The following is a 115,343-nucleotide window of genomic DNA, read 5'->3' on the forward strand; positions in this document are numbered from 1 at the left end:
TTTAAATGGAATAGCTGCAGTGCTGCCTGTCATGAAAAAGCAGCAATCTGGCCAGATTGTCACAACTGCCTCCGAAGCGGGACATGTAGTTTTTCCGGGAGGAGCTGTTTATTGTGGAACGAAGTTTGCGGTTCGTGCAATCATGGAAGGGTTGCGCCAAGAGGAACGCGAAAACAATATTCGCAGCACGCTTATTTCTCCAGGAACGGTAGACACCGAACTGCATCTAACGATTAATGACTTAGAGAGGCGTGAATGGATAGAGAAGCTACAACGTGCCATTGGTTTAAAATCAAGTGATATAGCGGATGCAGTTGCCTATGCTATTAGTACGCCTGATACTGTTACGGTAAGTGAAATCGTCATTCTTCCAACAGGAAAAGAATTTTAATAGATATTGCTAACATAGAAACTTTTTCATTAAATAATGTAGATTCTAGATAGTGGATATTACTATTTTTTAAGGAGAATAAAGAGTGAAGCTACTGAAAAGAATCTTTCTACTATCAATATTAATGATCATTATCGGGATAGGTGCATCCTTAACCTTAAAAGCTGCCATTGGAGTCATGGGTTTTGATGCATTAACACAATCTATTTCTTTTTTATCCGGAATTAAAGTAGGAACTGTCGGAATGATTTTAAATTGTTCGTTTGTGTTAGGCCAATGGATTCTTCTTAGAAAGGATTTTAATTTCAGACATCTGTTGCAAGTTCCTATGAGCATACTAATTGGTATTGTTATAAATTTCATTTTTTATGACGTTTTAGGATCTTTCATCTTTGATCATTATATAGTGAAACTGATATTGTTACTCGTTGCCTTGATCATATTGGCTTTTGCAATAGGGGCCGTAATGGCATTAGATGTTGTAACTTTTGCATTAGAAGGTTTTTGTATGGCTTTAGCTAAAAAAACAAAATGGAATTTTGTTTTAGTAAGACAAGGGATTGATATTGTATGTATCCTTCTTGTCATTCTCCTTACCTTTGGCTTTTCATTACAACTAACCATAAGAGAAGGAACCATTATTGGAATGCTAACTCTAGCCCCATTGATGGGTTACTTTATGAAAAGAATTCAACCAGTCTTCAGGAAGTTAGGTCTTACAAATGAAGAAGTAGAAAAAATAGATGCAAATAAGAATTCAGTAAAAGCGGTGTAAGATGGAAAAATGACAAGTTAAAGAAAAATAACTTTGAAGGTGAATTCGGGAGGGGAAAAATATGAACGATAAAAAGAAAGTTTGGTTTATCACAGGTGCTGGACGTGGAATGGGCGTTGATTTCGTAAAATCTGCGCTTTCAGCAGGTAACCAAGTCATCGCCACTGGGCGTAATACGGAAAGGATAGCCGAAGTTCTTGGCAACGATGAAAATCTCCTGATCCAAAAATTAGATGTGACTAGCAATACCGATGCAGTAGCTGCCGTAGATGAAGCAGTTGCCCGGTTTGGCCGCATTGATATATTGATTAATAACGCAGGCTCTTTCTATGGAGGCTACTTTGAAGAATTTACACCTGAGCAAGTTGAGGAGCAACTCGCTACGAACCTTATCGGCCCGATGAATGTCACACGTGCGGTCCTGCCAATAATGAGAAAGCAGCGTTCTGGCCATATTCTTGCCGTCTCGTCGGGTGCGGGTCTCCAAGGGTTTGAGTTCAATACCGCCTACGCCGCTTCAAAGTTCGGTCTTGAGGGCTGGATGGAATCTCTGCAGCCTGAAGTTGAGCCTTTTGGCATCCATACCACCATCGTTAATCCAGGATTTTTCCGTACAGAACTGCTCACGAATGAATCGACGACCTTTGCCGAGCCGTCTATTGAGGAATACAAAGAGCGTAGAATAGAGTTTCAAGATTTTTTTATTCATCATAATGGCAAGCAAGCGGGAGACCCTAAAAGGCTATCTCAGGCACTCATTAAGATTACAAGTGAGGAACATCCGCCGAGCCGTTTCATTGCGGGTGCTGATGCCGTCGACCTTGCTGAGCAGAAAATTTCTGAACTTCGGAAGCAAATCGATGCTTACCGCGAGCTTTCGGTGTCTATGGCGTACGATGAAGCATAGATACGTTTGCTAGCGTCTAGGGCTGCATTAGAAAAAACCTTGTAGCAAATCGATATTGTCGCTGCCCCAAACATAATTGTTTGCAGGGCAGTTATTTTTTACAAAAAAAGTTAAAATTAATATACGAGACGCACGCCTATTCAGATTGATGCTCATACCACATAATACGTTAGAGTGCAGTTATTCAATGTCCAATATAGATAGAAGAAGATTAAAATCACAAGAAGAAATAAAAATGGCTTTTCTTGAGTTGATATCTGAAAAGCATTTTGATGACATTACAATGAGTGATATTTCCGATATGGCCAATGTAAGCCGCAGCACGATCTATTCTAATTACTCAGATAAACTTGATCTTCTTGATCATCTTATTAAAGAACATATGGAAGAAATGCGGGACTTATATGAAACAGCATCTGAAATAGACTTTTTCGAAGCAAATAAAGTTTGGTTTGAATATATCAAAGATCATTACTTATTCTTCTCTACAATGTTAGCAAGTAATGGACCAGATTATTTTTGTACTCATTTCTGTAAGTTTCTCGAAGAAGAATTCAAGAATATACTCAATGTTAATGTAGGAAAAAATAGAGGAATTAATGAAGAGATTACTCTTCAATTTGTCATGTCTTCCTATTTTGGAATAGTAGAATGGTGGGTCAAGAATAAAATGCCTTATTCTCCATATGTCATGGCTGAACAAGTAGGGATTTTAATGGAAAGAAATTTTTAAGCAAAATGGAGCTTTTTCATAGATTGCTTATATGAGTATTGGGACAGGAAAGAAAATTGAGTTGGTAGTGGAGGTTTAGATAATGGAAGAAATAACAGTTAAATTGACGTTTAACAAAGAGGTAGTAATGGTGAATATGTACGATAATCCAACAAGCAGAGATTTTTTAGCGCAGCTGCCGTTAACGATAACAATCGAGGATTATGCCAAAACTGAAAAAATAGCTTATTTACCAAAAAAGCTATCTATAGAAAAAGCACCACCAGGGTGTATTCCTTCAGTTGGCGATTTCACATATTATGCTCCTTGGGGAAATCTTGCTATATTTTATAAGGATTTCGGGTATTCGAATGGACTTATTAAATTAGGAAAGATTGAATCTGGCATAGAGAAGCTTGAAAGTGTGCATGGCAATTTTACAGTTGAAATTGAAAAAATTGATTAGAGGGAAACAGTAGGAGGAATATTATTTTTTGGCTAAACAAAACAAATTACTCATATTTATAGTCACCATAGGTGTGTTCGGAATTATTAATACAGAAATGGGTGTAATTGGCATCCTGCCTTCCATTGCGGATCACTTTCAAGTCAGTGTATCAAAAGCGGGAATGCTCGTAAGTCTTTTTGCCCTTGCTGTTGCAGTATCTGGTCCAACTATGCCGCTATTTTTTTCGGGGATCAATCGCAAGAAGGTGATGCTGCTCGTTCTTGGTATTTTCGTTATAGGAAACATTGTGTCCATATTTACAACGAACTTCACTATTGCGCTAATAGCTCGTGTAATTCCTGCCTTTTTTCATCCAATATATTGTTCATTGGCCTTTACAGTAGCTGCATCCTCAGTAAGTAAAGAAGAAGCCCCAAAAGCTGTTGCTAAAGTATTTATTGGGGTATCCGCGGGGATGGTAGTTGGTGTACCAATCGTGAGTTTTATTAATAATGTTGTTTCATTTGAAATGGCGATGGCCTTCTTTGCTATTGTAAATGCCCTTGTATTTATTGCTACATTGATTTTTGTACCATCAATGCCTGTAGGGGAAAGGCTGTCTTACGGAGCCCAATTATCCGTATTAAAAGGATCCATTACTTGGCTTTCTATCGCCGCGGTTATCTTATTAAATTCTGCCGTATTTGGCGTGTATAGTTATCTTGCTGAATATCTTAAAACGGTTACGAACATGTCTCCGAATACAATTAGTTTAATGTTATTTATATATGGTGGGGCCAATATTATTGGAAACATTGTGGCAGGTAGGCTGCTTACAAAGAATGCGAACAAATCTGTAGTCATATTTCCTTTTGCATTAGGAGTCGTTTACATCATATTATTCTTATTTGGTCATCTAACCATGCCTATGGCTATCATTACATTAATTTGGGGTATTATAGCTGGAATTGGAGCTAATATAAATCAATATTGGATTATATCTTCTGCTCCTCAAGCCCCTGATTTTGCAAATGGGTTATTTTTAACATCCGCTAACTTAGGAACAACATTTGGGGCGGCCGTAGGTGGATTATTTATATCAGAAATAGGTACACAATACGTCGTATTAGTAGGATTTTTATCGTTAATTTTGAGTGTGGTATTTATTTTGATAAGGAATTACATGTATAGCAGTGCGCGAAATAGTCGCTTAGACAAGAAATTAGTTTAGTGTTCTTTAAAATTAAAGAATCCAACTTTATAGGAAAATTTCCACCGCATGGATTGATAAATCTGTGCGTTTTTTTATTTCCAGTATTTTTACCATAGGAACAGAACAATTTTTAATATAAAAATTATATTATTGTATCATTTACAATAGTGTGTGGCATACACTATAATGAAATTAGGAGTTGATCATATGAAGGATGCTAGCGAACATATAGAAAAATTAATGCTGGAATTACGGAGAGGGACGATTACAATCGGTGTTCTCAGTCAGTTATCGGAGCCTCAATACGGCTACTCACTCGTTAAGATGCTCGGAGATAAGGGCATACAGGTCGAACCGGGAACCCTTTATCCGCTTCTGAGGAGATTGGAGAAGCAAGGCTTATTGGTGAGCGAGTGGGATACAGATGAGGCCCGCCCAAGGAAATATTATTTATTAAGCGAAACGGGAAAAGAGGTTTTTAAACTTTTATGCATCGAATGGGAAGGTATTGTGAAAAGTTTAGACCACTTAATCAACCAAAAAGGGGATGATGGGGATGGAGTTGATTGAAAGGTATATTTATGCAGTTACCCGAAGGCTGCCGCAATCGCAGCGGGAGGATGTTGAAAAAGAACTTCGAGGCTTGATAGCAGATATGCTTGATGATCGTGTTGGAGAAGATGAAGTAACGAAAGCGCATATCGAAGAAGTTTTGTTGGAATTGGGTGAACCTAGGAAATTGGCGAGGCAGTACGGAGGTAAAAATAAGTATATTATCGGGCCCGTATTTTTTGATCCATATATGACGGTATTGAAAATATCCATAATCTCAATGGTTGCGGCCATGAGTGTTGTATTTGTCATTAAAGTGTATATGGATCCGGTTCATGTAATCGATCATTTTGTAAGTTTTATTGTGTCATTAGTGACGGTCGCCATTCCACAAGGAGTTGGCTGGGTTACACTAGTGTTTGGCTTTATAGAGTATTTTGGAGGCATCAATGAACAAAAACTTCAAAAAGCTTGGAAATTAGCTGACCTTCCACCTTTGCCAGATTCAAAAAGACAGATCAAACGTTTTGAACCGATTGCTGGTATCGTGTTTTTAGTTTTGCTTTTCATGATGTTTTCAAGTAAATATTTTGGGATCTTTGCTTTAAAAGATGGTGAGTTATCTGCAGTAATTCCATTTTTAAATAAAGAAACTATTTTAACATCCATGCCGGGGATCATTTTTATATTAGGATTGGGGATTTTAAAAGAAGCGTTAAAGCTCGTATATGAACGGTGGACGAAAAAATTTATGTTATATACGATTGTCATAAATGCGATTTCGTTGGCGGTAGTCCTATTAATGATTACCATGGCTTCATTTTGGAATCCAAACTTTATGCTGGAATTGTCGCAAGTCTATAATATATCGGTCGGCAATGAAACGTTCAAAACAATCGAAACTATTTGGAACATCTCGACTAGATTGTTTGTGATTTCTCTTATCATCGGTTTGGTGTGGGATATTGTAAGCGGAATTTTTAAGATGCGAAAATTGGCATAAGATCATATAAAAAACGTTTGCGTTTATTAGGTAGAGAACTTTCTAATAAGTATTTGCTGATTGCAAGTACCTCTTTAAAAGTTCTCTTTTTATATTTCTTAAAATAGTTGGGTGAAAATGGTATTTAAATGTTGGAAATTTCCAGTAAATTCGATAAAATGTAAAAAAAAGAGAGACAGAGTTCATTTACTATTGGAAAGGAGGTGAAAAGAGATGAAGAGAACTTTTATATTTCTTTTGGGATTCGCATTAATGATGTTGGCTTATTCACCTTCTATTCAAGCAAGCGAACATAATCAGGAAAAAACAAGGAACCTTTTTCGTGATTCCGGTGAAAAGCAGCGGATTCCAAATCTTAGCGATATTGATAATCTTGAAAGTATAGTCGTTATAGAAGAAGTACAGACACTTTTCATCTCAGATGATTTCAATGAAAAAGCTCAAAGGTCTAAGTCTGACTTAGTGAAATCAACTGATCAGGATGAAAGGGCTGATAAACAAATTTTCAATGTGCCAGTCGATTCTCAGCTGCCTGAAGAAATGGTTGAGCTGGAGGAGGAACCTGTTGAAGCAGAAGCTGAAAAACAATCTATCGAAGAATCTCCTGTAGATGATACGCGTTCTAAAAACACATCACTCTTTGAACTTCAATTCGATGAAAGATCGCTTAAACCCTTAACAAATGACATAAAATTGTCGCTTTTGGGCAATAGCAAGGAAAAAGAGAAGGATACATCCCACCTGATTGATATTGAAATTGCCGATTCTGCTTTGCTAGGTTCTTTAAAAGTTAGTGTATTGGACAATAAAAAGAAAAAAACAGACACTGACAATCAGAACAAGAAGAGCTTGATTGCAGTGGAGCTGGATAATCAGATTTTAGGAAATGCAAAAGTTGATGTATTGGAAAAGCAGGATGACAATACAGATACATATCGCTCGTTAAAAAGCAGCTTAGTGAAGGTTAATTTGGAAAACCCACTTATTGGGGAAGTGAAAGCGGGAGTAGCTAAGCATGATGGCTGCGAAGGAGAGAATCGCAGTAACTGTAAGGAAGAGCTTTTATCCATTGAGTTAAAAGAAACTGTAGTTGGAAATATCAAAGTGGATGTAATGAAAACCGACAGGAAAAAAACTGGCCTTCTTGATGTTGAGACAAAGGATACACCTATTCTTGGCGATGCAGATATTCACATAGGGGTAGACAAGCCAATTTTCACTGTTCTAAATCCAAAGATATCGAAACAGCCTGTAAAAAATTCTCAAGAACCGATTGGCTCGGAACGTCCGGAGAATGAGGTAGTAATAGAAGAAAATCTGATTGAATCGCCAAGTGAGTCACCGAGTGAATCACCAAGTGAATCGGTGCAACCGGAACAGTCTGTCACAAATGAAAAGCAAAAGAATTTTGAAAATGGAGTTTCGTCGATTGAAGAAACAGTTGAACCAGTAGCATCCATAGATTCAGATGTATATCCACCGAAGAATATCATCGATATGAACAAGATTGAACAGGATGGGGATTCTCCTGTTCTTGGTGAAGTTTCGAAAGAGGAAATTTCATCATACAAACCAGTTGATGATTCCTTTGGGATTGTCATTCAGAAATTACTGGATGCGGGAAACAAGCAAGTTTTAAATAATCCTATAAAGACAGATGTTGCTGCAGCCTCCTTAAATCCAGAAGAAAATAAGTTAAAGCTAAAAGGCAGCCTTTATGTATCAAAAGCTGTTATGCCGCTGTCTTTATTTTCCGGGCCGGGCATCTCAAGTTTATCCGGAAATTCCTTGACCAATACGGGCCTGGGAGACATGTTTGCTGGGAAATTGGATGTAATAAGCTATATATCAAATCAAATGACGAATAAAGCTTTGTCTAAAGTAAAAATACTGCGGACTAAGTGGAACAAAGAGCCACCTGTGAATCCGCCGAAGCAAGCCTTCTTCTTACCATAAAAAAATGAGGAGAAGGTGGAGCGAATGCATAAAAAAAGAGCTGAAGCAGTATTTGAATTACCGTCTAGTGTATGCAGCGAAGCGTTATCTAATCTAAAAACGACAATGATCCAAAATAAAGGCCTGCGAAGAAAAAAGGTAGGGCGTATTAATAAACAGGAAAGGTCATTCCTTCTTAAGTATAGAGTATACAGCGAAGTTCCAATCGCGGTAGGGGACAACATCAATAACATTGAGAGGATCCTGGAGTTGAAGATTATCAAAGTAAGACAGGAAATGGTCACTATCGGTTTGGCTAAAGGGTTAAATAATCCCGAAACACTCAATCTAAGCCAAAAGCTTGATGCATTATTGAATCAATATTCCCAATTAAAATGATTAGAGATTGTTTGTCATAGGTATTTTCAGCAAATGACAACCCCAATTGGAGGATTCTAAATTTCAAAGACGTAGTCCGTGGAAGATAGTGAGTGAGTTGCCTGGAAAATGGTACATGTATTTCCAGGCTTTGTTATGTTGTCTAATGAAAATCAAGACTCATTAAATTTTCCGTCTTTTCAAGATTATGATTGTATAAACGGACGACTTTTTAAATGCACGGTATGCTCGTTTATAAAATGAGAGAATATTTCATAACGAACCCATCGAAGCGGGAACTTAAGAGCTAGTTCTTGCCCATTGTTATAAATGAAAATATGTTTTTTGTTGTACTCTACCTTTCTTATGTCGTGAAGGAAAATACTATTTTGCTTGGAGCCATCTAGCTTGATTAGCTGGTCTCCGATAATAGAAATTTTTCGTTTTTTATTTTGAATTATTTCGTATAGGCATAATCCTCCTCCGACTATGGTAAAGAATAGGGAAAACAGGATAGAGCCATCGAATCCTGATACTAATTGTCTAAACCAATGGGCAATCAGAAGAGCTACAAAGAACCAAGCTCCCTTACTAAGTTTAGGAGAACTTTCAAAATATACGCTGTTTCCATGCTCTAACTCTTCTTCTTTTCTTTTTTCGTAAAAATCTTGCTTATGCTTTTCAATGCTGGCAGACTCAAATTCAACAAAATCAGAGTACGTTCCGTCCCATAAATTTGCCGCATCATCCCCGGCTTCTAGCGCATAACCGCCAACCCAGCCGATATACTCTGTTTGAAGCTCTTTGAATTTCATTAAATAAAAACGAATGGGCTGTCCATATTTGTTTTCTGATTCAATTTGATCAACGATTTGAATGTCTTCGGGATAATGAATAACATCATCACTTTCAGGAGTATTGGTGATGGTGTAAAAAAGTCTTGTTTTTGCTAAAAACGGTTGTTTCCCTTCCTTAATGGGATAAAGATGTTCCACATTTTTATCGACCAATTCCCAATACGTCATTTCAGCACTTTCTATATGCTCGGCGCATTCTAACAACAAGCTTTCTGGATAAGGAAGGCTTTTAGCGATACATACGAGCAATGCTTCCGTCTTAATTAATGGATCGTTGAAATGCAAGGCTTCATTAAGTTCTTCGGCAATGTCTTGTGAAAAGTAATATTTCATTAAATTAATGAAAAGCCTCATTTTATTTCGAACGATTAAGTAGCTATCTTTCCAAGCGGTATACACGTATTTCGTGGAATAATCCGCATTAAATTTTAAGTATTCTTGTTTAACAGATTCATAATCTGTAAGTAAAGTAGAGAGTACGATATCCTTTTTATAGACTTGCTCCATGCCAGATGTATTAAGAGAAAGGATTAAATCATAGATCATGTATTTATAATGGCTGGAATGAAGCTTGTCCAAAGTAGCGTCAAGAATTCCTTTTGTGAGCATCGGGTAGGAAGACAGCTCATTAATCGGAATATTGTATTCTTCGGTATCCATTAACTGGACAATCTTATCTTCAAGAAAATAAAACACTTCTTCATCTTCAGTTAATAACAAAAATTCAATGGCACGTTCTTTCGCATGCACATCGAACCCATCAAAATGCTTGATAAGAACTTCAACGACTTCCGGCATTGGAAAATCACATACAAAATCGATGAGATAGAAAGAAGGATTATCCCAATGATCGACACGTTCAGGAAATGGAGAAGCAGCCGTTTTAATTAACTCTTTCAGCACATCCATTTGAACTTCTAAACCATCTTGTTGTTTGTACTCATACAGTTTTCCAAGGGCTTCGTAACGGGTTTGCGGGTTTGCATTTTTTACTTGCTTTACGATCTTTCTTAATGCTAGTTCAATCAAGCTGTCCACCCTGTCTTTCTTTTCTGACATATGTTCAATTCTATTATTTCACTTTTATATCGGTAGTCAATCACATATTTGAAGGAATCTGAATTCACTCTGAAAAAGGCTTTTTACAAGGAATAGAGAATATGTATTTATGAGATTTTTGAGGAGAGGTCATGATGGCAAAAGAAAATTATCATAGAGCATTTGGGGTGTACGGAATTTGCTGCAACGATGATCAATTGCTAGTCATCCATAAGGGAAGAGGCCCATATAAAAATAGATTTGATTTGCCGGGTGGTAGTCTGGAAAATGGTGAGAGTCTAGTAGAATGTGTTCAAAGAGAAGTTTTAGAAGAGACAGGTTTTGCTATAAAAGTGTTGGAAAGTGTTGGAGTTGCCGACTTCCTGCTGCCTTGGGATTGGAAAGGATTTACCCATGTTCATCATATCGCCGTTTTTTACACAGTTTCGGTTGTAGGAGGATCACTTGTGCAGCCGGATCCATTTCCGGGACAAGATTCATTAGGGGCTTTATGGGTCTCGAAAAGTGATCTGAGTTTAGAAAATGCTTCTCCTCTAGTTATGAAGGCTGTACATTGGCTCAATACGAAAGAGCTTGGCATAGGTGTGGAGCGATATGAAAAGTGGAAAGTTCCGTGAGGATTGATGGTGTGAAAGATGCTGAACTGATAAAACAATACAACGAAATGCCGAAGAATTGGTAGAAGCTTTATCAGGTCTAAATGACAGTGATATGGATAAGAAAAGAGCAGAAGATAAATGGTAGATACGTGAAATGCCCACCATATTATTGAATGCGATTTATATTATTTTCAAATTGACAGGTACACGTTGGCCGATACAGGAGTGAAGTTTACCTTTAATAAAAACATGGAGCATAGTAAAACTATTTTGAGAGAGTATATTGCTTATCTTTGCAGCAGTTTACGAAAATCGTTAGATAGAGTGCTCATTCATCAGGACGGAAAAGCGACGGTCCGGGATGCTTTAAAACATAATATTCATAATGCCAATCAATTTAAAGATCAAGTACTGGAGACGAGGAGAATACATCATTTATAGGGGTGGAGAAAAGTGTTAACGTTCTATATTACAAGACACGGCGAAACAGAATGGAATGTGCAAAGTCGGATGCAAGGTTGGGGAGACTCGGAATTAACGAAAAATGGCATTCGAAATGCGAAGTTATTGGGCGAAAGGCTTAAAGATGTAGATTTCCAAGCGATCTATTCCAGCCCAAGTAAACGCACGCAATCGACGTCAGCGCTCATTCGTGGAAATCGAGATATCCCTATTCTTTTTGATGAAAATTTAAGAGAAATTCATATGGGAGATTGGGAAGGGAAAACGAGAGTCTTTTTAGAGGAAAATGATGCTAGTAATTTTCATGCCTTTTGGAATACTCCTCATTTGTATGTGCCGACGAAAGGAGAGCAATTTATAGATTTACAGGAAAGAGTTTTAAAAGCAATCGACGGCATAAAGCAATCGAACGAGAGCGGGAACGTTCTGATTGTTACCCATACCGCTGTAATAAAAGTATTACTTGCCTATTTTAAAAAGCTTCCGATGGAGAATTTGTGGGATCCGCCATATATTCATGATACGAGTCTCACTATGATTGAGTTTGATGGAAATGAAGTTAGAGTCATGATGGAAGGTGATGTATCGCATTGGGGAGAGTCAAATGAATAGGAGAGCGGTTGGAGCAGTTGTGTCCCACGGTCCACAATTTTTGCTCGTGCATAAAGTAAAAATCAATGCAGGAGGAGTTAAGGAGGATATTCAGGGAGAATGGGATTTTGTAAAAGGTGGAGTAGAGAATCATGAGGATTTGAAAATAGCGATGATAAGAGAGCTGGAAGAAGAAACGGGCTCTTCAAGCTATGCTTTTATTAAACAATTTGTTGAAAAAATCTGCTTCGAATTTCCGACTGACTTGCGAGAAAAAATTGGATATGACCGTCAAGAGACAACGATGTTCCATCTTGAATTTGTAGGCAATCCAAGTTGTTTAAAGCCCTTGGACAATGAAATCGATGAAATAATATTTGTGGCAAAAGAAGATGTTTTGAAAAGATTAACTTATCTCGACACGAAAGAATTTTTTGAAAAGCATTTTTAGTTGTACAAACGTAAGGAGAATAGATGAAAAAGTTCTTAACTATCGACAGGAAATAGGCAGCCATTATTAAATACAACTATCTTATTATCGAGAGGAAAATGGGGTGATTTCAACATGATGAAGGCGATTATTTTTGATTTAGATGGTACGCTGCTCGATCGGGATGCCTCCGTCGAGAAATTTATTCGTGCGCAATATAAGCGGTTAATAGCCTATGTCGGAAATGTTCCACATGAAACATATATTTCCAGATTCATAGAGTTGGATTGTAGAGGATATGTTTGGAAGGATAAAGTGTATCAGCAAATGGTCGAGGAATTTCCCATCCAAAACATTACTTGGGAAGCTTTGCTACAGGATTACATAAATGAATTTAAACATTATTGTGTACCTTTTCTCAATCTGACCCAACTACTGGAATCACTAAAAAAAGACTTTCGTCTCGGAATGATTACAAATGGATTTGGCCAGTTTCAGTTGGACAACATCAAAGCTTTAGGAATCGAACATTACTTTGACGAAATCCTTATTTCTGAATGGGAAGGGATGAAAAAGCCTGATCCCGAAATCTTTAAGAAAGCAGCAAGCCGACTCAAAGTACTGCCACAAGAATGTATGTATGTGGGTGATCATCCGAAAAACGATGTAAAAGGCGCTCAAAACGCGGGTATGATCGGAGTGTGGAAAAAAGATGCTGCGTGGCGGCAAGTAGATGCGGATTATATCATTGATGATTTACTAGAATTAATAAAAATTGTGAAGAAAAGGAATGAAGGGCATGGCCTATACATTTAAAGCAATCGATCATATTCAACTAGCAGCGCCAAAAGGCAGCGAAGAAGAGGCAAGACGATTTTTTAAAGGAATTTTAGGATTTGAAGAAATTGAAAAACCCGAAGCACTAAAAAAGAATGGCGGCGTTTGGTTTGCCTATGGAAATGTGCAATTACATATTGGTATAGAAGACCCTTTTTCAGCAACGAAAAAAGCACATCCAGCCTTCGAGGTGGAAAAGATCGAGGAATTGAAACAACATCTTTTAGAACATGAGGTTGAAATTATTGAAGACAACAAACTACCTGGAGCGAAAAGGTTTTACGTTGCGGATCCGTTCGGAAATCGAATTGAAATTTTGGAATGGATTTGATTTAGGACAATAGGAGACTAGCAATGGAAATATCATTAGTAAGACATGGAAAATCCCAGTGGTCCGATAATAAGCTTATAACTAGCCGGGAGTTTAAAAATTGGGTACAAAACTATGATAATTCCGGAGTGTTTGAAGAAAAATCATACCCTTTGGAAACCCTTGAAAAAATAGCCGCAGCGAAATTGGTGATGACGAGCGATTTGACCCGGTCCGTAGAATCTGCGAAGCTCTTAAATTCTAATATACAAATGATTTCAAATCCCTTGTTTCGTGAAACAGAATTACCTATTCCCTTTAGAAAATTAGGGAGATTAAAGGTAAAAGCAAGTACTTGGGCAATTGTATTACGGTGTTTATGGTTCAGTGGTTACTCTAATGGTTGTGAATCATTAACGGAAGCGAAAAAAAGAGCGGAACAGGCTGCAATATTATTAGTGAAATGTGCAAAGGAATATGAAAATGTTGTTTTAGTTGGACACGGATTTTTCAATATGCTGATTGCAAAAGAACTTAAAAAGCTAGGATGGACTGGAGCAAGGAGAACAAGCTCTAAGCACTGGGCTGCTACAACTTATTTACTAAAAAAGAAGGTGCTGTAAGTGAAGTTGACGGATTATTCAAAGATAGCAGAACGATACGATCGAAATCCATTTAGGATAAGCGAGGTTCAAGTTGATGCTGACATTAAAGCATACATAGACAAAATAGAAAAATCGTCTTATAACATACTCGATTTAGCTTGTGGTACAGGTCTTTATCTTGAAAAACAGGTAGGAGCATTTAAAGATCATCATATTCATTGGTATGGACTTGATGCCTCCGCGGAGATGTTGGAAAAAGCGAAGGAAAAAGTGCGTCAAGTCTCTTTTACGCCTGGGCTTGCAGAGGATATGCCATATCCATCCGATACTTTTGACTTTATCTCAAATAATTATGCCTTCCATCACTTTACTAAAAAGAATGAAGCAATTGATGAAATACATCGTGTGCTTTTAAAAGACGGGGTGTATAAATTACATAATATTTGTATTCACGATATGCCTCAATGGTGGGTTTATCATTACTTTCCTTCTGCATATGAGGAAGACATAAAAAGATATTGGGATAAGAAGCTTATTTTTAAAGAGCTTGTAAAAAGAGGCTTTGAAGTAAACGTAAAGATTGCCTATCGGATGGAGGAAGTAAAGGCAGCGGACTACCTCGTTTACGCAGAAAATCGGGATATTTCAGTCTTAACATTAATCAATGATGATGAGTACCGAAAAGGGTTGGAGAAAATGAAAGAAGATCTAAAACAGAATCCACATACAAGAATAGTAAATGAATTTGCAGAGATGTTCTGTTTGGCGAAAAAGTTATGAATACAGGGGGTTTTCTAAATGAATATTTCTTTAAATCTAATTGTATTGAAATCTAATAATCTTGAGGCATCTGTCTCTTTTTATAAGGAGCTTGGCCTCAAGTTTAAAAAGGAACAGCATGGCAAAGGTCCGGAGCATTATGCGTGTGAATTAGACCATCTCGTTTTTGAAATTTATCCTTCTACGGAGAAACAAATTGAAAAGATTCGAATTGGTTTTGCTGTAGAAAAACTGGAAAACATGATTGAAGCTCTAAGATCAAAAGGTAAAAAAATCACCACAGAACCAAAAATGAGTCCCTGGGGAAAACGTGCAGTTGTCATAGATCCAGATGGGAATAGTGTTGAATTACTAGAGTCTTTAGATAAGTAAAGAAGGCAAAATGGAACCGGACTTTTTACAGCACGCGGAATGATAGTATAAATAGGAGACTGCAAGCCATGGAAAATGAAATTCTAAATATATACGATGAACATAGAAACTTAATAGGGAAAGAAAGCCGTCAGGAAGTTCATCGAAAAGGACATTGGCACGAAACCTTTCAATGTTGGATCGTCGAGAAAGTGAACGGTATTAATTATATTTACTTTCAAGTTCGCAGCGATGAGAAAGCAGATTTTCCTAGTCTTTTAGATATAACGGCAGCGGGCCATATTCTTGCCCACGAAACGGTTGAAGATGGGATTAGGGAAGTCAAAGAAGAATTAGGCATTGATGTGAAGAAGGATGAATTGCTCCCACTAGGTGTTATTAAGAATACGATCATAACTGGAAATTTCATTGATTGCGAGTTTGGACACAATTTTTTATATAAATCTAAACAACCCTTAACGTTTAACTTGCAGGTGGAAGAGGTTTCTGGAATGGTAAAAGCGAATTTTAATGACTTTTATCAGTTCTGTTATGGAGAAATAGAAGAAATATTAGTAGAGGAATTATTAAAATCGGAACCTGTTCGTCGTTACATAGGCAAGGACCAATTCGTACCACATCAAGATACTTATTTTAAAAATGTAGCTGAGCGAATAGCTGCCTATTTAGATGGGGCGAGTTTTCAATAAATCTAGTGAGGTCGTTCAGAGATCGGCTTTACGGCTACTAAAAGGCCTTATTGGCTAATAGAAATGTCACGACGGCTAATAGAGTTGTGATAACGGCTAATAGAAAGTCACGACGGCTAATAGAGTTGTGATAACGGCTAATAGAAAGTCACGACGGCTAATAGAGTTGTGATAACGGCTAATAGAAATGTCACGACGGCTAATAGAGTTGTCATATCGGCTAATAGAATGTTATGACGTCTAATAGAGAGGCTGAAACGTCTAATAAAACCGGGCAATCGTCTATTAGAAACACCCAAGCGTCTAATAGAAAATCCATAGCGGTTCAATTATTCATTGATTAAATTCAATTACTAGAAAAACTCATAAAAGAATTAGAAACGAGGGTCATCTATGAAGTTTGTATTAATCGTTGGGCCACAGGCAGTTGGAAAAATGACAGTGGGGCAAGAATTGGAGAAAATAACGGATCTGAAACTTTTTCACAATCATATGACGATCGAAATGGTAACCCCATTTTTTAGTTATGGAACAGCAGCTGGGAAAAGATTAGTGAAGCTTTTTCGAGAGGAGATTTTTAAAGAGGTAGCGAATAGTGATTTATCGGGATTGATTTTTACATTTGTATGCGCGTTTGACGTAAAGGAAGATATGGAGTACGTCGATGAAATCTGCGGAATTTTCGAATCGAGGGGAGGCACTGTATATTTTGTTGAGCTTGAGGCACATGTGGGTGAAAGACTAGAGCGGAATAAAAGCTCCAACAGACTTGAACAAAAGCCTACAAAGAGAAATATTGAGTGGTCTGAACGTGATTTACTCGAATCAATGGAAATGTACAGATTGAACTCGCTGCCAGGAGAAATAAATCGGGAACATTACATGAGAATCAACAATACTAATTTGAGTGCAGAGCAAGTCGCCAAAATGATAAAAGAGAGATTCGAATTATAAGGAGTGATCAAACTGGATTATGTAATGGAATTGAGGAAAGTGGTAGGTCATCGACCACTCATTCTCACGGGGTCTGTTGTCCTCATTATGAACGAGAAAGACGAGTTGCTATTGCAGCATAGAACCGATGGAGGTTGGGGCTTGCCAGGTGGCCTGATGGAATTAGAAGAAAGTTTGGAAGACACAGCAAGGCGTGAAGTGAAGGAAGAGACAGGCCTCCTCATAGGAGAACTGAAACTACTCGGTGTATTTTCTGGTCCTGACTATTATTTCAAATTACCAAATAAAGACGAACTTTACTGTGTCTCTGCGGTTTATATGACAAGGGATGTTCAAGGAACTATTGAAATTAATAAAGCAGAGTCAATTGATCTTCAATATTTTAATTTAGATCAATTGCCAGAAGGCTTGCTAAAAGAGTACCGCAGTTACATAGAACCTTTTAAAGAAAAATTAATTAAATAGAATAGTGAAAAAGGAGCGTTGTCTATGAAAAGTCCTGTTTTAAATGAACTTGGAGGCATCTTTATTCCCGTAAGTAATATTGAAAAGTCCCGCGATTGGTACTGCGAGCTGCTGGGTGTTCCAAATGATGGTGAAATCCCGTTCGGACACTTATATGTATTGCCGATGGGGGGGCCAGATATCGTCCTAGATAGTAAAATATATTCGCCTGATCGCATCATTAAACTGCCATTAGTTCAATTTAAGACAAACGACATTGTAGAGGCATACAATTATTTGAAGAGTACAGATGTGGAAATCGTAACAGAAATTCAGCACAATCATTATTTCAATTTTATCGACCCTGATGGCAACCAACTTATGATGTGTCGTTGCTAATACTTAACATTCCTTAACTACAGATTACTTTCAGTAGTTTTCTTTCCCTTGAAAATCCCGTTGCTTATAAAAATGAGGCAGCACAAAAATAGTTGCATTTTTACAACTAATAATCATATGACACCCTGCTAAATTAGGATTTCATAAAGCTTAACGTTGTAAATACGCATTTATTTTAGCTTCGAAATGAGCATTAGTTACAATATTTTTGAATTAGTCAAGAACCCTCGTGATTGAAATTATGAGGGTTCCTCACTTCGGACAAGACGTACCTTATTGACCATTAATTGAATTACATCTTGAATAGACAAATCACAGATTTTCATCTAGCTGTTTATATCTAATGACTCAATGTTATATCTATCTTTATGTCTCTCATCTCATGAATTTTTTGTAAGGTACGAAGGTGCATAGATTTATCTTCGGGCGACTCAGCGAATTTATACCACTCCACAAGCCTGTATCCGAACATAGCAAGGATTAGTTCATATATACAATGATCGGAGATATGGGACACATCCGCATATTTCGAAAAACCCCTGTAATACGCTGGAATGCATTTTTGGTAGTATTCAACCATATGACAGACGTCTGCTTCATCCGCTATTAAACTCGCGATATCCTCTCCCAAGTACCCCCACCCGGCGGTATCCCAATCGATAAGTACGATTTTATTGTCCGAATAGAATATGTTTGCCACCCAAAAATCTCTGTGGCAAAGCACTAGTGGCAGCTTTTCGATTCGATTGAATATTTCATTCGCGTTGTTATCAAAGTCTATGAGCATTTTACACAGGTGCTTCGGGATACCGCAGTCATCGGAACGTATGTAATCATACAAAACATTCCATGATCGATATCGCAGATAGTAGTTTTTCATGAACTCAACCTTGCTTAAATTGGACAAATTTTGAAATGCGCTTGGTCGTTCAGTGTATAACTTGCCTTGAAATTGCCCCAATTCCTTAGCTATACGTTCATACAGTTCTGAGGTTAGATTTAAGCCTGACAGACCATCAATATATTCCATCCATAGCTGAATCTCATCGCCATTTATTTCGGCGTAATAACACTCCGGCCAACGTAACGAATCGGAAAAAACTTTTTTAAAATCTGACGCATAGAGATCGTATTCCCTTCGCCATGAATCCGGATCACCATAACGCTCAAATTTTTTCTGTGTTTTCAAAACTATTTTATACGGCAGATTTTCACCATCAGAAGTTTCAACCATGCCTGTTACAAGCCGAACATCCCCAATTGTCCCGCCCTGCAATTCTTTAAGTTGATAATCTGCGCGGATTATCGTCTTGTCGAGCATTTTACTCAAAGCAAGCGCCAGTATTTCGGGCTTAATAATCTTTTCAACTTGATTGTTCATTTCTTGTATCCTCCTTTTTTACTCTTATGTTGCATGGCAATCGACTTTTGCCTTGCCCGTTTATCCATAAGATAACTAGTTATCATCCACAAACTTGTTTTCTCGCTTCTGTACAAGGTAACGCTCCCAATGCTCTGTTGCCAATGTTCCATCCGCAAGAGCGGCAAGAACAGCGCAGCTAGGCTCCCTCTTATGGCGACAGTCATTGAAGCGACACTGTGTGAATAATTCCTCCACATCGTTAAATCCCGCACTGATCCCGTCGTCGGCATCGAACAGTCCAAGTTCGCGCATACCCGGCGTATCAATAACCATCGCGCCGGAAGGGAGCATGAAAAGCTGGCGATGCGTTGTTGTGTGCCGGCCCCGGCTGTCGGCCTCACGGATAGCCTTAACAGTCATCACTTCCTGATTCATCAAAGCGTTTAGCAATGAGGATTTCCCTACGCCAGACATGCCGAGGAATACCACGGTCTTTTCTGGTTGCAGATATTTACTTAATTCATCTAAACCACTTCCGGTGTGACTGGAAACTATGTGTACTGGCACATCAGGAGCGGTTTTCTGAATCTCAGCTAACGGTGTGCTGAAATCGGTGGCCAAGTCAGCTTTTGTTAAGATTACGACAGGCTGGCCAAGGCTCTGTCGTGTCTGTGTCAGGTAGCGCATGATGCGGTTGACCTTGAAATCCCAGTTTAGGGACGACACGATAAATACGTAATCAAAATTCGTTGCTACGACTTGCTCCAGTATGGTTTTGACATACCCAGCAGCGTGTCCTGAATAATCAGCGCGAGAAAATTTCGAGCGGCGAGGCAGCAATTTGGCAATTCGTGAAGCACCGTTTTCGTTGTATTGTAGAAATACAAAATCACCCACACTCGGAAAATCCTCTCGTGCCACCGCAGTGTGGTAGAAGGAGCCCTTTAATACAGCCGTCACTTCTCCTTGTTCGGTAATGACGGTATATTGCTCTCGCTGTAGTTCCGTAATTCTTCCGGGTATTAAACCTATCGGCGGGGTTTCGACTTCAATATAGCCGTATTGTTTCATCTCAATCATTGAACCAATCCTCCCTAAATAATAAAAATACCACGAAACAGCAGCCTCCTAAGAAGCTGCTGTTTCGCGGCGAAAAGCCAAAATTCGGCTTATGATCAAAAAGGAATTCGACCTTCATCATATCCCACTAACTACAGTATTCATGAAAGGTTACTGTTTAGGGCATAGCAAGAAACACGGGTGATATTCCCGTTTACTTTCATTCTAAATGATAATCAAAGATTGGAATTTACTATGCCTAATATTCGATTAAGTTAAAACCACCAATACCATATAAGAAGTCATAAAAAACATCTCCTTTCGCAGGAAAAAGTTGCAATACAAATTCATGCCTTTAGTGTGACATAGCCCTTTGCGGCATAGCAATGGAAAGTTTGATTATAAGCAACTTTTATCGATCAGCCACCTCTCTAATTCACTTCTTCAAAATTTGCAAGGGGTTATACGTGTTACAAGGTTTTAATATTTGTTTCTAACCGGCCTTTTTGTTCATTAATTAGCTGAATAACGAAAAACATACAAAAGTTATATTTTTACAAACAAGAATATAAGTATTTACTTATATAAGTATATTGCTATATATTGATATATGGAAAAGCAGAGGTGAGGACAGGATGAAAAGATCCACAATCGAGATCGATAAAGCGGCAAACATTTTAAAATTACTAGGCGATAAAACGCGTTTAACGATGGTGGCAATTTTAGAAAACCATGATTGTTGTGTATGTGAGTTTGTGGCGATTTTTAAAATGAGCCAGCCCGCTATCAGCCAGCATATTCGAAAGTTAAAGGATGCGGGAGTGGTAGGAGAAACCAGAAAAGGACAATGGATTATGTATTCGTTAAATAAGGACAGTGAGTATTATCCGATCGTTCAAGACCTGCTGGATCACCTTCCGAGCCAAGATTGTAAATTAAAAGAATTGGAAGAACAGGGTTTACGAATTTCGTGTGACTAGATGGAGGATTTACATAAATGACATCAATCATTTTAGCATCAGGAATCTTTATACTCACTCTTACACTTGTTATATGGCAGCCAAAAGGACTATCAATTGGATGGTCAGCATGTGGAGGAGCCATTTTAGCTCTCGTTGTAGGTGTTGTAGATTTTAAAGATGTCATAGATGTTACATCAATTGTTTGGAATGCCACTTTAGCTTTCGTTGCGATCATTATTATTTCTCTCATCTTAGATGAGATTGGCTTTTTTGAATGGGCAGCCCTGCATATGGCAAGAGGGGCAAAGGGCGATGGGGTAAGGATGTTCGTATATGTTTCGATACTTGGAGCAATAGTTGCTGCATTTTTCGCGAATGATGGGGCAGCCCTAATCTTAACGCCGATTGTTCTTGCCATGGTAAGAAACCTTAATTTTAATGAAAAGATGGTTTTTCCTTTTATCATTGCGAGTGGATTTATTGCGGATACGACATCATTGCCGTTAATTGTAAGCAACTTAGTTAATATCGTATCTGCTGACTTTTTCGGAATTGGTTTTGTAGAGTTTGCCTCAAGAATGATTATTCCGAATTTCTTTTCATTAGCTGCTAGTATAATTGTCTTGTACTTATATTTTAGAAAAAGCATTCCAAAGAACTACGATTTATCGCATTTAAAAGCACCAGCTGAAGCGATTGGTGACCATAAAATGTTTACATTATCATGGATTATTTTAGTGATTTTATTGATAGGCTATTTTGTAAGTGAATTTATTGGGGTTCCTGTATCTTTCATAGCTGGGATTGTCGCTATACTCTTCTTGTTAATGGCACGAAAAAGCGCAGCTGTTAATACGCGCACTGTTATCAAGGGTGCACCTTGGGCAATTGTTTTTTTCTCTATCGGAATGTATGTAGTGGTGTACGGTTTAAGAAATGTAGGTCTTACAAATGTTCTAGCTGATGTAATCCAGCAGACGGCAGACCAAGGACTATTTTCAGCAACAATTGGTATGGGATTCATCGCGGCAATCCTTTCTTCTGTCATGAACAATATGCCTACCGTTATGATTGATGCACTTGCTATTTCAGATACGAATACAAGTGGAGTGATTCGAGAAGCACTCATTTATGCGAATGTCATCGGTTCAGATTTAGGCCCAAAAATTACGCCGATTGGCTCCCTTGCAACGCTGCTTTGGCTGCATGTATTGTCTCTTAAAGGAGTTAAAATATCCTGGGGAACGTATTTTAAGACAGGAATTATATTAACCATTCCAACACTATTCATTACATTAGTGGGTTTATATATTTGGTTGCTTATTATTTAACGTAAAAGGCGAGTCGCGGCATGCGAGATGGCAGAAGAATGGGTATTCTTGCACCGTTATGCGTTTAATCGGCGACTAGATCAAAAACTTCTGCCGAAACAAAGAGGTAAAAAAGAAGCCAAGAGAAAACACTCTCCTGGCTTTCATTTTTACTATTGAATATTGAAAAATACGCAAGAATGGCAAAGATTCAATGACGTGGTGCCAATAACATCACGGAAACACCAACTAAGCAAATACAGGCACCTATCCAATCATATAAATCCGGCGCCTTTTTATCAACTCCCCATCCCCATAAAACAGAAAGAATGATAAATACTCCCCCATAGGCAGCATACACTCTACCAAACGATGGGAATGATTGAAATGTAGCGACAACTCCATATAAAGCCAAGACTATCCCTCCAAAGATTCCCCAATAAAAGGGTTTACCTTCTCTTAGCCATAGCCAAATTAGATAACCTCCACCAATTTCGGCAAGTCCAGCAAGTATAAATAGCACAATAGCATAAATTATGTTAATCACTTCCTTAATTACTTTATTGAAAAAATACTAGCATTATTATAACGTATCGTTGAATATTCGGATGTTGTTTAGAGTTCTAGTGTAATTTGATTTATACTTAAAGTACTTGATTTTTATAATAAAAAGATTAAATTAAATAAAAACGATATGTACTTAACTTTACCTCTCGTACAAATATAGAATCGAATTTTAAGTAGAAGGTGTAAATGATGAAGAAAAAAGAAATAAGCGCGCTGTATATGCAACAATTTGCCTCTATTTTTGCATGTCCTATATGTTCCAGTTCAATGAGCATTATTGAGCTTACATCTATTGTTTGTGAAAAAAATCATACATTTGACATTGCTAAACAAGGCTACGTTAACTTTTTAACCCGCCCTGTGCAATCAGAATATGATAAGGAATTATTTGAAGCGCGTAAAATAGTGATACATAGTGGCTTGTATGAACCTCTTCATAAAATGATTAGAGTGATCATTGGTAAGAAGGAAGGCCCGAAAATACTGGATACAGGTTGCGGGGAAGGCTCACATTTGGCTCATATCCTTAAAGATGTGAACGAAGCTGTTGGAGTCGGGATTGATATCGCAAAAGAAGGGATTTTAACAGCAGCGAAATCTTATAGCAATATGATTTGGTGTGTCGGCGATCTTGCGAAAAGTCCTTTTTCAGAAGAATCGTTTGACATCATCTTGAACATCTTATCGCCAGCCAACTATACGGAATTTACGCGTCTGTTAAAACCTGATGGACTGTTAATAAAAGTGGTTCCGAAAAGCGGGTATTTAAAAGAGATCCGTAATCTTTTTTATAACGGGGCATATTCAAATGAACAAACCGTTGATCGGTTTAAGGAGAACTTCGAACAAATAGATACATATGAGCTATCTTACAAAGTTCCGCTACATGAAAGCCTCATTCAGCCTTTGCTGCGAATGACCCCGTTAACGTGGAATAAAATCGATGCAGACAAGGAAGTACAGTTCCCAGAAATCAGCATCGATTTGGATATTTTAGTAGGTCGGCAAAATTAGAACGGAGCCATCGCAGGCAATTTTGAGCTTTACTTTTGCTGATGGGTTCAGCGTGTTGCTTGTGGCTAACATCTTATTAGGTCTCATCGCAGGAAAGTTATTAGATTAAACTTTCACATGCTTTTCACTTAAAAACTCTTCAATCTGTTTTTTATGGTGGTTATCATGCCACACAAAGCTCGCAAAATAATTAAACATAGAGTGAGGATAACCGGAATATTCGTCGATTTTTTCGCCGTTTAACGTAAAGGCAGAAAAAAATTCTTCTTCTGTTTTTTCCTTTAATGCGGAAACGACCTTTTTTCGCATTTCAAGTTGACGATTAATTAAGCTTTGCGGCGATACACCAGACAAAGCATATTTTGCAGCTTTTTGATTCAGCGGTTCAAACTCAATACTATGAATGTCGGCATCAGGCTTCATCACGGGCAGCATTTCTTCAAGAATGTATTCGTCCCAGAAGGTGATGTGGCTAATAATTTCCGCAACGGACCATTTACCTGCAGCGATTGGCTCAAAGAAAAAATGGTCCTCTATTTTTTGCAGTGTTTCAACCCATAGATTGAAGCTTTCTAGATCATTGATAAGTTCTTTAACTGTATACATAACAATCCTCCATTAAAATAGGTTTATATTATATTCGAGATATTTTGATAAAAATCCTTTCGCTTTTTTCGGTATGTTAAGAAGAGAAATGATTAAAAAAAGCTATCTTAGTCGATAGCTTTATATTTCCATTGTTTTATTTTCAAGCTCGTGTCATCTGTTATTTATTGATAAAGTGACTATTAGAGGCGTCTGGTCTTATTATTTTCTTCTCCTTTTTGCATTTTCCTAATTCTATAGATTTTCTTCAGGATTTCTTTATCCTTAATTTGTGTAAAGTTCCGAACCCCCGGGAAGGTGTTTACTTCAAATATAATGGGAACTTTATTTGATTTTATTCCAAAATCGATGCCATATTCCAAACAAGGAAACTCAAGAGCAACCAATTTAGCCGCGTCAATGGAGATTCTTTTAATAGTATGAATGAATGCAATTTTTTCTTGTTCGTCCATTCCTAGATGCTTTGATAATAATTCAGAAACCTCCAAAACATGGGCTCCACGATTTAAATTGACGATGCCATTTTCAAACGTTTCATCTGTAGAAATATTTGCAAACATTCCGCTCACAAACCATCTTCCTTTTAACTTTTGAATATGCGCACGAATTATTAGTGGGTCTCCGTTTAAAGTAATGCTATTAATCCCTTCTTGAATAATAAAAGCGCCATTTAAACCGTCTCCAGTTGAATACTTTTCATACTGAAAATCTTCAATAGAAGCGATAGACACATTTAATGTCTCTCCCTTTAGCGTAAAGCCATTAATGCGATAGTTCCCATTGTCCTCTTTACAGGCTTTGAATATTCCCTTTCCTTGCCCACCTCTTTCATGTTTAATAAAAACAAAGGTATAGCGTTCTAGAAACTCTTTAAAATTTTTGACACTATAAGTCTTTGTTTCAGGAACAAAATTGGCGGTTGATGGATTCTCGGATAATAGTTTATGTTGGTAATATTTATTAATCCTAAAAAACAATAAAATCACCTCTTTATTATTACAGTCTTGGATCCAGGATAAGTATTATTTGCAAAAGTAGGAAAAAATGAGTAACTTTTGCGCAGTTCTCTCCCAATGATATAAAAGTCATATAGATTATGTTTCAAAAAGAATCTGGCCTGTACAATTGACTATATTCATTTGCTTTACCACGTATTAAATTCTTCCAATGTTCCATTTTATTTGGCTTAAAATAATAGTAGGCTTTGTATAGGGGATGAAAGCAGTAAGGGCAAATGAAAAAAACTAGACTAATAGGGGGGGTGAATATGATTCGTTCTTTTATTTTCGATATGGACGGAACGCTTTTCCAAACGAATAAAATTTTGGCGATTTCACTGGAAGATACTTTTAACTATTTGGGGGAAATCAATCAGTGGGTAGGGGAGACGCCTATTGAAAAGTATCAAGAAATAATGGGTGTGCCATTACCGGTAGTGTGGGAAACATTAATGCCGAACCATACGAGTACAGTTCGGACATTAGCTAATGACTATTTTCATGAGCAACTCATCCACAATATAAATAGCGGAAAAGGGGAATTATATCCCCACGTTTTCGAAGTATTTGATTTCCTAAAGGAAAATGATGTTTCCATCTACATTGCCAGTAATGGATTAGTGAAATATTTGCAGGCAATTGTCTCCTATTACAAACTGGATAGTTGGGTGACAGAGACCTTTAGTATCGAACAAATACATACTCAAAATAAAACCGATTTAGTTCAATTCATTAAACAAAAATATAATATAAATAATGGTGCTGTCATTGGTGATAGGTTATCAGATATTAATGCAGCAAAAGAAAATAATTTTGTCTCGATTGGCTGCAATTTTGACTTCGCACAAGCAGATGAACTCGCACATGCGGATTATGTGATAGAGAGCTTGCTAGAGTTAAAGGAGCTTTTACCTAGCCTACATTCCTTTCAAATCCAAGATAACGCGTCCCTTGAAACGTAAGAATACCGGTATCGCTTTCTGCAAGGAGGCCATATTCCTTTCCGGACACTTTGAATTCTGTTCGGTCGCCGCTTTCGAATTCAAAGGTAACAAAATAGGACGTACTCGTATGGTGGGAGTGCATATTGTCTCCGTTCATGTGCGTATGCCTACTTACTTGTGTCCTTTTGGACTTCACAATGGCAGGAACAGATAATCGTGGGGATTGCTCGTTTTCTTGCCATTGTTGAACCCCTTTTACAGAGTTGACTATAATTGAAATAATAACGATTGCAAAAACAATAAAAATAAAAATAGGGGCAAAATCGAATAAAGAATTTCCAAATCCCCCGACTGATACTCCATCCATCACATTCACATATATCCACCTCACTTTTACATTCATACGTTTTATTTATTCAGAAGGTTTCAATGAGCCTTTACTCAAATTAATGAATGAATTTATCAAAACAGCAGGTAAACATCAAAACCTTACCGAAAGTAAAACGAATAGAGATAGGATTAGTTCACTTCAAAGATCAAATCGATACTATTTTGTATAGTAGAAAGAGCTGCGATTTCAAAAGCACAAAAAGGAACGAATCATAATAATAAAGAAAGGAACGGCGATATGAAGAATTCAAGTGATGCTAAAAGTTGGATTGATAGTTTAATACCGCTGGGAATGATTTTAGGATGTGCGATCGGTGTCATTTTCGGGATGTTTTTCAAACCAAGCTTTCTAGTATTTGCAGTTAGTATAGGAGCTGGAATAGGCTATTTATGTGGGGTTATAGTTTATGGAGTTTATAATAAAAAAGGAGACTCATAGTTAAAAATATGAATATCAGAACTATAGAAGAAGCATGCCGTATTTTTAGCATGCTTCTTCTGGGCCGATCTAACTTGCGTTTTATGTTGTATGAAAAAACTTATTCTTGCTTGTCTTCATTAGTCTAATCCGCGGGACGCGTCGCCAATGATGGTGGCTAGCTCCTTTGGACGCGACCACATTGGCCAGTGGTGTGTCGGCAAATCGATGTAGGAAACGTTGCGCAGTTCAGTGAGTCCACTTATCCAAGCATGTCCTTCTTTGACAAAGGATTTCAAATCATCGGACGAGTGTGATGTACAGATAACGATGCTTGGTACATCAAGTCGTCTTTCGTTTGACAATTCAGGTGCCTCGCGTACGGCTCCACCAGGTTCGGGAACGGCTCGATTCCTTAAAAGATTACGATGTTCGTCGTTCATTCCGCGAATGTCTGCCTCATCAAGTTCCTCCCACGAAGGTAATGGCATTTCAATAGCATCGAAATTGGAATCTACCGCTCCTTTTGAAGGAAAAGTATCGACATAGACCATAGCTGCAATTCGTTCAGGCATACGATCGCTGACGGCGTAGCCTGGAATAGCAGCCGCGCTATGAACGGCGAGTACGACAGGCTCCTCAGCCATTTTCACAGCATCACAAATCGCGTCGATGTGATCCGACAGTTTCACTAAGGAACGGTCATCATCAATTGATTCGAGACCGGGCAACGTAAGAGTCTTAACATTGTAGCCTTCGACCCGTAGAGCAGCGGCAACTTCATCCCATGCCCACCCACCAAGCCAGAATCCGGGTACTAAAATGATTGGTGCACAATCTGACAGCTTGAGATCTTCCGGTTTATTCATATTCATGAGCACTCCACCTTTGATAGTCAAAATAAAAGAATTAGTTTAAAATCTCTCTTTAACAGTACAAATTCTATCAAAAGTTTTAATTCTCCTTTTTTAAAATGCGAATTATAGTTAGGTTGCAGGCACCTATATGAAAACCTCTTGGTATATTATTCGCAACGGAGGGATAGAATTGGTGAAAGACAGGACTATTGATACAGGCTCGCGATGTCGAAAAAGATAATATTTTGTCATAAAAGCTTGTATCTTATTAAAAGTTTATGCTAAAATCAAACTTATCCTCTTTAAAACGTAGCGAATGGGTTTATATGTAGTAACAACCTATCGAATAATTAAGTTTTAAAAATGTCGATTGAATCAACAAAAAGTGAAACAATTAAATATTATGGCTCGGTAGCTCAGTCGGTAGAGCAGCGAAGCAACACATCCCTGCCCGAGCGACGCAGCCACCCCCAACGAGCCGCGTCTTGCTTAACTCACTGAGTTGGGGGTGAAGGACGATTGGATCAACAAAAGCGGAACAATTTAATATAATGGCTCGGTAGCTCAGTCGGTAGAGCAAAGGACTGAAAATCCTTGTGTCGGCGGTTCGATTCCGTCCCGAGCCACATTCCCACAAAAAGTATTGCGATGACTTAGCCTCTCGTGGTGCTTTTTTTACGTGGACAAACATTATAACAAATCCTTCTGAACAGTCTGAAATAAGACAAGCAAATGCCTAAAAAAAACATTGTTGTAACAAGTTTGTAATATAAATTATTTGTTAATGTAAAAAATTAGAAGGTTCAGACTATTGTCTATATAAATCTCTAAAACCTCTCCATACAAGGGTTTCATCGCCTCCCACCTATACATTCTATTCCTGAAATGACAACATTTATACAATTATATTACATTGTTTCATATTGTCTCATTTTGGAAGTTTTATATGGTAAAGTAAAAGCAAGAAATGATACTGCAACTAAAGACCTACTATAGACACTAGAAAATAGGATAGAAGTTTATTTTTAGGGGGAAAACAGATGGATTTAGAGGTTACTCGGCCTAAAAGTAAAGGAATCACTACATTTTTGCTGAAATGTATTGTATTCCTGTGCGCTTTTATGATGATATCATCTTCTGCGGCCGCCGATACAAAACTTGAGTCAGTTATTCACGTCTACATCGACGATACTTATATAGGAACCGTGTCGAATCAAAGTGCAATCGACAATGTTGTCGAAAAACTAGTTAAAGAACAACAAGAAAAGTACGAAAACTTCAACTTGGAACTAGGAAACAAACTTACATATATTCCTGAACAAGTATTCCGATCCAATGCAGATAACGAAGCTGCTAGTAAAAAGGTTGAAGAATTGGCTGCGGTAAAAGCAGTGGCAACTGCGATTATGGCTGATGGCAAAGCGATTGCTTATGTCAATGATGCATCTGATGCTCAGAAGGTCATCAATGATCTTAAGCTTCAATACGTATCAAAAAAAGATTTATCTTTTGTGAATACATTAAAAGCGACGAAGGCACAGCTAGAGGATGTAAAAAAAGACGAATCCCGTGTCATTGATGTAAACATTAAAGAACCATTCGTTTTGAAAGAGGAAAAAACAGATCCAAAAAATGTCTTGTCACATAAAGATGCGTTGAAACTTTTACAAAAAGGTACGCTTGAAGAGAAAAAGCATGTTGTAAAAGAAGGCGAGGCGCTAGAAATCATCGCCAAAAACTACGATCTCAGCCTTAAAGAGCTAAAAAAACTAAATGATGGAATAACGGAAGACTCCATCCTTCAAATCGGTCAAGAGCTGAACACGGTCGTAACGAAACCACTTTTTCATGTAGTCGTTGATCGTGAAAAACATCAAGAAGAAACCGTTCCTTTTGAAAGAGAAGTCATCGAAGACAGCTCGATGCCAAAAGGCGAAACGAAAGTGAAACAAGAAGGCAAGAACGGCAAAACCGCTTTTATATACAAGGTTAAAGAAGTAAATGGTCAACAAACGAAAAAAGAAGTAATCAAAGAAACGGTACTTGAAAAACCGGTGAAACAGATTACGATAAAAGGAACAAAAGTCATCCCAGCCCGCGGAACAGGAAACTTTACGTGGCCGACTAACGGGGGATACGTATCAAGTGGAGTAGGTCAACGTTGGGGAGCGCATCATAAAGGGATTGACATCGCTAGACCTAGCAATTACACAATCAAAGCAGCCGATAATGGAATCGTTGTAGAAGCAGGCTGGAACAACGGCGGGTATGGGAATAAAATCGTCATTGATCATCAAAATGGATACCGCACCGTATACGCTCATTTACGCTCGATTGGTGTATCGGTAGGTCAGAAAGTTGAAAAAGGCTCTGCTATCGGAGTGATGGGAAGTACCGGAAACTCAACTGGAACACATCTGCATTTTGAAGTTTACCAAAACGGCCAGCTGCGAAATCCATTAAGTTATTTTTAAGATAGGAGAGACAGAATCTAAAGGGGCAAAGCTACCTTGGACCTGTCTCTTTTCTTATGCTAAAATAAAGAGATTAAGAGCAAAATAATACAGATTACGTTCACATAAATAAAATGATTTTTTTGTAAAGGGGAAATGAGGCCATGGATAAAAAGATACTTGTAGTTGACGACGAGAAGCCAATTGCAGATATACTTCAGTTCAATCTCACGAAAGAGGGCTTTACCGTGCAATGTGCATACGACGGGGACGAGGCTCTTAGGCTCGTGGAAGAAATGAAGCCTGATATGATCTTGCTCGACATTATGCTTCCTAATCGCGATGGCATGGAAGTGTGCAGAGAAGTTCGCAAAAAATATGAAATGCCAATCATCATGCTAACAGCAAAAGATTCGGAAATCGATAAAGTATTAGGGCTTGAACTTGGTGCAGATGACTATGTGACAAAGCCATTTAGTACGAGGGAATTGATTGCGCGTGTGAAAGCGAATATGCGCCGCCATGCCCAAGTGGCTCAACAAGCAGAAGACGATGAAAATGATGATATTACAGTTGGGAATTTAACGATTCATCCGAATGCGTATGTCGTTTCGAAAAATGGTGAGACGATCGAGTTGACGCATCGTGAATTTGAACTCCTTCACTACTTGGCGAAGCATATCGGCCAGGTGATGACGAGGGAGCATTTGCTGCAAACGGTATGGGGTTATGATTATTTTGGCGATGTCAGGACCGTAGACGTAACGGTTAGACGACTTCGTGAAAAAATTGAAGATAACCCTAGTCATCCAAACTGGATCGTAACAAGAAGGGGAGTAGGCTACTACTTACGCACACCTGAACAGGAGTAGGCAACATGCAAAAAGTAAGTTTTTTCAGATCAATACACATCAAATTTGTACTGATCTATGTCTTATTAATCCTGATTGCCATGCAAATTATCGGGGTCTATTTTGTCGGCAAGCTTGAAGATCAGCTTGTCACAAACTTTCAAAATGGAATTGAAGGGCGTCTCCCGCTTCTTGAATACAATATTCGTGAAGAAATGGTGAAGGATCGTTCGGCCGAAGATGCCCTTCCGTTAGAATCGGAAATTAAAAACCTTCTCCATGACTTCTCGACGAAAGATATTTCCGAAGTGCGCATCATCAATAAACGGAGCGTTATTATCGGCACATCCGAGTCGAGCAACGGAGGGGTCGTCGGGCAAAAGTCGAGCGATAATATGGTGAAAAGAACGCTTGAGGTCGGCGCATCAGAAGATAAAATATACTTTGATGGACAATCAGAAGGCCGAATTTGGGTGTTGACTTCGCCGATAAAACAAAATGGTGAAGTAATTGGCGCCATTTACCTTGTCGCCAAAATTGAGACCGTTTTTGAGCAGATGGACGAAATCAACAGTATTTTTATAACGGGAACCGTGATTGCGATGTTTATTACCGCCATCCTCGGAATCGTGCTCGCAAGAATGATTACGAGACCGATCTCCGATATGAGGCGGCAAGCAACTGCAATGGCAAAGGGAAACTTTTCCCGAAAGGTCCGTGTTTACGGGAACGATGAAATTGGACAACTCGCTCTTTCCTTTAATAATTTGACAAAAAAACTCCAAGAATCACAAGCGATGACCGAGGGTGAGAGGCGCAAGCTTTCATCCGTCCTTTCATATATGACAGACGGGGTCATTGCGACTGACCGAAAAGGAAAGGTTATTTTAATCAATGAACGTGCAGCAGAAATGTTGGACGTTTCACGTGAAACAGTCATTGCCCAGCCGATTACGGAGCTTCTCGAACTCGATGAAGATTATACGTTTGAGGAACTGCTAGAGGAAAAAGAATCTCTTATTCTCGATTACAGCAAATCTGAAGACCATTTTATTTTACGTGCGAATATGTCCGTCATCCAGCGTGAGACAGGATTTGTGAATGGGTTAATTGTTGTATTGCATGATGTGACGGAGCAGGAACGACTTGATGCAGAGCGGAGAGACTTCGTTTCGAATGTATCTCATGAATTACGGACACCACTTACAACAATGAGAAGCTATCTAGAGGCTCTAAAAGATGGGGCAATGAAGGACGAAACGCTCGGACCTCGTTTCTTAAGCGTCACGCAACTTGAAACAGAACGAATGATTCGCCTCGTAAATGACTTGCTGCAGCTTTCAAAAATGGATAGAAGAAACTATGAGATTAACCCAACATGGGTCGATTTTATTACATTTTTCAATTACATCATCGATCGATTTGAAATGACGAAAGAACGCCATGTGAATTTCCGCAGGCTGTTTCCGAAAGAAGCTGTTTTTGTAGAAATTGATGAAGATAAGCTTACACAAGTTATTGATAACATTATATCTAATGCATTGAAATACTCGCCAGAAGGGGGAACTGTCACCTTTCGAGTAAAAGTGCTTGATGACAAAATTGAAGTAAGCATTAGTGACCAAGGGATTGGAATTCCAAAAGAAAATATTCAAAAAGTGTTTGAGCGCTTTTACCGAGTCGATCGGGCAAGGACGAGGCAGCTCGGTGGAACAGGCCTTGGTCTAGCAATAGCGAAAGAAATGATAGGAGCCCATGGCGGTGATATTTGGGCGAAGAGCAAGGAAGGAAAAGGGACCACGATTCTATTTACCCTTCCTTATGACCCTGGACAAGAGGATGATTGGCTGTGAAATATGAAACAGTTAAGTCAATAGTGCTGACCGTGCTCGTAGCTTTTAGTGCCTTACTGACTTGGAATTTATGGACGTATCAGCCAAAATACAAGCTCCCTGAAAATAATGTTCATGAAATGTCCGTCTCAAAGGAAAAGGAGGCCTCACAAAGAGACGCCTCAGAGCTTATCAAACCGTTGCAAGTGCTTTTTCATATTGATGAAGAACATTACGGAACGGTGTTAGAAAAGGATATTAATAGCCTATTATCCAAAATGGGGGAGTGGAACTTTTATGACTTTGGAAGTGCACGAATCCTTGACTCCGATGAAATAGAAGATCTAGCACAGACGAACAATCGAATTGAAATTACGTATCCGGGCTCAGTCCCTTTCGATTTATATAAAGGAGTCATCCACTTTGAGACGGATGTGTTGCCAAACGGCTCTTTTGATCGCATCGTCATTAATTTAGACACAGGCATAAAGAACGATCAAAACGTTCATTTTATCTCGACAAATGAAGGAAGAGTATATGGAAGCAATGTAAATCCTGATTTTATTGCTGCATTACTAACCGAAACGAGAAGAAAAAAGAACAATTATGATGAATATAAAGCCTTTAAATTGTCAGGCAAGAGTGGTCATGACCGTATTATCTATGTAACGACGAAGGAAAAAGAACTGGATGGATTCATATACAAGATAGAGTATATCAATCCGGATAAGTTCAAAGATGCATTATTTCGAAGTCCTGAGAAAGTACGAAAAGCCCCACTTCCAGATGGAGAACAATATACGGATGATCGCAGTGTCATGAACGTTGATTATTCAACAAGTATGATTGACTATATCAATCCTGGACAAAGCTCTGTTAAGGAAAGTCTAGGCAATCAAGAAAATGTTTTAAAAAGAAGCATTGACTTTGTGAATGAACACAGAGGTTGGACAGATAACTATCGCTATTTTAGTATGTCGGTATATGAGAAGAAAACTACTTTTCAGTTATTTATGAATGACTATCCCGTTTTCAATGAGCAAGGGATGGCGAATATTCGTCAGTATTGGGGCAGAGAAGAAATTTTTGAATATAAACGCCCATTTTTCTCGAACCAGTTGCCGCTGATGCCAGCAAAAGTGGTTTTGCCGTCTGGCGAAACTGTGATGAATACTTTATTAGATCATCTTAAGTTAGAACCTGATGTGGTAGAATCTATTCTAATTGGCTATAGGCTTACAAAGGATACATCTATTCCCGAAATGATTACCTACGAGCCATCTTGGTATTACCTTTACGGAGGTAGTTGGCTTCGTTTTGATTTAGAAGAAATGAGGGGGGATATGAGTGGATTGGAATAGGATAAAAACGATTTTCATTATTGCATTCCTCATCCTTGATCTTTTCCTCCTTTCTCAATTAATGACGAAAACAAGGCAATTTGAAGTGAAAGATAATCCAACAACAGAAGAAAATTTAAAGTCGGATGGCATTAAGTACGATGGTCTGCCAAAGAATGTTGTCAGTGATCATTATATGAGCGCCAATTCGAAAGTATTTACAGAAGAAGAACTAGCTAAGATTGAAGATAAGGTTGAGTTTCCAGAGGATGGAGCAGCGATTCATGTAACACTAAAAAAACCGATTGTCGTCAATGAAAAGCAAAAGTTCTTAGAGTTGAATGATTTTATCAGTTCACATGTATTATACGGTGAGAATTATGATTTTTGGAACTATGATGAAGAGGAAGGCACTATCACCTATTATCAAAAATATAATGATAAGCCACTATTCATGAATCGAAGCGCTCAACTTGTTTTTCAAGTAAACGAGAATGGGGAAGCCATTTCATATGATCAAACGATGCTTGATCTTGATACGTTTGAGCCGATTAGTGAGCAAGAAGAATTGTATGCAGCTTTTAAGGCGCTTGAAACCCTTTATTCAAAAGGATTTTTAAAACCAGGCAGTGAAGTCGTCAAGTCGGAACTTGGCTACTTTACGCTAGTCAATATGGAAGCAACACAAGTAGTATTAACGCCAACATGGCATTTTCTTGTGAAAAATAAAGATGATACGATGGAAAACCTACTTGTAAATGCGTTTGAAGGACAAATCATCCAAGCGCAGCAACAAACTACTGAGAAAACAAAAATGGAGTGAAATGAATGTCAATGCAATTCAGTGTGCTGGCGAGCGGCAGTTCCGGAAATGCTATTTTTATAGAAACGGAGAACCATTCTTTCTTAGTGGATGCTGGGCATAGCTGTAAGCAAATGGACAAGCTGTTTCAGCAAATTGATCGAGATCCAGCAAAATTGGATGGGATTCTCGTCACTCACGAACATAGTGATCATATTAAAGGGATTGGCGTTATGGCCCGTAAATATAAACTGCCGATTTATGCGAATGAGCGGACATGGCAAGCGATGGATGGTCTAGTTGGAGAAATTGCCTCGGAACAGAAGTTTGTATTCGGAATGGAAACGGTGAAATCGTTCGGAGGACTTGATATTGAATCATTTGGTGTCTCCCATGACGCAGCAGAACCGATGTTTTACATATTTCGTTCGGGCGAAAAAAAGCTTGTTCTTGTGACGGATACTGGGTATGTCAGCGACCGAATGAAAGGGATCATTTCCAATGCGGATATGTATGTATTTGAAAGCAATCATGATATTCAAATGCTGCAGATGGGCAGATATCCGTGGAGTGTAAAGCGAAGAATTTTAAGTGATGTTGGGCATGTGTCGAATGAGGATGCGGCGCTGGCAATGAGTGATGTGATTGGCGACAGGACGAAAAGAATTTATCTTGCCCATTTGAGTCGGGATAATAATATGAAGGATCTTGCGCGGATGAGTGTGCAGCAGACACTTGAAGCGAAAGGAATGGCGGTCGGAGAGCAGTTTGAGCTGTATGATACGGATCCGCTTATTCCGACAGTGTTAACGGCAGTTTAGATTTGGCAAGATGATGGAAAAGGACGAGGACATTCGAGCAATTGACGGATGGATTCGTTCTTTTTTTATTCTTTAAAACTTTGACGTTGATTTACGCTGCAGACGGCTCGCTTTTCGATGGGCCACTGGAAAGGGCAAAAAAGGCGTGTAAAGCCTGCAGCCCAAATATACTTCGCTTTCCGCGGACGAATGGCAAGCCTCCTCAGGCTGCACCTTGCGGGGTCTTACCTATCTCGCATTTCCCCCGCAGGAGTCTACATATATTCGGACTGCTCAGCGTCAATTTAACAGTTTTTGTCTTTATTCCAAGCTACCATATTTAAGGAAACAGTATAAATTAAGCTCAAATATGGAGTTATTCGATATGATCGTTGTTGTTTTTAGCTTTATTATTCTTGATGAGTTGAAATCAAAATATTGTCATGGCAAAGGTGGAAATGCTAAACCACTTATCGGAATGATCTCTAATCTACTCAATCCATTATTATCACCAGGCTTTTACTGCTTTTCCATGTTCGAATCGTTCAAATAAAAAGGTGAGTATTCTATCTGCTGCATATTCAGGTGTTTTTAAGACTTTTTTATTTTCCGTATTTCTGTGCATATACGTATCAACCATTCCTGGTCTTACGGCCATGATTTTAACATCACTTTTTTCTATCCCAACGCTTTTTGTAAAAGTTTCAAGTCCAGCTTTTGATGTCGAATACCAACTTCCACCAGGGGATAAATTGAACGACGCACCAGACGAAACATTTAAAATTCTTTTTTCTATATCGTATTGTTCAGATTGCTTTATAAAACTAGACGTTAAAATCATGGGAGATATTAAATTGACATTCATCATATTTATAATAGAATCCGGCTCTGTTTCCTTTATATTTTGACTAAAATGAACACCAGCATTGTTAATGAGATAGAGAGATTTCATAACAGAAGAATCTATTTTCACAAATATATTTTTCATTAGTTCTTCAATTTCATATGTGTTATTTAAATCAAATTCGAAGTAATCCAAGTTGTGTTTTTTTGAGTTTGCAATTGAAATTAGATCATGATTCTTTTTTCTAGAAACACATAGTAAATGGTTATGATTCGATAACAGCTTTTTACAAAGTGCTTCTCCAATTCCTCTTGAAGCGCCAGTCAAAATAATATAATTCATATCTACCAGCCCCATTTTATTTAATAAATTATTTCTCAAATAGATATAGGTTATATTCTTTAAACGTAAATATAATTCCTTCAATTTAATATTTTATATTTAGCCGTTCTACATCAACAATCTAGATATATTGTTGAAAAGTTATTGATCAACCTTTAACCTTGATGTAAACATAAAAATTGGAGGCTTTATAATGATTCTTGAAGGTGCAATGCTGCAGGTAAAGGAAGGAATGGAATTGGAGTTTGAAGAGTCTTTCAGAAAGGCGTCGCATATCATCTCTTCGATGAAGGGTTACATATCGCATGAATTGAATAGATGTATGGAAGCTAAAGGGAAGTACTTACTATTGGTAAAATGGGAAAGTTTAGAGGACCATACAATTGGATTCCGTCAGTCACAGGAATACGAAGAATGGAAAAATCTTTTGCATCATTTTTATGAGCCTTTTCCAACAGTTGAACATTTTCAAAAGGTCGATCTTTCGTAATGTGTTCGTGAGCGGCAACATTTTTTGAATGCATGACAATCAAAGAGCCGCATTTCTGTAGTGACTTTACGTAAACTCAGCACCAATCGTTAATAACTTCCACAATGGCTTTATATTTTGTTATTTTATCCATAAACATTATAATATGAACATATAAAGGCAAACTAAGAGGCATGGAGCTATAGAAAGGGAAGGTGTTTCATGGGATTTTATGATAGTCACAACCCAAACCGCTATCAACCGAGACGTAGAGGATCTGGTTTCTTTACTGGACTGATAGGTGGGATTATAGGAGCCTTACTTGTTGCCATCATCTATCCGAATATAGTAGGCAACAATCAATCTGACGTAAGCACAGCACGAATTGAAACGAATCAAGGTAATGCAAACAATAATGTAACGAAAAATCTCTCCCTCGATGTGACGACGGATGTAACGAAAGCAGTCGATAAAGCAGGGAATGGAGTAGTAGGAATTACGAATATCCAATCAGCTAACTTCTGGTCAGCAACAGGCGATGGGCAAGAAGCAGGCGTTGGTTCCGGTGTTATTTATAAAAAGGCTGGAGACACTGCCTATATTGTAACGAATAATCATGTTGTCGAAGGAGCCAACCAATTAGAAGTAACATTGCCAGATGGAACGAAGATTGCAGCAAAGCTAAGAGGGACTGATGTATGGACGGATCTTGCTGTTGTTGAAGTCAGTTCAAAAGGGATTGGAAATGAACAAGTAAATGAATTTGGCGATTCAGATGCTTTAAAAATCGGGGAACCCGTCCTTGCCATCGGAAATCCATTAGGATTGCAGTTTTCAGGATCTGTCACCCAAGGAATTATCTCTGGCGTAAACCGTACTGTTCCTGTGGATATTAATAATGACGGTATTCCAGACTGGAACGCAGAAGTAATTCAGACTGACGCTGCCATCAACCCTGGGAATAGTGGAGGGGCATTAGTAAATATTGCGGGGCAAGTCATAGGGATCAACTCAATGAAAATTGCCCAAAGTGCTGTTGAAGGAATCGGATTTTCTATTCCAATCAACTATGTCGCTCCCATTATTGAAGATCTAGAGAAATACGGCGAAGTGAAGCGTCCTGCGATGGGGATCACGCTTAGAAATGTCGCTGAAATTTCAGCTTATCATCAGCAGCAAACATTGAAGCTGCCACATGAGGTAACTGAAGGAATTATGGTTGAATCCGTTGTACCAAATTCCCCTGCAGATAAAGCAGGATTAACTGAACTTGATGTCATCGTTCAATTAGACGATGAAAAAGTGGCAGATGTTGTAGAACTGAGAAAATACTTATATAACCATAAAAAAGTCGGCGATTCGATGAAGGTCACTTATTATCGTGGTGGAAAGAAACAAGAAGTCACGCTTAAGCTGACAGACGAAACAAGGATGTAATGGGGATAACTGAGCGGGAAAGCTTTTTGTGGGCTTTCTCGCTTTTTTAGTTAATGATACAATAGGGTGTGGATAAGTGGATTAGTAATGTGGGTAAAATAAGCGAAAAGCAGGTAAAATTTTTCGTTTAATAGTACATATGGATAGAGATTGTGTAAAAGTGAATGAAAGTCAACAGAGAGAAGGGTTTAAGATGATTTATTGTTGTAAAGAACATGTAGAATTAGCACTAGATATTATCGTGGATGAGTATGAAACTGCACCTGTATTAGAGGAGCTCAAAACAGAGGGCGACTTATCCACACCCTGTGAATATTGTGAAAAGACAGCTGCATATATTGTGGGGAACTAATGCTCGCATACAAAATGTGGATACAATTTGGGGATATGTGGATAACTTCTGTGTATAAGTTGTTTGTAATATGTGTGTAATATGTTTATAACTAAAGGTCGGGGTCAATAGACCCGAAATAAAAATAATCGATCTTTAACTAATACCCGTTAATAAAGAGAGGGAAACTATTGTGAATATCTCAATCATCACCGTCGGAAAACTAAAAGAAAAATACTTAAAACAAGGCATCGATGAATATTTAAAACGCCTCTCCGCCTACGCAAAGGTAGAAGTCATCGAAGTCCCCGACGAAAAAGCCCCCGAAGTACTCAGCGAAAACGAGATGCTTCAAGTCAAAGCGAAAGAAGGCGACCGCATCCTCTCCAAAATCCACCCCGACGCCCACGTCATCGCCCTCGCCATCGAAGGAAAAATGAAAACATCCGAAGAACTCGCCGAACGGATGGATCACCTAGCTACTTATGGAAAGAGTAAAATTGTATTTGTCATTGGTGGATCATTAGGATTGAGCGAAGAAGTAATGAAGCGAGCGGATGAAGGTTTATCATTTTCGAAAATGACATTTCCGCATCAGTTGATGAGATTGATATTGGTAGAGCAGGTGTATAGAGCGTTTAGGATTATTAAGGGGGAACCGTACCATAAGTAAATGAGGTTTTAGAGTTTATCCTAAAAACAGTCTATCCAAATTAGTAAAGTAAAGGTAGACTGTTTTTTTTATGAAATTAAATGGTTTAATATGTATATGTAATCAATAGATGGAGGATATATTTATGAATAAGTATAACGAAATGAAAGAATTATTTGAATTAGCTAATAAAAAGTATTTAATTGAACAAAAGGAGCTTATACAAAGTGGAGTCTCAGAACGAACTTTATGTGGTCAGTTAATGCTTTACCTAAATAAAGCAAAAGATAATGCTCTATATAGGCAATACTATGTTGATGTTGAGTACAACAGAAATATTAATGGAAGACTAAAGACAATAAAAGATGGAGAAGGAGAAATCATTACAATCAACTGTGATTTAATTCTTCACAGTAGAGGAGAAAATCTGGTACAAGATAATTTGATTGCTTTAGAAATGAAAAAGTCTAGTGGAAGAAGGAGTGAGAAAGAAAAAGATAGAGAGCGATTAAAAGCTTTAACAAGACAATCGTTTGATAACATTTGGAGCTATGATGGAAAATCTTTACCAGAACATGTTTGCAGATACATACTAGGTGTTTATTATGAATTGAACATTTCTCGAATGGAAGCATTAGTGGAATATTATCAAAATGGGAAACTAGTGCAAAGCTATACTTTAAGTATTTAGTAGTTTTTTGAACAAAAACTATTAAATATATAAAACACAAGTTTAAGTTTTGATGATTTTAATTAATTAGTCAAGTGACAGAATTGAAATATAGTTTATTAGAAAACAACAAAGAGGGGAAACGTTAATGGGGCAAAATTGGCCGAATAATAATCCAAATTTTATGCAATTGGGTGATGTTGAAGAGAACATCATAACCATTAGTGGAAACAGTAATTTACAAGAAGAATTTTTAAATTATGCTTTGAAATTTAAAGAGTCTTCATATCTAATAACTGATAATATATTAGAAGTGTCAGATATTAGCAAATTGGATAATTACTTTTTCTCTTTAGCATATCTTTATAGACATAGTTTAGAATTAATTTTAAAGGCAATAGGATTTAAATATATAACAGCATTAGAAGATAGAAAATTATTTGTTAAGGAAACTTTTCATAATTTATCTCGAATACTTGAATTCATTAGCCCACATATTGAAAGTTGCATAGAGAAAAACAAGGATGCTTATGATTGGCTTGTTTTATTATTTGAAGATATGAATCAAATCGATAAGAACTACTCGCACTTGGGAAAAAGTAAGAAAGGGCATGGGAATTTTATTAGTTATGCTGAAAGAGCGCAGAAGATATTTGATGAAGATTCAAATACTGTAAATCTTATGGAAACACAAGTGAAGAAACACTGGAAAAACATTCAATCACGATTAGATAAACCAGAATAATAAAGACAAGCCCATTTTTCTTTAATTAAAATTTGGCTTGTCTTTTTATATGGTTTTTACAATCTTAATTAGAAACAAATGGAGCTGGAGTGATAGAGATTGAAAAAGTACAATTTTATTAAAGCTCAATTAGCAAAGACAAATAAAAAGAATGATGAAAATTATGTAGTAACTAGAATTTGGCATAAATTAGACAATCTTGATGTAAAGTTTGTTACACAACAATACGTTGTAAGGGACGACGGAAGATATGCTTTGACTGATATGTATTTTCCACAAATAGGAGTCCATATAGAGGTTGATGAACCTCACCATATTCATCAAATCATACAGGATGAAATAAGAGAAAAAGATATTGTGTCTATTACAAATCATGAGATTCTTAGAGTAGATGTGAGTGAAGATTTGGATGCTATAAATAATCAAATCGAATTTATTATACAATATTTAAATAAAAAAATTAGTGAATTGGGAAGGGAATTTGAACCATGGGATATTGAGAGAGAAAATGACCCAAAGACATATATCAATAAAGGCTATATAGAATTAAAAGAAAATGTAGCATTTGAAAAATGTGTAGATGTTTGCAATTGTTTTGGACATAATTATAAAAGTTGGTTTAAAGGAGGAGCAAAACACCCTTATCTAGATGATACCAGACTTTGGTTTCCAAAATTGTATCCTAATGATGAATGGGACAACTCAATTACTTCCGATGAGCTAATTATTAGAGAAAAAAGTACGGATAAAAGTAAAGTAAAAGCTCATATGGAGGAGCATATTGAAAGCAACATACATAATAGAATTGTCTTTGCCAAAGTAAAAGGTCCTCTTGGGGATGTAATGTATAGATTTAAGGGTGAGTATAAGTTAAATATAGAGCAATCTTATAGTGAAAATTGTTTGGTTTGGGAGAGAAGTGCAACTAGAGTAAAAACCTATAACCCGAAAATAAGATAAGTATAGATGGAAGGAGAAATTTGTGAAGTATGGGGATACATGACCGACTATTAGATAGGCAAAGTGTATATGGGTTTACTACTTTTGGTGATAAATATGTTTGTGGAGATTGTATTAATGAGAGCTTTCTACAAAAATTTATAGAAGAATATGCAGATTCAAATTACTGTAGCTACTGTGGTGCTACAAATGAGGAAGGATTTTCAATAGCAGCTGATATAGATGATGTAATGGAGTATATAATTGACCATCTAAAGTATGAATGGGGAAACCCTGATGATGAAGGAGTAGGTTATGATTCAAGAGAGGGTGGCTATTTAGGTGTATCCATCTATGATGGATGGGATTTTGTGGAGGAAATTTTATGTCCCGAAGCAGAGATTGAAAATGAATATTTAATGAAAGATATAAAAAATCAGCTGATAGACACTATGTGGTGTGAAATTGACCCTTATGGAACCTCAGAGGAAGAAGAACTATATTTCTCTTGGAGAACCTTTTCAAATTTAGTTAAACATGAGACAAGGTATGTTTTTTATAAAACAGCTGCTCCTGGTAATATTGAAGGCTTCCTTAATCCTTATGAAATTATTGATTTTATAGGTTCTATGGTAGAAGAGATGGGATTAATAAAAGTGTTACCTTCACAAAAGTTTTATCGAGTACGGGTTTCAAATAAGAGAGAATATTTTACTTCTTCTAAAGAGCTAGGAACGCCTCCTAGAGAATATGCTCTTAATTCTAATAGAATGAGTCCAGCAGGTATCCCTATGTTTTATGGTGCTTGCGATGTGGATACTGCAATATTAGAGGTTGATTATAAGCAAGGTGAAAATGTTGTCGCTAGTGTAGGTGAGTTTGAAAATACTAAAGAGTTAACTGTCTTGGATTTAACAGAGCTTCCTAAAATTCCAAGTATATTTAATGAAGAAGAAAGAGAAAAAAGGCAGGTAATAATCTTTTTCTATAAATTTCTTGAAGATTTTTCCAAACCTATTAGTAAAGATGGTAAAGAGCATATAGATTATGTGCCAACACAAATTGTTACGGAATACTTTAGGCATATTTTTAAAACTATTGATGGAAAAACTTTAGCTGGAATTGCTTATAGAAGTTCTAGGAATGGAAAAAAATCTTATGTCCTTTTCTTAGAAAACAAAGAATTTGGTGAATCTGGAGCTGAAGGGTCTTCACATGAGATGATTCTGACTAAAGTTTCTCATATTTCTAATAAATCCTAAAAAAAACTCACTTAGATACACCACGGAGAACCGTACCATAAGTAATGAGGAAACAAAATGCCGAAGTTGTAATAAAGAATCTAATCAAAAGAAAACCTTTTTTACTCTCGCACTCATCTTTTTCCCTTATCCGAGGTAAGAAACACAATAGAAATAAAGTAGAAAAAAGAAATGAAGTTAATCGGAAAGTTCATTCCATTTTGGTGACCCATGCAAACATGGGTCACCAATTTTTTTATAATACACTTTCTTGGAATAGGATATTGAGATTTTGTTTTTTAGAATATCAAAATTACATATAATCATAGTGAATTATAGTGTTTATGCATGTCAACCATAACGTGCGGTGCCCCGCAACTATTGCTATCTTTACATTTAGCAGTGTTTATAACAATATTGGATAATAAACTGAAAAAAGGTGATTGTTGAAGTGAACTTTGCTGAGAAGTTGAAAAATGAGAGAAAAAACAGAGGCTGGTCACAAGAAGAATTGGCGGGAAAACTTTTTGTAAGTCGACAGTCAGTTTCAAAGTGGGAGAATGGACAAAATTATCCCAGTATTGAGATTGTTATAAAACTAAGTGACCTTTTTGGTGTAACGATTGATGAATTGTTGAGGAGCGATGAAGAGTTGAAAGAAAAAGTAATTAATGATAGTAAGCAATTGGCGCATCCGAAGTTAATAGCATTTTTTGATATATTGACTTTTTTAGGTGTTATTCTTTTGATATTAAAAATAGGGGTTCTCCTTCTAAATAAATTTACTGCATTAAATATTACTTTATTAGGTGGTTCATTCATTTGGAATTTTGGCCCGTTACTTTTGATCATTGTTGGGGGCATTGGTACCAGTGCTTTTAAGGAAAAATATAAAGAGGATTAGGATATAGGAGTAATCCTAGTAAACTATATCGGTTTTTTTGTGATTAAGTTTGCTGGGCTGGCTGAAACATTTATTTAGGGAGGTTGTATTAATGGATTTTATAAATGGTATAGAGTTGAGCAGAAGATTCCATTTAGAATTTGTAGAACCAGTTATTTCAAGAAACTATCCTGACTTACAGTATGGCTCAGCACTTATTGGCCCTGGAAGCGAGGTACTAGGTTTTGATACCGAAATGTCAACGGATCACGATTGGGGTCCTCGTGTTCTTTTATTTCTTGAAAATAAGGATATGAATTTAGCTGATGGTATTCAACATACTCTACAAATAAATAAACCTGATGAATTTTATGGATATACAATAGATTTGAAGCAAACAATAATTACTACTTTAGATGAGTTTCTTGAAAGAGGCCTAGCAATAGATTGGTCCAAGGGAATTCAACTAGTTGATTGGCTTACATTCCCATCTCAAGTATTAGCTGAAATTATTGGTGGTGAAGTTTTTCGTGATGATACAGGGAAATTGAATAATGTTCGCAAACAATTACATTATTTCCCTAACGATATATGGTTACTGCAAATGGCGGCTGTCTGGAACAGGATTGGACAGGAAGAACATCTAATAGGTCGTGCTGGTTATATGGGGGATGAACTTGGATCATCCATTATCGCTTCAAGGATTGTTAGAGATATCATGAATCTCTGTTTCCTAATGGAACGTAAGTATGCTCCATATCCGAAGTGGTTTGGAACAGCATTTAAGGAATTGAAATACGCGAATGAGTTGTTGCCGATTCTGTTGGATGTTCAAGCAGCAAGGACATGGAAAGAACGTGAAGAAGAGTTGTGTAAGGCTTATGAGTTAATAGCACGAAAGCATAATCAGTTGCAAATTACTGAAAAAATGACAGAACAGGCTTCTTTGTTTTTTGATCGGCCATTCAAGGTCATCCAAGGGGAGAAGTTTGCAGATCGTATTGTAAAAGGTATCAAAGATTCAACAATACGAAAATTGTCTCAAAAGCGATTAATTGGAGCAATTGATCAAGTAACGGATAATACCGATTTTCGATTCATTAACCAATCATCGGAAAAAAACATAGTGCGCTTACTTTATACGAATCTATTAGAATAGTTGACTTCTATCATGCTTAACAGATTTCCAAGTATGATAAATTAAAAAAGAGCAAAGTTACAATGGTATGGCGAACCATAAGGGCAGTTGAGCCACCACCAACCATTCTGCTCTATTCGAATTCTTGAAGTAGGAATCTTACTGCCAGTTCCTGCGGATTAAAAAGTCGAATCCCCATATACTAAGAATCCGACTTATGTAAAAATATCAAGTTAGTTTTTGATACTGAAATTTCTTCATCCACTCAGCTAGATAACATAGTTGAGCATCAATTTCGTGTCGCAGTGAAATGGCCCAATTATCATAGTTGTCTGCTAAGAGTGTTTCCGGTATTGATGGTGGTAATTGTTTGCACAATTCATAACGAATGAGCGGATCCTGTTCGACAAATGCTTGGCGAACCACTGTCAGAAAGTCAGCGAGATCACATTTAATTTTATATTGGACGGAAACCGTGCCTTTTTGAAACAACAGACCCTTCGCCGAAATGGTTGGATGCCGCAACATTTTTTCTAAGTGATGCATACACACCTTTAGGTTCGCCTTCGCTTTATCTGGATCGAGGTGAGGAAAAAATTCCTCACATAAAATATCACGAGTCGTGATGGGATGGAAAACTAAGTACGAGAGAATTCTTTTCGCATGCCGCTTTTGCCAGCTTGATGTAATCGGGACAGAATCAATCTCGACGCGGAATCCGCTCATCAGCTGGACATACAGAATAGGAGCGCGATAAGATGCTTGCCCCTCCTCTGGCTGAAAAACCGCTTGAATAAACATCTGTGTATCCATTCGTGAAAAGCTAGTATTACTATGCCGCAATACAAAAAGATGAATCCATTTTGCCGCAACTTCAGGTTGTTCCAGAAATAAAAGAAAAGAAGCATCTGGTATCGAAATACGAGTTCCATTTTTTAATAGAAAAGAACTTGCATTCAAAAAAGCATCTGGTGTAGTTACATTTAAAGCCCCGCTTAAAATAAGGACTGGACATGGTAATTCTGGAAGCTCCATTAGTAATGTTGGTGTGGACGTTAGTTTAACCATGTCAGAAAAGTGCTCGTCTGAATATCCTAGCAGGACGCGAAAATATTGTTTAAGTCCATTATCACTTGACCCTAGAGTCGTGTATCCCTTCAATAATTCTTCGTATGGATGCAGAAAATTAGGATGCCCGGCTTTCATCGTATCTTTTATATAAGGAAAAACGTGTTGTGCTAAATAAAAATGCGGGTTATTTGGTGCCAGATAAGGAAGCGACATAAGCGTAAGAGACTGCACATTATTTGTGTACTTAAGTGCATACTTTACCGCTAAATATGTGCCGTAGCCAAATGCTAGAATATGCACCTTCGTCAGCTTTAATTTTTCAATAAGACCGTGCAAATCCTCGCGCAGCACGTCCCATGTAATTTGCCCTTCACCTGTACTGCTCTTACCATGAGAGCGTATATCGTATTGAATAACAGTAAAGGTTTCATGAAGAAAATTCGGAAATTGCCCCCAGCATGAAGAATCCAGTGCCAGCCCATGGATGAGCAAAAGGATATCTTTATTGTCGCTCTTACAATCTTCCAATTTATAATACATCCTGTGCTCGTTTACTTCTACATAAGGCATAATCCATCGCCTTTCTTTTCCATTAATACAGAATTATTTCGACAAAATATGTTAAAATCCTTTAATTTGTTACCTTTCTGTTACCAATCAATGATTATACTAAACTGGAAGCAGTGAACCTGCCTTCGCTATATCGAGAAAGATGAGAAAGGATGGTGAAAATATGAAGAAGAAAAGAACATACTGGATGATCCCTTGCACTATAGCGCTTGCTCTTTATGTTACGGCATCACCTGTTTCTGCTGCACCTGTTGCACCGAAAGTGCCAACAAGTAGCTTTGAAGCAAAGCAACAAGTAAAAGATGATCATCGTAGTGCTTTAAATGAACATGAAGTGAGCCTAACACAAAGACAAGCCGACCTGCTCAACAAATTGAATGCTGAAGTTCAAAAAATAAAAGCAGAAAATGAGGCAGCGAAAAATCTAGCTATCGAGAAGGCTCAAGTAGGTCTAGATCTTTCAGAAAGACCACTAAAGCCTGAGCAGCAAAAGAACGAAAAAACAGAAAGAAACACAAACATACCACTTCCATCTATTTTTTAAGAGAATCAGGGATAGGGGACAGCTTCCTTGTTTCTCCTTCTTAACTTCCCGTGAAAATAGTTTGTTTAAAGTATGAAATTATTCAATTCAATCAGTGTGAAAAAAAGATGATCCCTGTCTTTGCAGAGATCATCCTTTTTTAGTTGTATTTAAAATTGGTGATATCTGATATTACAAATGCGAACCCCCGCTTGCATCAATGCTTTGTCCTGTAACCCATCGGCTGTCTGGCGAGGCTAAGAATGCTGCGACATCAGCGATATCCTCAGGCTGACCCCATCTGCCAAATGCTGAGAACCCAGCGCCGAATTTATATAGATCCGGATCATTTAACATCCCGGCGTTCATATCCGTTGCAACGAATCCAGGCTGAATCGCATTAATCGTGATGTTGCGCGCAGCAACTTGAGTGGATAAAGCTAATGTCAGCGAATCGATTGCTGCCTTGCTCATGCTGTATGCAGGTATTCCGGGCAGAGATATTCTTGTTACAGCTGAAGAAATATTAATGATGCGACCTTCATCTCGTAGTCTAGGTAAAGCTTGTTGAGTGAGAAAAAAGGGCGTTTTTACGTTAATATTCATTACTTCATCAAATGCTTCTTCTGTCGTTTCTTCAATTTGCGCACTAAGAGGGGTCCCTGCGTTGTTAACCAGGATATCGAAGCTGCTGCTGCCAGTACGTTGCTCTAACAATTGATCCAATTGGTGAAAAAATGTAGTAATACTTTCGTTAGAACCAAATTTTGCTCCAATGGCGAAAGAATTTCCTCCTTTACGCTCAATTTCCTTAACTACAGATTCTGCTCCTTCTTGGTCAGAACCATAATGCACGGCGACCAACGCACCTTCCGTTCCTAACCGTGTGGCGATAGAACGACCAATTCCCTTGCTTGCTCCTGTAACGAGAGCCACTTTTCCATGTAAACTTTTCATTCCTTCATCTCCTTGTGTTTTTCTCATCTTCATTTTTAACACAAGGACTATTTCAAAATGTTGCCTTCTAATTCGACGGAGGAATCAAGTAACGCTCGTTCTCAAACTCAACATAATTTCTTGTTGGTGCTCCTCCCAATATACGCGCATAAACATAACACTAATGGCTCAATATATGGTTTCAATATCTTGCTCTCCTATTCCTTTTCACTTACATCTGGCATTCTGACGGGTATAATGATTATGAGGTGATGAAGATGAAAGTCGATCGGATATCTGATGAAATATGGAATGCCATTGTAGGTAATGATCATTCCTATGACAATAAGTTTTTTTATGCAATTGCCACAACTGGGATCTTTTGCAAACCTTCTTGTAAATCGAGAATTCCTAATAAGGAAAATGTCTATATATTTCAAAATGCGACTGAAGCGCTGAAGGCTAATTTCCGTCCTTGTAAAAGGTGTAAGCCGACCGATAAACTTCTTCCAGATCAAGCGTGGGTGGAACAAATTACGGAATATATTCATTTACATGATACAGAGCCACTTACATTACAATCGATCGCGGACAGTTGCCACGGAAGTCCTCATCATCTACAACGCACATTTAAGCGAATTAAAGGGGTAACTCCTGCACAATACATTCAAGAACGAAGAATCGTTAAAGCTATCCAAGCTTTACTTGAAACTGATCAGACAATGCATGAAATTGCCAAATCTGTAGGGATACCCAATACACCTTATTTCATCACCTTATTTAAGAAAATTATTGGAAGCACACCAGGCGAATATCGATATTTAAATAAAAATGCTCACATAAATAGGAGTGGAACAAAATGATTGGACCGAAAGATTCTACAGTGTTTTGGTCTTGGGTCACATACGATGACTGGAAATTCATAATAGCTGCTACAGAAAAGGGGCTATGTTTCGTTGGATCAACGAACATGAGCTATGAGGATATGGCAAAATGGGTTTACCGACGGGATCCAGACAGTCTACTAATAAGAAATGATGAAAAATGTAAATCGTATATAAACGAATTGATTGAATACTTAAAAGGCGAACGGCAAAACTTCACGGTACCAATGGATGTTCGAGGAACGTCTTTCCAGCTTGAGGTATGGGACGCACTCCATAGTATTCCATACGGCCAGACCCGCTCATACTCAGATATCTCGGAGCAAATAGGTAAGCCGATGTCTGCAAGAGCAGTAGGGACTGCCATTGGTGCGAACCCACTTTTAATCATAGTCCCTTGCCATCGGGTCATTGCCAAGAACGGTTCACTCAACGGTTATCGAGGTGGACTTGATATGAAAGCGAAGCTATTGCAAGTGGAAAAAAGTGCCCCTATATTTTTTTCGCATAATACGAGTAAAAGTGGCATAATGAATTGATTTAATAATAATAAGCGGGATGATTAAAAAAGAGAATCTAGTTGATTTTACTGTCCTGCATAATTTAGTAATGAGAGAAGGAATGTGACAAGATGAAATATAATAAAACGATCATGACCAAATTAATTAATGAACATCGTGAATTACATGATGAATTAAAAAGAATCAAAGTAGAAATGGGCTTAGAGAAGAATTTAGCAATTAAAGCATTATACCATTCTGCAGTAGCAGATAACGGCCCTTATATGCAGGATTATCAAGATTTAGAACGGTGGCGTTCATAATAGTAACACCTTGTTTCGTTTTTGTTGCGGACAGGGTGTTTTTTGTTTTGCATAATTTTGCGCTAATGAACGGATAAAAGATGGTTTTATTATCGGGTAGTTTGCTGGCTTACTGTTAAGTGGTCTTTGCTATGGATACGAGCCAATCTGTAGAAGTATAAAAATTCCCATCTATAATGTATTCGTCTCGATTTGCTTTCTCAATATTGCATCTAACATAACGATCGTATATTGTTGTATTTGCTCATATGGTTTATCAACTTAAACCATTGAACCGATATTGGAGGTATTTGACTGAATGAATAAACAGGACCAACTAAATATGATCAAACAGGATTTTATTAATTGCCAAAAGGTACTAATGGCAATTGGTGATGAAACACGTCAATCGATTTTGTTAGTTTTAATGGGGACGGATTGTCAAACAGGATTACGTGTGGGTGAAATCACTGAACAAACACATCTTTCTCGACCAGCTGTGTCCCATCATCTAAAGGTTTTACGGGATGCTGGTGTTATATTAATGCGTAAAGAAGGAACAAAAAACTTTTATTATATTAATGTACGTACAGAATTAGGTTTATTAAAAACGCTTATGTTGGATATTGATAAGTTCATGCAGAACTTTTATGGAAATGATGGAATATAAACAGACATTGATTGGAGGTATAGGCTATGAAAGCAATGGTTATTGATCGATATGGGAAAGTTCCTATGCGTTTGGCAGAAATGCCTACGCCTGAAATTGGTGAATATGAGGTACTCGCAGAAATTCATGCAGCTAGTATTAATCCCGTCGATTTTAAGATACGCGATGGGAAAGTGAAATTGTTAGTTAAATATAAAATGCCTCTTATCTTAGGGAATGACTTTTCTGGTATCGTTGCAAAAGTTGGCGCAAAAGTGACTCGTTTTAAAGTTGGCGACGAAATATATGCACGTCCACGTAAGAGCAAAATTGGTACTTTTGCTGAATATATCGCTATCCATGAAGATGACATCGCCTTGAAGCCTAAAAATTTGAGCTTTGAAGAAGCAGCATCGATCCCGCTGGTTGGGTTAACCACCTATCAAGCCCTACTAGACATTTTGCAATTACAAAAAGGGCAGAAGATATTGATTCAAGCTGGGGCTGGTGGCGTTGGTACCTTTGCTATTCAACTGGCTAAATTAATGGGGGCCATTGTTACAACGACTGCAAGTGAAGCTGGCGAGAATTTAGTAAAATCTCTCGGTGCAGATGAAATCATAAATTACAAGACAGAAAAATTTGAAGAGATACTAAAAAACTATGATGCCGTATTTGATACACTTGGGGGCGAAACACTTGAAAAATCATTTAAAGTGTTAAAAAGCGGAGGAAAAATTGTTTCCGTTTCGGGATTGCCGAATGCTCGTTTTGGCAAAGAATATGGTTCCGGGTTTTTTAAAACATTGTTGTTTTCAGCAGCAAGTCATAAAATGACAAAGCTTGAAAAAAGGTATAATGCTCAATATACATTTTTGTTTATGAAGCCAAGTGGAGAGCAATTACGTATAATCGCAAATTTTATTGAGACGGGTAAAATCAAACCTATCATTGATAGAGTTTTCCCTTTTATGGATGCTCAAAAAGCGATGGAATATGTGGAAACAGGAAGAGCGAAAGGGAAGGTAATATTAAAAATTAGATAGTTGTTACATGAAGAACAATCTTTTTGCAAGATGGAGTCTTTTGTAATGATAGTAAATATCGGGTAAAGAAACTTTTCGATCAATCTTTATTCTAAAGCTATAAATGATCTATTAAATAAAGTTTTATTCGACACCAATAGAAAAATAATTTTAACATAAAAAGCTGCGCTCGGAATCATATGAGCGCAGCTCTTTTTATTAAATGAATCATTAAAAATCAAAATTATCGGGGTCTGGTCCCACTCGTAAATTTTGATCGAGGCTATCAATGAGCTCCATATCCTTACTTATTATCTTAAAATCAAAAATGTTTGCATTCTCTACAATTCGTTGTTCTTTCGTTGATTTTGGAATCGTAACAACTCCATTTTGGAAATCCCATCTTAAAATAATTTGAGGCACGGATTTATTATATTTTCTAGACAACTCCATTAAAGTTGGATGGTCTAATAGTTGGCCTTGCATTAATGGCGACCAAGCTTCTAGTTGAATGCCGTTGCGGCGACAAAAAGTTTTGACTTCTATTTGTGTCAAATTTGGATGGTATTCCACTTGGTTTATCATTGGTTTAACTTCTGCATCCTTTAATAAGCGCTGAAGATGATGGACTTGGAAGTTACTAACCCCGATTGCTCTAACCTTTCCTTCCTTATAAAGAGTTTCCAGCGCTCGCCAAGCCTCTTTGTACTTATTTTCTACAGGCCAATGAATAAGGTATAAATCTAAGTAGTCAAGACCTAACTTATTTAAACTTGTTTCATAAGCTTTGATTGTGGATTCGTAGCCTAAATCCGAATTCCAAACCTTAGAAGTAACAAATAAATCCTTCCTAGAGATGCCCGCTTCTTTTATCCCTTCTCGGATACCTTGTCCAACGCCTTCTTCATTTTCATAAATTGCGGCTGTATCAATGCTGCGGTAACCGTGTTTAATCGCAAATTTTACGGTATTTACTAGTTCTGGACCTTCTTCCACTTTAAAAACACCAAGTCCAAACCAGGGCATATTAACTCCATTATGCAATGTTGTAGTATTTTGTAAGCTTTTATTCATGATATAAACCTCCAGTTTTTTATATTAAAGAAAACATGTCATAGTATAGAATTACATTGATTTAATGATAGACGAGTCTTTTTTCTCAAGTAAATGACTATATCCTGTTAAAAGGACGGCTGCTAGAACCATAAGGGCTCCTACCCAAGCTGTATGAATAATTCCAATAGAGTTTGTCACAAGGCCACCTAGGAAGGATCCTAATGCAATTCCGGCATTAAATGCTGCAATATTAATAGCCGATGCGATATCTACCGCTGTAGGAATATAACGCTCCGCTAGCATGACTACATATACTTGTAGTCCTGGGACATTTATAAAAGCCATGAGACCCATAAGGAAAATAGTGATTAATCCAACTACTTTATAAGGTATTGTAAAGAATAAAATAAATAGGATTATCGCTTGAATGGTAAACATATAAAATAATGCCTTAATTGGATTATGGTTCGATAGTTTTCCACCTAGCATATTACCGATGGCTATGGCTATACCGTAAATAAGTAAAACAATTGCTACAGTATCCTCTTTCAATCCAGTGATGCTCTGCAGTAATGGCGATAAATAAGTAAAGACAACGAAGGTTCCCCCATATCCCAGAGCAGTAATGATAAATACAAGTAATAAACGACTATTTGTGATTAATTTAAATTGGTCTTTTATTTTAGTAAGCTTTCCTTTTTGTAAATCTGATGGAACGAGAATACTATTGGCGATGAGAGCAATGATACCAATCGTTACAATAACAATAAAGGCGATTCTCCAGCCCATTTGCTGGCCGATAAATGTCCCAAAAGGAACTCCTGTAACAGTTGCAACTGTTAGACCTGTAAACATGATGGAAATCGCACTTGCTCTCTTATTTTCTGGGACTAAATCAGCCGCAATAGTTGATCCAATAGACATGAAAACACCATGAGAAAAAGCAGAAATCACGCGTGCCGATAATAGTACCCCGATGGAAGTAGCAGTTGCGGCGAGGCTATTTCCTAAAATAAAGATAACCATAATCCAAATTAATAAAGTTTTACGTGGTACCTTCGAAGTAACAGACGTAAGGATAGGTGCTCCAAATGTTACTCCTAATGCATATAAAGAAACAGTCAAACCAGCTGTTGTAACAGATATATTTAAATCCTCAGCAATTAGAGGCAAAAGTCCGACGCTAATAAACTCCGTAGTGCCAATAGCAAAAGCACTAACCGCTAGAGCTAATAATGCGAAGATGCTTCGTTTTTTATCTAAAGACATACTCCTTCCTCCCAATAAAGTAATACGGGGTGTCCATTCGCTTAAGTAAACAATATCGAAAGTGAATATGTTCACATCAACCCGCAAATGCTATTATGGGATAAAAAGATTAGAAAAAGAAGTACGTACTTTAAAGTGCTATAAGCACTTGGAAGTATCATAGGCACTTAATTGTACCTATAATTGGAGGTATCAAATATGCAACAGAAGAAATACAATATATCTGTAGAAGCCACTCTCGAGGTAATAGGGGGAAAATGGAAATGCGTGATTTTATGCCATTTAACTCATGGAAAGAAACGAACAAATGAATTGAAGCGTCTAATGCCAAACATCACCCAAAAAATGTTAACTCAACAATTACGTGAGTTAGAGGAAGATGGAGTTATTAATCGAATCGTTTATAATCAAGTCCCACCAAAAGTGGAGTATGAATTAAGTGAGTATGGTCGGAGTTTAGAGGGAATTTTAAATTCTCTATGTGATTGGGGAGAAAAACATATTACCAAAGTTTATGGGAATAAATTTGATGTTTTAGAAGAGAACATACTGAATGAACATCTAAAGTAATTTCATATCTAAATCACAACAATAAGATTATGTTCGTTATTAGTGAAGTCACCGGGATTGAGTGCAGAAATGATGGGGCGAGGGATGAAGTTCTGTCGCTATCAAGGATGACGTTTTCACATCAGTTAATAAAGATGATTTTGGTAGTGCATGTGTATAGGGCTGTTTGGATTTTATAAGGGGAGAGCTAATGTATTTTCTTGGCTAACCTTTGAGTTTCTATACACTTGGATTTGAATTTCTAAAAGTAAATAATAGTGACAGATTATATTTGTAGGGTGATAAGTCGATGACAGGAATAAGCATAGCAACGAAGTGGGAATATGATGCGGCACTGGAGTACTTTGGCATAAAAGATAACGAACGTTTCGGTTATCCTTATGGCGAGTATTTCATAAGAACAATTAATGATACTGAACTTGTTTTTTATAGTACCGGTGTAAGAAAAGTAAATGGTGTTGGCGGTAATCAGTATATGATTTCTAAATTTAATTTAACTAAAGTAATCGTTGCGGGAACATGTGCAGGAATAGATGATCAGTTCAGTAATTTAGATATTTTTGTACCTAATAAAGCTGTTCAATATGATTGTACAGTAAAAGAAATTGAACCATTTATTAAACAATCCTTCGTAGTCGATATTGATCTATCAAAATATGGAAATGATTTTTATACAGGAACAATTGGCACCGCTGATAAAGCAGTAGTTATGTGGAAGGACTATTTAGAGCTTATAGAAAATGAAATAACAATAGCCGATACAGAAGCGGGGGCAATCGCTTATATCTGTAAGAAGAATGATGTTGAGTGCATTATTATAAAAGGAATATCTGATTTTCCAACAGATGAAAGAAACTCTGATAAATTCGAATCGAATATTGAACAAATTAATATTTATTTAGAAAACACCCCTAAAGTTATGAACAAAATATTTAGCGAATATTTAAAAAGATTTATTTGAATAAATTTAAAGTTAATAGAAAGATCTTTTATGGTAAATATAATGTAAGACTATCATACATTTCTCCATACAACCTGAAGCACTTGCTACATTCGTTTGCATGGTGCTTTTCTTATGCCCAGAATGTCTAGGATGGCTTGTGGACGCTAGTTTGAAGCTTGAGGGAGGATGTATAGAATTAATAAACATTTTCCAGCAAGTTAAATAAAATCTGTTATTTCATTGATCAAAAAATAGAACCAACTACCCTTCAGATTATCAGTAATGAAATGCAAATAGCTTTTCTGTTATCGTAGTGTTTAGTAACATTAATACCATATTATTAGTAACTTAAATTGATTGGAGTGCATTTACATGATGTTTTACCCATTGTTTGAAAATGATGTACCAACCATCCTTCTTCCTTAACGGTAGAAGAGCTTTTCTCCGTTAAGGACATAGATTTCTATGATAAACGGAGGAAAAACATGAATAAGAAAATAGTAGGCTCCTTATTTTTATCACTTGCTGCGAGCATTTGGGGCGCAATGTATGTTGTAGTAAAAGTAGTTGTTGAAGTTGTTCCACCTTTGGAGCTTGTTTGGATACGTTATGTCATTGCTGTAATGATACTTGTCATTATTGGTTTTTGTATGAAACAATCATGGTGGATTGCTAAAAAAGATTGGCTCCTTATTTTTCTCGTTGGTCTATTTGGCAATACCATTTCCATTGTCACACAGGAAATAGGTACAATGCTTTCTACTGCTCAAATGGGTGCTATTATTACTTCCACGACACCTGCTTTTATGGTCCTATTTGCCCGCGTAATTCTGAAAGAAAAAATAACGATAAAAAAGTGTCTTTCCATTGTACTAGCAACAATCGGAGTTGGCATTATTGTTGGAAGTGGTCCAATTAATGTTACGCAACAATTAGGTGGTTTTTATTTATTGCTTGCTGCGTTAACTTGGGCACTAATGTCCGTTTTAGTAAAAAAAGTTCCAACACAATATTCACAAATTGTCATTACAACTTATTCGTCTATCGTTGCTGTCATTTTATTGACTCCATTAGTACTTCCAAGATTAAATAATCTAAATCTATCTAGTATTTTACAGCCTACCATTTCAGGTGGATTATTATACTTAGGCATTGTATCAACAGCTGGTGGTTTTTTCTTGTGGAATAAAGGTCTGCAATTGATGAATGCTTCCACTGGAGGCCTGTTCTTTTTCTTTCAACCAATAGTCGGTTCCTTTCTAGGTTGGTTATTGTTAGGTGAAACCATTGGAATGACATTTTGGTTAGGTACAATTTTAATTTTTAGTGGTGTTTTTATAGTTATAAAAGATGAATAATGAAAAGTGCGTTTCTATTTTATATAGAAACGCACTTTTTCTAATTTTATAACACACGCTGCCACGTTTCTCACTTCACTCATGCTTACTTAACGAGCGAGTTTTCGATTTTACAAATCCATTTATAATAAAGTATCACACTCATGAGCAAGAAAGGATTTACGATAGCTGAATACCATATATTCCACCATGCATGATGAAAGTATCCCCAAGGTTCAGGGAGTAAGGTGACCAATTCATAACAAGTAATGAATATAAACCATACAGCAACATAGAATATACGCTTATAGAGCTGTTTTCCAAATGGGTACCAATTTACAAATATTATATTAACGGGAGGAATCAACACGGTTATCGGAAGCAAATCTCTCCATTCTGGAATTTCTGTAAAGTACCAATAACCATGGAATTGTAAATCAATCACGTGATCAACAATTACTTGAAACACAATGGTGAATGTCCATATATGAATAATTTGATTTTTAGTAAGGCGTTTGTTTGTTGCCAAAGCTATTACATTAAATAAAACAATGGCGATAATAAGTCCAATCATAGTTATTTCCTCTCGTAAAAATTTCCTTAATAACCAATAGCTTTCTTCTATACTCCGCAAATATTCAAACACTTATTATAGTCTTGGCAATATTGTTTAGTTTCTACTAAAAGCTTTTGAAGTAATCACCAGTCTTTCCGACTTCACACTGTACTTGCAAGTTTCCTAGTACTAAACTATTGCGATTTTAATGTAGGAAATTGCGAAAAGCTGAATGTAGTATTAGAAATGATTGAATATAAATTTGGGAGAGCTTATCAGGATTGTCTTAATAAAAGTACAGCAAAAATTCAACTTTTCGATCTTTAAAAACCACCATTTAGAAGTGAAGTTTAAAAGGAATTTTTAATATGAATAGCGAATGAGGATATTAAGTTAATTTTTCATAATGGAGGAGATGGATCTATGGTCAAACAATTGATTGTTGGCGATGCTATGCAGGAACTTGCCAATACGCGCCGTATTCTGGAACGCTTGCCCGAGGAACATATGGCATGGAAGCCGCATGAGAAATCGATGACGCTTGGCGAGCTGGCCACGCACTTAATCAACCTGCTGAACTGGCAAATTGCCATTTTTCAATCCCCGGAGCTAGATCTTTCGACTGTGCCGTTGCGGCGCGAAGCTTTGGAAAGACGTGCAGAGGTTCTTGATGAGTTCGATGAGAATGTTGGCATACTGGAAAAGTTGATCGGGGAAAGCGATGAGAAAACGCTTGGTGAGGGATGGACGTTGCGAAACGGAGACCATATCATTTTCCAAGCACCGCGAGCTATGGCACTCCGCACTTTCGGATTAAGCCATATGATTCACCACCGGGCACAGCTCGGGGTATACTTGAGGCTTCTCGATATTCCTGTGCCGGGCATCTACGGCCCCTCGGCTGACGAGGGATTCCAAAACTAAGTTTCTCGTTTCTATATACGCCAAACTGCCGCAGAGCACCGAGTACTGCGGCTGTTTAGAGTATTTTCCGTATTCAACATGTTAAGCTAATCTCAAAGAATACAAAGGAGAGTGTGGCTTTGAGCAAAAAAGTAGATTATAAAAAAGATTTTAAGCACCTTTATATGCCGAAAACGGTGCCTGAAATTTTAGACGTTCCGAAACTGCCGTTTATTATGGTCGACGGCTCAGGTGATCCTAATGAAGAGGAGTTTGGAAAGGCGATAGAAGCCTTGTACAGTTTGAGTTATGCCGTGAGAATGTCGTATAAAAGTGATGATGTACCAGCAGGATATTATGAATATACGGTTTTTCCGCTTGAGGGCGTGTGGGACCTGCTTGATCGGTCGAAACCCTCGACGGATAAAAGCAATTTTAAATATACGATTATGATTCGCCAACCCGATTTTTTGACAGAAAAAGAGTTCGAGCGATTTCTAGAACAGACGAAAAGGAAAAAGGCCAATCCATTCCTTGAAAAAGCTAGGTTTGAACAAGCGACAGAGGGATTAAGCTGTCAAATGATGCATATCGGCAGCTTTGACGATGAGACGCAAAGTTTTGAGCGAATGGAAGCATTTTGTGCCGAGCATGGATATAGCCGTACAAGCAAAATTCATCGGGAAATTTATTTGTCGGATCCCCGAAAAACAGAACCAGCAAAGTTAAAAACAGTGTTAAGGTTCCCTGTAAAAAAACTCTCATAATTCGGCACCTTCGATTAAGTATCTAGTGAAGACTGTTTTTAAGAATCTACATATTTGAAAGTAGCTGCTCATTTCATTACGGCTCTTGGTCAAACTGGTTTTGAATGCGTTTTTTTGCAGAGGGGTTCAAATGATAGAATATGTAAACCAAATAACTGGCACTATCCTGGGACATGGATAAGTGCTTATTTTTCATTGAATTTCTAACTATCCACTAACCTAAACCTCACTTTATCTATTCATTTTCTCCACAATTGTCATTTAACACTAAATGTTAATATTTAGGTTATACCTTTTCTTTTGACTTAAAGTGTATAATATGTTTGGTTATATTAAATTATTTTAAATATTATAAAGGAATTTAAAAAATGAGATTATTTTCATCTAAACATATCGATGACCAAAAAGATTTTACGGCTTACTCAAATGAGTTATTTTTCGAACGACTTAAATTAGTTTCTTTTATGCTCATAGTGACATATCCCGGCTTTTTCTACGCTGATTTTTTCCTGTTAAATACAGTGGCTGACCAGGTATATAAAGGGGTTCTTGCTTCTATTCACCTTTCAGGTTTTTTGCTGTCGATTATTTTTCTTCTCATTTATTATTTTTACAAGCGTGCGCGAAAGGGCCTCATTATTCATGTCTACACCGTTTTATTTCTCTTTATTGGCGCAACGGCTTCGCTTAATAGCCAGTTATTAAATGGCAATATATATGCTTATATTATTATTTTACTAGGGATTTCTATTATTTTCCCTATTCAGCCCAACAAGCTTTTGATCTATTTCTGCAGTAATCACATTTATTTTTTGATTGCATTATGCTTTATGGAAATGGGCTATTTCTCGCTGATTACAAAGATGATCAATTCGACGGGGACTGCCGTCATTTCCTACACGATTGCATTTATGTTCTATAGGCTGCGAAAAAGGGATTTTGATAATAAATGGAAGTTAAGAAGAAACGCTGACAGTTTTCGAAGGTTATTCAATATGAATCCGTATCCATTGATTCTTACAAACCTTCAAAATGATGAAATTTTGCTTATCAATCGTGAGGCCATTGACTATTATCATTTGCAAAATCAAGACATGACGAAAATAGATGGGAAATTTTTATTCGCAAACCCTACTGAAAAGCAAACTATTTTAAAAATGCTGGACGAGCATCAAACTATCAAAAATTATGAACTGGAATATGAAGTGAGCCCCGAGTTGAAAAAATGGGCCATGTTAAACTTGGAATTGATTGATTATTTGGAACAACCTTGTATTCTGATTGGGGTTACGGATATTACTAGTCTAAAGATAAAGGAAGAAGAACTGCTTAAGCATGCCTCTATTGACACGCTCACAGGTGTGATGAATAGGCGGAGCGGAATGATCTTGCTGGAAAAGAAAATTCGTGGAACTCATCAGCAGGAATTCATTGTTTGTTATATAGATATAAATGGGTTAAAAACCGTCAATGACAACTATGGTCACTCAGTAGGAGATGATCTCATCAAGACAAGCTTGCGATATCATTAACCGAAATATCGACTCGGATGATGTGCTATTTCGATTGGGCGGCGACGAATTTATTATCGTTTTCTTCGGGAAAAATAAAGAAAAGGTAGAAGAGATGTGGGGAGATATTAAACGAGATTTTCATCGTTTCAATCTGTCAGGGCAAAAGCCTTATAAACTTTCAGCTAGTCACGGATTTTCCTATTACAAGCCCGGATCAGCTACGACTGTAGAGGAAATCCTAGATGCAGCAGATCAAACGATGTACGAAGAAAAAACTTCAAAGCGGGGGGATAACGCATAGTTAATTTCTGCGTTTCCCTATTAGGAGAGTGGAAATACTTTGAAAAAAGGTGAAGCACCGAAAATAGAGTTAGTGAAACATATAGTAGAGAGTTTTTTTAAAAAAAAGGTTGAATTAGAGAGAGTAAAAACAGGTGTATCAACTTATGTTTATCGTATTCAATTAAAAGATAAAGTTTCTTATCTTCGTATACTTCCAGAACAAAATGCTAGCTTTGCTGTCGAAGTGAAAGTACATGAATTACTAATTACAAGGGGAGTAAAAGTACCAAAAATAATTCACTTCGAACAAAAAAATGACTTACTTCAGTTATCTATAATGATCGCTGAGGAAATAAACGGAAGCAGCATAGAAGACAATACATTAAGCAATGAACTAGGAGAGGTTTTATTTGATGCAGGGAAGCAACTTGCTTTAATCAACCAAATAAAAATGGATGGGTATGGTTTTATTAATCGAGAAATGTCGGATACCTTATCTGGAGAGAAAAAAACTTTTCACGATTATTATCATGAAAACTTAGATAAGGATATAGCGATATTGCCAAAATATCATTTTGATCAAAGCGAGATTAACGCTATTCGTGGCTTTTTGGAAACAGGGTTTTCTATTATGAATAGGAAAGTTTCTCGGTTAGTTCATGGAGATTTTGATGGATCTCATATTTTCCAAAGTAATGGGCTATATACAGGGATCATTGACTTTGGAGAAATAATGGCCAGCAGTCCTTTATATGATGTAGGACATTTTAAATTGCATGATAATATAAATGGCTTTAAACCATTAATAAATGGATATAAAGAGGTTGAAAGTCTTACTGCAGAAAACGATCTGGAGATTGATTTGTGGGCATTATTTATCGGGGTACGAAGACTGGGAATGATTTACGGAAGACCTTGGAACTTTTACCATGAACATTTAACTAACAGTATAAAAAAACAGTTGGTTCAATTGAATCAAACATTTTAGGTGATTATAAAAACACGTTTGAAATACTTTTCGTGTTTAACTTCACATGGAAGCAGATAGAAGGGCTTAAACCAAAGAGCCCGTCATTTAGTGATATGCTCCAACAAAGTGTTCTTAACAGGGGTTTTCTTCAGAGGAGCCTGGCGAAATCACCGAGAACGTCGGTAATATGGAAAGTACATGATTATAAAGTTCAGAATAAACAATCCCATAATCTAAGCTTGAATTCCACTGATGGGAAGATGGATGTTAAGAATAAACCAATGATCTTTCAGCTCTGCATTCATTTTCCCATTCATCTTTTCAACTAACTTTTTAGACAAATAAAGGCCTAACCCACTTGATTCGGTGTTCGTTCTACTGCTGACTTCTGTATAAAATCGCATAAATACTTTTTCTACCGCAACTTTACTATCTGGCTTGATGTCATTCTTAATACTAAAAATCAGATAGCTTTCTTCAATCCCATAGCTGACTACCGCTTTACTTTTAGCATAACGAAGTATATTTTGAACAATATTTTGGATGACACGAGTAAGCATCAACTTGTCGGCAATGATAGGTCTGTCCATTATTTGCTCGGGAAATTGAAGTTCAATTTTCTTTTCCTCAAATTGTTCATAAAAGGTCAAGAAGATTTCTTCAACAAAGTTAGAAAGAGAAATAGAAGATAATGTTATTTCTTTTTGATTCGTTTCAATGCGTGCTAAGTCATAAAAGTGGTCTGTCATTTCCAGCAGACGTTTGACAGAATGCTCGATCGTCCTTATATAGTGTTCCCTCTTTGCATCATCTGTGGATGCTTGTAAGAGCTGAACATAGCCATTGATGGACGTGAGTGGTGTCCGTAAATCATGAGAGAGCCCAGCGATTGATATTTTCACATTTTCCTCCATCTGTTTTGTTTGACGACTTTTTTCTTCAAATGCATCGATCATTAGATTCAATTCATCCACTAAATCCATTATTGTTTTCACACGGAAATCAAGATACAGCCTCCCACCAAAATTGGCACGGGCAGGAAGGGTTTTGACCCGATATTTTAATTTCCGTAGTTCCCGCTTTAAAAAATAAATATAAAAAAGAAGCGCCAATGCTAGGAATCCCATTATCCATCCCCACATAACATTCACACTCCTTTCGTTAATCAAATTTGAAGCCAATGCCCCATACCGTTTTAATGTAGTTTGTGTTTGTACTGTTAAGTTTATTTCTTAAATTACTAATATGCATATTAATGGTTTTGTCACTATCAAAAACTGATTCATTCCAAACACTTTCATAAATATTGGCACGGCTGAATACTTTTTGTGGATTCTCTAGAAATAGTAGAAGTATTGCGTATTCGCGGCCTGTAAGGTGTAGAGTTTGGTCATTGATCTTCACATCACGCGTTTCTATATTTATGCGGATATTCTTATATTGAATTTCTTTCCTATTGCTGACTGATGCCTTTGTTGCATGACGTAATTGAATATGAATTCGTGCAAGCAGTTCTTTCACATTAAAAGGCTTTGTAATGTAATCATCTGCCCCATTCGTCAAAAGTTCCAATTTTGAATCTTGGTCATTTTTTGCTGAAATCACAATTACGGGAACACTTGAGTTATGCCGAATTTCTCGAAGAAATTCTTCTCCATTCATCCCGGGAAGCATCAAATCTAAGAGTACTAAATCCACCTGATTTTGTTCAAATAGCAATTTCCCTTCAGTCCCTGAGTAGGCACTTAGCGTGTTAATGCCATTCAAATCTAAAGTTTCTTTTATAAGTGAATGAATGGCCATATCGTCTTCAATGATTAATATTGTTTCCATATCCATCCAACCTACTTTATGTCCGTTCTTTTAAACAAAAAGATTCCTAATGCTGATGATAACATGATTGTGATCAGACTGACCAATACCATCTGGGGATATTTTTCGATATCCACTGGATTAGCAAAATTCGAGTAAAATAAGAATGATTCCGTAAACCAGTAGGTGACTTGTTTAAAATGTTCAGTTTGCTGGAAAATTCCCGGAACGAAACCTGTCCCTATTGTATAAAGAAAACTCCAAACAAGGGAGATACCGCTATTTTTTGTTAAAAAACTAATCATCACATAAATCGATACGTTTGACAAAATCAATAAATAAAGAGTAGCAAAGGATTTTATAGCATAGTTAACGTAATTGCCAATGCCAGCAACTTCGCCAAAGTCAAACACGACTGAAAAACTTATCATGCCGAGTACAGTCATGACAATGACCCCAATAAGGGAAAGAAGTGCGGCAATCACAAACTTTGACAAATAATAATGTGAGCGGCTGCGACCGAGTGACAACGCATTTCGAATGGTTCCATTTTGAAATTCTTCTCCAATAAAGAAGCTAATAAAAGCACTTATGATGAGTAAAATGCTTAATCCATTTTTCTCTATCATAAGAATACCTGTCGCTCCATTGATGACTGTATCAGTCGCCTGCACGAGTTTTGTTCCATAGTGCACAGCTACTTTACTATTCACGGCTTGATAGATGGGAAGCAAGGATAAAAGAAATAAGACAATCCATAGTTTTTTGCTTCGAATTAATTTAATTCTCTCAGCTGTTAAAAGATTGAGCATGGGCCGTACCTCCTGTTAATTGTAAGAAATAATCTTCGAGTTTTTGTCTAGTTGTGCCAATTCGTGAAACATTCACGTTTGCTAACACTAACGAACGATTAATAGCAGCAACGTCATCTAGACTCTCATAAATGTTTATGTCCGTTCCATTAATCACTTCATAATCTCTTATCCCTAATTCGTCTAGCACGACGACTGCCTTTTGAACCTCTGTTGTTTCTAACTCAATGTATTGACGGGTTTCACGTGCTAACTCTTCCTTTGAAAGTTCCCTGATGAGTTTTCCTCCATGCAAAATTCCGTAATGGGTAGCCACTTGTGAAAGCTCATCAAGTAAGTGACTTGAAAGTAAGACGGTGATCCCCCGTTCCATCACCAGTTTTTGAATAATCTCACGCATCTCAACAATTCCTGACGGATCAAGACCGTTTGTAGGCTCATCTAAAATTAAGAACTCAGGATTTGTAATAAGAGTTGAGGCAATAGCTAAACGTTGGCGCATTCCTAAAGAGAAGTTTTTCGCTTTCTTCTTACCTGTATCCTTTAGGTTCATTAAAAGAAGTAAATCATCAATCTCACGTTCACTCACACCACCGTTTGCTGCTTGTACTCGCAAATTCTCTCGAGCGGATAATTCGGGATATAGTGCAGGTGTTTCAATGGATTGCCCCATTTTTCTGCGTGAATGCTGTAATCCTTTAGCGTCCGTTTCCCCAAATAGTTCAATATCACCCTCGTCAATGGTGATTAACCCCAAGATCGTACGCATGAATGTCGATTTTCCCGCGCCATTCTCCCCGATCAAGCCGTAAATCATCCCGCGTTTAATTTCGATCGATACTTTATCGAGTGCTTTGTCTTTGCCATATATCTTTGAAATATTCGTTGCTTTAAGAATTGTATCTGACATAAAACAATCATCCTTTCGATGTTATGAATTTAGAATAAATGGCAGATATAAATAATTAGACTAGAAAAGTATAAAGAAAGTGTAAAGAATCGATCGGGAGGAGTAATAATCCATTTTAGCTGCATCAGAAATGATAGAATTTACATATGAAAAGTATATGTTTAGGAGGGCATGATGAAATGGAAAGGAATACATATAGAACAAGTGAATTACTGGATATTCTAGGTGTATCAAGAGATGCCTTGAGGTATTACGAGGAAAAAGGAATTGTAAGACCACATCAAGATGAGACAAATCATTATCGGCAGTACCAAGATTATGATATTTATAGATTATTGGTTTCGGATTTTTATAAAAAAAGAAACTTATCGATGAAAGAAGTCAGAGAACTGCAAGATGGAAGGACAGTAGGGGAACTGGAAACATTATTAGCTGAAAAAGCCGAGCAACTGGAAGAAACGATACGGAATAAAGAATACATGCTTCAAAAAGTAAAAGAAACAAAAGAATTCTGTATGGAATTAAAGGAACATCTAAACCAATATTCCATAAGAAAGCTCCCAACCTACAAGGTACTCGGTAAATTTTCCGACTTTTATTCCTTTTTGGAGTATCCTGTTATATTGGAAAAGATGGATATGAAGAAGGACGATATTCTTAGCAAAATAATGAGAAAATTTACTTTTGATAAAAATGGGTTTATTGATTCCGAAATGTATATTGTTGAAAAGCAAAAAAGATTGCAAATGGGAAAAAGTGAATCTTATTTACATTATTCCAGATGCATATATTTAATCGTTGAGGACGGCACGGATAAAAATGAAGATGATGATATTAAACATGAAATTTTTAAATCTACTTTACAATGGGCAAATGAACAAGGATATAAACTAAAAGGGGTCGCCTTTGTTAATACCCGTCTTATTACATATCTTGATCATAAAGAACGAGCCTTCCTAGAAATCTATATTCCAATTGAAGAAAAAGAAGAGAATAGTATAGGAATTGACCTGGGTGTAATACCATAGTTTACCCTTGTAGCCAATGGAACATGTACAAAAGTTCGGTTGGTTATTTAGGAGGGAAATTATGATTAATAATGAAAAGGAAATAAGGAGTGCTTGGAAACTTATCATACTTCATTTATTTCCAGGCGTAGTGTTGAGTATCGTTTATACAATGCTATTGAAGGAGGGTTTCTTGGAAGGTTACCCTAAAATAGTAATATTGGGTTTAGCAGGAGTTTTTTCTATAATTCCTTTAGAACTAGGATATTTATTCTATGTAGCAAAGAAGGAAACGGGAAGTTTTAATATACAAAAAATATTAGGGCTAAAAAGTAAGATGAAGGTAAAAGAGTATATTTTTTACACGTTATCATTGTTTTTGGTAACAGGGATCCTAATGACAGTTTTAAAGCCTCTATCAAATACTATATTAAGTACTTTCTTTAGTTGGATTCCAAATTCCTACAATTACGTGCAGGACATGACAGTATTTAATAGAAACCTTTTAATCATTTCAATGTTAGTAAGTTTCTTCATTTTCACACTCATATTACCAATAATTGAGGAGCTTTACTTTAGAGGATATTTACTTGCTCGTATGAAATGGCTGGGAAAATATAGAGTATTTTTAAATGTACTATTATTTTCGGTTTATCATTTTTGGTCCCCTTGGCTTATTATATCTAGAATTATTGCAATGTTACCACTCTATTACTTTGTATATAAAAAGGATTCATTAAAATTAGCCATATTCGTACACTGCTTGTGTAACTTTACGGATGTGGTAGTTATTATTACTTTGTTGTAGGTATTTAAATCAGCTTAGTTTCGAGTTTTTCCTATATACAATAAATCCTTTATTAGTGAAAAAACTGCGAGTATGGTTGGTGCGAGAAACTGTATCAAAAGTGGCGAGGGATCATTTGGTGCTTATGTTGTTTCCTGCATTCAAATGATGCAAAATGTTGATCATTAACATGCAAGGTTGACGATGAGTTAATTGTATTTTGGGGCAGGAAGGTTACATAAAGAAGGAGAATATAATATAAAAGTCTTTATGTGGAGGGGGATTCATTTGTCAATGGAACTTCTTAAAAATCAATATAAAAACTCAAGTAATCTACACGCACGTATATCTCTGCACGAGTTATTCAGCACGAATAAAAAGGATTGGCATATTTGGTTAATGGAGCAGTATGATATTCCAGATAATAGTAGAATATTAGAATTAGGTTGCGGGAACGGTGTTTTTTGGGGTAAGAACAAAAGTCGTGTTTCAAATAGTTGGAGAATAACCCTTTCTGACTTTTCCGAAGGTATGCTAGAGGACGCAGAAAAAAATATAGGCGCGATGACTAATATAAAATATGAACAAATAAATATAGTAGATATACCTTACGATGACAACTCATTTGATGTAGTGATTGTCAATCATATGCTGTACCATGTACCGGATATAGATAAAGCGTTAACCGAGGTAAGGCGAGTATTAAGTCCGACAGGCAAATTTTACACGGCAACGAATGGGGAAGAACATCTTATAGAAATCAATACTTTATTACATGAATTTAATGAACAATTAGTCTATCCTAGAGAAAATGCAAAAAAATTCGGATTAGAAAATGGTATGCAGCTGTTAAATCGATATTTTTCTCATACACATCTAACTAATTTCGAGGGCAATTTAGAGGTCACCGAAATGAACCCACTAGTACAATATATCCTATCAATAAATACAAATATTAAAGAGATTCTCACTCATGATGAACTACAAAAATTTAATGAATTCATTAAGAATAAGCAGAATCAGAATAATGGCATGATTAACATTACAAAGGCGACGGGATTATTCACAGCACTTCCGTAATAAGTACGTAAGAAAGCAGGGCATGGAGCCTGACTATCATGTTCTTTTGTAAAATTTCTAGACATTGAGCGGATAAGATCCATTTTGGCATAAGGATAAAAAATAGTAATTAAATACGTGCTTACTTACATATCTACTCTAGTATTAATTGCCTATTATATCTATAATGGTAGTAATTTGGAAGTTAGTAAGGAGTACGTATGAAAGAGATTAATAGTAAGTTCAATAATAAAATATATTATATCGTGGTTTTGTCCATAATCGCTATGATGATAATGGGATTGTTAATTAATAACCCACTTTTTGGTGAATTCGGCATTGGTTATATATCACATTGTATATTGGTGGTTATTTTCTCAATCTGTTTATTGCTTTATCCTACGAAAACTTCAGCTGGTTTAAGAATAACTATCATCTTTGTAGCCACGGTATACCTTTATTTGCTGTTCTTTTTATATCCGGAGACTTGGACTATATTTATTTTGTTAAGTTTTATTCCGGCATTTTCAATTTTGTTTTTTGATTCTAAGGTTTTTTATTTTTCATTAACATTAAACTGTTTATCAATCTTACTTTTATTCGGTTATATTATGTTCGTCGATCAAGGGCATCAATACCCTTATATGGAACAGGATATCATAGGAAATGCGATAAACTTAATTGCGTCCCAAATCATTATTTATTTTATCTTTTATTTAACGCATGGGCGAATAAAACAGCAACAAGTGTATTTCGAACAAATTCAACAGGCGGAGCGGTTAAAGGTTACCGGCCAACTGGCGGCGGCTGTTGCGCATGAAATTAGAAATCCTCTGACGGTTGTGAAAGGCTTTTTACAATTATTTGAGGAAGATGCGTCAATGAACGAAGATCAAAAAAGAAATTTCTCTTTGATGATCGAAGAATTAAAGACAGCTGAACAGGTCATTTATCAATTTTTATCCATTGCTAAACCTGATAAAGACAAAGTAAATGAAACGGTCGATGTTAAAGTTATTCTCCAAGGTGTTACGGATTTGCTTTATTCATATGGGCTTTCAAATAGTAATCGGATTGAATTAGAAGTCGAGGATAATTGTTATATCGTTGCTAATAACATAGAGTCAAAACAATTATTTATAAATATTATTAAAAATGCCGTGGAAGCCTCTAAAACGGGGGATGTCGTTTTTGTTACAGCTAAAAGGGAAAAGCAATTTATTGTCATTAAAGTAATCGACCAAGGACGGGGAATGTCAGAGATGGAAGTGAAATCTCTAGGTACTCCTTATTACTCATTAAAAAGTAAAGGGACAGGACTAGGAATGATGGTTTGTTTTAATATAGTTGAAAAATATAAGGGAAACATTGACTTTCAAACTTCTAAAGGTCAAGGAACGACTGTTACAATCCGCTTTCCATCCGCTTACTAATGTATGTTTAAAAGCCTTGCGTCCATCTTGAACGCAAGGCTTTTAAAAAATCATGCAATAAGGTGGCTAGAATAAAAACGAAAGTACTTTTTCATGGATAGGGTTTATCTCCATCGATTTGGTATAATTATACATATGAAATTTTTCGGGAGAGTTATAGACGAGTCTTCTTTTCACAATCAAGTTTTGAAAGGGCTTTCAAGTAGATTGCTATTTTATTTTTGTTAAAACAGCCAGCAGGACAACAGAGAATGATATCTGCTCAGTCCGACCTAGCGCAAGAGCTGTGGGAATAGTTTAAAATTCAATGGCTTTTTGTACTTAGGAATCTCGCGACATTAGTCGTAATAGGTTCAAAGGTACTCAACATAATCTATAACAAGGGGGCTTTTTATGAAAGCTATCGTAAACTTTTCAGCTGGAAAAGGCAATGTGGAGCTGCAAGACGTCCCAATGCCAAAGATTGGTCCAAAAGATGTATTAATGGAAGTCAAAGCAGTGGGAGTATGTGGAAGTGACCTTCATATGTATCATGACTCTCAAGGGTTTGAAGTGAAGCGACCCGTCACATTAGGCCATGAATTTTCGGGAATTGTAGCCGACATTGGGAAAGATGTTAAAAATATTAAAGTAGGAGATAGGGTGGTCAGCGAAACACCATCATACGTATGTGAAACTTGCATCTATTGTAGAACCGGGGAATACAATTTATGTCTGGAACGTAAAGGGTTTGGAGTGTTGGAAGATGGTGCGATGGCACAATACGTTAAAACGAGGGAGTCGATTATCCATCGAATTCCCGCGGAGGTTTCCTATGAAAAGGCGGCATTAACTGAACCAGCCAGTGTCGCTTATAATGCTGTGGCTTATCATTCTGATATAAAACCAGGAGATCATGTAGTTGTTTTTGGACCAGGACCTATAGGATTAATGTGCGTACAAATGGCTAAACTTTATTCTCCAGCTTCATTGACTGTGGTAGGGACCCCGGCAGATAGGAATCGCTTGGAGCTTGCTAAAGTTTTCGGTGCAGACCATATCATTAACGCCTCACAACAAAATGTTGTCGAAGAAATCTTGCAACTAGGTGATGGCTTTGGTCCTAATCTAGTACTGGATGCCGTGGGAAATTCAACGACGCTAAGGCAAAGTATAGAAGTTGTTCGACCTGGGGGACAAATTACAAAGATTGGCTGGGGACCGGCGCCTGTTGGTTTTTCACTTGACCCTTTAATACAAAAGGCGGTTAGACTTCAAGGTTCATTTAGTCATAATTATCCGATGTGGGAGAAGGTATTATTGCTGATGGAGCAAGGGAAGATTGATCCTTTGCCAATGGCTAAAGTGTATCCTATTGAGGATTGGGAAAATGCGTTCAAAGAGATGGACTCTTTATCACAGGCGAAATCTATTATCTTACCAAATTCGTAAAGTTTATTGAAAGGAATGGATGTATTGTCTATGGAACCCATTTTACAAATTTCACTGGATTTAACGAGCATAAAAGAGGCATTGGAAATGGCAGAAATTGCTGTAGAAGCCGGAGTTGATTGGATTGAGGTTGGAACTCCATTATTATTAGCGGAAGGACTTCATGCAGTAGCTGCTATAAGAGAAAGATTCCAAGATCATCCGATCATTGCTGATTTAAAAACAATGGATGGCGGTTATTTGGAAACGGAGATGATGGCAAAAGCCGGCGCTACCCATGTTGTAGTCATGGCAGTTGCACATCCAGCTACGATTAGGGCAGTTGTAAAAGCAGCACGAGAATATGGCATACAAGTAATGGGTGATATTATGGCGGCTGAAGATCCAGTTGCTGCAGCTAAAATGCTAGAAGAAAATGGCGTCGATTATATCATAGTACATACAGGCTTCGATGAAAGAGGAGAAGATCCGGAGAGAACCCCCTTTGATCATTTAGACTCAGTTTTTAAGGCAGTTACAATACCTATACAAGCAGTAGGTGGCTTAACACTTGAACAAGCGGCTGAAATGCCGAAAAAAGGCGCGCCATTAGTAGTAGTTGGCGCACCTTTAGTAATCGATAAAAAAGAATTTAGTCCGAGCACGAATAAAGAAGATTTGAAAGAAATATTATCTGATTTGGTTCAGCGAATAAGGAGAGAGGGATGAACAAACAACCACGAATTTCGGTATTTCCAAAAGGATATATGGAAAAGCTATCAGATGGCAGGATGACCATTTTTGAATGGATCGAACAAGCGGGTACTTTGGGAGCGGATGGACTGGAGCTGTACCCTTCATTCTTAAAGGATACTTCCGAAGAATATTTATTACGTATAAAAAGAGCGGCAGAAAAAGAAAACTTAATCATTCCGATGATGTGCTCCTCACCAGATTTTACACATCCAGATGCCTCATTTAGAGAAAATGAAATAAATAAAATGAAGAAAATGATTGATGTTATGCATTTCCTTGGACCAGGAGACTTCCAATCATGTAGGGTTCTTTCTGGTCAAAGAAGGCCGGAAGCATCTACAGAAGAAGGAATACAATGGACGGTCGATTCCATTAATGAACTGTTGCCATATGCAGAGAGTAAAAATGTACACCTTGTGATGGAAAATCATTATAAGGATGGATTTTGGATGTATCCAGAATTTGCGCAGAAGTCAGAGATTTTTCTCCAGATCATAAAACATATATCATCCCCATATTTTGGTGTGAACTATGATCCATCAAACGCCATTTTTGCCGGTGAAGATCCTATTGTTTTATTAGAGGAAGTGAAAAATCGACTCGTAACGGCCCATGCAAGTGATCGCTATTTGGCAGAAGGTTATTCATTAGATGACATACAAAAGTATGTGAATGAAGGATATTCGAAAGCTCTTTCTCATGGTGTAATCGGTAAAGGATTAAATGATTATAATCAAATTTTTACCATACTTAAATCGATTCATTTTGATGGGTGGATATCGATTGAGGATGGTGTCAATGGTATTCATGAATTAAAAGAATCGGTTGTTTTCTTGCGGGAAATGATCGAGAAGTATTATGATGCCTAAAATTGAGAAAGATTCGGGGGTCAAGTCCAATTTTCGTGGACGTAGCGAGGGACTGACCCTTTTTCACCCATATATTATTTTTAAAGTATAAAGAAAATGAGCAATGTTATAATGGTATTAAATAACCAATATCAAGAAATGGCGGTGATGATATGTTATCGCAACGAGAAATTCTTAAAGTATTGTCAAAAAACTTAAATGTATGGAAAGAGAAATATGGTGTCAAGCGAATAGGCTTGTTCGGTTCATACAGTCGCGGAGAGCAAAAAGAAGCCAGCGATATTGATGTTATTGTAGAATTTAACGACTTGGATTTGTCCTTTGATAATTACATGGACTTAAAATTCAACCTTGAGGATCATTTTCAAAAGCCGATTGATTTAGTCATATTGGATGATATTAAACCTGCTTTAAGAGCAAGTATTCTAGGGAGTATTATATATGCAGAGGGAGCCTAGAGTTTTTTTAGAAGATATTTTATCGGCTTCAGTTAAGGTGGAGAAATTCACAAAAGGATTAGTCTATGACGATTTCATAGACAATGACTTAATTGCTGATGCGGTTATTAAAAATATATTGGTTATTGGCGAAGCGACCAAAAACATTCCTGTAGAAATTCGCAAAATGAATCCTCAAGTGGAGTGGAGAAAGATGGCTGGAATGAGAGATATGATGATTCATGGTTATTTTACCATTAATTATCGGATTGTTTGGGATGTGGTGCAAAATAAAATTCCAATACTAAGGCAACAGGTAGAGGAATTATTAAAAGAATTCGATTAACTTTTTAACGTTTCTAACACAATCCCTTGATACTCAGAGTAGCAAGGGACTCACCCCTTTTCATAATAGAAGAGCCAATCATTCACCCTTTCAAAATCATTTTTACAAAAAACTCTGTTATACCTGTTTGTTAATTTCACTGTATGTGAAATAAACGGATTAATTCTGTTTAAATTGGAAAGTACCCCTCACTCCTTGAAAATAAAGGAAGTTTTTCCGTTATATCATCCAAATCTTTGAATTTTGGTCTTATGTGGAGAAGTTAATCGGGATATCTCCCCTTATATCTGCTTTTTAAGCTCCTCGATATACATTAGCAGGAATTTCTCCGCTATGAATTCTCACATTCTACACGAAAAGCTATAATTAATAATAACAAGGTAGTTTTACAAAAAAGAAGCAGGAATGCTGAATGAACGCACTCAGTATCCCGCCTTTTTTTAGTTAATAAATGCGTATCGATTAATGTTTCAAACCCTGGCAGTTCTGTTAAAAACTTTAGGTAAACAAATGAATTGGCAAATTGTTGGATCACTTCTTTATTTACATCCTCAGTAAAGTAAATGCGGGACATGCTTTTCTAGGAATAATTCTATTGGATCGTCCAATCCAAATGAATGGCAACGCCGGCGTTTTTTAGCAAATTATATAAAGGGCATCGTTTGATCACAATTTCCTTTAATTCTTGTAATCTTTCATCAGATTCGGATGTATAAAAAACTATTTTATTTTCAACAGATTGATAATATGGGGATACATCAGCTGTTCCAGCTAAGCCCCTCCGGTCAATAAGTGCATGGCTTGTAATTTCGATGTTGTCATATTGGAATCCCAATTCCTTTGCTGCTAAATCAATGACGACTAATACACATCCATTAAAGGATCCAAGGACATATTCCAATGGAGTGGGGGCTTCATTATCGCCGCCTAATTTGTGAGGTTCGTCGATTAAAAATTGAAACCCTCGAACAAAATGTTCTGTTTGTACCTTCTTTTTCCATTCGGTATTTACTTCAATACTTCTTATATGAATATTTTCTTTAATTTCCATGCTTAAGCTCCTTTAAATTCTTGTTTCAATGGTAGTAATGACGGGCTTTCTTTCCTCTTAATGAAAAACATGCAACTGATAAATAGACTAGACACAATGAGCATTAAAAATATGCCGACCAGTCCATTTTGATATAAGAAACGAAATGAAGGGACCATACTAACTGTCAAAGCAACAGACAATACAAATGAATAAAAACCAACACTTCTAAAAGATCCACTCCATTTCCAGTTCCCAACATTATCAATCAAACTAACGAACACAATGGTAATAATATTGATGACCATTCCGATCCATACAGGATGAATATTCAAGTAAAAATCACTAACTGCCCATCCGCTAAGGTGATACCACAATAGTCCAGAAAAGGAACCAGTAAATAATGAAATAAGGGCAGCCCGCTTTGTTACGACTGGCCAAAACAATGCGGCTACTACTGGAGCAAAAGTAGCTGAATTCCTCGTTACCCAGGCAAGAACATTCCACCATGCCGATTGTTCTGAACGTAGTAGTGCAAATCCTACCATTAAAATGGTCAATATAAGTAATGACCATTTCGTGTAGCGGACAAGCTGAAGCTCGGTCGCTTTTGGGTTCAATGCTTTTCCTACATCACGACCAAGACTCGTCGCACCTGAAAATTGGCAAGGTGCTCCCCAGCTTAGAGCGGCAGCCCAGAACCCTAGAAAAAATAATCCAACAAGTGGAGCGGGAAGTGTTTCCATTAAGTAAAGGGGAACAGCGACAAGTCCGCGCGTTTCATTTGGTACAACTTGAGCTGCAGCTAAGCCGAAAATAACAGCCCCGATGATTAAAGGTATTCCAAGTAAAGAGGCGTAAATCAATCCATTCCGCCCTTGTTTCGGTGTTTTACAGGATAAGGCCATTTGAAAAGCTGCTTGTGCAAGAATGACATTAAATAAAAATGTGCCAAACCAAGCCAATATCGTTTGAATCCCTGCTCCATTAAGAGAAGCCAATTGTGGTTTTTCTATAAATAGAGTTTTAATTCCCTCAATTCCAGGGTTAAGAAAGAATGCATAGGTGCCAATTGCAAGCATAATGAAAAAGACAATTACATTAGATAACTGTGTGAATCCAATGGACCACATACCGCCGAACTGTAAATATACGAGCAGTAATAACGCCGTAAGTGCGACGGACCAAATTAATGAAATTCCCGTAAAAACAGAGAGTGCTGAAGCAAATGCAAGGGCAGTTGCGACAGACCACATAGGAAATGTAAAGGCAGTAATGGCCCCAGCCACACCTCGAACGCTTTCACTGTAGCGATCTCCCAGCAATCCTGAAATGGTAATTAACGCCCTTTTTCTAAAAGGTGCAATTAAAACTAACGCAATAATAAGAACATGAATCGTCTCAGCAACCCCATACCAAATCGCGGAGATTCCAGTTAAATAACTAAGTTCCAATATGGCAATATAGGATGAACCAGAAAACAACCCCGTGATACAGACCGTTACAAGTAAAGTGTTAAACCCCCGCCCACCAACAAAAAATCCATTTCCACCTACTGCTTTCTTCCTTGCAAACTGACTTACAAAAATAAGAAAGAAAGTGTAAGCTAAAGCAAAGCCAATAAACCAATATCCTACCGTTGTCATACTTTTTCCTCCCATTCTCTTTCTTTATTCTTTGGCTTTACCACAAAACTGATTAAATATATGAATTTAGTAGGAATTATGGTTTGCCTTCTTGGAACGGATTCCTTATCTAGAGACATGGGGGAGTAAACAGAAAAAAACCTCTCCAAGGAAGAGGTTTTTTCTCTTCCTCATCTTTCAGACATTACGTCTGTTGGATTTAGCACCTTGTTATTTTCCGATAGAAAATAACAGGTTGCTGCAGGATCAAAGGACCAAATTCCTCCCCTGGCTCGCGATAAGGATATTCCGTATTAAGTTAATAAATACTTTATAGTGAAAATCTGAGAAAATCAACTGCTTTTTTAAAAAAATGAAATAGTATAATGAACTTAGTAAAAATGGAGGTACTTAAAAAATGAAATGAAGGCAAATTCGTGATATAAGTCATGGGAGAATTTGTTTATTCCTGAAGAAAGGGTCTGCTGCCAATGTTCAGTACTGCGGAACTGAACCCTTTTCTTTTTGATCCGGATAAAGATTGGTGAAGATTAAATCTGAATTGAAGCTTTCTTGAGATTGGAGAAATTCTAAGTGAATTGGCGAGATTTTATGTACAAATGGTTGGTTAAGTGGAGGTTGGGATCTTGGAAATCAGTAAAATAGTAGTGACAGGAAGAATGTATAAAGAAATTCAAGAAGTTATTGATGGGCTTGAAACGGATAAAATATTTAGGTTTCTTCCTGAAGAAAGGGTTGGCCAAGAAGATATTGACTGGGCGGATGCATATATTGCTTTTAAACCAATCCCCGACATGAACTATAAGAATATAAAATGGATTCATTCACTTGGTGCAGGTGTAGATAGCTTTTTGTTCGATAGAGTTTGGAATGATAATATCTTGATAACACGAACTAACAGCTCCTTTGGTGAAAGAATTAGCCAATATTGTCTTAGTTATGTATTAAGTGACTTGCAACTTCATGAAAATTTTCAAAAAAACCAATTGGACAAACATTGGTCCCAAAAAACACCTGAACTATTAAGAGAAAAGAATGTACTTGTATTTGGTACTGGTGAAATTGGTTCAGAGGTAGCAAGGACATTCAACTTTTTTGGAGCAAACGTTTTTGGCATCTCATTATCTGGTGTTCCAAAAGAACCATTTAAAGAAGTATTGGTAACAAATAACATTCATTCCATTTCTTCTCATATCGATATTGTCATTAACACAATGCCTTTAACCGATAAAACCTATGAATTGTTTGATTTCGATATGTTTAATAAGTTTAATAATATCCTTTTTATTAATTGTGGGCGTGGGGCATCTGTTGAAGATAAAGCATTAATCAGGGCATTAGACTCTGGGCATATCAGGAAGGCCATCCTCGACGTGTTCTCTGAAGAACCACTTAGCGGAGAGAATATTTTTTGGGACAGAAAAGACATCACCATTACTCCGCACATATCAGCAGTTACATCTCCAGCAGAGGCTGTAACTTGCTTTATGGAAACGATGAATAAGATCGAAGCAAATGTTGAATTAGAAAATAAGGTGAATATGGTGAAGGGTTATTAATATGGAGCGTAAAGCACCTGTGAAAAGTTGATTGGAATGAAAGGGTCTGCACCCCAGTCTCGCTGATACCGTGTTTTAATAAAGTCTAAGGGCAGAGATATACTTTATTTAATGGTAAAATATTCAGGCTGATGAAATATACATGGATGATATTCTAGATATCTTGCCATCTAAAAAACTTGTATTAGCGTATAATTTTGATTCAAATAAATACGTTTTGTATAACCTAAATGGCGAAAAAACTAAAACTTTAAATATTCCTGCAAACGCACAATTGCTTAGCACTTCTTTGGAAAAACGCAAGGTAACTTATATTTATAAACATCTCCTTTTACTACCGGCTCAAGCTTTGTATTCGTTAGTTTATAGATACCTGGTTGAATGCTGCCGTTAGCTTCAACGGAAATGTATGTACTTGCGTTATTCGTTTTTTCCTTAACTGTTACTATTCGAGTAACTGTTGTTTTATTCCCAGCTTTGTCAGAGACAGAATAAGTAAGCTTATAGTTTCCAACTTTTTTTGTATTAACAGTCCCCGAGACCTTAATCTTATTTGTAATCGTCCCGTCAATCAGTCACCTAGTGTGGGATTAGCCCGGGACTAGCCTAAAATCAACCTCGATTCCCACACCGTGGACTTCGCTATCGAAGCAGAATGAAAACATCCGAAAAACTCGCCGAGAGGATTGATCACGTTACTACATATGGAAAGAGAAAGATCATATTTGTATTTTGTTGATCGCTGGGATTCAGTGAAGATATGATGCATCAAGGGCTATCATGGCTTGTAGTGTAAGCTAATAAGGCAGCATATTTTAATGCTGCCTCTTTCTATTGCTAATAAATTTCGTAATTGTCTACAGAGCATATGGTGGAATAAGAAGTTGATTTATATGTAGTGCAAGTCCATCCAAATCTGGAAAAAGTGAATATCTGTTAATACCGTTCTGCTTTAAATATTGGAATGCATCCCTTTGAACTTCCCATGGTAAATCAATGGATTTAAGTACATTTAAATTAACAAGTTCACCATTAAATTCCTTATCAAGAGGCAGGCCTGAATTACCTTGAATTGTAAATACACCATGTTGCGCTAGAATTCTTCTGCTGTTTTTTATTGGATAAATAGCTAAAGAATTAAGGGAATTCCTTGTATCATTATATGTTGCTGGATACTCCAATTTATTAGGAGATATTATTTCTGCTTTATCCCTTGCTAATTTATTTAATTGCAATGGTTTTAACAGCCATATTCTAGGGGTGTTTCCACTTTTCCAATTCTCCGTAGCAAAGAAAAGTGCTACAGCAAAGCTTTCTGTCCAATCTAATAATCTAGTTTTAACTCCATAATGTTGCATGGAGTATAACAGATGCCAAGGATTGTCCTCTGTATGTAACATATACCCGAGACTTTTATAATACGTGTACAATTGTGACTCGGTAGTAATATACTCTTCAATATTGTTAAAATTTAATCTGAAAAGTCCAGAATTCAAGCTATATGATGTGCTAGAGTGTCCTCTGAACCAAATGTTTGCATCCATAGTAAATTCATTTACCTCATCTAGTATTTTTTTCCACTTATCTGAATACATTTATCCCTCTCCCATTTGAATGTGTTAAAATTATGTATATATGGTAGATATTATCAACTTATTAATTATATAGGTGGGAGAGTAAAATGGCTACTAAACTAAAATCAAAGATAAAGGATGCTAATAAATATAGTTTGGCTACAATTCTAGTAACTCAAGGAAAGTATCGTTACTATATTGCATCGATGCCATCTGAATATTTAAAAGACACATGTTTTACAGTAACAAGAGATGAGGACCCTTTAGAAGGATTTCAACGAAGATTAGATGAAAATAGAGCAAAGGAAATAGCAGAATATATTGATGTTGAGAATGGTTCAATCCCTACAGCAATTATTTTATCTGCTCAAGAAGAGGCTCAATTAGAACATAATACAAGAAGTAAGACAATCTCATTTTCAAAGAAAGGAAAGTCCTTTCTTGTAATTGACGGTCAACATAGAGTATGGGGATTTATGAAAGCAATAAGCTCTGTTCGTGTTCCTGTTGTAATTTTTGAAGGACTTTCTAGGATAGAAGAGGCTCAATTGTTTATTGATATCAATACAACGCAACAAAAGGTTCCAGATGCATTATTATTGGATGTTAAAAGGTTACTACAGAATGAAACGGAGGATGAAAAAAGATGTAGTGACTTATTTGAACAGTTTTTTACAACGAAAGGAAGTATATTAAAAGGGCATTTGGTTAGGGCCGAAACACAGTCTGGGAAAATTTCAAGAAAGCTATTTAACAGCTCTGTAAAAGAGGTATTGAATAATCGACTTGGAGAAGTAGATATTGATAAATCTTATATAGCAATTAATAACTATCTCAGGGCATTTAATGAAGTTTTTAAAGAGATAGATGAAGGGCTAAAAAATCATATTTATAGACCTGTGGTTTTCCAAGGTATCCTTAATATAAGTTCAAATGTAATTGGTAAGACAATAGAAAAGCACAACAAACTTACATATGACGCGTTTTATGACATCATTAAGCCTCTTAAAACCAATATTTCAAAAAGTAAATTACAAAGGCCAGGCGGTTCATATAGAAAATTTAGCGAGCAAGTCTATGAAGCCCTTACCAGAGTTCATGTACAGGCTAACATAATTGTTGAAGAATAAGATAAATATTCTACTGTTTTTTTAAAACAGAACAGTTTATGAAAACAATATGATAGAGATGAATAATATGATGATCTTTATTAGCCATAAGTAAATGAGGTTTCTCAGAAAGTAACTATAATATATTAATTATCAAGGTGTGAAAGAAGTCAATTAGTGATTAGTTGCGATATTTGAGTATTGCGGACAGAATGAGCCAGCAGTGTGAAGTTTTGAGCCAGTGTTTGCGGACGATAGAGCCAGCGAATGCGGGCAAGAGAGCCGCTATCAAAAGAACGCTATGCACTCTTAAGGGAGTGCATATTTAGTAGTCCGCCACCATTCACTATAACTTTTGTCCGTGTAGTGGAATTATCGAGGGCGTTGCATAAATAATGCCCAAGAGTCACACCTGCTCAAATATGATAACACGGACAAATCGATTCTTTGCATTCACTGGTGTGGCCACGTCCCCTTCCAGTGAATGCAAAGAATCGAGCGTTATAGTCAATGGCAAGCAGCTTCGCTGTGGCTCAGTGTTTCGCAATAATCTATATTAAAAAAACGGGGTGGTAGCAAATGGTTGGGAAGGTGAATTGCTCCAGAATGTTATGGTTTATTCAACATACCAATCAGTAGATGATGTTAGGGGGAAATGAAAATAAATCGGGTAAAATTCTATAGCCCTGAAGATTTAGCAACAGGGCATTTATTAAAAAAGGCAGAAGTGATCATTGATAGTTATGAATCAAAAGTTATCGAAGATATTAATGTAGCTTTGGAGCTATTTAATTGTACCCTTTACCTAGATAATAAAGTATATTTTCAAGATTGGACCGAAAAATATAAAATTCACTTAAATGAAAAATGTAAGCGAATAAAAAAGGACTTAAGTTGTTATTTTGCAGAGTTTAATGTTAAAAACATAGAAAAGAATGTTAAAGACATTCATTGGAATTATATAGAGGATTTCTTAATGCTTTTTTGCAGATATAAATTATACAATCGTATTGGTGAGGAAGTATTCAACAGACTGTTAGAAAAGAATATTCTTTCCATTCAACAAGTATGTCATTACCAATATTTAGTTGATTATTATGAAACAGTAGTTAAAGAGGCGTTACTTAACAATCCCATAAATGCGGAGTTATTTTTTGAAAAATTTGTGGTTGATAAAGGGAATGCGATATCTAAAAAATTATATTTTCCTAAATCTTTAACTAAGGTAGAGGTAAATAACTTAATAGACTCTTATATAGACACAGAAGAAAATAATTTAAACTATTTGAGATTAATTGTGAGTAATCATAATACTAAAGAACTTTCTGTATCTGATGAACTTAAGTGGAAGGCAAAAAAACGTAGCGAAGAACAAGAAAAAATGTATTTTAAAGGCAATAGTGGAATGGCATTTGGATATGAAATTGTATTTCAAAAAGACTTGTCTGAACCTGTTATAGCAAAATTAGAAGGAATGGAATCGTCCATAACATTCGATAAAACTTGGTTAGAAGATAATCTAGACTATGCAACAATTATGCAAAACTTTATTTGGATATTTGGATTTATTGATGGTGATGGACGAATTACATTTGTTAGTCATCCTTCTGAAATAAGTGCATTCGAAGGTGTTTTAGGGCTAAAATCAAAAAACGATTATCCAAAGGGTGCAGCATTTCAAGCCAAGGGAATTTTAGCTAAATTAATGACCGTTGCTTATTATATGTTTCTTAAAGAACAAGATATTAATCTAGAAAAGGTAATAGAATGGTTTTTTACTATTTATTTAAACCAAGAATTTAAAGTGGAAAATTATTATGCGGTATTACCATCCGAAGGTACATCATATAGAGAAAAATGTAGAGACATATTACCAGAAATGGAGTATATTTTATCTCAATTTAAAAGCTATGTAGAATACAGTTTTATCAATCATGAGCTTTTAGAAGTTTCGTCAAGTGGTTTACTTTATGAGCAAATACCAAGTTTGATTAAGAAAAAATATGTGTATTCGAAAGAAGTATTAAATGGAGCTTTTTATTACTTGTTTTCGGACCAATCTGGGTTAGGTTACTTGGGTAAACCTGAGAAAGATAGTCGCAACTTTTTTGAATTAATGATAAAAAACAACATTACTTATTCTGAATTTCATAAACATCAACAATTAAGGCTTGATCATCTTTGTGAGCTTGGATATATAAAAATAGATACCCAAGGATTAATTAGTTGGATTAATGAGAGGCGAATTAAGGTATTATATGAACTCTATTATAATGAAGTTATTAGTTATTATAGAAGGCATCCTCAAATAAGAGATGAATTAGATTTAATGGATCATGAGGGTTTAATATATTTTAGCTCATCATTATTTTCGAAGCCTGAACAGGATTATTTTAATTATTATTTGAATAATTCTAGGTTCCAAAACGGACCAAAGCTAAGAAATAGGTACGCACATGGGACTTTAGGAAGCCGTCCTAATATTGACGAAGCAACTCATCAAGATAATTATTTAGTGATATTGAAGTTATTTATTTTAATTGTCCTAAAGGTTAATGAGGATTTTTGTTTGTACGATATGATTAAGCAAAATGAGCAATCTGAATAAAGCTTTTAGCTGATAAGTTCATTCTGTTCATGAAGAAATACTCCCTACCTAGACTAAAGGTGAAGGTAATCATTTACGACCTTAGTGATGAGATTAGTTATATCATGTGAATGATGGTAAGAGGAGCTGTGTGCGGTAGTTTCCGCTCGCACAGTTCCGAGAGGAGTAAGCCCACAATCTAATGACACAGAGCATACAGAGAGGGGCTTATTTACTCGATCCATAGCAATAGCACATAATTGAAGGGGCCTCCATTGCCCCTTACTAGTAACCAATTTGACGCTCTCTTACAAGGTGAATAAATTCATCCAGATTCATTAGCCAAGTCTGTTGGGATGAACTATAGGTTTCATGTAGAGGTTGAGGTAAAATTAATCTAAGATTGCTAGACTGCATTTCCGAGGTTTGGTTTTCAGTAATTCCAGGTTCCAAAGTAAAAAGGTGCTTAATATCAATTTTCGAAGCTTCGGCTAGTACTTGTCTCCATCTATCCTTACATGTCGATTTTACACCCAGCATCGTTAACTTACTTACTGGAAAAGATGGATCTTTATAATACATAATATCCGGAAATAGAAAATCGGGCTTCGATTTATTTTCTGTAACAGTACCCCTTGAGTGTTTAATACCATTTCGTTTAAAAATTTCCTGTAGATGATTTTCTAAGGCATAACCAACCCGTGACTTTCTTCGATTATGTACACTCAATGAAAATTTAATAAATCCATCAACATCAGTTAAACCGGAATGATGGAAACCTTGTTTAAGCATATCGCTGACAATATGGCGCTCAAGTCTTTTAAACAACTTTTCCTCTTGTTCTATCCATTTAACCAAAGTTAAATCAGGTTGTTCTACCGGATAACTCTCATCAACTGATCTCCGAGCAAGGGCAGAGAACTCTTTTGTAGATGGAAATCCTTTATCGATGTAAGGCTCAATCAAGGTGTCTAGAAAAACAGAGTCTGGTTCTTGTATTTGAATTCCCAATTCCTCTAATATGTAGCGTACAGCGAAATCTACTTTGGGATTATGCCCATTCTCAATTGGCTGGAAATTAAATTGAAAATTTATTTCATCATTTATGCCAAAAAGCCATAATAATTGGTTTTCAAAAGTAGAGTCTGCTTTTATTACTATAATATATACCTGATTGTCGGGTCTTTTTGCTACCAATAATAAATCGCCTTCTTGGGACAAATCAATAACTGAATTACTCTTGAAATACAATCGCCATTCTGTTCGTGATGGGTGTTTTTCCCTCGCGTCGTACCAAGTTACGTATCCTTCTTCCGAAATACCTTCATTTTCGTCTCCAAGCCATATGAACGTGACCGGGTAATCGCTTAATCGGTTATTACCTAATAAATTTCGAAGTGGTACGCTTCCATTAAATTCATGCTGATTGGACCTTCGGATGTCAACTTCAACTGAACTAAGTCTTTTTATTGCTATCCCTTCGAAGTATTGGGAAAGAAATCCTTTTTTCATATTTCAGCATCCTTAAGATATTTTTTTAATTTGCTAAGAGAAAAGCCTAATATGAAATATTATTAGGCATGTTCTATCATTTTGAAAATATCAAGTTGTTCATTTCTAACCAAAGATTTGTCATTCTCAGCGTCAAGAATATAAGGGAGCATATGTCGGGCAATTGCTTCTACTACTGGAACAACTACTGAATTCCCGAATTGCTTGTATGCTTGTGTGTCGGACACTGGAATTTTAAAAAGATCTCTACCTTCTTGATCGAAACCCATTAATCTTGCACATTCTCTTGGAGTAAGTCTTCGTGGGTTTTTATCACTTTGTCTAATTAATATTTCTGACCCATCTTTATAATATCTTGCAGAGAGAGTTCGAGCTACATCTTCTTGACCATTTAGCCCATATCCAAAACCGTTCCCTTTTAATCTATGTTTTTCAGCGTAGCCTTGTAAATAACTCCAAAGTTTATCGCTTAGTGTGTATTTTTCATTCACCCTACCTGATTCATCGGTAAATGGAAATTCAGGTTTTTCACTACCATCCTCTGGGTGTAAAATGGATTTTAACTTTGGCCCGGTTAAAGGATCTTTCGGTGAGAAGTTTTCAAAGGAAAACCCTACATCTTCCTTGAATCCAACGATGAAAATACGTTCCCTATTTTGAGGAACCCATCCTTTGGCATTAATGACTTTATAATCAACATTATAACCAAGTTCATCTTGTAACGTTCGCATGATTACATTAAATGTTCTACCTTTATCGTGCGTTAGCAAGTTTTTAACATTCTCTAGTAAAAATGCCTTTGGACGATGGTATTCTATCATTTGGGCCACGTCAAAAAAAAGTGTACCTTGGGTATTGTCTCTAAAGCCATCTGGTCTGCCAAGTGATCTTTTCTTTGATACCCCTGCGATTGAAAAAGGCTGACAAGGAAATCCGGCCAGTAATAAATCAAAATCGGGCATACTATATAAATCTACGTCCCTAATATCTCCATTCACATCATGATCACACTCGAAGTTTGCTTGGTACGTTTTTCTACAATACGCGTCCCATTCACTAGTAAATACACATTTTCCACCAATAGCTTCAAATGCACGTCGTAGTCCACCTATACCAGCAAATAGATCAATAAAATTAAAATTAGGCGTTTTTACTATATAGTCATTACTCTTTGAATCAGCAATGATTTGAAGTGTATTAAGTGCTTTTAAATTAGGCTCACTTTCTCCATTTTCCCAACGATAGATAGTTCTTTCGCTCTTATTAAAAAATTGGGCAGTCTCTTTTACAGAAAAGCCTGTTCTTTCCCTAAGAAGTGAAAACTGATTGGTTTTATTTTCTTGCATGTCCTCACCTCTTTCATAAATAGTTTCCGCTGGGAATGATTTTGACATAATCATAACAAACCGAACGTACCTTCGTCAAGACTTGATTATAATGAGATGACTTTCGCCAATATAGAACCTAGCAGTTGATTACTTACTGTAATAATACAGTATACTTTAAGAATAATGAGCATCTATATAATAAGGAATGTGAGGGGGGATTAGTATCAAAAAAGTGATTATTTATGGTCAGATGTCAGAAAAAATTGATGATAGACTTAAGGAAATACATACGTATATTAAGTCGATGCAATGGCAGCTAGTTGAAGCGGTTTTTGATTATAAGGATTCTTGGGACGGTTTGTATACTTTGTCAGAAAAACTGAAAGGTATTGATATTATTTTAATTTACAGCATTGAAAGTATCTCCGATGATTTTGCTGTAGAGTTTATTTATAAAATAGCTGAAAATGAGAATGTGGTGGTGAAAAAATACTAAGGAATGTTACTTTATCCATCATTCTATTAAGGATGGGGTGATATAGGGGGGGTTAGGTTTTACTAGCTATTTCCGCTAGTCTATTAAATTCGCTGTATGATAATAATATATGGTTAAAGTAGAGTTGCCGGATTTTGGTGACCCCACTGTGGTATAAAAAAGCGAGGTGAAAAAGCTTATGCCAATATACAACAAACTTGTTCGAGATAGGATTCCTTATATCATTAAGGAAAATGGTAAAAGAGCAAAGGTTTCTATATTAACAGAAAAAAATTACTTCGATGAATTAAGAATAAAAGCAAAAGAAGAATTGGATGAATACCTTAATGCTGAAACAAATGAAGCAGCGTTGGAAGAATTAGCTGATCTGCTTGAAATTATGAATGGTTTAGTTAAATTGCATAGCAGCTCTATGGAAGAAGTTGAAGCGATTCGCAAAAGAAAAGCTGAAGACCGTGGAGCTTTTGAGGATAGGGTGTTTTTAATAGAAGTTGAAGATTTTGATTGAGGTGCATCATGAGTCATAAGCTAAAAGTTGGAGAACTTAATGAACAATATATGACAGATGAAGAGATATGGAGAGTTTTCACAGTAGTATTGTCCAGTAAATCTGCAAAATCTTCCACTTATAAGTATGTTTTAATGAAGTCGATCATTGAAAACTTATATCAGATCAATGATCAGTATGGGTTGACCTATAATCAGCTTGCCTACTCTTTTGCAAAAATATATTGGAATTTAGTTGTTCATCACAATTTAGTAAAGCAAAATAGGGGACCGAAAAGTGCCCGAGCTGTTACCGTTATTCAGGAATTTCAACAGAAACATGTTATTTCAAGTGAGTTTAGCTTCGACAAGATTCAAGAAACCTTACAATTGAAATTAGTTTCTTCCATGAAAAGTGTCATGAAAGAAAATGTTTTTGGGGCTCTTTATGGAGATACTAAAGGCCAGTTTTATGCATTCGATCACAAATTAGAAGTTTTTAGACTTCACCCAGTTGTTCATCAATTTATGTTAAGGTATCAACGTTTACTAGTTAATCTCGTAAACTATCATATGGCTGTGATGATTGAAGAATTGAATGAAAATAAATGCTTTTACTGTGGAAAGAGTTTATCGGAGCGAAAGGGGAATATTCATGTCGATCATTTCATACCATGGTCTTTCGTCCAATCCGATCAAATATGGAATTTGGTTTTAGCATGTCGAACATGTAATTTAGCGAAAAGTGATAAGGTACCGCGACGTCCATATTTGGATATTATTATCGACCGAAATGAGCAACTTTATCATATGCCAAATGAATCAACACAACTGATGGAAAACTACAAAGATAAAAAGGTTATTTTACTTTATAATTATTCCATCGAAAATGGGTTTGATACTTTGTGGGCACCTAGGTAGATAGATAAAGGCATGACATCTAAAGGATAATGTTAGGTTTTAGTAAAATTTCAAAAGAATATCAGGGATTTGTGAAGCAAAAGGAAATTCTAATTCGATCTCCAAATAAAAATGGTGTAAAGGATATTAGTAGTCCCTTACACCACTTTTCACGTAACCTTTAATTTACTTGATCATGAAATAACTTGGAAATATACTCATAGCTAATTTCTACGCTTTCCAATTGATTTTTCTTTGTCCAATCCTGTTCAATAAAAAGATATTTTGAATTGGCATTGTTCTTAAAAGTTTCTACAATCGCGGGAATATCCATGATCCCTTGTCCAGCTTCCGTAAAGTCGTCAATATTACGTATTTTCATCATGGATTCTCTGTTTAGAACGGTATCCTTTTCTAACTTCTCGAATACGTTAATCACATCGACGTTCGCCGATAGATCTTTTTGGTGGATAAGGTCACATCTTTCGCCTATTTTTTCTAGATAGGTCACTGGGTTTATTCCACCTCTAAGAGCCCAATATGTATCAAACTCTATTTTCACTAATTCTTTATCCGTATTTTCTAGCATAATGTCTAATACATATTCACCATCAAATGTTTGAAACTCATGATAATGATTATGGTAATATAGCTGCAACCCATTTTTCGCAAGTAAAGCTCCAGCTTCATTTAACTTTTTCGAAAAAGCTACTACCTCTTCTTCATTTTTAAAATAGGCAATCGCCACAACGAGTGATTGAATTCCAATCACCTTAGCATATTTCAATACCTTGTCTATTTTTCCAGCTTCCAAATGCTCCTCTGTTATATGAGAAGAAACAGCCTTTAAAGCAAGTCGATCTAGTTCTCTTTTTAACTCTTCAGGTGTCAATCCTCCAATCGTTGAGGAAAGATCATCTCCATGAAAGAATAATTCTAGATTTTTATATCCGATTGAAGCTATTTTTTCTAATGTTCCTATGAAATCTTTATTCATTTCATCTCTAACAGAAAACAATTGCAATCCAAATTCTACAGCCATTTTACTTTACCCCCAATATTTAATCTTTTATGAACACAGGTAATCGTGACTTTAGATGATTACCCTTTAACTGCACCTAATGCAATGCCTTTGACAAGATACTTTTGGAAGAAAGGATAAGCAACAATGATAGGCAGCACACCAACAACCGCTATCGCCATTCGTACAGATGTACTCGGAATTTGCGATGCAGCTTCACTTGCATTTGTACCTAAAGTGCCTTCCGCTAAGAATTGAATATCACTAAGCATTCTATTTAACATATTCTGGATGCTGAACATTTCTTTATCCGTGATATAAATTAACCCATTAAACCAGTCATTCCAATAGACAATGGTTTGCAATAAACCGATTGTTGCAAGGATGGGTAAGGATAGTGGTAAAACGATGGAATAAAATGTCCTAAATTCTCCTGCACCATCCATTCTCGCTGATTCGATAACAGGCTCAGGAATAGATGTCATAAAAAAGGACCTCATGAGTAAAACATTAAATCCATTCACTAACAATCCTGGAACAATAAGTGCCCATATTGTATTTTTCACATCAAAAATTTGAGTGTATACCAAATAGGTTGGTACTAGCCCCCCGTTAAACAGTAATGTAAAGAATACGAAAAATGCTAGGATATTCCGATACGGCAAATCCCTTCTTGAAAGTGAGTATGCAAGCATGGCGGTAATAGCTAAGCTTGCAATAGTTCCTACGACTGTAACAAAAACAGTGATTCCGTATGCTTTAAGAATGCTGCCAGAATTTTTTATTAAATATTCATATGCTGAAAGACTAAACTCAGCAGGGATAAAATTATACCCTTCTCTTAAAATGAATTCTTCGGACGTTAACGAAGAAGATATTAAGATAATGAATGGTATGATACTAAGAATGGCAAGAAGAGCCAGGAAAATATGTGATACGGTTTGAGTTATACGGTCTGATGTTACCATTTTCAAATCACCTTTTCTCTAAAATAATGCACTATCCTTATCTCTTACTCGAACTGCCCAGTTGGATAATAGAACAAGCACAAAACCTACGATAGATTGATAAAGTCCAGCCGCAGCAGACATCCCGATATCCCCAAGCTGTATCAGACCACGATACACATACGTATCGATAACATTTGTTGTATCATATAATGCCCCTGAATTCATCGGCACTTGGAAAAACAATCCAAAATCGGAGTAGAAAATTTTACCGATCGCAAGTAATGTCATCATAATAATAATGGGCATAATGAGCGGTATGGTGATGAAGCGTATTTGTTGCCACTTATTTGCACCATCCAATGTAGCCGCCTCATAGAGCTCTCCATCAATTCCAACAATGGCTGCTAAATAAATGACACATAAAAAGCCAATGCCCTTCCAAGTACTAACGAATGTTAATATGTATGGCCATAGCGAAGCCTCGGTGTACCATGATATTTCCTCTTTGCCCAACATTGGTAAAATTGTATTATTGAAAAAGCCTACATCAGTGCTTAAAAATGCATTGGCTAAATAACTAACAATTACCATTGAAATCAAAAAAGGCAATAAGATCGCACTTTGATAAAAACGAGCCGCAAATTTATTTTTAATTTCATTTAACAAAATGGCAGCTGCTACAGCAAAAACTGTATTTAACACAATAAATAGACCATTATATAAAATCGTATTACGAGTAATAATGAATGCATCTCTTGTGCCAAAAGATATTTGAAGTTTTCAAATCCAACCCAATCACTGGCAAAAATACCAGTAGCATAATTGACATCCTTAAACGCAATAATTAATCCAAACATAGGTAGATAATTATTGATTAGTAGATAGATTAATCCTGGTAACATCATGATAAATAAAGGAAGAAATCTTAAAAACTTCGCTTTTTTATTTGATGATTTTCCCTTTGATTCTACTTTTCTTTTAGGTTTAATTGCTGAAACGTGTTCCATTATATATCACCTCTTCAAAATGGAATAAAACCCTAAATAAGATTTAAATTGAACCACGTAAATAGAGAACTTAAAACAGTTCTCTACTTACGATTTATCTATATAGTTATTTACTATGGTTTATATTCAACGATTAATTCTTCTTTCTCCACTCATCAAGTTGCTTTTGCTTTTCTTCCATAATTTTATCTGAACCGGCGCTTTTTAATTTCTTAATAAACTCTGGTAATGTCTTTTCAGGATCGAGTGTTCCAGTTTCCAATCCTGCTCGGTATTGTTCCAGTACGTTTGCAGTTGCAGCAATCTCTGTTTTTACAGGTGTAACGTCAAAGCTAAATCCGAAAGCAGGAGATGCTTTTGCGCTTCCATTAAATTCAGAAAGTTGCTTCCAGTAATCTTTTTCATTCCCTTTCCAAACATGAGTAAGGAAGTTGTTACCAATTAACCACTGATTAAATACATAATTGCTTTCACCTTCTGGCTGTACAGCAAACCCTTCGTCATCAATTGTGTAGTGCTTACCTTCAATACCTAATGTTAATAAGTTCATAATATCTGCATCAGTATATAAAAGATTCATAAATTCCATTGCTTTTTCAGGGTTTTCACTATTTCTTGCAAGTGACATCATAAAACTTGTTGCGGAAGAGGTAAATTGGTATGGCTCTGTTACCCTTACCGCCACCATTTCATGACCTGAACGGATTGTTTCTTGAGTTTCCAGTCCTGGCTTCATATTCGTGAAATATCCAAATCCTTTACCAGACTTTACAATGTTATAACCAACTTCATCAGAAGTCGCAGCATCTTTCATAATGTAACCAGCTTTATACCATTCTCTTGCTAGATTTACGGCATCTTTGTATATCGGACTTTCAAATAGGTTTTCAACTTTCCAGTTATCTTCTTTCATTTCCAAAACACCAATATTATCACCTAAACGGTCAAAAAACGGATATATATATGTTTCAGCAACGGAAAGTAATGTACCTGTGTTAACAATTGGATCTATCGTTGGTTCATTTTCTTTGATTGTTTTGAAAATTTCGCCCATATCTTCAATTGTTTTTACTTTTGATAAATCAATGTTATATTTTTCAACTAAATCTTTTCTCATAATAAATCCATGATCTGATGCCCAGTCTCTCACACTTGGAACGCCATAGATTTTTCCATCAATTTTTGTTGCATTAATCATATGTTCTGGCATAGTTTCTAAGACGCCTTTTCCATGTGACTCTAATAGCTCATCCAACGGAAGAAGCTGTCCTTTAGCGGCTTGTGTACTATAGTTATAGAACGATGAGGATACAATTAGATCTAGTTTTTCTGTACCTGTCAACATAAGGTTTGTTTGCTGTGTCCATGCACCACCACCAATAGGTAATAATGTTACATTGACATTAATTTTTTCTTTTGTAATTTTATTGATTTCTTCTTGAACATTTTTAATATCATCAACATTAGAAGATGCAATATAGGCCATCGTCAATTCATATGGTGTTGCATCTTTCCCATTGGAACCCGCTGTATTTCCATCTTTTTTTGATCCACATCCTGAAATAACCAATAAGGATACAATCAGTATCATCAGCAATGTTTTCATTGATTTTAAATGTTTTGACATTTCAAATTCCCCCTATTTTTATATATTTTTTTCTCTTGATTAACTATAACGAACTTTCTAACAATATACTTTTCATAATCCGACATATCATTTTTGTTTTTCAGACTTTTAAACAAAACCAAGCGAAAACTGCTGCACAAAAAAATGCGCCTCTACAGAAATTGCAGCGCACATGTTTAATCATGATTCTTGATTCATAAATGTTCTTCGAAATTCCATTGGATTTAGATGGGTGTAATTTTTAAATAAGGTTGAGAAATAAGAGAAATTTGTATAACCGCATTCTAGCCCTATCGTACTTATTGGCAGTTCCGTTTGTGTAAGCAGTTGTTTTGCCTTTTCCATTCTTACATGTTGCATATATGTTGATATAGATACTCCTGTTTGTTTTTTGAATATCCTTGTTAAATAATCGGGATTTAAATAGACGTGATTGGCAATGTCATCCCTCGTTAATTTGTGGATACTGATATTTTCATTAATAAATTCTTTAACTTTGTCAACTACGGAATAGCTATCTTCATTCGGATGAATTTGTTCCATCGTTAATGTCGTTAAGAACAGGATCCATTCCTTGAAGTCATCTATCGTTCCTATGTTTTCTAGTTCATTTAGCAACACTTTGTTTGAAAAAACTTTATTTGCTTCCAATCCTTTTGCTTGCAAGAGATAGAAAATAATTTGCAAAAAATCTTGATAGAACACATGAAGAGAATTTCGTGTGACATTCATGTCGGCTATTTTCCATGATGTAATAAATTGTTGAATTTCATCAAGAATCTTATCTTTGGAACCATTTTTCATTAATTCAATCCAAGTTGATTTTGGTAAATTAGGTGTAAAATAGCTACTATTGTGGTGGCCTATTGTAAATGTTTTATTTGTATGTAAGACATTATTTTTATCCATTTTCTTTAACTCGTGAACAACCGAGACCATGTTGTTTAATGGGGATTGTTCCCCTATGTAAAAACAAACATCCATATATAGTGATTGTCTGCATTGTGTAATAATTTGTTCACAATGATTAACAATTTGGTTATGGTCAACTAGTTTTTCAGAAATAAATAGTAAGTGACTTTGTGATAACTGTATCATAGTTACATTGGGTTCTATTTTCATTATTTCTGTTTGAACATATTGTGAGGCTTTTATTTTTATTTCATTTCGATGTAAAAGCTCCTCATTATGTGTATATTGTATATGCGCAAGAATAGGGAGAAACCCTGCATTTATGTCAAATTTCATTTCATATTTACCGAGATAATAGTTAATTTCCTTTTCTGAAGAAGAAATCATTTCGTCAATCAAATTTCTCCAAAACGTTTCTTTCTGATTGGAACGATGCACTTCCTGCAGATGTAAAAATGACTCTTCTAGATGATTTAGATTCCGATTCTCTTGGATTTTACGAAACGCCTCTTTTATCTCTTCTTCCAATTCTTTATAGTCAATGGGCTTTAACAAATAATTTAAGCTTTTCAATTTGACTGCCTGTTTTGCAAACGTAAATTCAGAGTGACAAGAAATGAATATGGCCTCCGTGTAAGGATGATGTTCCCGTACCCATGATAATAGTTCGATTCCTGACCCTTTTGGCATATCGATATCACTTAATAATAAATCGATATGATGTTGTTCAAATATAGACTTCGCCTGTTTTTTATTATGTGCCGTATATACAGAAACAACTTCGAGCGCTTCCCAATCAACACCTGCCAAGATTCCTCTAACCGCATGAACTTCGTCATCGACAATAAGTACATTCATGTTTGTCATTTATTCATCCCCTACGTCCTTTGTACTTAATGGAAGTTTTATTTTTACCGACGCTCCTACTTGATTTGCAAATTCAATATTCGTCTTGTCTTTCCCATATAGTAATTCCAATCTCTTTTTTATATTCCATATGCCAATACGCTCCCCATTTTCTGTAATAATAGGTTCGTCCTTATTTAACCTAGATAAAATATCCTCCGAAAACCCTTCTCCTGTATCATCTACTTGAATGAAAATAAAATCATCCTTTGAATTGTTTTGCCATACTTTTATGAGAATTTCCATTGTATCGTCCAAATTAAGTCCGTGTTTAATGATATTTTCAACAAGTGATTGAATAATAAGTGGAGGTATTTTTACTTTATTCCACTGTGAGTCAACATCGAAATGAAATGTAAAAGCATCAGGAAATCGTAATTGCTGGATGTTTAAATAATTTTGTGTATGTTTTAGTTCATCTTCCAAACTGACAAAATATGAATTACTCTTGAACATAAAACGAAAATAATTAGCTAAAGATTGAGACATCTGTTGGATTAAAGAATAGTCTTTCACTGTTGCTAAATTATAAATAATATTCAAGGAGTTTAGGAAAAAATGAGGATTAATTTGTAACTGAAGATGTTTTAATTCTGCCCTTTGTAAATTGATTTTCTTTTCATATACGTCAATTTTCAAATGATGAATATCTGAAATCATTTGGTTGAACGATTCATTCATCATTTCAAATTCTGTTGAACTTTTAACCTTAGACAGGCGAATATTCAAATCGCCATTGCGCAACTTTTTCATCGCTTGGACAATTTGAAGGATTGGTTTTAAAAATATATTTCTCATCAATATAACAAAAAGTAGCAAAAATAGAATAGATCCTATCGTAATATATATCGAAATCCGTTGAATAAACGGCAAATCTTGTAAAATAGCTTGTTCAGGTATTAAAGCAACAATGTTGAAATCTCCATTTATGGATGGCTCATTCATGACAATAAACTGATCACTTTTCCCTTTAATTAAGTACGACTCAAATTGTTTCTTTAAGTCAATGTCTTCTGATTGAAGAAACTTATTATGGGTAATCGGAAGAAAGTTGGAGGTAGTAATCACGGTTCTGCCTAATTCACCAAATTTAATGTGTTTTAGAGGGGTAATTAAATTATCAATATTCATCCATGCTCCAGTAAAAACATCTTCATTATTAATAATATAAAGTAAATAATAGTGGTGAACCCCTTTCCAAAGGGTCCATTTACCATCCGGCAGTTCCTTTCCATTCTTTTGTAATACATTTTTTATTTCATTTGCCGTTTCCATTCTTTCCGTATAGCTATTGCCAAATTTTTGCGTATAAATCATTTCATCATAACCGGCAGTATAGATGAAAAGTGAATCTACCGGCATATAAAAATTCGCTTGTTTGGAAATGGTTTGGTATAGTCTTAGTTTTGCTTTGACGACATCATTGTAATCTACATCTTCCTTTTTTTGTAAGGATAAAATATCCACGTGATTTGATAGTTGATATACAAAGTTCCCCGTGTTTTCCAATTGCTTGTCAATTTCATTCATATGCAGATTCAACATTTTTTTATTTGATTGCTCTACCTGATTCCTTATGACACCAACAGAGTAATAATTATTAATGATTAAAATGACGATAAGTGGAACGAGAATGAGACAAATGCTGAAAAATAACTTTACAATGAGAGAGTTCCAAAATGTTGATGTCCGAATCATGGATGTCACCTACACTCTATCTAGTATTTAGAAATAAGATGGTTCCTGTAATATGATACCAAATTATCATATATTCTGGATTCCTAAATATGAACAAGAGATGAAGACTGTGACATTAGGGTCAGAAGGCTAATTATTTGATTCATATTTATTGCCTCCAGGGATTTTCATGATTTTATCCAAGATTGCATGGCTTTTACACGATTTCCCTTTGATTTTCCGAGACTGTAAAAAAGTCATAAATGAATAGATTATATTCAAATTGTAGTGCAGAGGGGTCTTTCTTGCGTTCTTATTCCTCATCCCAAGCGCTTACAACTTCACGTAAGTCCTACTAACATTGTTTTTAATGAAGTTTCGGGATAACTGTCTTCAAAAGAGCTCTTGCATCTTGGCTACAATGATGATTTTTTTAGTAATGATTGTATCAAGACTTAGTATTTGTGGTTTTCATTTTCTGATAGGTCTTTTATCTCGCCTGTTTGAAGAAATGTTTCGATTCTATCGGAAATCTCTATTTTTGAACCAGAAGCACTTATTCTGATAGTGGTAAATTGGGTGGCAATCATTAGTAAATGAAATGAGGAAGTGGTACATTCTTATGGTCGCAAACCATTTTAGGTTATGATGATATTACATACCTTTAACCATTCTTATGTAGGTGTAAAAATAAAAAACGTGGAAACGCCATTCAAATAAAGGAGATTGTCAATATGAAGAACAAAAATAGATTGAATATCCAAGTAGGACAAACAGTGGATATTGTATTGAAAATAGATCAATCAACTGGCAAGTTAACTCAAGGTATTGTTAAAGATATTTTAACAAAATCAGCTACACACCCCCATGGCATCAAAGTCCGTCTACAGGATGGTCAAGTAGGGAGAGTTAAGAGAGTATACTAGGGGTTAGAAACTATATTTGATTTAAATAGAACGAAATATGATCTATATATGTTTAGCGTGACGGTTTTGGCGGTTGGCACACGTCGCATTTTCGTTGGTGGCTATTTTTAAATTTCGTAAATGTTTTTTCAAAATTGTTGCCACATGCACATTTAAATAATAACTTTTGAGAAAAACCGTGGTATTCCGTCGTTAGCAGTTTACTATCCGAATTGTTCTCAACAAATTCTTTAATTTTACTGATTGTCCATCGTTTATTCATTCTTTTACTCCTCCATATTTTATCGCTAGACGATTTTGGGATCCATTTAATAGCAATAATCCTAAGTTCCTCATTATAGCATGAGCTTGCACATAATTAAACAGATCGCATTACCTGGTTGCAAAAAATGAAGTCATATTAATTATAAAAGATAACCTATAGGTAGACTTCCCCTAAAGGTCTATTCTATAGGCTATTTTTTTCATACATTGGATTTTAACTTACATACAGGTAAAAAATTTTAGCGAAGTGATTACTCTAACACGTGCACACTTGCCTGTACGACCATTTTTTCTTATTTTGTTTTTACATATTCCTTCCATGCTGTGATGCCGCCTTCCAAAACAGTAACATTGTAGTTGCGCGCAGATAGAACGTTCGCACATTTTGTGGCGGAATTTCCAGTTGTACATGTCACGATGATTTCTTTGTCTTTTGGTAAGGACTCATTAGCCAGATTTTCAGCTTCTTCAAGATTGAGAATATCTTCTTTATGTATATTGTAGCTATCGATATTGGGGCCATCTATATGATAATCATGATACTTTTCCTCAGCTCTTACGTCTAAAAGGATTACCTTTTCGTGTGCATTCGTTTTTTGAAATAATTCCCCGGGTGTAATCTTCTTTATATTCATGCTGCCATTCTCCTTTCAAGAATAACTTCCTGGGCTAGTTAAAACTAATCCAACGCCGTTTTCATTTTCCTCTTTATCCAATGTCAAGATTTCGGTGCCTGTTACGCTTGGATCAAACGCGACTTGAATCCCTTTTATCTTTTGAATGCGGTCAAATTCATGTGGCTCATCTATTGCTAAAGCAATTTGGGGTCCAGCACTGGCACTTGGAACCGTATATAAACGAATTCCTACTACTCCTGATCTTTTCAATAATTGCTTTGCATCATCCGTTATGTACATTATTTTCTCCTCCCAAAACATCTACAATACAACTACTCCATTTGATGATTCCCACTTATCATGCATATCCTCATATCCCACTATCATCAAACCGATGTTCCGCCAACACTGTCACAATTTGATCTTGAATCTCAGACATCGACCCTCTTATAAAGTTATTCATCATGATGGAAAAAATAAGTTTTTTACCATTTTCTGTTGTGACGTATCCTGACAGAGTACTTACCCCGTCTAATGATCCCGTTTTTGCGTGCACTTTTCCGTTTGCTGCGCTCTCAGCCATTCGATAGCCTAGAGTTCCGCTGCCAAAGCGACCATATTCTCCGACAGCTGGCTGAGCCTTTTTGAAAATGGGAAACCACTCTTTTTTCTGAATTTCATATAACATCTTTGTCAGTTCATTCGGAGGAATCAAATTGCTATGAGATAAGCCTGAGCCATCTTCAATTTTTACATTATTCCGATCCACGCCGAATTTTGCAATCGTTTCACCGACTACTTTTAGGCCAACATCCCAACTGCCTTCTCCATAAATCACTTTACCCATTTCTTTTACAAGTGTTTCACCGTGGATATTATTGCTTAATTTCAAAAAAGGCAATAATAACTCTTCCAATGTCATTGATTTTTTGGAAGTTAATATTTGCGCGCCTTCAGGTGTTTCGTCTACCTTCATATCGACGGCATCCCTTAATTTAATTCCTTGCTCTTCTAATGACTTTTTAAAAACATCCAATGCATAGCCAGTCGGCTCCCATACAGAAAGGATCTCACCCACGCTTTTTCCTTCAAGAGGAATCGTTCCTTCAATGATGATTTGGTTTGTACCATGTACCCGATCAATAGTCAGCGTATTCGTTTCTCCCGTATTTCCGGTCTTCGCTTTATTTATGATTTTTAAATAATCCGTCTCTGGTTTTAAAATCACATTTGGGCGAGCGCCATTTTTAACCCCAGCTTCGACTTCGATAAGGATTGTTCCTGCATCAAAGTCATCGTTCGGTGATAAGGTAAGAGCTGATATTTGTGCACCGTAATAACTATTTTCGTTCGACACATTCAATCCTTGTGAATGGCGCACATCGTCATACCAACTATCGTCTCCAATTAAATCACCATCGATTTGGTCGATGCCTTTGTCCTTTAGCTCACGAGCAAATTGATCGAAGTCTGCCTTTCTTAAGGTCGGGTCCCCTTTTCCTTTCAAGTATACACTTCCATCTAGCACCCGATTCTTCACTTTTCCATCCGTTAATACTTCTGTTTTAAATTGATACCGAGGTCCAAGCGTCTCCAAGGCAACAGCGGCCGTTATCATTTTCAAATTAGAAGCAGGACGTAACTTTGTATCACCGAAGTTCGAATAAATTAGATCCCCATCACTTGCATTTCTAATACTAACACCCGTGACCGCACCATTAAGACGGGGATTTTGTAAAATTTCTTCAATTTTCTTTGATAGCGATTTGGACTCGTTTACTTCTTCAGGCAATACAACTGCAGTAATCGCCAATCTTTTCTCATTCAATGTGATAAGCCGTAATGTAGGCAGCTTATTTATGCCTACTGAAGTGTTTGACTTTGCCAAGGATTGAGTTCCGGGCATTAAAAGAAGGACAGCCATTAAGATGCTGATTTTCAAAGCGATTTTGTATTTAGAAGAATATCCTGCCATATTGAACCCCTATTATATGTATTTTTTCCTATAAGATATCTTTTGATAAATATAATACCAAAGTCTGCAAAGAATTACTTAGTATCATCTAAATTCTCTTTGAATTAAATCTGCATCAAGCAATAACAAAAAGATGTTCATATAAAAAGGCTCCTAACTCTGCCCAGAGTTAGGAGCTTCAACCACTTATGCTAAAATGTTTTCTATTTTTTCAACTACATCCGCTGAAAGCTCCAACTTCGCACCCTCAACATTTGCTTCAATTTGTTCTGGACGACTTGCTCCTACAAGTGCGCTTGCAACATTGGGCTGTCTCAATACCCAGGCAAGGGCTAAGGCAGGAAGGGGCGTGTCGATTTCTTTTGCGATGGCTGCTAATTTTTCAACTTTAGCAAAATTGGTTTCGCTAAAATAATTAGTAACAGAAGAATTGATTTCATCATTGGCAGCTCGGCTATTTTCGGGAACACTGCCACTTTTATATTTTCCAGTCAACATTCCTTGACCGAGCGGTGAATAGACAACTTGGGAAATACCGTATTTTTCAGAAACAGGAATGACTTCCTTTTCAATATTGCGACTCAACATATTATAGAGCGGCTGATTCACAACGATGCGATCGAGTAAATATTTATCTGCAATCCCAACTGCTTCTTCAATTTGGGCGGCGCTCCACTCACTGACTCCAGCATAGAGGATTTTTCCTTGGCGAATGAGATCGTCAATAACGCGCAATGTTTCATCAACGGGAGTTTCTTTATCGTATCTGTGGCAATAAAAGACATCGACATAATCTAAATCTAACCGTTTGAGGCTGTTATGTACTTGCTCGAAAATGTGTTTACGGGAAAGACCGCGGTCATTTGGTCCATCTCCCATCGGTCCAAACGCTTTCGTCGTAATCACGTAAGATTCACGCGGATATTCCTTCAGCGCCTTCCCCATTACTTTTTCAGCTTCACCACGCTCATACACGTTGGCGGAATCAAAAAAGTTTATTCCTAGATCATACGCTTTATGGATTGTCTTTTCAGCTGTATTATCCTCAACTGATTTACCATAGGTAAGCCAACTGCCTAAACTGATTTCACTTACTTTTAAACCTGAACGTCCTAGTCTGCGATATTTCATTTCGTTAACTCCTTTCCTCTTTCTGAGTATTTTGTACCCATCATGTAGTAACAAATCATAAATTACGCAAGGATTGTTAAGGAGGGGTCACTTACTCAACTATATTTATCATACTTTAGAAAAGACCAAATTTACATAATGACTTGGTCTTTCTAAATTCAAAAAATCATTATATAGAGGAAGTGAGGTTTAAGCTATTTTAAGGTATATCATTTATCCTCGAAACCAATTTTCCCCTCGTACCTGTAAAATCAGGAACTTCCGCTATATTTTCAATATGGAGTAAATGATATTTTGTCGTTTTAGATTTGATCGTCCATTTAATTGATAGCTTTTCCCTTACTATGCGAAGGACTTAGATTGATTACTCATTTCTATATGCGGACTAAGCGATTCTGAATAATAAACCTCTCCATCTTTAGTCACGACAATTCCTGACACATCTTTTAATTGGTCTAACACATCCATTATTTCATGAGGCGACTGTCCGAATAAGCGGCCAGTCCATATTTCTCCATCGACTGACTTTTTTGATACGATCGTTAAACCTGCAACTTCTGTCTCAATTGGATAACCTGTATGACGATCCAAAATGTGATGATATGTTTGGTTGTTAGCAGTGAATTTTCTTTCGTAAATTCCAGATGTCACTATAGACTGATTTAACCCCTTTACAACGGCGATGTAATTTCCACGTGGAAGGAAGGGGTGTTGAATTCCTATTCGCCAGTAACCATCATTTTGATTTGGAGAGTATCCATATGCCATCACATTTCCGCCTAAATTAATGAGCCCTGCTGATACATTCATGGATTTTAAATCATCAATCAGAAGATCAGCGATAAATCCTTTTGCTAAAGCGCCTAAATCAATGAACATGCCGGTATTTTTTAAAAAAACCGTTTGCTCCTCGTCATCTAGAATGATATCGCTCGGCCTCGTTTTTTCAAGCAAGGATTGAATATCCTTTTGTGAAGGGACCTGGGCATCTTTAAAGCCAATCCGCCAAGCTTTAACGAGAGGGCCGATTGTAATATTGAGTGAGCTATCGGCAGGAGTGCTATGTTTCTTTCCAATTTTAATTAGATCATACAAACTCGAATTTACTTTCACTGGCCTTATTCCTGCAAGATTGTTAACTTCCATTAATTCTGATTGAGGATCATGAGCGCTGAAGCGTTTTTCGTATTCCTTCAATTTCATTATTACTTCATCCAAAATCCAATTTGCATACTCATGCTGGATCGCCAATTGAATAACCGTTCCCATCATATGTATTTCGCGGCTTTGCATCATTATGATCACACTTTCTTAAGGATTAAAATGTATATAATATATTCGAAAAAAGAAGGCCACTGGGGCCTCTTTTTTAGTGATTATATGTCATCTTTAACCGTTGCTCCAGATACTGTATCTACTTTAGTCGTTGCTCCAGATACCGCATCAACGCTGTCGCTGCCTGTTAACTGTTGTCCTGTTTGTTGTAAATACCAATCAATAATGGGTTTAATATCTTGTACATATTCGTTGATGCCAACATAATTATTATCTGGATCACGTATGGCCTTGTAGCTATGGACGACAAATTTATCTGGTCCGTGTGTTGGTACATGAACTCGCACTATATCTTCCTTGCCATTACGCAATTGCTGGATGACCCAAGAAACGCCGCTGTACGTTCTTTCTGGGTGACATTCTCCTAACGGACTACCTACTTGATGTGGGCGACGAGGTGCAAACATATCCTCGGGATCAAGCTTATGGTTATAGTACAAGAATTGATTATTGCTATCTGCATAAGTTAATTCCATAGGCATGGAATGTAGAAAGTAATCTAGTTGGTTAACGGTTAAAACACCACGATTTAGCTTAACGTAAGCATCGCCTTCAACTGCGCCGGTCGCTTCTGAAGCTTGTTCAACCCAGTCATCTGCTGACATGTCCACATCTTTGATCGTTGTTTCAATTGACCCGGTAGCAAATAAATCCTCTGTAATGGATACATCTTTCATGCCTTCAGGTGATTGCAGAATATTAACAACGTTGATAAAGCGAATGAATTTCTTAATGGACAATTCAAGGAATTCAGCAGTTTTTCCATCCTTTAAATTATGATCTTCGTCAAATGCTTTATGCACTTCTCCTAATAGAAACTCATTGCCGGGCATAACAACAGCATTTACACCAGGTGCATCTAATATTTGCCGTAAGTGCAGCTGGGCGCGAGAGGATCCTTGAACATCATAGGAAGCCCCTACAATCATGACAGGTTTCCCATCAAGCGGGTGTATTTTAAATGATAGCCATTCAATGACGCTTTGTAATGCAGATGGGATGGAATGGTTATATTCAGGTGTGGCGATGATGACGCCATCTGCTTCAGAGATTTTTTTATTTAAATATTGAATGGGTTCACTATTCGTCTGATCATTACTCTGATTAAACATTGGAATGTTTTTTATATCTAAAATTTCAACATCAACTAACGGTTTAAATTGTTTAGCGATGAAATTTAGCAGCAAATGATTATATGAAAAATCAGCATTTGATCCGCCTATCCCAACGATTTTCATATATATGTACCTCCTTAATTAGTTTCTTCCCATGAAAAATGTTGTTCTTTTTTCTTCTGAGAAGGATTCGCATGGACCAGTTGATTAGTAATATTTACAAAATGGATAAAATCATCAAAAATGTCTTCAAGCTGATTTATTTTATTTTGATCATTTAAATGGCCATCTTCGTCAAAGGCTTGTAAGGAATAGCCTAGTAAGAACTCAGAACTTGGCATAATGCGCGCTTTCAATTCAGGGGAGTCCAAGATTTGACGCAAATGAGTCTGTGCTCGGGAAGAACCTAATCTTCCGTAAGAAGCACCAGTAATCATGACGGGTTTATCAATAAGTGGCTGAGAAGTATAGGACAACCATTCCAATGTACTTTTTAATATTGCAGGCAGTGAATGGTTGTATTCTGGGGTGCTGATGATCACGCCATCCGCCGCAGAAATTTTATCGGCAAGGGTTTGAACTTCATCTGGCGCTTTCTGGTCTTTTGGCTTATTAAAAGCGGGCAAATTTTTGATTTCACAAATTTCAATGTTGGCTTTATTTGCAAAATGCTTTTGAATGAATTGCAGCAGCTTACGATTCGTAGAGCTGTCTGAGTTCGTTCCTACTATACCTATAAAGTTCATCATCTAATTGCTCCCTTTCATTAATATGTATTTATGTTAATTTGCTTCTTTCTTCAAAATTTAATTGTTATATTTATATTTCCTTTTTTTTCATCAATATGAAGTCTCACAAACATTCTAATTTGCCGCGTAAGGTAAAGTTTAAGCGATTTCACCCCTTTATAACACAATCTACAGTGTTTATTTCCCTTGTCAGTTAACTTTAAACTATAAAAAGCCAGTAAGATTACGAACGGGTATTTTAGTATAGACAAGCATTCCACAAGGCGGTTTTAGGAACTAAAAAGCAACTTATAGGTCATTCTCGTAAATATTGTGTGCCAATTTTATGACGAAATGTGAAATGCAAATGGATGATGAAGAAATGGTAGTACAATAGTCTATAGCGATGAAAATTATTAATTACCATTGAGTAAGAAGGGAAGTAAAGAAAAGATTGAAATCACTTCATATATATTCTGGACTATTCATTTCACTGCTCGTTATAAGCGTGGCAGGCTGCGGAAAAGAGGAAATCTTAACGAATGTGGGTAAGTTAGAGTTTAATCAGCCATTAAAAATTCCACCACTAGTGGAGCCCACTATAGAATCGGATGGTTCAAAGCATTTTACATTAACGATGCAAACAGGAAAGACAGAGTTATTGCCAGGTAAAATGACAGACACATCGGGTATTAATGGTACTTATTTAGGACCAACGATCAGAGCTTCTCGGGGTGACAAGGTTTCTTTTGATGTTGTAAATCAATTGGGTGAGTCATCCACTTTACATTGGCACGGTATGAAGCTGCCAGCTGTTATGGATGGAGGACCACACCAAATGATTGATGCAGGAAAGACGTGGTCACCACATTGGACTATTGACCAACCGTCTGCAACGGTTTGGTACCATCCTCACTTACATGGGAAAACAGCGGAGCATGTATATCGAGGACTTGCGGGCATGTTCATTATCGACGATGAGGACTCGAAAAAGCTTCCGAACAATTATGGTGTAGACGATATTCCACTCATCGTTCAAGATAAAATATTTACGGATGATGGTCAGTTATCAGAGGATAAAGAGGGGATATTTGGGACACTTGGTGATGAAATCCTAATCAATGGAACATACGACCCATATCTTAAAGTGACAGCAAGCCAAGTTCGTTTTCGTTTGCTCAATGGCTCAAATGCAAGAGCCTATCATTTTGGGTTTGCCGATGGTCGGAATTTTAAGCTTGTCGCAAATGATGCGGGGCTTTTACAAGAGCCGATGACTATGGATCGTGTAATGTTAAGTCCAGGTGAACGTGCAGAAATAGTTGTTGAATTTGGGCCTGGAGAGGAAACGATTCTTCATAGTTTTAATGGATATGCGGGTATTGATAATGGCGAATTTGATTTGTTAAAAATAAAAGCAGCTCCTGAATTGACAGAATCATCACCAATAGATGGACAGCTTTCAACTGTTCCAGCAATCGAAGCTCCAGAGAATGCTAGAGTTCGACTATTTAAATTAACAATGGAAAACAAGATTAATGATCAATATATGGATATGTATCGAATTGACGAGGTTATTCCAGCCGGTACGACGGAAATATGGGAGATCAATAACTTTGGCTACTCTCATAACTTTCATATCCATAATGCAGCATTCAGAGTTTTAAGCGTCAATGATAAGGAACCCCAAGAGTATGAAAGGGGAAGAAAGGATACCGTATTCATCCCTAATGGGTCAAAGGTAAGAATCGCCGTGGAATTCGCAAATTATGCTGACCCTGATTTTCCATTAATGTATCACTGCCATTTATTGCGCCATGAAGATGACGGCATGATGGGCCAATTTCTACTCGTTGAACCTGGGACAGAAGAGGAAGTGCCGACAATACTTCCTAAAGGGGAAAATGAAGATGAACATGATAGTCATCATTGATCGAAGTCTGAATGATTACAGTGAAAAGTATTTTACTTTGGAGGCAAGAACATGCAATTGACTATGTTCTTGCTTGTTTTTATGTTATACATGACGGAAGATATCCCTCACAAGCTTCTAACCCTTTAATGGGAATTCAACCAGAAGTGATACGGATAAATATTTCTGCAAGTGTATTAAAAGGAATCAAATAATGAATAAGATAATAGAAATCTAAAAAGTGGGCTTCCACCACATGAATTAAAGAAATACTTATCTTGAGGAGATTCCTATTTTAGTTGTGTTATAAATGAAATTTTCTAAATCCTTATAAAAAAATAATAATTTTATGTTGACGGGCCCAATAGTGCATGGTAAACTCAATTCTAAGAAATGAAAGCGCTATAAAATGGAGTTAAATTTTTTTTGCAATGAAATAAACGCGTGTTTATAGAAAGTTTTTATTTTTTTATTTAATATAAACGCGCGTTTATAACGAAGGTTTTATTGTAAAAAAATATTTGAAAGATAGAAGGGAGAGGGAAGAATGATAAAAGGAATAGCGCATAATGCAATTAAAGTTTCAAATATGGAAAAATCTCTAAATTTCTACTGCAATGTAGCGGGGCTGGAAAAAGCTTTTGAGATCCATGATGATGATGGGTACCCTTGGATTGTGTATTTGAAAATAAGTGAGGGCCAATTCATAGAACTTTTCTATAATGGAGAGATTGATCCAAAGACTAATTATTCCTCAGATTTAATAGGTTACCACCACTTTTGCTTTGAAGTTGATAATATACAAAAAATGGCTAACCGTATAAATGATAGCGGATATTTGAAAGGAATTACTCCATCGCAAGGTAAAGACTTCAATACAAACATATGGATACATGACCCTGATGGAAATGCGGTGGAATTTGTACAATATCATCCAGACTCTCCGCATATGAAAACAGCTGAGTAAATAAAAGGAGGAGAACCATTGTTAAAAGGAATAGCCCACATAGCCTTTGTTGTAAGTGATATGGATAAATCATTACATTTTTATAGCAATATACTAGGTTTTAAGAAAATTTATGAATTACCTGATGATAGTGGAAATCCATGGTTAATATATTTAAAGGTTAGGGATGGTCAGTTTATAGAGCTTTTTTATGGGGGTGAAAGACGTTATACGAATGCCAATGCTGCTGGATTTGAACATTATTGCTTTGAAGTAGATGATATTTATGAAATGTCTAATCTACTAGAAAAAAATGGTGTATTAGATGTTAAGCCTAACCAGGGAAAAGATTATAATTTTCAATGTTGGGCTAAGGACCCTGATGGAAACAGGATTGAGTTTATGCAAATTGATTCTAGATCACCACAAAATAATTGCTAGTAATCGATGCTTTTTTGAATGTGATTGAAGCCCTGTTATCATGACATCAAAATTTTAATATTCGTTTATTATGTTCATAAGTGAAAATAGTATCATATTAAGATATAATAAACGCGTGTTTACAATATTACATACTAACAGGGGAGAAATAACATGCGGAAAGTAAATAGCGTTGAAATAGCAAAGTTAGCTGGTGTATCAAGGTCGACAGTAAGTAGAGTAATCAATAATTATCCCAATGTACCTGAATCAACTCGTAGGAAGGTTATGGAAGTGATACAAGAACATAATTATTATCCAAATATATCGGCCCGTGTACTGGCAGGTAAAAAAACTGGAACAATTGGGCTATTTATGATTGAAAGTGGACCTGTATCCGATGATCCATTATCTAGCTTCTTTATTACTAGTATTATTGATAGTGCTTCTACAAAAGGATATTACGTATTAACTAATTTTATCCGAGACAGACAAGATTACAACACCATAGAAAGATTAAAAGAAGTTTTCTACCAACGAAGGATAGATGGTGGAATATTTATAGGGGCTGATAATTACGAACCTATGATTGAAGAGTTAATAAAAGAGGGCTTTATTATAGGAATTGTGGATCAGTCACTACCAGGTGCAAATGAACCCAATCGTATTGTGTCTAATTTTCCCAATGAAGAAGGAGTAGCAAAAGCGATTGATTATCTTGTGGATTTAGGTCATAAAAATATAGGGATTATTAATGGAGATATGAATAGGATTGCTGGTCCTCAAAAGTTTCAAGGTTATTTGAATGGAATGAAAAAAAATGATCTTAAAGTTAATAATGATTGGGTACTAAAAGGAAATTTCAGTAGAAAGAGTGGATATGAGGCTATTAAAAAGCTACTTGAAAAGAAAGTAGCATTACCTTCTGCTTTTATTGCAGCAAATGATAGTAATGCATTTGGAGTAATTCAAGCGTTACAAGAGCATTCCATAAAAGTCCCTGACGATATTTCAGTTATTGGCTTTGATGATCATATGCTTAGTGCGTTTTCAAACCCTAGTTTAACTACAGTTCGAGTCAACTTCACAGAAATGATGCAAAAATTAACGGAGAATATGATTCTTGCCGTTGAGGGAAAACAGGTTGATTCTAATCACTATGTATCAGATACGGAATTGATTATTAGGAATTCATGTAAATCAATAAATTGAAAGCAGTGATTTACATAAAGACTTTTTCTGTACTCCACTTTAATAATAATATACGAGGAGGGTTAATATGAAAAAATATATGGTTATGTTTTCAATACTTACTCTTTGTTTTGGAGTCTTATTGATGGGGTGTTCTGGTAAATCCTCCAATACAAATAACGAAAGTTCAGGAAGTAAGGGCGGTTCCGGTGACGGTGAATTTACTTATTGGTATCCATGGGGTGGAGATTCCGAGACATGGGATAAATGGAGAATGGAAGAGTTTGAAAAAGAATATACAGAAAATAAAATTAATGCTGTTTATGCTCCGCCAGATGGTGGAATTTCAAATGGGAAATTGCTTGCCGCGATAAGTGGAGGCAACCCGCCGGATGTTGTAATAAGTAGTGATTATGCTGCTGCATATGCACTTGCAGCACAAGGAGCGTTAGAACCTATAGATCAGTATTTAGTAAATGAAGGCTTTGACGAATCAAAAGTACTTGCGTCCTTCCAAGATGTGATGAAATTTGATGGTAAAACGTACTTATTTCCTCAAGATTCCAATGTCAATCTATTATACTATAACGTAAAAATGTTTGAAGAGGCCGGTTTAGATCCTAATAAGCCACCAACTACTATTGAAGAGTTAGATGAATATGCAGAAAAATTAACTAAACTTAATGATAAGGGTGGGTTTGATCGTTTAGGGTTTATTCCTTGGATTGATGCTGGAGATGATTCCTTATTATGGGGTTGGGTATTTGGAGCAAAATTTTTTGATTCAACAGAAAACCAAGTACACTTAAATGAAAAACCTCTAGTAGATTCATTAAATTGGATGAATACTTATGCACAAAGGTATAATCCGGAAAAAATTAAATCCTTTACATCTGGTTTTGGAGGCGCTTTCTCACCTGACCACCCATTTTTCACTGGTAAGGTAGCAATGACCATTAATGGGAACTGGTTTGCGAATGCACTTAAAACTTATTCACCTGATACGGAATATCGAGTAGCTGCAATCCCTAACCCGCCAGATGGCAGGGAAAAGGCTACAACACTTGGTACGAATGTTTTTATGATTCCTAAAGGAGCAAAAAATCCTGAAGCAGCTATTAAATTCATTCTATTCGGAGGACAGCCTGAAATTCTAGCTGACAACATCAATATTTGGAGATCCATTTCTATTTATAATGAACCCAGTGATGCGGTTAAATGGGATGGAGATCAAGTTTACGATGTAGTTCTAGATGTTGCAGCTTCAACAAATTCTGGTCATCCAGCCCTTACTTCAATTGCTGGACAGTTAAAAAATGAATTAACCTTATTGCGTGACAGTGTTATTTATAACGATAATGACCCAGAACCACTATTAGAGGAAGCTGAAAAGAAACTACAAAAAGAATTAGATTAGTCATTGTAATATTCCTCGGATTTGGATTTAAACTAAATTCAAATCCGAGGGAGATGTTTTATTAGAATAGTAATCTTTTTCAGTCATCAACTTTGGGAAAAAGGGGATTATACCGAGAAAAAAATATTTGAAAATAGCTATTATTAAAGAGAGGATACTATGATATGAGTACATCTCAAAAAACAGAAACTTTTTATCGAACGGTAAGTAACTTAGGGAAATCACATAAATCTATAAGAAATACTGAAACAGGTATAGTTTATATTATTCTCATTATTTTTTCCTTAATGTATATCATTCCATTTTTATGGCTATTATCAGGTTCTTTAAAGAGCAGCTCGGAGTTATTTGCAAATCCACCAATTTGGATTCCAAAAGAATTACAATGGTCAAATTATGTGAACGCATTCAGTCAATTTCCGTTTCTCTTATATTTAAGAAATACACTAATTATTACCTTTTCCACTATTATTGGTGCAGTTATATCCAATTCTCTAATAGCTTATGGCTTTTCTAGAATCCAATGGAAAGGTAGAGACACTGTATTTATTATAGTGTTGGCGACATTAATGTTACCGTTTCAAGTGTTGATGGTTCCCTTATTTATATTATTTAAAAATTTAGGTTGGATTGGTACGTTTTTACCACTAACTGTTCCAGCGTTCTTTGGAAATGCATTTTTTATCTTTTTATTAAGGCAGTTTTTTTTGGGAATTCCCCATGAACTGTCGGAATCTGCGAAAATTGATGGTGCCTCCGAGTTTTATATCTATTGGAAGGTAATTTTGCCTCTATCAAAACCAATATTAACAACGGTTGTTATCTTTTCATTTATTAATGCATGGGGGGATTTCATTGGACCTTTAGTTTTTTTAAGCGATAACAAGCTTTACACTCTATCTTTAGGAATACAACAAATTATGTCCGAAAATGATCCGCGCTGGCCTTTATTAATGGCTGTTGGAGTTGCGATGACTTTGCCGGTAATTATCATTTTTTTCGTACTCCAAAAGTACTTTATTCAAGGAATTACATTTACAGGATCAAAGGGATAAAGGAGAGATGGCATGAATATTCAAAAAAGAAATTTAAGAAATGGCCTACTATTCATATCGCCTTGGATCATAGGTTTTCTCATATTTACAGCGTATCCTCTATTTAGTTCCCTTTACTATTCATTTACGGATTATAACCTAATTGCTGATGCGAAATTTATAGGATTAGATAATTATAAAAAGTTATTTTTTGAGGATAATCTGTTTTATAAGGTTCTATCAAACACATTATATATGATTTTTGTAGGGCTTAGTTTTACTACTATCGTAGCAATTTTTATATCAATGATGTTAAACAATAAAAAGATAAAAGGAATGTCTTTTTTTAGAATTGTATTTTTTATTCCTACATTAGTTCCGTTTGTTGTATTGGCAATTTTATGGGTTTGGATATTACAGCCTGATTCAGGCGTTGTTAATTCTATATTGTCCTGGTTTGGTGTAGAGGGCCCTGGTTGGTTTGCTAGCCCATCTTGGTCAAAGCCGGCATTTATTTTAATGGCGACTTGGATGTCGGGAAATATGATTCTAATTTATTTGGCTGGATTAAGTGATATACCACAATCTTTATATGAAGCAGCTTCTATTGATGGTGCGAATTCAATTCAAAAGGCGTTCCATATTACATTACCAATGTTAAAGCCTGCAATCCTATTTAATGTGATAACAGGGACAATTGGCGTATTTCAATCATTTGCGGAGGCTTTTATTATTACAAACGGTGGACCAGACGGCTCAACCACTTTCTATGCACTGTATTTGTATCAAAGCGCTTTTCAATATTACAAAATGGGGTACGCATCTGCAATGGCATGGATATTATTAGTCATAGCACTTTCAATTACTTTAATATTTTTTAAACTTTCAAAAAGATGGGGAAATGAAAATTAATAGTTTAAAGGGGAAATGAAAATGAATAAAAATGTTTTAGGAAATAACACGATTACTCAAATTGGAATTATTGTAAAAGATATTGAAAAAACCTCCCAAGCTTATGCTGATTTTTTTGGTGTAGAGAAACCAGAGGCGTTTTGGACAGATGGCTTTGAAGTTGCGCAAACTGAATATAAAGGGGAAGCATCGAATGCAAGGGCGCAATTGGCCTTTTTCGATATGGGGTCGCTACAGTTGGAATTAATTCAACCAGATGAGAATCCTAGTACATGGAGGGAATTCTTAGATAATCACGGAGAAGGTGTACAACATATTGCGTTTGTTGTAGAAGGATTAAAAGAAAAGGTAGAAATTATGAATGAGAATAATATGACACTAATTCAAAAAGGTGAATACACCGGTGGTAGATACGCCTATATGGATACACTAAAGGATTTAAAAGTTATTCTTGAATTACTAGAAAACGATTAATTTTAGAAAGGAAATGCTATGAATATATTAATTTCAGGTGCAAATCGAGGCCTAGGTTTTTCTTTGACAAAGGTGGGTTTGGAACGGGGACACTATATTTTTGCTGGTGTAAGAAATATATCAGACTCATTGTTAAATCTTCAAGAAGTATACACTGATCAATTGGAAATCTTAAAAATAGATGTAACAGATGAAGAAACAGTAGTTGAGGCTGCCAATTCTATTAAGAAAAACCATTTGAAAATAGACTCAATTATAAATAGTGCTGGAGTTCTTTTAGGAAGAGAGAAGTATATCGAGGAATTAAATCTGGATGAAATGATGAAGTCATATGATATTAATACACTTGGTCCTATCCGTATCATTAAAAACTTTCTTCCTCTTCTAATGAGGGGAGATAAGCAGACAATTATTAATATTACATCAGAAGCAGGTAGTATTACAAATGCTTATAGTAGGGATTATCCTTATGGATTATCGAAAGTAGCTTTAAATATGTTATCAGAAAAACTTAATGTGTATTTAAAAGAAAAAGATATAAAAGTGTATTCCATACATCCAGGTTGGATGAAAACAGATATGGGCGGAGAAAATGCACCAACAGATCCAATGGAAACAGCAAATGGCATTATGGATATTATCGAAAGAAAAGTTGAAGTAAAAAGTAAATATGTTTTCATAGATTATAATGGACAACCAATGGTCATTTAGGAGTGAGGAAATGGCAAAAAGAATAATTGCTATAGTAGGGGATTTTTATCATGATGAAGATCTGGCAAAACAATCACTCAGCAAGGCAATGGATGGACTCAATCAAATATCCGTCGAATTTACAAATGTTCAGGACTTAGTAAATAGCTTAAAAACAAAGCCAGATGCAGTAATTTTATTTGCGGAAAATCGACTGAATCCACAGGATGAAGAAATACAGACCTGGATGAATAGTACGGCAGAAAATGCGATATCTGATTATGTTAAAAATGGAGGAACATGGATTGCATGGCATTCCGGACTAGCATCTTATGAAAATTTCAAAGAATATACATCTTTGCTGAAAGGTTATTTTGAACATCATCCACAAAAGCATCAAATGGTTACATATTTTGCAGATAGGGATACTGATTTATTTAAAGTTGAAGAGAAGTTTACAATTCTAGATGAACACTATTTTGTTTTTTGTGATGAGGCTAATACTAATGTATTCTTAAGATCAGAGTCTGTTGATGGATCTTCGATAGCAGGGTGGGAACATTCACATGGGCTAGGGAAAGTCATATGCATAACACCTGCCCATAATGCGGAGGGATTGCTTCACCCTGGTATGACTAGCCTTTTACACAATGCCATTAAGTTAATATAATTTTTAAGAGTATATTACTAAGCTGCCCAAGATCTTTTTAGATGGGCGGCTATTTTTTTATGAGTCCCTTTTTTTCCTCTTAATCGATATGTAAAAAGTGAAACGGTTTATTTTTTAAAAATCCCTAGATAGGCAGAAAAACAACCGCAATCATAGTACTCCTGGGAAACTTAAAGTCGAATTTCAATATCAATAAGTCGATTTTATTATCAGGCATTTTATCAAATAACCTCTACATTTTATGTTACGATAATAATTGGTTGAGAAAATTCTCTAATTTTGTCGAACTACAAATTCTATCGGTAATTTATGATTTTTAAAAGGGGTTTAAGAAATGAAAAAGAATCGAACGTTTTTAATAGTGATATTAACAGTAGTACTATGTATTTTAGCTGCTTGTGGAAATGCAGCTGATAAGTCAAATGCCGAACCGAAAGAACAGCCATTACATAGCAGCTCATCGAATATAGATATAACTGCTATAGATGAAAATCCAGAACACACTTCTGAAGAAACTGACAACAACGAGGTAAGCGATAAAGAAGACACATCTATAAGTTCAAATGATGCAGAGAACTCTAGTAATCTTGACAGTGATATGACAGAAAATCAAAAGGAAGAGTATCTAAAAAAATTCAATGATACTAAAAAAGAAATGGATGAATTGCAAAGAAATTCAAAGGATACAGCAACATACGCAATGAAAAAAGTGGAAGATGATCGTTATGATGTTTGGGATGAATGGTTGAATGAAGTATACGGGGTCTTAAAGGCACAGATTTCTACAGAAGAAATGGACGAATTGAGAAAAGAACAACGGGATTGGATAAAACATCGAGATGATACAGCGTTGGAGGCATCATTCAAATACAAAGGCGGTACAGCGGAGCATTTAGAATATGTAACTGTGCAAGCAAATCTTACTGAAGAAAGATGCTATGAATTAGTTGAAAATTATATGAAGTAATATTTTAATACTAGCGAGTATTCATGCGAAATTAATGTACATAAACAAACAAGAGTATCCTCCATTAG

Annotated in this window: 125 protein-coding genes, 1 tRNA gene, 1 pseudogene and 1 riboswitch (1 of these 128 only partly in view); of the genes and pseudogenes, 88 read left to right on the forward strand and 39 right to left on the reverse strand. The window is 36.3% G+C overall.

The genetic code is table 11. From position 1 onward, the window contains the following. From KHA96_RS07910 to KHA96_RS07955, 10 genes are all read left to right on the forward strand, one after another. On the forward strand, positions 1-391 hold the 3' portion of the coding sequence (locus KHA96_RS07910) for an SDR family oxidoreductase (protein WP_213128785.1). It extends 347 nt beyond the left edge of the window; only the last 391 of its 738 coding nucleotides appear in the window; its start codon lies beyond the left edge, outside the window; the stop codon is at positions 389-391. Positions 392-476: 85 nt separating this feature from the next. Further along, positions 477-1,166 carry a YczE/YyaS/YitT family protein gene (locus KHA96_RS07915; RefSeq protein WP_213128786.1) on the forward strand — a complete coding sequence of 230 codons (690 nt, stop codon included), beginning with the start codon at positions 477-479 and terminating at the stop codon, positions 1,164-1,166. A gap of 61 nt (positions 1,167-1,227) precedes the next feature. After that, positions 1,228-2,073: an SDR family NAD(P)-dependent oxidoreductase gene (locus KHA96_RS07920; protein ID WP_213128787.1), complete on the forward strand. Its 846-nt coding sequence runs from the start codon at positions 1,228-1,230 to the stop codon at positions 2,071-2,073. Positions 2,074-2,260: 187 nt separating this feature from the next. Further along, the gene (locus KHA96_RS07925; protein ID WP_213128788.1) at positions 2,261-2,806 is read left to right on the forward strand and encodes a TetR/AcrR family transcriptional regulator; all 546 of its coding nucleotides are present in this window, start codon (positions 2,261-2,263) and stop codon (positions 2,804-2,806) included. Between the two features lie 82 nt (positions 2,807-2,888). Further along, positions 2,889-3,251 carry a cyclophilin-like fold protein gene (locus KHA96_RS07930; protein WP_213128789.1) on the forward strand — a complete coding sequence of 121 codons (363 nt, stop codon included), beginning with the start codon at positions 2,889-2,891 and terminating at the stop codon, positions 3,249-3,251. Between the two features lie 28 nt (positions 3,252-3,279). After that, the gene (locus KHA96_RS07935; protein ID WP_213128790.1) at positions 3,280-4,464 is read left to right on the forward strand and encodes an MFS transporter; all 1,185 of its coding nucleotides are present in this window, start codon (positions 3,280-3,282) and stop codon (positions 4,462-4,464) included. A gap of 189 nt (positions 4,465-4,653) precedes the next feature. Then, positions 4,654-5,016 carry a PadR family transcriptional regulator gene (locus KHA96_RS07940; protein WP_213128791.1) on the forward strand — a complete coding sequence of 121 codons (363 nt, stop codon included), beginning with the start codon at positions 4,654-4,656 and terminating at the stop codon, positions 5,014-5,016. After that, complete coding sequence (locus tag KHA96_RS07945; RefSeq protein ID WP_213128792.1) at positions 5,003-6,001, forward strand: HAAS signaling domain-containing protein; 999 nt, start codon at positions 5,003-5,005, stop codon at positions 5,999-6,001. Before KHA96_RS07940 ends, KHA96_RS07945 begins: the two co-directional genes overlap by 14 nt. Positions 6,002-6,214: 213 nt before the next feature. After that, positions 6,215-7,957 carry a hypothetical protein gene (locus KHA96_RS07950; RefSeq protein ID WP_213128793.1) on the forward strand — a complete coding sequence of 581 codons (1,743 nt, stop codon included), beginning with the start codon at positions 6,215-6,217 and terminating at the stop codon, positions 7,955-7,957. Positions 7,958-7,981: 24 nt separating this feature from the next. Further along, positions 7,982-8,335: an aspartyl-phosphate phosphatase Spo0E family protein gene (locus KHA96_RS07955; RefSeq protein ID WP_249315402.1), complete on the forward strand. Its 354-nt coding sequence runs from the start codon at positions 7,982-7,984 to the stop codon at positions 8,333-8,335. A 185-nt stretch (positions 8,336-8,520) separates the two neighbouring features. On the opposite strand, the gene KHA96_RS07960 is transcribed toward KHA96_RS07955, so the two are convergent. Then, positions 8,521-10,230, reverse strand: a complete 1,710-nt coding sequence (locus KHA96_RS07960; protein ID WP_213128794.1) for a hypothetical protein — start codon at positions 10,228-10,230, stop codon at positions 8,521-8,523. Between the two features lie 131 nt (positions 10,231-10,361). Here KHA96_RS07960 and KHA96_RS07965 point away from each other — a divergent pair, with 131 nt between their 5' ends. From KHA96_RS07965 to KHA96_RS08025, 13 genes are all read left to right on the forward strand, one after another. Beyond that, on the forward strand, positions 10,362-10,847 hold the full coding sequence (locus KHA96_RS07965) for an NUDIX hydrolase (RefSeq protein WP_213128795.1): 486 nt from the start codon (positions 10,362-10,364) through the stop codon (positions 10,845-10,847). Between the two features lie 231 nt (positions 10,848-11,078). Then, positions 11,079-11,270, forward strand: a complete 192-nt coding sequence (locus KHA96_RS07970; protein ID WP_213128796.1) for a hypothetical protein — start codon at positions 11,079-11,081, stop codon at positions 11,268-11,270. Positions 11,271-11,282: 12 nt separating this feature from the next. Next, on the forward strand, positions 11,283-11,903 hold the full coding sequence (locus tag KHA96_RS07975; protein ID WP_213128797.1) for a histidine phosphatase family protein: 621 nt from the start codon (positions 11,283-11,285) through the stop codon (positions 11,901-11,903). After that, positions 11,896-12,333, forward strand: coding sequence for an NUDIX hydrolase (locus tag KHA96_RS07980; RefSeq protein WP_213128798.1), 438 nt, complete (start codon positions 11,896-11,898; stop codon positions 12,331-12,333). Before KHA96_RS07975 ends, KHA96_RS07980 begins: the two co-directional genes overlap by 8 nt. A 114-nt stretch (positions 12,334-12,447) precedes the next feature. Then, entirely contained in the window at positions 12,448-13,128 is a 681-nt protein-coding gene (locus KHA96_RS07985) for an HAD family hydrolase (protein ID WP_213128799.1), read from the forward strand. Beyond that, a complete protein-coding gene (locus KHA96_RS07990) occupies positions 13,112-13,480 on the forward strand; it encodes a VOC family protein (protein ID WP_213128800.1) in 369 nt (122 codons plus the stop codon). The genes KHA96_RS07985 and KHA96_RS07990 overlap by 17 nt, the downstream gene beginning before the upstream one ends. Before the next feature lie 23 nt (positions 13,481-13,503). Next, positions 13,504-14,082, forward strand: a complete 579-nt coding sequence (locus tag KHA96_RS07995) for a histidine phosphatase family protein (RefSeq protein WP_213128801.1) — start codon at positions 13,504-13,506, stop codon at positions 14,080-14,082. Next, positions 14,083-14,844: a class I SAM-dependent methyltransferase gene (locus KHA96_RS08000; protein WP_213128802.1), complete on the forward strand. Its 762-nt coding sequence runs from the start codon at positions 14,083-14,085 to the stop codon at positions 14,842-14,844. Between the two features lie 18 nt (positions 14,845-14,862). Then, the gene (locus tag KHA96_RS08005; RefSeq protein WP_213128803.1) at positions 14,863-15,216 is read left to right on the forward strand and encodes a VOC family protein; all 354 of its coding nucleotides are present in this window, start codon (positions 14,863-14,865) and stop codon (positions 15,214-15,216) included. 68 nt (positions 15,217-15,284) lie between these two features. After that, positions 15,285-15,905 (forward strand): NUDIX hydrolase, encoded by a 621-nt coding sequence (locus tag KHA96_RS08010; protein ID WP_213128804.1) that lies wholly within the window; start codon positions 15,285-15,287, stop codon positions 15,903-15,905. 393 nt (positions 15,906-16,298) lie between these two features. Continuing rightward, positions 16,299-16,859: a DEAD/DEAH box helicase family protein gene (locus tag KHA96_RS08015; protein WP_213128805.1), complete on the forward strand. Its 561-nt coding sequence runs from the start codon at positions 16,299-16,301 to the stop codon at positions 16,857-16,859. Between the two features lie 24 nt (positions 16,860-16,883). Beyond that, a complete protein-coding gene (locus tag KHA96_RS08020; protein ID WP_249315403.1) occupies positions 16,884-17,324 on the forward strand; it encodes an NUDIX hydrolase in 441 nt (146 codons plus the stop codon). A 24-nt stretch (positions 17,325-17,348) separates the two neighbouring features. Next, a complete protein-coding gene (locus KHA96_RS08025) occupies positions 17,349-17,702 on the forward strand; it encodes a VOC family protein (protein WP_213128806.1) in 354 nt (117 codons plus the stop codon). A gap of 340 nt (positions 17,703-18,042) precedes the next feature. On the opposite strand, the gene KHA96_RS08030 is transcribed toward KHA96_RS08025, so the two are convergent. Both KHA96_RS08030 and rsgA read right to left on the reverse strand, forming a co-directional pair. After that, positions 18,043-19,083, reverse strand: a complete 1,041-nt coding sequence (locus KHA96_RS08030; RefSeq protein ID WP_213128807.1) for an aminoglycoside phosphotransferase family protein — start codon at positions 19,081-19,083, stop codon at positions 18,043-18,045. Positions 19,084-19,158: 75 nt separating this feature from the next. Beyond that, positions 19,159-20,145: a ribosome small subunit-dependent GTPase A gene (rsgA, locus tag KHA96_RS08035; protein ID WP_249315405.1), complete on the reverse strand. Its 987-nt coding sequence runs from the start codon at positions 20,143-20,145 to the stop codon at positions 19,159-19,161. Between the two features lie 614 nt (positions 20,146-20,759). On the opposite strand from rsgA, the gene KHA96_RS08040 reads away from it, so the two are divergent. Continuing rightward, positions 20,760-21,104: an ArsR/SmtB family transcription factor gene (locus KHA96_RS08040; RefSeq protein ID WP_213128808.1), complete on the forward strand. Its 345-nt coding sequence runs from the start codon at positions 20,760-20,762 to the stop codon at positions 21,102-21,104. Positions 21,105-21,121: 17 nt separating this feature from the next. Continuing rightward, positions 21,122-22,417, forward strand: coding sequence for an arsenic transporter (locus KHA96_RS08045; protein ID WP_213128809.1), 1,296 nt, complete (start codon positions 21,122-21,124; stop codon positions 22,415-22,417). A 190-nt stretch (positions 22,418-22,607) separates the two neighbouring features. Here the strand turns inward: KHA96_RS08045 and KHA96_RS08050 are convergent, their stop codons facing one another. After that, positions 22,608-22,943, reverse strand: a complete 336-nt coding sequence (locus KHA96_RS08050) for a YnfA family protein (RefSeq protein WP_481748224.1) — start codon at positions 22,941-22,943, stop codon at positions 22,608-22,610. 209 nt (positions 22,944-23,152) lie between these two features. On the opposite strand from KHA96_RS08050, the gene KHA96_RS08055 reads away from it, so the two are divergent. Further along, the gene (locus KHA96_RS08055; RefSeq protein WP_213128810.1) at positions 23,153-23,977 is read left to right on the forward strand and encodes a putative RNA methyltransferase; all 825 of its coding nucleotides are present in this window, start codon (positions 23,153-23,155) and stop codon (positions 23,975-23,977) included. A 105-nt stretch (positions 23,978-24,082) separates the two neighbouring features. Here the strand turns inward: KHA96_RS08055 and KHA96_RS08060 are convergent, their stop codons facing one another. Further along, positions 24,083-24,583: a DinB family protein gene (locus KHA96_RS08060; protein WP_213128811.1), complete on the reverse strand. Its 501-nt coding sequence runs from the start codon at positions 24,581-24,583 to the stop codon at positions 24,083-24,085. 182 nt (positions 24,584-24,765) lie between these two features. Next, on the reverse strand, positions 24,766-25,560 hold the full coding sequence (locus KHA96_RS08065) for a YheC/YheD family protein (protein ID WP_213128812.1): 795 nt from the start codon (positions 25,558-25,560) through the stop codon (positions 24,766-24,768). A 290-nt stretch (positions 25,561-25,850) separates the two neighbouring features. On the opposite strand from KHA96_RS08065, the gene KHA96_RS08070 reads away from it, so the two are divergent. Beyond that, entirely contained in the window at positions 25,851-26,543 is a 693-nt protein-coding gene (locus KHA96_RS08070; RefSeq protein WP_213128813.1) for an HAD hydrolase-like protein, read from the forward strand. Here the strand turns inward: KHA96_RS08070 and KHA96_RS08075 are convergent. Further along, complete coding sequence (locus tag KHA96_RS08075; RefSeq protein WP_213129872.1) at positions 26,494-26,892, reverse strand: DUF2500 domain-containing protein; 399 nt, start codon at positions 26,890-26,892, stop codon at positions 26,494-26,496. The genes KHA96_RS08070 and KHA96_RS08075 overlap by 50 nt on opposite strands. Before the next feature lie 261 nt (positions 26,893-27,153). On the opposite strand from KHA96_RS08075, the gene KHA96_RS08080 reads away from it, so the two are divergent. Beyond that, a complete protein-coding gene (locus tag KHA96_RS08080; protein WP_213128814.1) occupies positions 27,154-27,354 on the forward strand; it encodes a hypothetical protein in 201 nt (66 codons plus the stop codon). 119 nt (positions 27,355-27,473) lie between these two features. Here the strand turns inward: KHA96_RS08080 and KHA96_RS08085 are convergent, their stop codons facing one another. After that, on the reverse strand, positions 27,474-28,208 hold the full coding sequence (locus tag KHA96_RS08085) for an alpha/beta fold hydrolase (protein ID WP_213128815.1): 735 nt from the start codon (positions 28,206-28,208) through the stop codon (positions 27,474-27,476). A gap of 535 nt (positions 28,209-28,743) precedes the next feature. Here KHA96_RS08085 and KHA96_RS08090 point away from each other — a divergent pair. The 7 genes from KHA96_RS08090 (at position 28,744) to KHA96_RS08120 (ending at position 36,289) form a co-directional block, all read left to right on the forward strand. After that, positions 28,744-28,816: transfer RNA gene (locus KHA96_RS08090), tRNA-Phe, on the forward strand. 414 nt (positions 28,817-29,230) lie between these two features. Further along, positions 29,231-30,664, forward strand: a complete 1,434-nt coding sequence (locus KHA96_RS08095) for a M23 family metallopeptidase (protein ID WP_213128816.1) — start codon at positions 29,231-29,233, stop codon at positions 30,662-30,664. 143 nt (positions 30,665-30,807) lie between these two features. Further along, positions 30,808-31,515: a response regulator YycF gene (gene yycF, locus KHA96_RS08100; protein WP_213128817.1), complete on the forward strand. Its 708-nt coding sequence runs from the start codon at positions 30,808-30,810 to the stop codon at positions 31,513-31,515. A 5-nt stretch (positions 31,516-31,520) separates the two neighbouring features. Next, the gene (gene walK / locus KHA96_RS08105) at positions 31,521-33,347 is read left to right on the forward strand and encodes a cell wall metabolism sensor histidine kinase WalK (protein ID WP_213128818.1); all 1,827 of its coding nucleotides are present in this window, start codon (positions 31,521-31,523) and stop codon (positions 33,345-33,347) included. Then, a complete protein-coding gene (locus KHA96_RS08110; RefSeq protein ID WP_213128819.1) occupies positions 33,344-34,687 on the forward strand; it encodes a YycH family regulatory protein in 1,344 nt (447 codons plus the stop codon). The genes walK and KHA96_RS08110 overlap by 4 nt, the downstream gene beginning before the upstream one ends. Then, on the forward strand, positions 34,674-35,489 hold the full coding sequence (locus KHA96_RS08115; protein WP_213128820.1) for a two-component system regulatory protein YycI: 816 nt from the start codon (positions 34,674-34,676) through the stop codon (positions 35,487-35,489). The genes KHA96_RS08110 and KHA96_RS08115 overlap by 14 nt, the downstream gene beginning before the upstream one ends. A gap of 5 nt (positions 35,490-35,494) precedes the next feature. Next, complete coding sequence (locus KHA96_RS08120; RefSeq protein WP_213128821.1) at positions 35,495-36,289, forward strand: MBL fold metallo-hydrolase; 795 nt, start codon at positions 35,495-35,497, stop codon at positions 36,287-36,289. 487 nt (positions 36,290-36,776) lie between these two features. On the opposite strand, the gene KHA96_RS08125 is transcribed toward KHA96_RS08120, so the two are convergent. Then, positions 36,777-37,454, reverse strand: a complete 678-nt coding sequence (locus tag KHA96_RS08125; RefSeq protein WP_213128822.1) for an SDR family NAD(P)-dependent oxidoreductase — start codon at positions 37,452-37,454, stop codon at positions 36,777-36,779. Between the two features lie 193 nt (positions 37,455-37,647). Here KHA96_RS08125 and KHA96_RS08130 point away from each other — a divergent pair, with 193 nt between their 5' ends. From KHA96_RS08130 to KHA96_RS08175, 10 genes are all read left to right on the forward strand, one after another. Beyond that, positions 37,648-37,944, forward strand: coding sequence for an antibiotic biosynthesis monooxygenase family protein (locus KHA96_RS08130; protein WP_213128823.1), 297 nt, complete (start codon positions 37,648-37,650; stop codon positions 37,942-37,944). 201 nt (positions 37,945-38,145) lie between these two features. Further along, the gene (locus KHA96_RS08135) at positions 38,146-39,360 is read left to right on the forward strand and encodes a S1C family serine protease (protein WP_213128824.1); all 1,215 of its coding nucleotides are present in this window, start codon (positions 38,146-38,148) and stop codon (positions 39,358-39,360) included. Positions 39,361-39,553: 193 nt separating this feature from the next. Further along, entirely contained in the window at positions 39,554-39,712 is a 159-nt protein-coding gene (locus KHA96_RS08140) for a CxxH/CxxC protein (protein WP_213129873.1), read from the forward strand. Between the two features lie 172 nt (positions 39,713-39,884). Next, on the forward strand, positions 39,885-40,364 hold the full coding sequence (rlmH, locus tag KHA96_RS08145) for a 23S rRNA (pseudouridine(1915)-N(3))-methyltransferase RlmH (RefSeq protein ID WP_213128825.1): 480 nt from the start codon (positions 39,885-39,887) through the stop codon (positions 40,362-40,364). Positions 40,365-40,488: 124 nt separating this feature from the next. Further along, positions 40,489-41,034, forward strand: coding sequence for a hypothetical protein (locus KHA96_RS08150; protein WP_213128826.1), 546 nt, complete (start codon positions 40,489-40,491; stop codon positions 41,032-41,034). A gap of 127 nt (positions 41,035-41,161) precedes the next feature. Then, on the forward strand, positions 41,162-41,758 hold the full coding sequence (locus KHA96_RS23005) for a hypothetical protein (protein WP_249315409.1): 597 nt from the start codon (positions 41,162-41,164) through the stop codon (positions 41,756-41,758). 99 nt (positions 41,759-41,857) lie between these two features. Then, complete coding sequence (locus tag KHA96_RS08160) at positions 41,858-42,718, forward strand: AbaSI family restriction endonuclease (RefSeq protein ID WP_213128827.1); 861 nt, start codon at positions 41,858-41,860, stop codon at positions 42,716-42,718. Between the two features lie 29 nt (positions 42,719-42,747). Beyond that, a complete protein-coding gene (locus tag KHA96_RS08165; RefSeq protein WP_213128828.1) occupies positions 42,748-43,959 on the forward strand; it encodes a HEPN-associated N-terminal domain-containing protein in 1,212 nt (403 codons plus the stop codon). Between the two features lie 430 nt (positions 43,960-44,389). Then, complete coding sequence (locus tag KHA96_RS08170; RefSeq protein WP_213129874.1) at positions 44,390-44,842, forward strand: helix-turn-helix domain-containing protein; 453 nt, start codon at positions 44,390-44,392, stop codon at positions 44,840-44,842. 91 nt (positions 44,843-44,933) lie between these two features. Continuing rightward, the gene (locus tag KHA96_RS08175; protein ID WP_213128829.1) at positions 44,934-45,980 is read left to right on the forward strand and encodes a DUF4037 domain-containing protein; all 1,047 of its coding nucleotides are present in this window, start codon (positions 44,934-44,936) and stop codon (positions 45,978-45,980) included. 207 nt (positions 45,981-46,187) lie between these two features. On the opposite strand, the gene KHA96_RS08180 is transcribed toward KHA96_RS08175, so the two are convergent. Beyond that, positions 46,188-47,558 (reverse strand): alpha/beta fold hydrolase, encoded by a 1,371-nt coding sequence (locus KHA96_RS08180; protein ID WP_213128830.1) that lies wholly within the window; start codon positions 47,556-47,558, stop codon positions 46,188-46,190. Positions 47,559-47,763: 205 nt separating this feature from the next. Between KHA96_RS08180 and KHA96_RS08185 the strand changes: the two genes are divergently transcribed. Continuing rightward, complete coding sequence (locus tag KHA96_RS08185) at positions 47,764-48,144, forward strand: hypothetical protein (RefSeq protein WP_213128831.1); 381 nt, start codon at positions 47,764-47,766, stop codon at positions 48,142-48,144. A 171-nt stretch (positions 48,145-48,315) separates the two neighbouring features. On the opposite strand, the gene KHA96_RS08190 is transcribed toward KHA96_RS08185, so the two are convergent. Beyond that, positions 48,316-49,080 carry an SDR family oxidoreductase gene (locus KHA96_RS08190; protein ID WP_213129875.1) on the reverse strand — a complete coding sequence of 255 codons (765 nt, stop codon included), beginning with the start codon at positions 49,078-49,080 and terminating at the stop codon, positions 48,316-48,318. Between the two features lie 257 nt (positions 49,081-49,337). Here KHA96_RS08190 and KHA96_RS08195 point away from each other — a divergent pair, with 257 nt between their 5' ends. From KHA96_RS08195 to KHA96_RS08215, 5 genes are all read left to right on the forward strand, one after another. Then, positions 49,338-49,922 (forward strand): bifunctional transcriptional activator/DNA repair enzyme AdaA, encoded by a 585-nt coding sequence (locus KHA96_RS08195; RefSeq protein ID WP_213128832.1) that lies wholly within the window; start codon positions 49,338-49,340, stop codon positions 49,920-49,922. Next, the gene (locus KHA96_RS08200) at positions 49,919-50,482 is read left to right on the forward strand and encodes a methylated-DNA--[protein]-cysteine S-methyltransferase (RefSeq protein WP_213128833.1); all 564 of its coding nucleotides are present in this window, start codon (positions 49,919-49,921) and stop codon (positions 50,480-50,482) included. The genes KHA96_RS08195 and KHA96_RS08200 overlap by 4 nt, the downstream gene beginning before the upstream one ends. Before the next feature lie 92 nt (positions 50,483-50,574). After that, positions 50,575-50,766 carry a hypothetical protein gene (locus KHA96_RS08205; protein WP_213128834.1) on the forward strand — a complete coding sequence of 64 codons (192 nt, stop codon included), beginning with the start codon at positions 50,575-50,577 and terminating at the stop codon, positions 50,764-50,766. A 298-nt stretch (positions 50,767-51,064) separates the two neighbouring features. Continuing rightward, positions 51,065-51,415 carry an ArsR/SmtB family transcription factor gene (locus KHA96_RS08210; RefSeq protein WP_213128835.1) on the forward strand — a complete coding sequence of 117 codons (351 nt, stop codon included), beginning with the start codon at positions 51,065-51,067 and terminating at the stop codon, positions 51,413-51,415. A gap of 26 nt (positions 51,416-51,441) precedes the next feature. Next, the gene (locus KHA96_RS08215; RefSeq protein ID WP_213128836.1) at positions 51,442-52,440 is read left to right on the forward strand and encodes an NADP-dependent oxidoreductase; all 999 of its coding nucleotides are present in this window, start codon (positions 51,442-51,444) and stop codon (positions 52,438-52,440) included. 210 nt (positions 52,441-52,650) lie between these two features. Here the strand turns inward: KHA96_RS08215 and KHA96_RS08220 are convergent, their stop codons facing one another. Together KHA96_RS08220 and KHA96_RS08225 are read right to left on the reverse strand one after the other, a co-directional pair. Continuing rightward, positions 52,651-53,493: an aldo/keto reductase gene (locus KHA96_RS08220; protein ID WP_213128837.1), complete on the reverse strand. Its 843-nt coding sequence runs from the start codon at positions 53,491-53,493 to the stop codon at positions 52,651-52,653. Positions 53,494-53,544: 51 nt separating this feature from the next. After that, positions 53,545-54,744 carry an MFS transporter gene (locus tag KHA96_RS08225; protein ID WP_213128838.1) on the reverse strand — a complete coding sequence of 400 codons (1,200 nt, stop codon included), beginning with the start codon at positions 54,742-54,744 and terminating at the stop codon, positions 53,545-53,547. Between the two features lie 198 nt (positions 54,745-54,942). Here KHA96_RS08225 and KHA96_RS08230 point away from each other — a divergent pair, with 198 nt between their 5' ends. From KHA96_RS08230 to KHA96_RS08245, 4 genes are all read left to right on the forward strand, one after another. After that, entirely contained in the window at positions 54,943-55,314 is a 372-nt protein-coding gene (locus KHA96_RS08230) for a winged helix-turn-helix transcriptional regulator (RefSeq protein ID WP_213128839.1), read from the forward strand. Next, the gene (locus tag KHA96_RS08235; protein WP_349305753.1) at positions 55,314-55,493 is read left to right on the forward strand and encodes a 23S rRNA (pseudouridine(1915)-N(3))-methyltransferase RlmH; all 180 of its coding nucleotides are present in this window, start codon (positions 55,314-55,316) and stop codon (positions 55,491-55,493) included. The genes KHA96_RS08230 and KHA96_RS08235 overlap by 1 nt, the downstream gene beginning before the upstream one ends. Positions 55,494-55,603: 110 nt before the next feature. Then, positions 55,604-56,275 carry a 5'-methylthioadenosine/S-adenosylhomocysteine nucleosidase family protein gene (locus KHA96_RS08240; protein WP_213128841.1) on the forward strand — a complete coding sequence of 224 codons (672 nt, stop codon included), beginning with the start codon at positions 55,604-55,606 and terminating at the stop codon, positions 56,273-56,275. 467 nt (positions 56,276-56,742) lie between these two features. Next, positions 56,743-57,615 (forward strand): DMT family transporter, encoded by an 873-nt coding sequence (locus KHA96_RS08245; RefSeq protein WP_213128842.1) that lies wholly within the window; start codon positions 56,743-56,745, stop codon positions 57,613-57,615. 85 nt (positions 57,616-57,700) lie between these two features. On the opposite strand, the gene KHA96_RS08250 is transcribed toward KHA96_RS08245, so the two are convergent. Continuing rightward, a complete protein-coding gene (locus KHA96_RS08250) occupies positions 57,701-58,168 on the reverse strand; it encodes a hypothetical protein (RefSeq protein ID WP_213128843.1) in 468 nt (155 codons plus the stop codon). 405 nt (positions 58,169-58,573) lie between these two features. On the opposite strand from KHA96_RS08250, the gene KHA96_RS08255 reads away from it, so the two are divergent. The 5 genes from KHA96_RS08255 to KHA96_RS08275 all read left to right on the forward strand — a co-directional run bounded on the left by KHA96_RS08255 (position 58,574) and on the right by KHA96_RS08275 (position 62,604). Beyond that, positions 58,574-59,074: a DinB family protein gene (locus KHA96_RS08255; RefSeq protein WP_213128844.1), complete on the forward strand. Its 501-nt coding sequence runs from the start codon at positions 58,574-58,576 to the stop codon at positions 59,072-59,074. A 119-nt stretch (positions 59,075-59,193) separates the two neighbouring features. After that, a complete protein-coding gene (locus KHA96_RS08260) occupies positions 59,194-59,820 on the forward strand; it encodes a GyrI-like domain-containing protein (protein WP_249315410.1) in 627 nt (208 codons plus the stop codon). Between the two features lie 368 nt (positions 59,821-60,188). After that, a complete protein-coding gene (locus KHA96_RS08265) occupies positions 60,189-61,352 on the forward strand; it encodes a sensor domain-containing diguanylate cyclase (protein WP_213128845.1) in 1,164 nt (387 codons plus the stop codon). Beyond that, positions 61,318-61,635 carry a diguanylate cyclase domain-containing protein gene (locus KHA96_RS08270; RefSeq protein WP_213128846.1) on the forward strand — a complete coding sequence of 106 codons (318 nt, stop codon included), beginning with the start codon at positions 61,318-61,320 and terminating at the stop codon, positions 61,633-61,635. The genes KHA96_RS08265 and KHA96_RS08270 overlap by 35 nt, the downstream gene beginning before the upstream one ends. 39 nt (positions 61,636-61,674) lie before the next feature. Next, complete coding sequence (locus tag KHA96_RS08275; RefSeq protein WP_213128847.1) at positions 61,675-62,604, forward strand: aminoglycoside phosphotransferase family protein; 930 nt, start codon at positions 61,675-61,677, stop codon at positions 62,602-62,604. 215 nt (positions 62,605-62,819) lie between these two features. On the opposite strand, the gene KHA96_RS08280 is transcribed toward KHA96_RS08275, so the two are convergent. Genes KHA96_RS08280 through KHA96_RS08295 form a run of 4 tightly spaced genes read right to left on the reverse strand, consistent with a single transcriptional unit; the run spans position 62,820 to position 66,120 of the window. Further along, positions 62,820-63,728, reverse strand: a complete 909-nt coding sequence (locus tag KHA96_RS08280; protein ID WP_213128848.1) for a sensor histidine kinase — start codon at positions 63,726-63,728, stop codon at positions 62,820-62,822. Positions 63,729-63,747: 19 nt separating this feature from the next. Further along, entirely contained in the window at positions 63,748-64,419 is a 672-nt protein-coding gene (locus tag KHA96_RS08285; RefSeq protein WP_213128849.1) for a response regulator transcription factor, read from the reverse strand. Between the two features lie 11 nt (positions 64,420-64,430). After that, positions 64,431-65,210 carry an ABC transporter permease gene (locus KHA96_RS08290; RefSeq protein ID WP_213128850.1) on the reverse strand — a complete coding sequence of 260 codons (780 nt, stop codon included), beginning with the start codon at positions 65,208-65,210 and terminating at the stop codon, positions 64,431-64,433. After that, the gene (locus KHA96_RS08295) at positions 65,188-66,120 is read right to left on the reverse strand and encodes an ATP-binding cassette domain-containing protein (RefSeq protein WP_213128851.1); all 933 of its coding nucleotides are present in this window, start codon (positions 66,118-66,120) and stop codon (positions 65,188-65,190) included. Before KHA96_RS08295 ends, KHA96_RS08290 begins: the two co-directional genes overlap by 23 nt. A gap of 179 nt (positions 66,121-66,299) precedes the next feature. Between KHA96_RS08295 and KHA96_RS08300 the strand changes: the two genes are divergently transcribed. The 9 genes from KHA96_RS08300 to KHA96_RS08340 all read left to right on the forward strand — a co-directional run bounded on the left by KHA96_RS08300 (position 66,300) and on the right by KHA96_RS08340 (position 74,224). Further along, on the forward strand, positions 66,300-67,148 hold the full coding sequence (locus tag KHA96_RS08300) for a MerR family transcriptional regulator (RefSeq protein WP_213128852.1): 849 nt from the start codon (positions 66,300-66,302) through the stop codon (positions 67,146-67,148). A 61-nt stretch (positions 67,149-67,209) separates the two neighbouring features. Continuing rightward, positions 67,210-67,935: a CPBP family intramembrane glutamic endopeptidase gene (locus KHA96_RS08305; protein WP_249315411.1), complete on the forward strand. Its 726-nt coding sequence runs from the start codon at positions 67,210-67,212 to the stop codon at positions 67,933-67,935. A 273-nt stretch (positions 67,936-68,208) separates the two neighbouring features. After that, entirely contained in the window at positions 68,209-68,994 is a 786-nt protein-coding gene (locus tag KHA96_RS08310) for a class I SAM-dependent methyltransferase (protein WP_249315527.1), read from the forward strand. A gap of 200 nt (positions 68,995-69,194) precedes the next feature. Then, positions 69,195-70,406 carry a sensor histidine kinase gene (locus KHA96_RS08315; protein WP_213128854.1) on the forward strand — a complete coding sequence of 404 codons (1,212 nt, stop codon included), beginning with the start codon at positions 69,195-69,197 and terminating at the stop codon, positions 70,404-70,406. Positions 70,407-70,799: 393 nt separating this feature from the next. After that, positions 70,800-71,837 (forward strand): zinc-binding dehydrogenase, encoded by a 1,038-nt coding sequence (locus tag KHA96_RS08320; RefSeq protein ID WP_213128855.1) that lies wholly within the window; start codon positions 70,800-70,802, stop codon positions 71,835-71,837. A 30-nt stretch (positions 71,838-71,867) separates the two neighbouring features. Next, a complete protein-coding gene (locus KHA96_RS08325; protein WP_213128856.1) occupies positions 71,868-72,545 on the forward strand; it encodes an orotidine 5'-phosphate decarboxylase / HUMPS family protein in 678 nt (225 codons plus the stop codon). Then, positions 72,542-73,441, forward strand: coding sequence for a sugar phosphate isomerase/epimerase family protein (locus tag KHA96_RS08330; protein ID WP_213128857.1), 900 nt, complete (start codon positions 72,542-72,544; stop codon positions 73,439-73,441). The genes KHA96_RS08325 and KHA96_RS08330 overlap by 4 nt, the downstream gene beginning before the upstream one ends. A 152-nt stretch (positions 73,442-73,593) precedes the next feature. After that, a complete protein-coding gene (locus tag KHA96_RS08335) occupies positions 73,594-73,899 on the forward strand; it encodes a nucleotidyltransferase family protein (RefSeq protein WP_213128858.1) in 306 nt (101 codons plus the stop codon). Beyond that, positions 73,883-74,224: a HepT-like ribonuclease domain-containing protein gene (locus tag KHA96_RS08340; protein ID WP_213128859.1), complete on the forward strand. Its 342-nt coding sequence runs from the start codon at positions 73,883-73,885 to the stop codon at positions 74,222-74,224. Before KHA96_RS08335 ends, KHA96_RS08340 begins: the two co-directional genes overlap by 17 nt. A gap of 592 nt (positions 74,225-74,816) precedes the next feature. Here KHA96_RS08340 and KHA96_RS08345 read toward each other — a convergent pair. Both KHA96_RS08345 and KHA96_RS08350 read right to left on the reverse strand, forming a co-directional pair. Further along, on the reverse strand, positions 74,817-75,275 hold the full coding sequence (locus KHA96_RS08345) for an OsmC family protein (RefSeq protein WP_213128860.1): 459 nt from the start codon (positions 75,273-75,275) through the stop codon (positions 74,817-74,819). Between the two features lie 2 nt (positions 75,276-75,277). Beyond that, positions 75,278-76,900, reverse strand: a complete 1,623-nt coding sequence (locus KHA96_RS08350; RefSeq protein WP_213128861.1) for a sodium:solute symporter family protein — start codon at positions 76,898-76,900, stop codon at positions 75,278-75,280. Positions 76,901-77,067: 167 nt separating this feature from the next. After that, positions 77,068-77,184, reverse strand: a riboswitch (SAM riboswitch). Positions 77,185-77,526: 342 nt separating this feature from the next. Here KHA96_RS08350 and KHA96_RS08355 point away from each other — a divergent pair. Next, the gene (locus KHA96_RS08355) at positions 77,527-78,459 is read left to right on the forward strand and encodes a D-2-hydroxyacid dehydrogenase (protein WP_213128862.1); all 933 of its coding nucleotides are present in this window, start codon (positions 77,527-77,529) and stop codon (positions 78,457-78,459) included. Positions 78,460-78,737: 278 nt separating this feature from the next. Here the strand turns inward: KHA96_RS08355 and KHA96_RS23485 are convergent, their stop codons facing one another. Then, positions 78,738-79,034 carry an immunoglobulin-like domain-containing protein gene (locus KHA96_RS23485; protein WP_213129878.1) on the reverse strand — a complete coding sequence of 99 codons (297 nt, stop codon included), beginning with the start codon at positions 79,032-79,034 and terminating at the stop codon, positions 78,738-78,740. Positions 79,035-79,316: 282 nt separating this feature from the next. Beyond that, entirely contained in the window at positions 79,317-80,054 is a 738-nt protein-coding gene (locus KHA96_RS08365; RefSeq protein ID WP_213128863.1) for an FRG domain-containing protein, read from the reverse strand. 86 nt (positions 80,055-80,140) lie between these two features. On the opposite strand from KHA96_RS08365, the gene KHA96_RS08370 reads away from it, so the two are divergent. Together KHA96_RS08370 and KHA96_RS08375 are read left to right on the forward strand one after the other, a co-directional pair. Further along, positions 80,141-81,163, forward strand: coding sequence for a DGQHR domain-containing protein (locus tag KHA96_RS08370; RefSeq protein ID WP_213128864.1), 1,023 nt, complete (start codon positions 80,141-80,143; stop codon positions 81,161-81,163). A gap of 634 nt (positions 81,164-81,797) precedes the next feature. After that, positions 81,798-83,750 carry a hypothetical protein gene (locus KHA96_RS08375; protein WP_213128865.1) on the forward strand — a complete coding sequence of 651 codons (1,953 nt, stop codon included), beginning with the start codon at positions 81,798-81,800 and terminating at the stop codon, positions 83,748-83,750. A gap of 264 nt (positions 83,751-84,014) precedes the next feature. Here the strand turns inward: KHA96_RS08375 and KHA96_RS08380 are convergent, their stop codons facing one another. Together KHA96_RS08380 and dcm are read right to left on the reverse strand one after the other, a co-directional pair. Then, a complete protein-coding gene (locus tag KHA96_RS08380) occupies positions 84,015-85,241 on the reverse strand; it encodes a type II restriction endonuclease (RefSeq protein ID WP_213128866.1) in 1,227 nt (408 codons plus the stop codon). Positions 85,242-85,303: 62 nt separating this feature from the next. After that, positions 85,304-86,587, reverse strand: a complete 1,284-nt coding sequence (gene dcm / locus KHA96_RS08385) for a DNA (cytosine-5-)-methyltransferase (protein ID WP_213128867.1) — start codon at positions 86,585-86,587, stop codon at positions 85,304-85,306. A gap of 232 nt (positions 86,588-86,819) precedes the next feature. Here dcm and KHA96_RS08390 point away from each other — a divergent pair, with 232 nt between their 5' ends. The 3 genes from KHA96_RS08390 (at position 86,820) to KHA96_RS08400 (ending at position 88,472) form a co-directional block, all read left to right on the forward strand. Beyond that, positions 86,820-87,065 (forward strand): hypothetical protein, encoded by a 246-nt coding sequence (locus tag KHA96_RS08390; protein ID WP_213128868.1) that lies wholly within the window; start codon positions 86,820-86,822, stop codon positions 87,063-87,065. A gap of 178 nt (positions 87,066-87,243) precedes the next feature. Further along, positions 87,244-87,573 (forward strand): nucleoside triphosphate pyrophosphohydrolase, encoded by a 330-nt coding sequence (locus KHA96_RS08395; RefSeq protein WP_213128869.1) that lies wholly within the window; start codon positions 87,244-87,246, stop codon positions 87,571-87,573. A gap of 8 nt (positions 87,574-87,581) precedes the next feature. Further along, positions 87,582-88,472: an HNH endonuclease gene (locus tag KHA96_RS08400; protein ID WP_213128870.1), complete on the forward strand. Its 891-nt coding sequence runs from the start codon at positions 87,582-87,584 to the stop codon at positions 88,470-88,472. 160 nt (positions 88,473-88,632) lie between these two features. Here the strand turns inward: KHA96_RS08400 and KHA96_RS08405 are convergent, their stop codons facing one another. The 7 genes and pseudogenes from KHA96_RS08405 to KHA96_RS23490 form a co-directional block, all read right to left on the reverse strand. Next, positions 88,633-89,493: a sugar phosphate isomerase/epimerase family protein gene (locus tag KHA96_RS08405; RefSeq protein ID WP_213128871.1), complete on the reverse strand. Its 861-nt coding sequence runs from the start codon at positions 89,491-89,493 to the stop codon at positions 88,633-88,635. A gap of 59 nt (positions 89,494-89,552) precedes the next feature. Further along, a complete protein-coding gene (locus KHA96_RS08410; RefSeq protein ID WP_213129879.1) occupies positions 89,553-90,440 on the reverse strand; it encodes a carbohydrate ABC transporter permease in 888 nt (295 codons plus the stop codon). A gap of 18 nt (positions 90,441-90,458) precedes the next feature. Further along, a pseudogene (locus KHA96_RS08415) lies at positions 90,459-91,327 on the reverse strand (ABC transporter permease). Between the two features lie 235 nt (positions 91,328-91,562). Continuing rightward, positions 91,563-93,056 (reverse strand): ABC transporter substrate-binding protein, encoded by a 1,494-nt coding sequence (locus KHA96_RS08420; protein ID WP_213128872.1) that lies wholly within the window; start codon positions 93,054-93,056, stop codon positions 91,563-91,565. A 180-nt stretch (positions 93,057-93,236) separates the two neighbouring features. Beyond that, positions 93,237-94,835 (reverse strand): response regulator transcription factor, encoded by a 1,599-nt coding sequence (locus KHA96_RS08425; RefSeq protein WP_213128873.1) that lies wholly within the window; start codon positions 94,833-94,835, stop codon positions 93,237-93,239. After that, the gene (locus KHA96_RS08430) at positions 94,836-96,572 is read right to left on the reverse strand and encodes a sensor histidine kinase (protein WP_213128874.1); all 1,737 of its coding nucleotides are present in this window, start codon (positions 96,570-96,572) and stop codon (positions 94,836-94,838) included. Between the two features lie 434 nt (positions 96,573-97,006). Then, positions 97,007-97,141, reverse strand: a complete 135-nt coding sequence (locus tag KHA96_RS23490; protein ID WP_481748225.1) for a hypothetical protein — start codon at positions 97,139-97,141, stop codon at positions 97,007-97,009. A gap of 144 nt (positions 97,142-97,285) precedes the next feature. Between KHA96_RS23490 and KHA96_RS08435 the strand changes: the two genes are divergently transcribed. Next, positions 97,286-97,477 (forward strand): YwbE family protein, encoded by a 192-nt coding sequence (locus tag KHA96_RS08435; protein WP_213128875.1) that lies wholly within the window; start codon positions 97,286-97,288, stop codon positions 97,475-97,477. A gap of 52 nt (positions 97,478-97,529) precedes the next feature. Here KHA96_RS08435 and KHA96_RS08440 read toward each other — a convergent pair whose 3' ends face one another. The 8 genes from KHA96_RS08440 to KHA96_RS08475 form a co-directional block, all read right to left on the reverse strand. After that, positions 97,530-97,739 (reverse strand): hypothetical protein, encoded by a 210-nt coding sequence (locus KHA96_RS08440; RefSeq protein WP_213128876.1) that lies wholly within the window; start codon positions 97,737-97,739, stop codon positions 97,530-97,532. Between the two features lie 295 nt (positions 97,740-98,034). Next, a complete protein-coding gene (locus tag KHA96_RS08445) occupies positions 98,035-98,376 on the reverse strand; it encodes a rhodanese-like domain-containing protein (protein ID WP_213128877.1) in 342 nt (113 codons plus the stop codon). A 15-nt stretch (positions 98,377-98,391) separates the two neighbouring features. Further along, positions 98,392-98,658: an adhesin gene (locus KHA96_RS08450; RefSeq protein WP_213128878.1), complete on the reverse strand. Its 267-nt coding sequence runs from the start codon at positions 98,656-98,658 to the stop codon at positions 98,392-98,394. Positions 98,659-98,728: 70 nt separating this feature from the next. Beyond that, entirely contained in the window at positions 98,729-100,333 is a 1,605-nt protein-coding gene (gene dacB, locus KHA96_RS08455; RefSeq protein WP_213128879.1) for a D-alanyl-D-alanine carboxypeptidase/D-alanyl-D-alanine endopeptidase, read from the reverse strand. Between the two features lie 186 nt (positions 100,334-100,519). Then, complete coding sequence (locus KHA96_RS08460) at positions 100,520-101,464, reverse strand: aldo/keto reductase family protein (RefSeq protein ID WP_213128880.1); 945 nt, start codon at positions 101,462-101,464, stop codon at positions 100,520-100,522. A 342-nt stretch (positions 101,465-101,806) separates the two neighbouring features. Next, complete coding sequence (locus tag KHA96_RS08465; protein WP_249315412.1) at positions 101,807-102,736, reverse strand: FAD:protein FMN transferase; 930 nt, start codon at positions 102,734-102,736, stop codon at positions 101,807-101,809. A 104-nt stretch (positions 102,737-102,840) separates the two neighbouring features. Then, entirely contained in the window at positions 102,841-104,037 is a 1,197-nt protein-coding gene (locus KHA96_RS08470) for an NAD(P)H-dependent oxidoreductase (protein ID WP_213128882.1), read from the reverse strand. Positions 104,038-104,051: 14 nt separating this feature from the next. Beyond that, entirely contained in the window at positions 104,052-104,663 is a 612-nt protein-coding gene (locus KHA96_RS08475; protein WP_213128883.1) for an NADPH-dependent FMN reductase, read from the reverse strand. A gap of 433 nt (positions 104,664-105,096) precedes the next feature. Here KHA96_RS08475 and KHA96_RS08480 point away from each other — a divergent pair, with 433 nt between their 5' ends. From KHA96_RS08480 to KHA96_RS08535, 12 genes are all read left to right on the forward strand, one after another. After that, positions 105,097-106,575 carry a multicopper oxidase family protein gene (locus tag KHA96_RS08480; protein WP_213128884.1) on the forward strand — a complete coding sequence of 493 codons (1,479 nt, stop codon included), beginning with the start codon at positions 105,097-105,099 and terminating at the stop codon, positions 106,573-106,575. A gap of 11 nt (positions 106,576-106,586) precedes the next feature. Further along, complete coding sequence (locus KHA96_RS08485; protein ID WP_213128885.1) at positions 106,587-106,769, forward strand: hypothetical protein; 183 nt, start codon at positions 106,587-106,589, stop codon at positions 106,767-106,769. A 332-nt stretch (positions 106,770-107,101) separates the two neighbouring features. Next, the gene (locus tag KHA96_RS08490) at positions 107,102-107,521 is read left to right on the forward strand and encodes a VOC family protein (RefSeq protein WP_213128886.1); all 420 of its coding nucleotides are present in this window, start codon (positions 107,102-107,104) and stop codon (positions 107,519-107,521) included. A gap of 18 nt (positions 107,522-107,539) precedes the next feature. After that, complete coding sequence (locus tag KHA96_RS08495; protein ID WP_213128887.1) at positions 107,540-107,941, forward strand: VOC family protein; 402 nt, start codon at positions 107,540-107,542, stop codon at positions 107,939-107,941. A 153-nt stretch (positions 107,942-108,094) separates the two neighbouring features. After that, a complete protein-coding gene (locus KHA96_RS08500) occupies positions 108,095-109,132 on the forward strand; it encodes a LacI family DNA-binding transcriptional regulator (RefSeq protein WP_213128888.1) in 1,038 nt (345 codons plus the stop codon). Between the two features lie 67 nt (positions 109,133-109,199). Beyond that, positions 109,200-110,528, forward strand: coding sequence for an ABC transporter substrate-binding protein (locus KHA96_RS08505; protein WP_213128889.1), 1,329 nt, complete (start codon positions 109,200-109,202; stop codon positions 110,526-110,528). A gap of 164 nt (positions 110,529-110,692) precedes the next feature. Then, a complete protein-coding gene (locus KHA96_RS08510; RefSeq protein ID WP_213128890.1) occupies positions 110,693-111,583 on the forward strand; it encodes a carbohydrate ABC transporter permease in 891 nt (296 codons plus the stop codon). 12 nt (positions 111,584-111,595) lie between these two features. Beyond that, positions 111,596-112,474, forward strand: coding sequence for a carbohydrate ABC transporter permease (locus tag KHA96_RS08515; protein ID WP_213128891.1), 879 nt, complete (start codon positions 111,596-111,598; stop codon positions 112,472-112,474). A 21-nt stretch (positions 112,475-112,495) separates the two neighbouring features. Further along, a complete protein-coding gene (locus KHA96_RS08520) occupies positions 112,496-112,948 on the forward strand; it encodes a VOC family protein (RefSeq protein WP_213128892.1) in 453 nt (150 codons plus the stop codon). Between the two features lie 18 nt (positions 112,949-112,966). Next, on the forward strand, positions 112,967-113,659 hold the full coding sequence (locus KHA96_RS08525; protein ID WP_213128893.1) for an SDR family oxidoreductase: 693 nt from the start codon (positions 112,967-112,969) through the stop codon (positions 113,657-113,659). A 10-nt stretch (positions 113,660-113,669) separates the two neighbouring features. Beyond that, a complete protein-coding gene (locus KHA96_RS08530) occupies positions 113,670-114,308 on the forward strand; it encodes a ThuA domain-containing protein (RefSeq protein ID WP_213128894.1) in 639 nt (212 codons plus the stop codon). Positions 114,309-114,642: 334 nt separating this feature from the next. Then, positions 114,643-115,275, forward strand: a complete 633-nt coding sequence (locus KHA96_RS08535; protein ID WP_213128895.1) for a lysozyme inhibitor LprI family protein — start codon at positions 114,643-114,645, stop codon at positions 115,273-115,275. Positions 115,276-115,343: the final 68 nt, after the last annotated feature.

The sequence above is a fragment of the Bacillus sp. FJAT-49711 genome, from assembly GCF_018343715.1.
GTDB lineage: Bacteria > Bacillota > Bacilli > Bacillales > Bacillaceae_C > Lederbergia.

Coding starts and splice junctions, on each gene's coding strand:
- dacB (WP_213128879.1), bottom strand. CDS start 100,333: ATGGCAGGATATTCTTCTAAATACAAAATCGCTTTGAAAATCAGCATC.
- KHA96_RS08430 (WP_213128874.1), bottom strand. CDS start 96,572: ATGATTCGGACATCAACATTTTGGAACTCTCTCATTGTAAAGTTATTT.
- KHA96_RS08330 (WP_213128857.1), top strand. CDS start 72,542: ATGAACAAACAACCACGAATTTCGGTATTTCCAAAAGGATATATGGAA.
- KHA96_RS08080 (WP_213128814.1), top strand. CDS start 27,154: ATGAAGAATTCAAGTGATGCTAAAAGTTGGATTGATAGTTTAATACCG.
- KHA96_RS08365 (WP_213128863.1), bottom strand. CDS start 80,054: ATGTATTCAGATAAGTGGAAAAAAATACTAGATGAGGTAAATGAATTT.
- KHA96_RS07940 (WP_213128791.1), top strand. CDS start 4,654: ATGAAGGATGCTAGCGAACATATAGAAAAATTAATGCTGGAATTACGG.
- KHA96_RS08255 (WP_213128844.1), top strand. CDS start 58,574: ATGGTCAAACAATTGATTGTTGGCGATGCTATGCAGGAACTTGCCAAT.
- KHA96_RS07960 (WP_213128794.1), bottom strand. CDS start 10,230: ATGTCAGAAAAGAAAGACAGGGTGGACAGCTTGATTGAACTAGCATTA.
- KHA96_RS08265 (WP_213128845.1), top strand. CDS start 60,189: ATGAGATTATTTTCATCTAAACATATCGATGACCAAAAAGATTTTACG.
- KHA96_RS08280 (WP_213128848.1), bottom strand. CDS start 63,728: ATGTGGGGATGGATAATGGGATTCCTAGCATTGGCGCTTCTTTTTTAT.
- KHA96_RS08465 (WP_249315412.1), bottom strand. CDS start 102,736: ATGATGGGAACGGTTATTCAATTGGCGATCCAGCATGAGTATGCAAAT.
- KHA96_RS08040 (WP_213128808.1), top strand. CDS start 20,760: ATGAAAAGATCCACAATCGAGATCGATAAAGCGGCAAACATTTTAAAA.
- KHA96_RS08435 (WP_213128875.1), top strand. CDS start 97,286: ATGAAGAACAAAAATAGATTGAATATCCAAGTAGGACAAACAGTGGAT.
- KHA96_RS08135 (WP_213128824.1), top strand. CDS start 38,146: ATGGGATTTTATGATAGTCACAACCCAAACCGCTATCAACCGAGACGT.
- KHA96_RS08130 (WP_213128823.1), top strand. CDS start 37,648: ATGATTCTTGAAGGTGCAATGCTGCAGGTAAAGGAAGGAATGGAATTG.
- KHA96_RS08510 (WP_213128890.1), top strand. CDS start 110,693: ATGAGTACATCTCAAAAAACAGAAACTTTTTATCGAACGGTAAGTAAC.
- KHA96_RS08270 (WP_213128846.1), top strand. CDS start 61,318: ATGATCTCATCAAGACAAGCTTGCGATATCATTAACCGAAATATCGAC.
- KHA96_RS08425 (WP_213128873.1), bottom strand. CDS start 94,835: ATGACAAACATGAATGTACTTATTGTCGATGACGAAGTTCATGCGGTT.
- KHA96_RS08125 (WP_213128822.1), bottom strand. CDS start 37,454: ATGAATTATATTATTTTGACTGGCGCTTCAAGAGGAATTGGAGAAGCA.
- KHA96_RS07985 (WP_213128799.1), top strand. CDS start 12,448: ATGATGAAGGCGATTATTTTTGATTTAGATGGTACGCTGCTCGATCGG.
- KHA96_RS08185 (WP_213128831.1), top strand. CDS start 47,764: ATGAAGAAGAAAAGAACATACTGGATGATCCCTTGCACTATAGCGCTT.
- KHA96_RS08470 (WP_213128882.1), bottom strand. CDS start 104,037: ATGAAAATCGTTGGGATAGGCGGATCAAATGCTGATTTTTCATATAAT.
- KHA96_RS08060 (WP_213128811.1), bottom strand. CDS start 24,583: ATGTATACAGTTAAAGAACTTATCAATGATCTAGAAAGCTTCAATCTA.
- KHA96_RS08320 (WP_213128855.1), top strand. CDS start 70,800: ATGAAAGCTATCGTAAACTTTTCAGCTGGAAAAGGCAATGTGGAGCTG.
- KHA96_RS08165 (WP_213128828.1), top strand. CDS start 42,748: ATGGGGATACATGACCGACTATTAGATAGGCAAAGTGTATATGGGTTT.
- KHA96_RS08120 (WP_213128821.1), top strand. CDS start 35,495: ATGTCAATGCAATTCAGTGTGCTGGCGAGCGGCAGTTCCGGAAATGCT.
- KHA96_RS08400 (WP_213128870.1), top strand. CDS start 87,582: ATGAGTCATAAGCTAAAAGTTGGAGAACTTAATGAACAATATATGACA.
- KHA96_RS08445 (WP_213128877.1), bottom strand. CDS start 98,376: ATGAATATAAAGAAGATTACACCCGGGGAATTATTTCAAAAAACGAAT.
- KHA96_RS08070 (WP_213128813.1), top strand. CDS start 25,851: ATGATTCGTTCTTTTATTTTCGATATGGACGGAACGCTTTTCCAAACG.
- KHA96_RS07955 (WP_249315402.1), top strand. CDS start 7,982: ATGCATAAAAAAAGAGCTGAAGCAGTATTTGAATTACCGTCTAGTGTA.
- KHA96_RS08535 (WP_213128895.1), top strand. CDS start 114,643: ATGAAAAAGAATCGAACGTTTTTAATAGTGATATTAACAGTAGTACTA.
- KHA96_RS08525 (WP_213128893.1), top strand. CDS start 112,967: ATGAATATATTAATTTCAGGTGCAAATCGAGGCCTAGGTTTTTCTTTG.
- KHA96_RS08325 (WP_213128856.1), top strand. CDS start 71,868: ATGGAACCCATTTTACAAATTTCACTGGATTTAACGAGCATAAAAGAG.
- KHA96_RS08215 (WP_213128836.1), top strand. CDS start 51,442: ATGAAAGCAATGGTTATTGATCGATATGGGAAAGTTCCTATGCGTTTG.
- KHA96_RS08305 (WP_249315411.1), top strand. CDS start 67,210: ATGATTAATAATGAAAAGGAAATAAGGAGTGCTTGGAAACTTATCATA.
- KHA96_RS08140 (WP_213129873.1), top strand. CDS start 39,554: ATGATTTATTGTTGTAAAGAACATGTAGAATTAGCACTAGATATTATC.
- KHA96_RS08375 (WP_213128865.1), top strand. CDS start 81,798: ATGAAAATAAATCGGGTAAAATTCTATAGCCCTGAAGATTTAGCAACA.
- KHA96_RS08485 (WP_213128885.1), top strand. CDS start 106,587: ATGATTACAGTGAAAAGTATTTTACTTTGGAGGCAAGAACATGCAATT.
- KHA96_RS08290 (WP_213128850.1), bottom strand. CDS start 65,210: ATGCTCAATCTTTTAACAGCTGAGAGAATTAAATTAATTCGAAGCAAA.
- KHA96_RS08240 (WP_213128841.1), top strand. CDS start 55,604: ATGACAGGAATAAGCATAGCAACGAAGTGGGAATATGATGCGGCACTG.
- KHA96_RS08175 (WP_213128829.1), top strand. CDS start 44,934: ATGGATTTTATAAATGGTATAGAGTTGAGCAGAAGATTCCATTTAGAA.
- KHA96_RS08245 (WP_213128842.1), top strand. CDS start 56,743: ATGAATAAGAAAATAGTAGGCTCCTTATTTTTATCACTTGCTGCGAGC.
- KHA96_RS08345 (WP_213128860.1), bottom strand. CDS start 75,275: ATGGAAATTAAAGAAAATATTCATATAAGAAGTATTGAAGTAAATACC.
- dcm (WP_213128867.1), bottom strand. CDS start 86,587: ATGCAAGAAAATAAAACCAATCAGTTTTCACTTCTTAGGGAAAGAACA.
- KHA96_RS07995 (WP_213128801.1), top strand. CDS start 13,504: ATGGAAATATCATTAGTAAGACATGGAAAATCCCAGTGGTCCGATAAT.
- KHA96_RS08530 (WP_213128894.1), top strand. CDS start 113,670: ATGGCAAAAAGAATAATTGCTATAGTAGGGGATTTTTATCATGATGAA.
- KHA96_RS08010 (WP_213128804.1), top strand. CDS start 15,285: ATGGAAAATGAAATTCTAAATATATACGATGAACATAGAAACTTAATA.
- KHA96_RS07970 (WP_213128796.1), top strand. CDS start 11,079: ATGGAGCATAGTAAAACTATTTTGAGAGAGTATATTGCTTATCTTTGC.
- KHA96_RS08020 (WP_249315403.1), top strand. CDS start 16,884: ATGGAATTGAGGAAAGTGGTAGGTCATCGACCACTCATTCTCACGGGG.
- yycF (WP_213128817.1), top strand. CDS start 30,808: ATGGATAAAAAGATACTTGTAGTTGACGACGAGAAGCCAATTGCAGAT.
- KHA96_RS08335 (WP_213128858.1), top strand. CDS start 73,594: ATGTTATCGCAACGAGAAATTCTTAAAGTATTGTCAAAAAACTTAAAT.
- KHA96_RS08475 (WP_213128883.1), bottom strand. CDS start 104,663: ATGATGAACTTTATAGGTATAGTAGGAACGAACTCAGACAGCTCTACG.
- KHA96_RS07980 (WP_213128798.1), top strand. CDS start 11,896: ATGAATAGGAGAGCGGTTGGAGCAGTTGTGTCCCACGGTCCACAATTT.
- KHA96_RS07950 (WP_213128793.1), top strand. CDS start 6,215: ATGAAGAGAACTTTTATATTTCTTTTGGGATTCGCATTAATGATGTTG.
- KHA96_RS07920 (WP_213128787.1), top strand. CDS start 1,228: ATGAACGATAAAAAGAAAGTTTGGTTTATCACAGGTGCTGGACGTGGA.
- KHA96_RS08515 (WP_213128891.1), top strand. CDS start 111,596: ATGAATATTCAAAAAAGAAATTTAAGAAATGGCCTACTATTCATATCG.
- KHA96_RS07925 (WP_213128788.1), top strand. CDS start 2,261: ATGTCCAATATAGATAGAAGAAGATTAAAATCACAAGAAGAAATAAAA.
- KHA96_RS08350 (WP_213128861.1), bottom strand. CDS start 76,900: ATGACAACGGTAGGATATTGGTTTATTGGCTTTGCTTTAGCTTACACT.
- KHA96_RS08285 (WP_213128849.1), bottom strand. CDS start 64,419: ATGGAAACAATATTAATCATTGAAGACGATATGGCCATTCATTCACTT.
- KHA96_RS08395 (WP_213128869.1), top strand. CDS start 87,244: ATGCCAATATACAACAAACTTGTTCGAGATAGGATTCCTTATATCATT.
- KHA96_RS08225 (WP_213128838.1), bottom strand. CDS start 54,744: ATGTCTTTAGATAAAAAACGAAGCATCTTCGCATTATTAGCTCTAGCG.
- KHA96_RS08015 (WP_213128805.1), top strand. CDS start 16,299: ATGAAGTTTGTATTAATCGTTGGGCCACAGGCAGTTGGAAAAATGACA.
- KHA96_RS23005 (WP_249315409.1), top strand. CDS start 41,162: ATGGGGCAAAATTGGCCGAATAATAATCCAAATTTTATGCAATTGGGT.
- KHA96_RS08505 (WP_213128889.1), top strand. CDS start 109,200: ATGAAAAAATATATGGTTATGTTTTCAATACTTACTCTTTGTTTTGGA.
- KHA96_RS08190 (WP_213129875.1), bottom strand. CDS start 49,080: ATGAAAAGTTTACATGGAAAAGTGGCTCTCGTTACAGGAGCAAGCAAG.
- KHA96_RS08205 (WP_213128834.1), top strand. CDS start 50,575: ATGAAATATAATAAAACGATCATGACCAAATTAATTAATGAACATCGT.
- KHA96_RS23490 (WP_481748225.1), bottom strand. CDS start 97,141: ATGATTGCCACCCAATTTACCACTATCAGAATAAGTGCTTCTGGTTCA.
- KHA96_RS08370 (WP_213128864.1), top strand. CDS start 80,141: ATGGCTACTAAACTAAAATCAAAGATAAAGGATGCTAATAAATATAGT.
- KHA96_RS08250 (WP_213128843.1), bottom strand. CDS start 58,168: ATGATTGGACTTATTATCGCCATTGTTTTATTTAATGTAATAGCTTTG.
- KHA96_RS08490 (WP_213128886.1), top strand. CDS start 107,102: ATGATAAAAGGAATAGCGCATAATGCAATTAAAGTTTCAAATATGGAA.
- walK (WP_213128818.1), top strand. CDS start 31,521: ATGCAAAAAGTAAGTTTTTTCAGATCAATACACATCAAATTTGTACTG.
- KHA96_RS08315 (WP_213128854.1), top strand. CDS start 69,195: ATGAAAGAGATTAATAGTAAGTTCAATAATAAAATATATTATATCGTG.
- KHA96_RS07930 (WP_213128789.1), top strand. CDS start 2,889: ATGGAAGAAATAACAGTTAAATTGACGTTTAACAAAGAGGTAGTAATG.
- KHA96_RS08210 (WP_213128835.1), top strand. CDS start 51,065: ATGAATAAACAGGACCAACTAAATATGATCAAACAGGATTTTATTAAT.
- KHA96_RS08450 (WP_213128878.1), bottom strand. CDS start 98,658: ATGTACATAACGGATGATGCAAAGCAATTATTGAAAAGATCAGGAGTA.
- KHA96_RS08500 (WP_213128888.1), top strand. CDS start 108,095: ATGCGGAAAGTAAATAGCGTTGAAATAGCAAAGTTAGCTGGTGTATCA.
- KHA96_RS07945 (WP_213128792.1), top strand. CDS start 5,003: ATGGAGTTGATTGAAAGGTATATTTATGCAGTTACCCGAAGGCTGCCG.
- KHA96_RS08150 (WP_213128826.1), top strand. CDS start 40,489: ATGAATAAGTATAACGAAATGAAAGAATTATTTGAATTAGCTAATAAA.
- KHA96_RS08075 (WP_213129872.1), bottom strand. CDS start 26,892: ATGGATGGAGTATCAGTCGGGGGATTTGGAAATTCTTTATTCGATTTT.
- KHA96_RS08390 (WP_213128868.1), top strand. CDS start 86,820: ATGTCAGAAAAAATTGATGATAGACTTAAGGAAATACATACGTATATT.
- KHA96_RS08030 (WP_213128807.1), bottom strand. CDS start 19,083: ATGAACAATCAAGTTGAAAAGATTATTAAGCCCGAAATACTGGCGCTT.
- KHA96_RS08405 (WP_213128871.1), bottom strand. CDS start 89,493: ATGGCTGTAGAATTTGGATTGCAATTGTTTTCTGTTAGAGATGAAATG.
- KHA96_RS08295 (WP_213128851.1), bottom strand. CDS start 66,120: ATGTCAGATACAATTCTTAAAGCAACGAATATTTCAAAGATATATGGC.
- KHA96_RS08420 (WP_213128872.1), bottom strand. CDS start 93,056: ATGTCAAAACATTTAAAATCAATGAAAACATTGCTGATGATACTGATT.
- rsgA (WP_249315405.1), bottom strand. CDS start 20,145: ATGATTGAGATGAAACAATACGGCTATATTGAAGTCGAAACCCCGCCG.
- KHA96_RS08310 (WP_249315527.1), top strand. CDS start 68,209: ATGGAACTTCTTAAAAATCAATATAAAAACTCAAGTAATCTACACGCA.
- KHA96_RS08300 (WP_213128852.1), top strand. CDS start 66,300: ATGGAAAGGAATACATATAGAACAAGTGAATTACTGGATATTCTAGGT.
- KHA96_RS07990 (WP_213128800.1), top strand. CDS start 13,112: ATGGCCTATACATTTAAAGCAATCGATCATATTCAACTAGCAGCGCCA.
- KHA96_RS08520 (WP_213128892.1), top strand. CDS start 112,496: ATGAATAAAAATGTTTTAGGAAATAACACGATTACTCAAATTGGAATT.
- KHA96_RS08340 (WP_213128859.1), top strand. CDS start 73,883: ATGCAGAGGGAGCCTAGAGTTTTTTTAGAAGATATTTTATCGGCTTCA.
- KHA96_RS08025 (WP_213128806.1), top strand. CDS start 17,349: ATGAAAAGTCCTGTTTTAAATGAACTTGGAGGCATCTTTATTCCCGTA.
- KHA96_RS08410 (WP_213129879.1), bottom strand. CDS start 90,440: ATGGTAACATCAGACCGTATAACTCAAACCGTATCACATATTTTCCTG.
- KHA96_RS08230 (WP_213128839.1), top strand. CDS start 54,943: ATGCAACAGAAGAAATACAATATATCTGTAGAAGCCACTCTCGAGGTA.
- KHA96_RS08460 (WP_213128880.1), bottom strand. CDS start 101,464: ATGAAATATCGCAGACTAGGACGTTCAGGTTTAAAAGTAAGTGAAATC.
- KHA96_RS08440 (WP_213128876.1), bottom strand. CDS start 97,739: ATGAATAAACGATGGACAATCAGTAAAATTAAAGAATTTGTTGAGAAC.
- KHA96_RS08220 (WP_213128837.1), bottom strand. CDS start 53,493: ATGAATAAAAGCTTACAAAATACTACAACATTGCATAATGGAGTTAAT.
- KHA96_RS08380 (WP_213128866.1), bottom strand. CDS start 85,241: ATGAAAAAAGGATTTCTTTCCCAATACTTCGAAGGGATAGCAATAAAA.
- KHA96_RS08195 (WP_213128832.1), top strand. CDS start 49,338: ATGAAAGTCGATCGGATATCTGATGAAATATGGAATGCCATTGTAGGT.
- KHA96_RS08095 (WP_213128816.1), top strand. CDS start 29,231: ATGGATTTAGAGGTTACTCGGCCTAAAAGTAAAGGAATCACTACATTT.
- KHA96_RS08045 (WP_213128809.1), top strand. CDS start 21,122: ATGACATCAATCATTTTAGCATCAGGAATCTTTATACTCACTCTTACA.
- KHA96_RS07965 (WP_213128795.1), top strand. CDS start 10,362: ATGATGGCAAAAGAAAATTATCATAGAGCATTTGGGGTGTACGGAATT.
- KHA96_RS08085 (WP_213128815.1), bottom strand. CDS start 28,208: ATGAATATGAATAAACCGGAAGATCTCAAGCTGTCAGATTGTGCACCA.
- KHA96_RS08055 (WP_213128810.1), top strand. CDS start 23,153: ATGAAGAAAAAAGAAATAAGCGCGCTGTATATGCAACAATTTGCCTCT.
- KHA96_RS08200 (WP_213128833.1), top strand. CDS start 49,919: ATGATTGGACCGAAAGATTCTACAGTGTTTTGGTCTTGGGTCACATAC.
- KHA96_RS08005 (WP_213128803.1), top strand. CDS start 14,863: ATGAATATTTCTTTAAATCTAATTGTATTGAAATCTAATAATCTTGAG.